This is a genomic window from Paraferrimonas sedimenticola (genome assembly GCF_002282855.1).
Lineage (GTDB): Bacteria > Pseudomonadota > Gammaproteobacteria > Enterobacterales > Shewanellaceae > Paraferrimonas > Paraferrimonas sedimenticola.
The window spans coordinates 634,175-748,059 of record NZ_NRIR01000001.1 but is presented as its reverse complement, the minus strand read 5'-3'; the positions used below and the strand labels follow the sequence as shown (position 1 = coordinate 748,059).

General features: G+C 51.3%; 108 protein-coding genes, 1 tRNA gene and 1 riboswitch (2 of these 110 running past the window's edge). Of the genes, 48 read left to right on the top strand and 61 right to left on the bottom strand.

Features of this window, described 5'->3' with window-relative positions:
* Positions 1-2,274: the 5' portion of a leucine--tRNA ligase gene (gene leuS, locus CLC93_RS03240; protein ID WP_095504490.1), read on the bottom strand. The gene continues 306 nt to the left of window position 1, outside the view; 2,274 of the gene's 2,580 nt are visible here — the first part of the coding sequence; the start codon lies at positions 2,272-2,274; the stop codon falls past the left edge of the window.
* A gap of 180 nt (positions 2,275-2,454) precedes the next feature.
* Between leuS and CLC93_RS03235 the strand changes: the two genes are divergently transcribed.
* Positions 2,455-2,973, top strand: coding sequence for a zinc ribbon-containing protein (locus tag CLC93_RS03235; RefSeq protein ID WP_095504489.1), 519 nt, complete (start codon positions 2,455-2,457; stop codon positions 2,971-2,973).
* On the opposite strand, the gene lnt is transcribed toward CLC93_RS03235, so the two are convergent.
* From lnt to CLC93_RS03205, 6 genes are all read right to left on the bottom strand, one after another.
* Positions 2,951-4,453: an apolipoprotein N-acyltransferase gene (lnt, locus tag CLC93_RS03230; protein ID WP_095504488.1), complete on the bottom strand. Its 1,503-nt coding sequence runs from the start codon at positions 4,451-4,453 to the stop codon at positions 2,951-2,953. The two genes, CLC93_RS03235 and lnt, sit on opposite strands and share 23 nt — an antisense overlap.
* A 3-nt stretch (positions 4,454-4,456) precedes the next feature.
* Positions 4,457-5,338 carry a CNNM family magnesium/cobalt transport protein CorC gene (gene corC / locus CLC93_RS03225; protein ID WP_095504487.1) on the bottom strand — a complete coding sequence of 294 codons (882 nt, stop codon included), beginning with the start codon at positions 5,336-5,338 and terminating at the stop codon, positions 4,457-4,459.
* A 44-nt stretch (positions 5,339-5,382) separates the two neighbouring features.
* Positions 5,383-5,844, bottom strand: coding sequence for an rRNA maturation RNase YbeY (gene ybeY / locus CLC93_RS03220; protein WP_095504486.1), 462 nt, complete (start codon positions 5,842-5,844; stop codon positions 5,383-5,385).
* On the bottom strand, positions 5,825-6,886 hold the full coding sequence (locus CLC93_RS03215; protein ID WP_095504485.1) for a PhoH family protein: 1,062 nt from the start codon (positions 6,884-6,886) through the stop codon (positions 5,825-5,827). Before CLC93_RS03215 ends, ybeY begins: the two co-directional genes overlap by 20 nt.
* Positions 6,887-6,910: 24 nt before the next feature.
* Positions 6,911-8,335: a tRNA (N6-isopentenyl adenosine(37)-C2)-methylthiotransferase MiaB gene (gene miaB, locus CLC93_RS03210; RefSeq protein ID WP_095504484.1), complete on the bottom strand. Its 1,425-nt coding sequence runs from the start codon at positions 8,333-8,335 to the stop codon at positions 6,911-6,913.
* Positions 8,336-8,431: 96 nt separating this feature from the next.
* A complete protein-coding gene (locus CLC93_RS03205; RefSeq protein ID WP_095504483.1) occupies positions 8,432-8,779 on the bottom strand; it encodes a hypothetical protein in 348 nt (115 codons plus the stop codon).
* A gap of 204 nt (positions 8,780-8,983) precedes the next feature.
* Between CLC93_RS03205 and CLC93_RS03200 the strand changes: the two genes are divergently transcribed.
* From CLC93_RS03200 to ychF, 4 genes are all read left to right on the top strand, one after another.
* Positions 8,984-10,156 carry an FAD-dependent monooxygenase gene (locus CLC93_RS03200; RefSeq protein ID WP_095504482.1) on the top strand — a complete coding sequence of 391 codons (1,173 nt, stop codon included), beginning with the start codon at positions 8,984-8,986 and terminating at the stop codon, positions 10,154-10,156.
* 69 nt (positions 10,157-10,225) lie between these two features.
* On the top strand, positions 10,226-12,112 hold the full coding sequence (locus tag CLC93_RS03195; protein WP_141237336.1) for a bifunctional metallophosphatase/5'-nucleotidase: 1,887 nt from the start codon (positions 10,226-10,228) through the stop codon (positions 12,110-12,112).
* A 127-nt stretch (positions 12,113-12,239) separates the two neighbouring features.
* Positions 12,240-12,836 (top strand): aminoacyl-tRNA hydrolase, encoded by a 597-nt coding sequence (gene pth / locus CLC93_RS03190; RefSeq protein WP_095504544.1) that lies wholly within the window; start codon positions 12,240-12,242, stop codon positions 12,834-12,836.
* Between the two features lie 10 nt (positions 12,837-12,846).
* The gene (gene ychF / locus CLC93_RS03185) at positions 12,847-13,938 is read left to right on the top strand and encodes a redox-regulated ATPase YchF (RefSeq protein ID WP_095504480.1); all 1,092 of its coding nucleotides are present in this window, start codon (positions 12,847-12,849) and stop codon (positions 13,936-13,938) included.
* Between the two features lie 109 nt (positions 13,939-14,047).
* Here the strand turns inward: ychF and CLC93_RS03180 are convergent, their stop codons facing one another.
* A complete protein-coding gene (locus tag CLC93_RS03180) occupies positions 14,048-14,803 on the bottom strand; it encodes a glucose 1-dehydrogenase (protein WP_095504479.1) in 756 nt (251 codons plus the stop codon).
* A 184-nt stretch (positions 14,804-14,987) separates the two neighbouring features.
* Between CLC93_RS03180 and CLC93_RS03175 the strand changes: the two genes are divergently transcribed.
* On the top strand, positions 14,988-15,587 hold the full coding sequence (locus CLC93_RS03175) for a TetR/AcrR family transcriptional regulator (RefSeq protein ID WP_095504478.1): 600 nt from the start codon (positions 14,988-14,990) through the stop codon (positions 15,585-15,587).
* Positions 15,588-15,734: 147 nt separating this feature from the next.
* On the opposite strand, the gene CLC93_RS03170 is transcribed toward CLC93_RS03175, so the two are convergent.
* Positions 15,735-16,787, bottom strand: coding sequence for an efflux RND transporter periplasmic adaptor subunit (locus CLC93_RS03170; RefSeq protein WP_095504477.1), 1,053 nt, complete (start codon positions 16,785-16,787; stop codon positions 15,735-15,737).
* Positions 16,784-20,119, bottom strand: coding sequence for an efflux RND transporter permease subunit (locus tag CLC93_RS03165; RefSeq protein ID WP_095504476.1), 3,336 nt, complete (start codon positions 20,117-20,119; stop codon positions 16,784-16,786). The genes CLC93_RS03170 and CLC93_RS03165 overlap by 4 nt, the downstream gene beginning before the upstream one ends.
* A 113-nt stretch (positions 20,120-20,232) precedes the next feature.
* Between CLC93_RS03165 and CLC93_RS03160 the strand changes: the two genes are divergently transcribed.
* Together CLC93_RS03160 and CLC93_RS03155 are read left to right on the top strand one after the other, a co-directional pair.
* Entirely contained in the window at positions 20,233-20,541 is a 309-nt protein-coding gene (locus tag CLC93_RS03160) for an ArsR/SmtB family transcription factor (protein WP_169902788.1), read from the top strand.
* Between the two features lie 17 nt (positions 20,542-20,558).
* Entirely contained in the window at positions 20,559-20,750 is a 192-nt protein-coding gene (locus CLC93_RS03155) for a YgaP family membrane protein (protein ID WP_095504543.1), read from the top strand.
* Positions 20,751-20,944: 194 nt separating this feature from the next.
* On the opposite strand, the gene CLC93_RS03150 is transcribed toward CLC93_RS03155, so the two are convergent.
* Positions 20,945-21,175, bottom strand: coding sequence for a TIGR02922 family protein (locus tag CLC93_RS03150; RefSeq protein WP_095504474.1), 231 nt, complete (start codon positions 21,173-21,175; stop codon positions 20,945-20,947).
* 301 nt (positions 21,176-21,476) lie between these two features.
* Here CLC93_RS03150 and CLC93_RS03145 point away from each other — a divergent pair, with 301 nt between their 5' ends.
* Positions 21,477-22,670, top strand: coding sequence for an aromatic amino acid transport family protein (locus CLC93_RS03145; RefSeq protein ID WP_095504473.1), 1,194 nt, complete (start codon positions 21,477-21,479; stop codon positions 22,668-22,670).
* Between the two features lie 102 nt (positions 22,671-22,772).
* Here CLC93_RS03145 and arcA read toward each other — a convergent pair whose 3' ends face one another.
* Positions 22,773-23,492, bottom strand: coding sequence for a two-component system response regulator ArcA (gene arcA, locus CLC93_RS03140; RefSeq protein WP_095504472.1), 720 nt, complete (start codon positions 23,490-23,492; stop codon positions 22,773-22,775).
* A gap of 773 nt (positions 23,493-24,265) precedes the next feature.
* Positions 24,266-24,449, top strand: a riboswitch (Lysine riboswitch).
* A gap of 47 nt (positions 24,450-24,496) precedes the next feature.
* Here arcA and lysC point away from each other — a divergent pair.
* Positions 24,497-25,846 carry a lysine-sensitive aspartokinase 3 gene (gene lysC, locus CLC93_RS03135; RefSeq protein WP_095504471.1) on the top strand — a complete coding sequence of 450 codons (1,350 nt, stop codon included), beginning with the start codon at positions 24,497-24,499 and terminating at the stop codon, positions 25,844-25,846.
* Positions 25,847-25,867: 21 nt separating this feature from the next.
* Complete coding sequence (locus CLC93_RS03130) at positions 25,868-26,968, top strand: M14 family metallopeptidase (protein ID WP_095504470.1); 1,101 nt, start codon at positions 25,868-25,870, stop codon at positions 26,966-26,968.
* Between the two features lies 1 nt (position 26,969).
* Here CLC93_RS03130 and rluA read toward each other — a convergent pair whose 3' ends face one another.
* Positions 26,970-27,647, bottom strand: coding sequence for a bifunctional tRNA pseudouridine(32) synthase/23S rRNA pseudouridine(746) synthase RluA (gene rluA / locus CLC93_RS03125; protein ID WP_095504469.1), 678 nt, complete (start codon positions 27,645-27,647; stop codon positions 26,970-26,972).
* 183 nt (positions 27,648-27,830) lie between these two features.
* Between rluA and CLC93_RS03120 the strand changes: the two genes are divergently transcribed.
* On the top strand, positions 27,831-29,354 hold the full coding sequence (locus CLC93_RS03120; protein ID WP_095504468.1) for an MFS transporter: 1,524 nt from the start codon (positions 27,831-27,833) through the stop codon (positions 29,352-29,354).
* Positions 29,355-29,919: 565 nt separating this feature from the next.
* Here CLC93_RS03120 and CLC93_RS03115 read toward each other — a convergent pair.
* From CLC93_RS03115 to CLC93_RS03095, 5 genes are all read right to left on the bottom strand, one after another.
* Positions 29,920-30,210, bottom strand: coding sequence for a hypothetical protein (locus CLC93_RS03115; RefSeq protein ID WP_095504467.1), 291 nt, complete (start codon positions 30,208-30,210; stop codon positions 29,920-29,922).
* A 64-nt stretch (positions 30,211-30,274) separates the two neighbouring features.
* Positions 30,275-30,670, bottom strand: a complete 396-nt coding sequence (locus CLC93_RS03110; RefSeq protein WP_095504466.1) for a hypothetical protein — start codon at positions 30,668-30,670, stop codon at positions 30,275-30,277.
* Between the two features lie 93 nt (positions 30,671-30,763).
* The gene (locus CLC93_RS03105) at positions 30,764-31,177 is read right to left on the bottom strand and encodes a hypothetical protein (protein WP_095504465.1); all 414 of its coding nucleotides are present in this window, start codon (positions 31,175-31,177) and stop codon (positions 30,764-30,766) included.
* Positions 31,178-31,267: 90 nt separating this feature from the next.
* Complete coding sequence (locus tag CLC93_RS03100; RefSeq protein WP_095504464.1) at positions 31,268-31,852, bottom strand: hypothetical protein; 585 nt, start codon at positions 31,850-31,852, stop codon at positions 31,268-31,270.
* A gap of 97 nt (positions 31,853-31,949) precedes the next feature.
* Positions 31,950-32,255, bottom strand: coding sequence for a hypothetical protein (locus CLC93_RS03095; RefSeq protein WP_095504463.1), 306 nt, complete (start codon positions 32,253-32,255; stop codon positions 31,950-31,952).
* Between the two features lie 243 nt (positions 32,256-32,498).
* On the opposite strand from CLC93_RS03095, the gene CLC93_RS03090 reads away from it, so the two are divergent.
* Positions 32,499-35,753, top strand: coding sequence for a S41 family peptidase (locus tag CLC93_RS03090; protein ID WP_095504462.1), 3,255 nt, complete (start codon positions 32,499-32,501; stop codon positions 35,751-35,753).
* Positions 35,754-35,828: 75 nt separating this feature from the next.
* On the opposite strand, the gene CLC93_RS03085 is transcribed toward CLC93_RS03090, so the two are convergent.
* Positions 35,829-36,299, bottom strand: a complete 471-nt coding sequence (locus CLC93_RS03085) for a PACE efflux transporter (protein ID WP_095504461.1) — start codon at positions 36,297-36,299, stop codon at positions 35,829-35,831.
* Positions 36,300-36,623: 324 nt separating this feature from the next.
* Here CLC93_RS03085 and pyrB point away from each other — a divergent pair, with 324 nt between their 5' ends.
* The 3 genes from pyrB to CLC93_RS03065 all read left to right on the top strand — a co-directional run bounded on the left by pyrB (position 36,624) and on the right by CLC93_RS03065 (position 38,581).
* The gene (gene pyrB, locus CLC93_RS03075) at positions 36,624-37,553 is read left to right on the top strand and encodes an aspartate carbamoyltransferase (protein ID WP_095504459.1); all 930 of its coding nucleotides are present in this window, start codon (positions 36,624-36,626) and stop codon (positions 37,551-37,553) included.
* Positions 37,550-38,008: an aspartate carbamoyltransferase regulatory subunit gene (gene pyrI, locus CLC93_RS03070; RefSeq protein ID WP_095504458.1), complete on the top strand. Its 459-nt coding sequence runs from the start codon at positions 37,550-37,552 to the stop codon at positions 38,006-38,008. Before pyrB ends, pyrI begins: the two co-directional genes overlap by 4 nt.
* A 114-nt stretch (positions 38,009-38,122) precedes the next feature.
* On the top strand, positions 38,123-38,581 hold the full coding sequence (locus CLC93_RS03065) for a hypothetical protein (protein WP_095504457.1): 459 nt from the start codon (positions 38,123-38,125) through the stop codon (positions 38,579-38,581).
* Between the two features lie 66 nt (positions 38,582-38,647).
* Here the strand turns inward: CLC93_RS03065 and metH are convergent, their stop codons facing one another.
* Positions 38,648-42,343, bottom strand: coding sequence for a methionine synthase (gene metH, locus CLC93_RS03060; protein WP_095504456.1), 3,696 nt, complete (start codon positions 42,341-42,343; stop codon positions 38,648-38,650).
* A 212-nt stretch (positions 42,344-42,555) separates the two neighbouring features.
* Between metH and CLC93_RS03055 the strand changes: the two genes are divergently transcribed.
* The 4 genes from CLC93_RS03055 to CLC93_RS03040 are packed head-to-tail and all read left to right on the top strand — an operon-like array spanning position 42,556 to position 45,836.
* On the top strand, positions 42,556-43,389 hold the full coding sequence (locus CLC93_RS03055) for an ABC transporter ATP-binding protein (protein WP_095504455.1): 834 nt from the start codon (positions 42,556-42,558) through the stop codon (positions 43,387-43,389).
* The gene (locus tag CLC93_RS03050) at positions 43,382-44,395 is read left to right on the top strand and encodes a FecCD family ABC transporter permease (RefSeq protein ID WP_245837070.1); all 1,014 of its coding nucleotides are present in this window, start codon (positions 43,382-43,384) and stop codon (positions 44,393-44,395) included. Before CLC93_RS03055 ends, CLC93_RS03050 begins: the two co-directional genes overlap by 8 nt.
* A 29-nt stretch (positions 44,396-44,424) precedes the next feature.
* Positions 44,425-45,021 carry a cob(I)yrinic acid a,c-diamide adenosyltransferase gene (gene cobO, locus CLC93_RS03045; RefSeq protein WP_095504453.1) on the top strand — a complete coding sequence of 199 codons (597 nt, stop codon included), beginning with the start codon at positions 44,425-44,427 and terminating at the stop codon, positions 45,019-45,021.
* Complete coding sequence (locus tag CLC93_RS03040; protein ID WP_095504452.1) at positions 45,021-45,836, top strand: cobalamin-binding protein; 816 nt, start codon at positions 45,021-45,023, stop codon at positions 45,834-45,836. Before cobO ends, CLC93_RS03040 begins: the two co-directional genes overlap by 1 nt.
* On the opposite strand, the gene CLC93_RS03035 is transcribed toward CLC93_RS03040, so the two are convergent.
* Together CLC93_RS03035 and queG are read right to left on the bottom strand one after the other, a co-directional pair.
* Entirely contained in the window at positions 45,833-46,741 is a 909-nt protein-coding gene (locus CLC93_RS03035) for a LysR family transcriptional regulator (protein WP_095504451.1), read from the bottom strand. The two genes, CLC93_RS03040 and CLC93_RS03035, sit on opposite strands and share 4 nt — an antisense overlap.
* 254 nt (positions 46,742-46,995) lie before the next feature.
* Positions 46,996-48,141 carry a tRNA epoxyqueuosine(34) reductase QueG gene (queG, locus tag CLC93_RS03030; RefSeq protein WP_095504450.1) on the bottom strand — a complete coding sequence of 382 codons (1,146 nt, stop codon included), beginning with the start codon at positions 48,139-48,141 and terminating at the stop codon, positions 46,996-46,998.
* 197 nt (positions 48,142-48,338) lie between these two features.
* On the opposite strand from queG, the gene CLC93_RS03025 reads away from it, so the two are divergent.
* Complete coding sequence (locus CLC93_RS03025; protein WP_095504449.1) at positions 48,339-48,872, top strand: hypothetical protein; 534 nt, start codon at positions 48,339-48,341, stop codon at positions 48,870-48,872.
* A gap of 17 nt (positions 48,873-48,889) precedes the next feature.
* On the top strand, positions 48,890-49,702 hold the full coding sequence (locus CLC93_RS03020; protein ID WP_095504542.1) for a DUF2797 domain-containing protein: 813 nt from the start codon (positions 48,890-48,892) through the stop codon (positions 49,700-49,702).
* On the opposite strand, the gene CLC93_RS03015 is transcribed toward CLC93_RS03020, so the two are convergent.
* Positions 49,699-50,139 carry a hypothetical protein gene (locus tag CLC93_RS03015; protein ID WP_095504448.1) on the bottom strand — a complete coding sequence of 147 codons (441 nt, stop codon included), beginning with the start codon at positions 50,137-50,139 and terminating at the stop codon, positions 49,699-49,701. The genes CLC93_RS03020 and CLC93_RS03015 overlap by 4 nt on opposite strands.
* Positions 50,140-50,167: 28 nt before the next feature.
* Positions 50,168-50,383 carry a DUF3185 family protein gene (locus tag CLC93_RS03010; protein WP_095504447.1) on the bottom strand — a complete coding sequence of 72 codons (216 nt, stop codon included), beginning with the start codon at positions 50,381-50,383 and terminating at the stop codon, positions 50,168-50,170.
* A 690-nt stretch (positions 50,384-51,073) separates the two neighbouring features.
* On the opposite strand from CLC93_RS03010, the gene CLC93_RS03005 reads away from it, so the two are divergent.
* Genes CLC93_RS03005 through cydX form a run of 3 tightly spaced genes read left to right on the top strand, consistent with a single transcriptional unit; the run spans position 51,074 to position 53,926 of the window.
* On the top strand, positions 51,074-52,630 hold the full coding sequence (locus CLC93_RS03005; protein WP_095504446.1) for a cytochrome ubiquinol oxidase subunit I: 1,557 nt from the start codon (positions 51,074-51,076) through the stop codon (positions 52,628-52,630).
* Between the two features lie 15 nt (positions 52,631-52,645).
* Positions 52,646-53,785: a cytochrome d ubiquinol oxidase subunit II gene (cydB, locus tag CLC93_RS03000; protein WP_095504445.1), complete on the top strand. Its 1,140-nt coding sequence runs from the start codon at positions 52,646-52,648 to the stop codon at positions 53,783-53,785.
* 15 nt (positions 53,786-53,800) lie between these two features.
* Positions 53,801-53,926 carry a cytochrome bd-I oxidase subunit CydX gene (gene cydX, locus CLC93_RS02995; RefSeq protein WP_095504444.1) on the top strand — a complete coding sequence of 42 codons (126 nt, stop codon included), beginning with the start codon at positions 53,801-53,803 and terminating at the stop codon, positions 53,924-53,926.
* A 93-nt stretch (positions 53,927-54,019) separates the two neighbouring features.
* On the opposite strand, the gene CLC93_RS02990 is transcribed toward cydX, so the two are convergent.
* Entirely contained in the window at positions 54,020-54,787 is a 768-nt protein-coding gene (locus CLC93_RS02990) for a hypothetical protein (RefSeq protein WP_095504443.1), read from the bottom strand.
* Between the two features lie 211 nt (positions 54,788-54,998).
* Between CLC93_RS02990 and CLC93_RS02985 the strand changes: the two genes are divergently transcribed.
* Entirely contained in the window at positions 54,999-55,247 is a 249-nt protein-coding gene (locus CLC93_RS02985; protein WP_095504442.1) for an HP1242/YdcH family protein, read from the top strand.
* On the opposite strand, the gene CLC93_RS02980 is transcribed toward CLC93_RS02985, so the two are convergent.
* Both CLC93_RS02980 and CLC93_RS02975 read right to left on the bottom strand, forming a co-directional pair.
* Positions 55,244-58,291: an efflux RND transporter permease subunit gene (locus CLC93_RS02980; protein ID WP_095504441.1), complete on the bottom strand. Its 3,048-nt coding sequence runs from the start codon at positions 58,289-58,291 to the stop codon at positions 55,244-55,246. The two genes, CLC93_RS02985 and CLC93_RS02980, sit on opposite strands and share 4 nt — an antisense overlap.
* Before the next feature lie 5 nt (positions 58,292-58,296).
* Positions 58,297-59,358 (bottom strand): efflux RND transporter periplasmic adaptor subunit, encoded by a 1,062-nt coding sequence (locus CLC93_RS02975; RefSeq protein WP_095504440.1) that lies wholly within the window; start codon positions 59,356-59,358, stop codon positions 58,297-58,299.
* Positions 59,359-59,481: 123 nt separating this feature from the next.
* On the opposite strand from CLC93_RS02975, the gene CLC93_RS02970 reads away from it, so the two are divergent.
* On the top strand, positions 59,482-60,108 hold the full coding sequence (locus CLC93_RS02970; RefSeq protein WP_095504439.1) for a TetR/AcrR family transcriptional regulator: 627 nt from the start codon (positions 59,482-59,484) through the stop codon (positions 60,106-60,108).
* A 3-nt stretch (positions 60,109-60,111) separates the two neighbouring features.
* Here CLC93_RS02970 and CLC93_RS02965 read toward each other — a convergent pair whose 3' ends face one another.
* From CLC93_RS02965 to mutY, 5 genes are all read right to left on the bottom strand, one after another.
* Positions 60,112-60,669, bottom strand: a complete 558-nt coding sequence (locus CLC93_RS02965; RefSeq protein WP_095504438.1) for a chalcone isomerase family protein — start codon at positions 60,667-60,669, stop codon at positions 60,112-60,114.
* Positions 60,670-60,750: 81 nt separating this feature from the next.
* Entirely contained in the window at positions 60,751-61,764 is a 1,014-nt protein-coding gene (locus CLC93_RS02960; RefSeq protein ID WP_095504437.1) for an ATP-grasp fold amidoligase family protein, read from the bottom strand.
* Between the two features lie 361 nt (positions 61,765-62,125).
* Positions 62,126-62,201, bottom strand: a tRNA-Phe gene (locus CLC93_RS02955).
* A 141-nt stretch (positions 62,202-62,342) separates the two neighbouring features.
* On the bottom strand, positions 62,343-62,615 hold the full coding sequence (locus CLC93_RS02950; protein ID WP_095504436.1) for an oxidative damage protection protein: 273 nt from the start codon (positions 62,613-62,615) through the stop codon (positions 62,343-62,345).
* A gap of 3 nt (positions 62,616-62,618) precedes the next feature.
* Entirely contained in the window at positions 62,619-63,674 is a 1,056-nt protein-coding gene (gene mutY / locus CLC93_RS02945) for an A/G-specific adenine glycosylase (RefSeq protein ID WP_245837053.1), read from the bottom strand.
* A gap of 142 nt (positions 63,675-63,816) precedes the next feature.
* Here mutY and trmB point away from each other — a divergent pair, with 142 nt between their 5' ends.
* From trmB to CLC93_RS02925, 4 genes are all read left to right on the top strand, one after another.
* Positions 63,817-64,533 (top strand): tRNA (guanosine(46)-N7)-methyltransferase TrmB, encoded by a 717-nt coding sequence (trmB, locus tag CLC93_RS02940; RefSeq protein ID WP_095504434.1) that lies wholly within the window; start codon positions 63,817-63,819, stop codon positions 64,531-64,533.
* A gap of 26 nt (positions 64,534-64,559) precedes the next feature.
* On the top strand, positions 64,560-64,883 hold the full coding sequence (locus CLC93_RS02935; RefSeq protein WP_095504433.1) for a 50S ribosome-binding protein YggL: 324 nt from the start codon (positions 64,560-64,562) through the stop codon (positions 64,881-64,883).
* Positions 64,884-64,914: 31 nt separating this feature from the next.
* Entirely contained in the window at positions 64,915-65,706 is a 792-nt protein-coding gene (locus CLC93_RS02930) for a DUF2884 family protein (protein WP_095504432.1), read from the top strand.
* A gap of 429 nt (positions 65,707-66,135) precedes the next feature.
* The gene (locus tag CLC93_RS02925) at positions 66,136-67,461 is read left to right on the top strand and encodes an ATP-binding protein (RefSeq protein ID WP_095504431.1); all 1,326 of its coding nucleotides are present in this window, start codon (positions 66,136-66,138) and stop codon (positions 67,459-67,461) included.
* Positions 67,462-67,501: 40 nt separating this feature from the next.
* On the opposite strand, the gene hemW is transcribed toward CLC93_RS02925, so the two are convergent.
* The 7 genes from hemW to CLC93_RS02890 all read right to left on the bottom strand — a co-directional run bounded on the left by hemW (position 67,502) and on the right by CLC93_RS02890 (position 72,241).
* Complete coding sequence (hemW, locus tag CLC93_RS02920; protein WP_095504430.1) at positions 67,502-68,641, bottom strand: radical SAM family heme chaperone HemW; 1,140 nt, start codon at positions 68,639-68,641, stop codon at positions 67,502-67,504.
* Between the two features lie 3 nt (positions 68,642-68,644).
* Positions 68,645-69,259 carry an RdgB/HAM1 family non-canonical purine NTP pyrophosphatase gene (gene rdgB, locus CLC93_RS02915; RefSeq protein ID WP_095504429.1) on the bottom strand — a complete coding sequence of 205 codons (615 nt, stop codon included), beginning with the start codon at positions 69,257-69,259 and terminating at the stop codon, positions 68,645-68,647.
* Between the two features lie 85 nt (positions 69,260-69,344).
* Positions 69,345-69,779, bottom strand: coding sequence for a DUF4426 domain-containing protein (locus CLC93_RS02910; RefSeq protein WP_095504428.1), 435 nt, complete (start codon positions 69,777-69,779; stop codon positions 69,345-69,347).
* A gap of 35 nt (positions 69,780-69,814) precedes the next feature.
* Positions 69,815-70,114, bottom strand: coding sequence for a DUF167 family protein YggU (gene yggU, locus CLC93_RS02905; RefSeq protein WP_169902784.1), 300 nt, complete (start codon positions 70,112-70,114; stop codon positions 69,815-69,817).
* Between the two features lie 3 nt (positions 70,115-70,117).
* A complete protein-coding gene (locus tag CLC93_RS02900) occupies positions 70,118-70,669 on the bottom strand; it encodes a YggT family protein (RefSeq protein ID WP_095504427.1) in 552 nt (183 codons plus the stop codon).
* Between the two features lie 20 nt (positions 70,670-70,689).
* Positions 70,690-71,535: a pyrroline-5-carboxylate reductase gene (gene proC, locus CLC93_RS02895; RefSeq protein WP_095504426.1), complete on the bottom strand. Its 846-nt coding sequence runs from the start codon at positions 71,533-71,535 to the stop codon at positions 70,690-70,692.
* Positions 71,536-71,548: 13 nt separating this feature from the next.
* On the bottom strand, positions 71,549-72,241 hold the full coding sequence (locus CLC93_RS02890; RefSeq protein WP_095504425.1) for a YggS family pyridoxal phosphate-dependent enzyme: 693 nt from the start codon (positions 72,239-72,241) through the stop codon (positions 71,549-71,551).
* Between the two features lie 36 nt (positions 72,242-72,277).
* Between CLC93_RS02890 and CLC93_RS02885 the strand changes: the two genes are divergently transcribed.
* Positions 72,278-73,312, top strand: coding sequence for a type IV pilus twitching motility protein PilT (locus CLC93_RS02885; RefSeq protein ID WP_095504424.1), 1,035 nt, complete (start codon positions 72,278-72,280; stop codon positions 73,310-73,312).
* A gap of 9 nt (positions 73,313-73,321) precedes the next feature.
* On the top strand, positions 73,322-74,434 hold the full coding sequence (locus tag CLC93_RS02880; RefSeq protein WP_095504423.1) for a PilT/PilU family type 4a pilus ATPase: 1,113 nt from the start codon (positions 73,322-73,324) through the stop codon (positions 74,432-74,434).
* A gap of 198 nt (positions 74,435-74,632) precedes the next feature.
* Here CLC93_RS02880 and CLC93_RS02875 read toward each other — a convergent pair whose 3' ends face one another.
* The 8 genes from CLC93_RS02875 to yciH all read right to left on the bottom strand — a co-directional run bounded on the left by CLC93_RS02875 (position 74,633) and on the right by yciH (position 79,912).
* Positions 74,633-75,526 (bottom strand): radical SAM family protein, encoded by an 894-nt coding sequence (locus CLC93_RS02875; RefSeq protein WP_095504422.1) that lies wholly within the window; start codon positions 75,524-75,526, stop codon positions 74,633-74,635.
* The gene (locus CLC93_RS02870; RefSeq protein WP_095504421.1) at positions 75,523-76,251 is read right to left on the bottom strand and encodes a hypothetical protein; all 729 of its coding nucleotides are present in this window, start codon (positions 76,249-76,251) and stop codon (positions 75,523-75,525) included. The genes CLC93_RS02875 and CLC93_RS02870 overlap by 4 nt, the downstream gene beginning before the upstream one ends.
* 199 nt (positions 76,252-76,450) lie before the next feature.
* On the bottom strand, positions 76,451-76,840 hold the full coding sequence (locus CLC93_RS02865; RefSeq protein WP_095504420.1) for a hypothetical protein: 390 nt from the start codon (positions 76,838-76,840) through the stop codon (positions 76,451-76,453).
* A 96-nt stretch (positions 76,841-76,936) separates the two neighbouring features.
* Positions 76,937-77,215 carry a hypothetical protein gene (locus CLC93_RS02860; protein ID WP_095504419.1) on the bottom strand — a complete coding sequence of 93 codons (279 nt, stop codon included), beginning with the start codon at positions 77,213-77,215 and terminating at the stop codon, positions 76,937-76,939.
* A 116-nt stretch (positions 77,216-77,331) separates the two neighbouring features.
* The gene (locus CLC93_RS02855; protein ID WP_095504418.1) at positions 77,332-78,075 is read right to left on the bottom strand and encodes a hypothetical protein; all 744 of its coding nucleotides are present in this window, start codon (positions 78,073-78,075) and stop codon (positions 77,332-77,334) included.
* 526 nt (positions 78,076-78,601) lie between these two features.
* Positions 78,602-79,015 carry a Holliday junction resolvase RuvX gene (ruvX, locus tag CLC93_RS02850; protein ID WP_095504417.1) on the bottom strand — a complete coding sequence of 138 codons (414 nt, stop codon included), beginning with the start codon at positions 79,013-79,015 and terminating at the stop codon, positions 78,602-78,604.
* The gene (locus tag CLC93_RS02845; RefSeq protein ID WP_095504416.1) at positions 79,015-79,587 is read right to left on the bottom strand and encodes a YqgE/AlgH family protein; all 573 of its coding nucleotides are present in this window, start codon (positions 79,585-79,587) and stop codon (positions 79,015-79,017) included. The genes ruvX and CLC93_RS02845 overlap by 1 nt, the downstream gene beginning before the upstream one ends.
* A gap of 1 nt (position 79,588) precedes the next feature.
* Positions 79,589-79,912: a stress response translation initiation inhibitor YciH gene (gene yciH / locus CLC93_RS02840; RefSeq protein ID WP_211286789.1), complete on the bottom strand. Its 324-nt coding sequence runs from the start codon at positions 79,910-79,912 to the stop codon at positions 79,589-79,591.
* 194 nt (positions 79,913-80,106) lie between these two features.
* On the opposite strand from yciH, the gene CLC93_RS02835 reads away from it, so the two are divergent.
* Positions 80,107-80,694, top strand: a complete 588-nt coding sequence (locus tag CLC93_RS02835) for a DUF4136 domain-containing protein (RefSeq protein ID WP_095504414.1) — start codon at positions 80,107-80,109, stop codon at positions 80,692-80,694.
* 40 nt (positions 80,695-80,734) lie between these two features.
* On the opposite strand, the gene CLC93_RS02830 is transcribed toward CLC93_RS02835, so the two are convergent.
* On the bottom strand, positions 80,735-82,288 hold the full coding sequence (locus CLC93_RS02830; RefSeq protein ID WP_169902782.1) for a phospholipase D family protein: 1,554 nt from the start codon (positions 82,286-82,288) through the stop codon (positions 80,735-80,737).
* 100 nt (positions 82,289-82,388) lie between these two features.
* On the opposite strand from CLC93_RS02830, the gene CLC93_RS17695 reads away from it, so the two are divergent.
* The 7 genes from CLC93_RS17695 (at position 82,389) to CLC93_RS02795 (ending at position 91,626) form a co-directional block, all read left to right on the top strand.
* Positions 82,389-82,985 carry an SOS response-associated peptidase gene (locus CLC93_RS17695; RefSeq protein WP_169902780.1) on the top strand — a complete coding sequence of 199 codons (597 nt, stop codon included), beginning with the start codon at positions 82,389-82,391 and terminating at the stop codon, positions 82,983-82,985.
* An 82-nt stretch (positions 82,986-83,067) separates the two neighbouring features.
* A complete protein-coding gene (locus CLC93_RS02820; RefSeq protein ID WP_095504412.1) occupies positions 83,068-83,889 on the top strand; it encodes a mechanosensitive ion channel family protein in 822 nt (273 codons plus the stop codon).
* Positions 83,890-84,084: 195 nt separating this feature from the next.
* Entirely contained in the window at positions 84,085-84,828 is a 744-nt protein-coding gene (locus CLC93_RS02815) for a (Fe-S)-binding protein (RefSeq protein WP_095504411.1), read from the top strand.
* A gap of 9 nt (positions 84,829-84,837) precedes the next feature.
* Positions 84,838-86,220 carry a lactate utilization protein B gene (locus tag CLC93_RS02810; protein ID WP_095504410.1) on the top strand — a complete coding sequence of 461 codons (1,383 nt, stop codon included), beginning with the start codon at positions 84,838-84,840 and terminating at the stop codon, positions 86,218-86,220.
* Between the two features lie 2 nt (positions 86,221-86,222).
* Positions 86,223-86,795: a LutC/YkgG family protein gene (locus CLC93_RS02805; protein WP_169902777.1), complete on the top strand. Its 573-nt coding sequence runs from the start codon at positions 86,223-86,225 to the stop codon at positions 86,793-86,795.
* Between the two features lie 339 nt (positions 86,796-87,134).
* The gene (locus tag CLC93_RS02800; protein WP_095504408.1) at positions 87,135-88,775 is read left to right on the top strand and encodes an L-lactate permease; all 1,641 of its coding nucleotides are present in this window, start codon (positions 87,135-87,137) and stop codon (positions 88,773-88,775) included.
* 25 nt (positions 88,776-88,800) lie between these two features.
* Complete coding sequence (locus CLC93_RS02795; protein WP_095504407.1) at positions 88,801-91,626, top strand: FAD-binding and (Fe-S)-binding domain-containing protein; 2,826 nt, start codon at positions 88,801-88,803, stop codon at positions 91,624-91,626.
* A gap of 89 nt (positions 91,627-91,715) precedes the next feature.
* Here CLC93_RS02795 and CLC93_RS02790 read toward each other — a convergent pair whose 3' ends face one another.
* Positions 91,716-92,177 carry an outer membrane protein assembly factor BamE gene (locus CLC93_RS02790; RefSeq protein WP_095504406.1) on the bottom strand — a complete coding sequence of 154 codons (462 nt, stop codon included), beginning with the start codon at positions 92,175-92,177 and terminating at the stop codon, positions 91,716-91,718.
* Between the two features lie 112 nt (positions 92,178-92,289).
* Entirely contained in the window at positions 92,290-93,954 is a 1,665-nt protein-coding gene (gene recN, locus CLC93_RS02785; RefSeq protein ID WP_095504405.1) for a DNA repair protein RecN, read from the bottom strand.
* Between the two features lie 251 nt (positions 93,955-94,205).
* On the opposite strand from recN, the gene CLC93_RS02780 reads away from it, so the two are divergent.
* Entirely contained in the window at positions 94,206-96,380 is a 2,175-nt protein-coding gene (locus tag CLC93_RS02780) for a S9 family peptidase (RefSeq protein WP_095504404.1), read from the top strand.
* An 88-nt stretch (positions 96,381-96,468) separates the two neighbouring features.
* On the opposite strand, the gene nadK is transcribed toward CLC93_RS02780, so the two are convergent.
* Positions 96,469-97,353: an NAD(+) kinase gene (nadK, locus tag CLC93_RS02775; RefSeq protein WP_425439834.1), complete on the bottom strand. Its 885-nt coding sequence runs from the start codon at positions 97,351-97,353 to the stop codon at positions 96,469-96,471.
* Positions 97,354-97,440: 87 nt separating this feature from the next.
* Between nadK and grpE the strand changes: the two genes are divergently transcribed.
* Positions 97,441-98,043 (top strand): nucleotide exchange factor GrpE, encoded by a 603-nt coding sequence (gene grpE / locus CLC93_RS02770; RefSeq protein WP_095504402.1) that lies wholly within the window; start codon positions 97,441-97,443, stop codon positions 98,041-98,043.
* A 140-nt stretch (positions 98,044-98,183) separates the two neighbouring features.
* Here the strand turns inward: grpE and CLC93_RS02765 are convergent, their stop codons facing one another.
* The gene (locus tag CLC93_RS02765; RefSeq protein WP_095504401.1) at positions 98,184-99,113 is read right to left on the bottom strand and encodes a LysR family transcriptional regulator; all 930 of its coding nucleotides are present in this window, start codon (positions 99,111-99,113) and stop codon (positions 98,184-98,186) included.
* Between the two features lie 144 nt (positions 99,114-99,257).
* Here CLC93_RS02765 and CLC93_RS02760 point away from each other — a divergent pair, with 144 nt between their 5' ends.
* A complete protein-coding gene (locus CLC93_RS02760; RefSeq protein WP_095504400.1) occupies positions 99,258-101,285 on the top strand; it encodes an alkyl/aryl-sulfatase in 2,028 nt (675 codons plus the stop codon).
* 132 nt (positions 101,286-101,417) lie between these two features.
* Here CLC93_RS02760 and CLC93_RS02755 read toward each other — a convergent pair whose 3' ends face one another.
* Positions 101,418-102,293, bottom strand: a complete 876-nt coding sequence (locus CLC93_RS02755) for a LysR family transcriptional regulator (protein ID WP_095504399.1) — start codon at positions 102,291-102,293, stop codon at positions 101,418-101,420.
* A gap of 171 nt (positions 102,294-102,464) precedes the next feature.
* Between CLC93_RS02755 and CLC93_RS02750 the strand changes: the two genes are divergently transcribed.
* On the top strand, positions 102,465-103,532 hold the full coding sequence (locus CLC93_RS02750) for a linear amide C-N hydrolase (protein ID WP_095504398.1): 1,068 nt from the start codon (positions 102,465-102,467) through the stop codon (positions 103,530-103,532).
* Positions 103,533-103,627: 95 nt separating this feature from the next.
* Here CLC93_RS02750 and CLC93_RS02745 read toward each other — a convergent pair whose 3' ends face one another.
* Entirely contained in the window at positions 103,628-104,905 is a 1,278-nt protein-coding gene (locus CLC93_RS02745) for a serine hydrolase domain-containing protein (protein ID WP_141237335.1), read from the bottom strand.
* A gap of 153 nt (positions 104,906-105,058) precedes the next feature.
* Here CLC93_RS02745 and CLC93_RS02740 point away from each other — a divergent pair, with 153 nt between their 5' ends.
* On the top strand, positions 105,059-105,928 hold the full coding sequence (locus CLC93_RS02740) for a LysR family transcriptional regulator (RefSeq protein ID WP_169902775.1): 870 nt from the start codon (positions 105,059-105,061) through the stop codon (positions 105,926-105,928).
* A 25-nt stretch (positions 105,929-105,953) separates the two neighbouring features.
* Here the strand turns inward: CLC93_RS02740 and CLC93_RS02735 are convergent, their stop codons facing one another.
* A complete protein-coding gene (locus CLC93_RS02735; RefSeq protein ID WP_095504395.1) occupies positions 105,954-106,439 on the bottom strand; it encodes a SixA phosphatase family protein in 486 nt (161 codons plus the stop codon).
* Entirely contained in the window at positions 106,439-106,903 is a 465-nt protein-coding gene (locus CLC93_RS02730; protein WP_095504394.1) for a hypothetical protein, read from the bottom strand. The genes CLC93_RS02735 and CLC93_RS02730 overlap by 1 nt, the downstream gene beginning before the upstream one ends.
* A gap of 110 nt (positions 106,904-107,013) precedes the next feature.
* On the opposite strand from CLC93_RS02730, the gene CLC93_RS02725 reads away from it, so the two are divergent.
* Complete coding sequence (locus CLC93_RS02725; protein ID WP_095504393.1) at positions 107,014-107,652, top strand: peroxiredoxin-like family protein; 639 nt, start codon at positions 107,014-107,016, stop codon at positions 107,650-107,652.
* A 17-nt stretch (positions 107,653-107,669) separates the two neighbouring features.
* On the opposite strand, the gene CLC93_RS02720 is transcribed toward CLC93_RS02725, so the two are convergent.
* The 5 genes from CLC93_RS02720 to CLC93_RS02700 all read right to left on the bottom strand — a co-directional run bounded on the left by CLC93_RS02720 (position 107,670) and on the right by CLC93_RS02700 (position 113,350).
* Positions 107,670-108,110 (bottom strand): hypothetical protein, encoded by a 441-nt coding sequence (locus CLC93_RS02720; protein ID WP_095504392.1) that lies wholly within the window; start codon positions 108,108-108,110, stop codon positions 107,670-107,672.
* Positions 108,111-108,114: 4 nt separating this feature from the next.
* Positions 108,115-108,774 (bottom strand): TorD/DmsD family molecular chaperone, encoded by a 660-nt coding sequence (locus CLC93_RS02715; protein ID WP_095504391.1) that lies wholly within the window; start codon positions 108,772-108,774, stop codon positions 108,115-108,117.
* 124 nt (positions 108,775-108,898) lie between these two features.
* A complete protein-coding gene (locus CLC93_RS02710; protein WP_095504390.1) occupies positions 108,899-109,531 on the bottom strand; it encodes a DMSO/selenate family reductase complex B subunit in 633 nt (210 codons plus the stop codon).
* Between the two features lie 14 nt (positions 109,532-109,545).
* On the bottom strand, positions 109,546-112,104 hold the full coding sequence (locus tag CLC93_RS02705) for a DMSO/selenate family reductase complex A subunit (RefSeq protein ID WP_095504389.1): 2,559 nt from the start codon (positions 112,102-112,104) through the stop codon (positions 109,546-109,548).
* Positions 112,105-112,456: 352 nt separating this feature from the next.
* Positions 112,457-113,350 (bottom strand): DMT family transporter, encoded by an 894-nt coding sequence (locus CLC93_RS02700; protein ID WP_095504388.1) that lies wholly within the window; start codon positions 113,348-113,350, stop codon positions 112,457-112,459.
* Between the two features lie 252 nt (positions 113,351-113,602).
* Here CLC93_RS02700 and dnaK point away from each other — a divergent pair, with 252 nt between their 5' ends.
* Positions 113,603-113,885: the 5' portion of a molecular chaperone DnaK gene (gene dnaK / locus CLC93_RS02695; protein ID WP_095504387.1), read on the top strand. It continues 1,643 nt past the right edge of the window; only the first 283 of its 1,926 coding nucleotides appear in the window; it begins with the start codon at positions 113,603-113,605; the stop codon falls past the right edge of the window.

The following is a 113,885-nucleotide window of genomic DNA, read 5'->3' as shown; positions in this document are numbered from 1 at the left end:
GCGAACCACTGAGTGCAGCGCTTCTTGCATCAAGGCACGGTCTTGCTCGCTTTCCAGCGGCGCTTTGGTCAATTGGTTCAAAAGCTCCATAACAGCTGCTACTGCGGTGTTAAAGGCTTGACGACGACCAATATCATCACCTACTTTGGCGATGGTCTTGTGCAAGGCGCGACGCAGGTCTTTTTGCGCAACGCTTAACTCTGACACCTTAAGTTCAGGTGCTGGGCCGTTGGCGATGTGGTCTTGGGCCAGTTTCCACAGACGCTTCAAGAAGCGGTGGGCACCGTCTACGCCAGACTCTTGCCACTCAAGGGTCATGTCAGCAGGAGCGGCGAACATCATGAACAAACGCACGGTATCTGCGCCGTACTTTTCAACCATGAGTTGTGGGTCGATGCCGTTGTTCTTCGACTTAGACATCTTCACCATACCGGCGTGAATTAGCTCATGACCGTCTTTGTCGGTGGCTTTGGCGATACGACCTTTGTCGTCGCGCTCAACGTTCACTTCAGTAGGTGACACCCAGTGTTGGCCGCCTTTGTCGTCTTCCCAGTAGAAAGCGTCGGCCAATACCATGCCTTGGCACAGTAGGTTCTCAAACGGCTCGTCCGAATCAACCAATTGCTCATCGCGAAGCAGCTTGTGATAGAAGCGCGAGTACAACAGGTGCATTACCGCGTGCTCGATACCACCAATGTACTGGTCAACTGGCAGCCAGTAGTTGGCTTGGTCTGGGTTTAGCATGCCGCCGTCGAAATCTGGGCAGGTGTAGCGCGCGTAGTACCAGCTCGACTCCATGAAGGTGTCAAAGGTATCGGTTTCGCGAGTGGCTGGCTGGCCATTGATGCTGGTTTGCTGCCAAGCTTTGTCGGCTTTGAGCGGGCTGGTCACGCCGTCCATCTTAACTTCTTCTGGCAAACGTACTGGCAGGTCTTCCGCCGGTACGGTAACGGTTTCGCCGTTTTCCAAAGTCGCCATCGGAATTGGCGCTCCCCAGTAGCGCTGACGAGAGACACCCCAGTCGCGCAAACGGAAGTTAACTGTGGTCTCACCTTTGCCAAGCTCAGCCAGCTTGCTAGCAATTGCCTTAAAGGCACCATCAAAGTCCTGACCGTCAAACTCGCCCGAGTTAAACAGTACGCCTCTGTCTGTGTAGGCTTGCTCGCTGATATCCACGTCACCGTCGGTCGGCTTGATTACCGCTTCGATGTTCAGACCGTAAGCTTTGGCAAACTCATAGTCGCGCTGGTCGTGGGCAGGAACTGACATCACAGCGCCAGTGCCGTAATCCATCAATACGAAGTTCGCTACCCAAATTGGCACTTGCTTGCCAGTGATTGGGTGAATTGCGTAAAGACCGGTAGGCTGGCCTTTTTTCTCCATGGTCGCCATGTCCGCTTCGGCAACCTTGTTGTTTTTACACTCATCAACAAAGGCGGCCAGCTCGGCGTTGTTTTCAGCGGCTTTGGCAGCCAATGGGTGACCTGCAGCGATCGCTAGGTAGGTCACGCCCATAAGAGTGTCAGGGCGGGTGGTGTAGACTTCCACTTGCTCAGCTGAGTCCGCTACGTCAAAGGTCATTTGTACGCCTTCGCTGCGGCCAATCCAGTTGCGTTGCATGGTTTTCACCATGTCAGGCCAACCGCTCAAGCGCTCTAAATCGTCTAGCAGTTGCTGAGCGTAGGCAGTGATCTTAATGAACCACTGTGGAATTTCTTTTTGCTCAACCAAAGCGCCTGAGCGCCAGCCGCGACCGTCGACCACCTGCTCGTTAGCCAGTACGGTTTGATCCACGGGATCCCAGTTAACCGTGGCCATTTTCTTGTAGACTAGGCCTTTGTCGTGCAGGCGAGTGAAGAACCACTGCTCCCAGCGGTAGTAATCCGGCTTACAGGTGGCCAGTTCACGGCTCCAGTCGTAGCCAAGTCCCAGCATTTTTAGCTGGCCCTTCATGTATTCGATGTTCTCGTAGGTCCACGGCGCCGGTGAGGCGTTGTTTTTCACTGCGGCATTTTCTGCCGGTAGACCAAAGGCGTCCCAACCGATTGGCTGCAGTACATTTTTGCCTTGCAAACGCTGGTAGCGAGAAATCACATCACCAATGGTGTAGTTGCGCACGTGCCCCATGTGCAGACGGCCTGACGGGTAGGGGAACATGGACAGACAGTAGAACTTCTCGCGGGATGGGTCTTCTTTGGCTTCAAAGGTACCGCTCTCGCTCCAATGGGTCTGAATTTTGGCTTCGATTTCTGCCGGATTATAGGCCTGAGACATTGAAAATTCCTAAGCGCGTCTTATGCCCGAGCTTTGCAGATTTGGGCTGCGCTAACTATGTTCATAATGAAGGTGAAAAAGATCTGCATAGAATAAACCAAAGCGGCTGTAACCGAAAGCCAAAAGCGTCGAGCTAGCGGCGTTTTTTACGGACAGCGCTGGGGTTAGGAGAATAGCCATATGAGCGAGCGCAGCCAGCGATTACTGACCTGTTACCATGAACTCTTGCTACAAATGCAACGCAAGTTCCAAAGCGATCCCGAATTAGACATAGATGCGCTCGATGAGTTGATGGCGCAGAGCAAGGATTACATTGAACTCAAAGCGTTTGCTGACAAGGGCGAATTAGATCTGGTCGAGGGCTTTGTTCGGCGTGATGTGCGAGCTCTGCTTAACAATCGCGATGCCAATGACGTCAATGTTAGCCCGACCGCGTTATTGGCCGGTGATAAGCTGTGGGACTGGTTGTATCGAATGTCGGACCAAAGCCACATTGAGCGTCAACAACTAGAGCACGACCTCGAGAACGAGGGACGTTATTTAGCTGGGGAGATCATTGGTCATGGTGAGCTGCGTTGCAACAATTGCGGCCATGTTACCAGTTACGAGCATCCGGCGATGATTCAAGCCTGCAGTGAGTGCGATAGCGAGCAATTTGAACGCCCGCCCATCGTACTTAGTCCACCAGACGGCGGTTAACCCAAAAGGCCGCAACACCGCCCAGTAACGCTAGTATCCACCACAGGCTGTGGCCAAACTGGGCGAATACAGTATCGCGCTTCACCAGTGCCACATCGGCGCGCAATACGCCTTCTTCAAACTGCTCAATCTTGTGGGTAATAGTGCCACTGGCATCCACAATCGCAGTGACCCCATTGTTGGTGGTGCGAAGCAATGGGCGTCCTAACTCAATACTGCGCATTTGTGCGATTTGCATGTGTTGCAACGGGCCGGCACTGGTGCCAAACCAAGCGTCATTAGAGACCGTTAATAGCAGCTCGGTATCCTCACTGAGATTGGCGCGTACCTGCTCAGGAAAAGCGATTTCGTAGCAAATGGCTGGGAGTAAATCGACACCCGAGGCTTTTAGGTTGGTTTGCTGATAGCCGCCGCGAGTAAAGGACGACATGGGCAAATTAAAGAACGGCGCTAACGGGCGCAGCAAATCGCCAAAGGGCACAAACTCGCCAATGGGCAACAAGTGGTGTTTATCGTAGCGCTCGCCAGCGTTCAGCAGAGTTGAGTCTGAATCTGTCAGTACTCGCAGCGAGTTATAATACTCACCGTCTTGCACTAAAATCGTGCCGCTGATGATGTTGCTCGGAGTCTCTTTGACCTCGTTGGCGGCGAACTGAATGAACTCCATTAACTGGTGCTCAGGCGCCGGGATCGCCGCCTCTGGCCAGACGATGAGATCCGCTTGCTTGTGGGGTCGCGACAGTTCCAAGTATTTCACCAAAGTGGGCCACAAACGCTCAGGGCGCCACTTCATACTTTGCTCAATGTTGCCCTGCACCAAAGCCACATCGATAGTCTTCTGGGCTTCGGGCATAGGAGTGAGTTTCGATGGCAACATAGCGCTTAGGGCAACCACTAACCACAACACCAGGCTGGGCTTGTAGCTCGCGCGAGTCAGGGCGTAGACGCTAGCACCCAGCGCAGCCATCAAGCCGGTCAGTCCCAGCGTGCCTATGATGCTGGCTAAATCCGCCAGTGGCGTATCGGCCAGTGCGTAGCCTTCCCAAATCCAAGGGAAGCCGGTGAGTAATTGGCCGCGAAGCCATTCGGTAAGCGTCCAAATCAGCGGAAAGCCCAGCAGTACTGGCAAGGGTTTAAAGTCACCGGTGAGGCGTTTGAGCAGCAGACCGGCCAACATGGGGTACAAGGCCAGATACGCAGCTAAACCAGCCATTAGAGCGATAGACACCGCCAATGGTAAACCGCCGTAGACCGCCATACTGACGTGCACCCAGCTAATGCCAACCGCAAATTTACCAAAGCCATAGCCAAACCAAATGGCGGCTAGCCCTTTGTTAGAGCGTCCTTGCGATAGCCAAAGGGGAACCGCTAAGGCGATGGCGGCAATCGGGCTTAAATTATAGGGTGCGTAGGCCAGTGCCGTAGAGGCACCGGCTAGCCAAGCGATGAGTGTCGCGATCCAAACACGGCTGGGATTCATGCTTTAGAGAGTCTCGTCGGTTTGTAGTGCTTCCTCGGGCACTTTGACTTGCAGCTGGATCAGGCGGCGAGTGTCGGCGTTGACCACCTTAAACTCAAAACCTTCGACAGTGACTTTTTCGCCGCGCTCAGGCAGATGGCCAAAGGCGTGGGATACCAAACCGCCAATGGTGTCGAATTCTTCGTCGGAGAATTCGGTGGCGAAGTTTTGGTTAAAGGCTTCGATTGGGGTTAAGGCCTTGACCATATAGACCTGACGGGAGACGCGACGAATCTCTAAATCGTCGCCGGAGTCGTGGTCGTACTCGTCTTCGATATCACCAACGATTTCTTCGAGAATGTCCTCAATGGTGACCAAGCCAGATACACCGCCATACTCATCGACCACCATGGCCATGTGATAGCGCTGTAAGCGGAATTCTTTGAGCAACACGTCGACGCGTTTGCTTTCTGGCACTACCACCACAGGGCGGATCACCATGTCGATGGAGAAGTCCTGGTAGTCTTTGGTAAAGCCGTATTGAAGCAGGTCTTTCGCCAGCAAAATACCCTCGATGTGGTCTTTGTCTTCGTTGACCACGGGAAAGCGAGAGTGTGACGAATCGATAACGATTTCCATCAGTTCAGTGATGGACAAATCTTTTTGAATGGCAACAATTTGCGAGCGTGGGATCATGATGTCCCGAACTCTTAGGTCTGTGACCTCAAGAACGCCTTTGATCATCTCTTTGGTATCAGTGGTAATCAGATGGCGTTGTTCTGCATCGTGGATCACGTCCACGAGTTCTTCGCGATTTTGGGGCTCCCCCTGGAAAATCTGGCCGATGCGTTCGAACAGGGTTTTCTTGTGGGCGCCCTTGCCCGATGGAGGGTTATCTTCGCTCATAGTATCCTATTGTTGCTAGTGTAAAAATTCAGTATATGACAGATTTATTGGTCCGCGTAGGGATCGTTATACCCCAACTCAGCCATGACGGCAATTTCGATGGCTTCCATGGCCTCGGCTTGATTGTCGTCTATGTGATCGAATCCCAATAAATGCAGGCAACCATGGACCACCATGTGGGCCCAATGGCTAGTGAGAGGCTTGTTTTGCTGGTTGGCTTCGCTTTCCACCACTTCGGCGCAAATGATCAAGTCGCCCAATAGGTTAAGCTCGATACCCGGTGGTGCTTCAAAGGGAAAACTGAGCACATTGGTGGGTTTGTCTTTGCCGCGGTAGTCGCGATTGAGCTGCTGACTTTCATCGCTTTCCACCACGCGAATGGTGAGCTCGGCCTCATTGTCAAAGCGGCCAGTTAACGCAGCTGTAACCCAGAGTTCGAGGTCAGACTGGCTTGGCAGCCAGTCCCTTTCAACCGCTATCTGATAATCAATCTGATGCATTGTCATCGGCTTTTGCCGCCTCAGCCTGAGCACGAGCTTCCGCTTCTTTGGCGGCTTTTATTTTGTGCTGCTCTTGGTCGTAGGCTTCGTACGCTTCGACAATACTGGCCACGACAGGGTGGCGTACTACATCTTTTGACTGGAAGAAGTTAAAGCTGATGTCGTTGACCTTACCCAATACCTCGATGGCGTGACGCAATCCCGAACGCACACCGCGAGGCAAGTCGATTTGAGTAATATCGCCTGTGATCACCGCGCGGCTGTTAAAGCCGATACGGGTCAAAAACATCTTCATCTGCTCGGTAGTCGTGTTTTGCGATTCATCCAGAATGATAAAGGCATCGTTGAGGGTACGACCGCGCATGTAGGCCAGTGGCGCCACTTCGATGACGTTGCGCTCAATTAGCTTCTCAACGCGCTCAAAGCCGAGCATCTCAAACAGGGCGTCGTACAGTGGACGTAAATAAGGGTCGACCTTTTGGCTTAGATCGCCCGGTAAAAAACCGAGCTTTTCACCGGCCTCTACCGCTGGACGGGTCAGCAAAATACGGCGCACTTCTTGACGCTCCAGTGCGTCCACCGCAGCGGCTACCGCCAAGTAAGTTTTACCGGTACCGGCCGGGCCAATCCCAAAGGTAATGTCGTGATTGACGATATTGGCAATGTATTGCGACTGATTAGGATTGCGGGGCTTAATCACCCCTCGCTTGGTTTTGACGTAGATTTCTTTGCCGAAACGGTCGGTTTCGTTGGCGTCCAGAATACGCGCTTCTTGAATGGCTAAGTGCACTTGGTCTGGTTCTAGGTCCGGAATCTGCCCGCGCACTGGTGCCGTTTCTGTGTAAAGCGACTTCAGTAATTCCTGCACGCCGAGGGCGTGATGGGGTTCACCCACAATTGAGAACTGGTTGTTGCGGTAGCTAAGTTCAACGCCAAGGCGCCGCTCCAATTGCTTTAGATTGTCGTCAAATGGGCCGCAAAGGGAGGCGAGCCGGCGGCTATCCGACGGCTCTAAAAACAGTTCCAAAGTGGTAAGTTTGTTGCTCAAACTGGCGAGTTCCTTGTGTGCAAGTTAAGGCGTAAAGGTTTCCACACCGTGGTTGGTGCGCGAGTTGTGCTCGGCAATCAGCTCGGCGGGACGCAGAGAGCGGCGCAAGTCCATCTCAGCTTCACGGCGTACTAGAGTACCACGCAGTGAATTGGCAAACACCTCGGTGATTTCCACGTCGACAAACTGACCAATCATGTCCAGGCTGCCTTCGAAGTTAACCACTCGGTTGTTCTCAGTACGACCGCGCAACTCCATAATGTCTTTCTTTGACGGGCCCTCAACCAATATGCGTTGAACCGTGCCTTGCATGCGGCGGCTGTATTGCATGGCGTTTTGGTTGATGCGCTGTTGTAGCAGATACAAGCGATCTTTCTTAGCCTGCTCGGTGACGTCATCTGGCAAGTCAGCGGCAGGGGTACCAGGGCGCGCGCTGTAAACAAAGCTAAAGCTCTGGTCGAACTCGACATCGGCAATCAGCTTCATGGTGGCTTCAAAATCCGCGTCGGTCTCGCCAGGAAAGCCCACGATAAAGTCTGAGCTGATGTGCATGTTTGGGCGCACTTTCTTCAAGCGACGGATGATCGACTTATACTCAAGCGCTGTGTGCGGGCGCTTCATCATGGTCAACACGCGATCCGAGCCACTTTGTACTGGCAGGTGCAAGAAATCCACAAGCTCAGGAATTTCAGCGTAGGCATCGATAATGTCTTGAGTAAACTCCAGCGGGTGGCTGGTGGTGTAGCGAATACGGTCGATGCCATCGATGGCGGCCACGTATTCAAGTAGCTCGGCGAAACGGCAAATCTCACCGTCGTGTGTCTTGCCTGCATAGGCGTTCACGTTCTGACCCAATAGGTTAACTTCGCGAACCCCTTGCTCGGCAAGTTGAGCAATTTCAACCAGCACGTCATCTAGCGGACGGCTAACTTCTTCGCCACGAGTGTATGGTACTACGCAGAAGCTACAGTACTTAGAGCAACCTTCCATGATAGAAACAAAGGCAGTGGCGCCTTCGGCTTTTGGCTCGGGCAAACTGTCGAACTTCTCGATTTCTGGAAAGCTAATATCGATAACCGCGTTGTTGCCCGCTTGAATTTGCTCAATCATTTCAGGCAAACGGTGTAGGGTCTGAGGGCCGAATACCATGTCAACGAACGGGGCGCGCTCGCGAATGTGGGCGCCTTCTTGAGAGGCAACGCAACCACCTACGCCAATGATAAGCTCCGGCTTGTGGTCTTTGAGGTGTTTCCAGCGGCCCAGCTGGTGGAATACTTTCTCTTGAGCTTTCTCGCGGATTGAACAGGTGTTCAACAGCAGAATATCAGCCTGCTCGGCTTCCTCGGTCAAGGTGTAGCCTTGGGCATCGCCCAGCAGGTCGGCCATCTTCGACGAGTCGTACTCGTTCATCTGACAGCCCCAAGTTTTAATGTGCAACTTCTTGCTCATCGGCTAGCAAGCTCCGTGGGGTTAGTAAAAATAAAAGCGCGATATTTTACCCCTGATACCCTTGGCTTGCCAGCATTTGCGCTAAGTTTAACCAATTCACCGAGAAAGGGTAGCAGCTCCAATATTAGTAACCGCTTGATTCAGCTGCGTTTGGGCTTGATTTACCAATTGTTCCTGCCAATCGTCTTTGTACGACATAATGCCTTGTTGAGCCTGCTCTATTACATCTAAGGCCACTTGGTATTGCACCATTTGTACTTCGTAGTGGTGTGCGCTGCGAAGCTCACCCACCAAACCGGGCTGATAGGTCACCATGTATCTTGGCATGGTGTTTTCTGGTTGCGCTTGGGTGGCGGTTTCAGCTTGCGCTGTGAACGCTAGACCCAGACTCAAAATCGCCGCACTCAACACTGATGGAACCGCTCTAACTACTGAAGTTTTCATGACTGTCTCCTGGCGTGTTTTAGGACTTCAAACATTAGACAATTTAAGTGTAGGGAAAGGATGCAAAACAGTTGTGACGGCATGTAAACAAATGTGTATCAGAGCGGTTTCAAAAACATTCTTTTACAGCTGTGACTCTCAGGCTACAAAATGGTAAATTGAGGCCAAATTCGAAAAAAGTTAGCAATTGGGAATCGACAATCGATGCAAGCCTTTGATGTAGTAGTAAATGGTGGTGGCATGGTCGGCGCAGCAACCGGTTTAGGGTTGGCGCAGCTCGGACTTTCTGTGGCAATTATTGAGCGACAGACTCCGAAACCTTTCGACCCGGTTCAACCCATGGACTTGCGCGTTTCTGCCATTAGTGTGGCTTCAGAGCAGTTATTGGAGCGACTGGGCGTCTGGCAAGACGTGTTAGATACTCGCGCCTGCCCCTACAAAGGTTTGCAAACTTGGGAAGAACAAGGCTTTAGTACCGAGTTCCACTCCGACCAAATCAATACTAGCCACCTCGGCCATATTATTGAGAATCGCCTGATTCAGTTGGCGCTTTGGAAAGCGCTTAAGGCTCACGACAAGGTCACTATTTTTGGCGAGCATCAAATCAGCCAATTTACTTTAAACGGCGATCGCATCAATTTGAGCTTGAACAGTGGTGATAGTGTGAGTGGCCAGTTGTTAGTGGGTGCCGATGGCGCCATGTCGCAAGTGCGACAGTGGGCTGGTATTGGCATCAGTGGTTGGGAGTACAAGCAACACGCTATGCTGATCAATATCACCACCGCGGCTCCGCAGCAAGACACGACCTGGCAGCAATTCTTCCCATCCGGTCCGCGCGCCTTTTTGCCACTGACTGGCAATCACGGCTCGCTTGTGTGGTACGATGCCGCCGAACGGATTGCCGAACTGAGTCAAATGACCAATGAAGAGTTGGCGGTGGAGATCCGCAAAGCTTTCCCAGAGCGCTTGGGCGAGTTCAGTGTCGACGGTTTTGGCGAGTTCCCTTTGGTCCGTCGTCACGCTCAGCGATACGTCGACCAAAACCTAGTGTTAATTGGCGATGCCGCGCATACCATTAATCCGCTGGCCGGGCAGGGGGTTAACTTAGGTTTCAAGGACGTAGCGGCGCTGCTGGAAACCGTGGTCGATGCCATCTCGCAAGGCAAAGACTGGAGCGCAGTGGCACAGTTACAGCAATACCAAAGCAAGCGTTATAAAGACAACTTGTTGATGATGTCAGCGATGGACATGTTCTACGCGACCTTTAGCAACAAAATCACCCCAATTAAGGTATTGCGCAATGTTGGTCTTAAATTGGCCAATCACTCGGGTCCTGTTAAAAAACAGGTGCTTAAGTACGCGATGGGGCTAAACTAAAGGGCAACCTCTTTGGAAACTGGTTTTGAAACACAAGCTGGGAAATACCAAGTTCGGAAATGATTAGTAGTGAACAATTTTAGAATGACGGGGGCGCTTGTTAGCGCCCTTTTGGTGACCATAGGTCTGGTCGGTTGCCAACAAACCCCAAAAAGTTACGAGCCACTGAGTTTAACCGTGGCCCATGTTAACGATACACACTCCCACTTTGACCCCATGACCCACCAGTGGCAGGCAGAGTTGCCAGAGGGGCAATTGGCGGTACAGGCCAAGATTGGCGGCTATCCGAGATTGGCCCAAGCATTGATGCAAGCGCGTCGTGATGCAGAGGCACAGGACAAGCCCTTTTTAGCACTTCACGGTGGCGATGCGTTTCAGGGCACCTTGTACTTCTCTTTGTACAAAGGCTTAGGCAATCAATTACTGCTCAACGAGTTTGGGCTGGATGCCATGGTGATTGGCAACCACGAGTTCGACCTTGGCGAGGAGCCATTGTTGGACTTTGTGCAAGGGGTGAACTTTCCTGTGCTCGCGGCCAATATGACCATAGGTGCAGATTCGGCGCTGGCCAAGACCGACAACATCAAGCCTTATATTGTTCGCAGCTACGGGCCTCACAAGGTGGGGGTTTTCGGTCTGGTGTTACAAGACTTGCCTGAACTGGCCTCGCCAGGCGAAGCCCTTAGTTTCGAACAAGAGGTCATCGCGGCCCAGGCCACGGTTGATGAACTCAAAGCACAGGGCATCAACCACATCATTATGCTAAGCCACATTGGCCTGGATAGAGATTTACGCGTCGCACGCTCGGTCAATGGTGTTGATTTAATTGTTGGTGGGCACACACACACTCTGATGGGGAATTTCTACCAGTTTGGTATGGGGCATGGCCCGGGCTACGCTGAATTGCACCAAAACCCTGACGGCGGCCAGACTTGTGTGGTGCAAGCGGGTGAATACGCCCACGCCGCGGGTCTCGTCGAAGTGAATTTTGACATTGATGGCAATATCGCTGGCTGCCAAGGCGGCAATGAGCTGTTGTTTGACGCTCAGTTTGAGGCGAAGGCCGGCGAAGCAGAGTTGACCCAGGCCCAGCTGCAATCGCTGCAGAATTATGTGGACGAGCACCCAAGAGCGCGCATTGTTGAGGAGCATCCTAAGTCTCGCCAAATCATCGATGAGCAACTCGCGCCCAGCTTAAGTCAGTTTTCCGAGCAAGTAATTGCTCAGATCAACGATGAGAACGACCCTCTCGACACAGGCATTCTCGATCACGTGCGCATTCCAGGCAAGGGCCGCGGTGGCGCATCACTTGCCAGAAGCGGCTCGGAAGGCGGTGCTGTGGTCGCCAATGCCTTCGCTTGGAAGGTGCCAAGCGCTGATATGGTGATTCTCAATAGCGGTGGGGTTCGAGCTCACCTTCAAGCCCAAGAGCAAGGGCTGACCGCGGGTTACGTATTGGGCAACTTGCTGCCATTTGGCGGTACCTTGAGTTTGGTTTCACTTAAAGGTGAGCACATCAAGTTAATGCTTGAGCAAGTGATTAATCAGTCTACTCATCCGGATGCGGTTAGTGACGGTGGCTTCCCAATCACTGCCAAAATGACAGTGAGCTATGACGGTCGACTAGTTGAAGGACAGCGTATCACCCAAGTTCAGCACTGCCCGAAAGGTCTGCCCGGCGACTGTCTGCCACTAGAAGACGAGCGCGTTTACTCAGTGTTGACCTCGACTTTCTTGGCGGGCGGAAAAGACGGCTATGACGCCTTTGTTAAGCATGCTCAAGCGCCAGCGCTGGATACTGGATTTGTCGACAATGAGTCCATGATCGAATACGCCAAAGCCAAGGGTGTGCTGTATGAGCAAGCCACAGGTATGGACTTTGTCCCCGCCGACTTTGCCAAAGCGCAACTCGATGTGCAATTGGTTAAGCCTCAGGATAACCAAGCGAGCAACTAACCTAATTGGAAACCGCTAGCCCTTATCGCCAAGCGTGGCGATTGGGGCTTCGATTTGCTATGATGCGCCGATTTTCCGCCACTTCGCGTCTCAGTGTGAAACTGTAGCGGCGCTTGAGCAAAGGTTAATGAGCGAGATTAAGTTAATTGTCGGGCTGGCCAATCCGGGCAGCGAATACGCCAAAACCCGTCACAACGCGGGTGCTTGGTACGTGGAAGAGCTGGCCCGTTTGGCGGGGACTAGCCTACGTGCCGATGGCAAGTATTTTGGGCTAACGGCGCAAGCCAATATTGCCGGCAAGCCGGTGCGCTTGCTGATCCCAACCACTTTTATGAACTTGAGCGGCAAGTCAGTGGCGGCACTCGCCAATTTTTATCGCATTGCGCCTGAGCAAATTCTCGTCGCTCACGACGAGCTAGACTTGCCTCCGGGCGTGGCGCGTTTCAAGCTCGGCGGTGGTCATGGCGGCCACAACGGTTTGAAAGACATCATCAGTAAGATGGGCAATGACAAGGGCTTCTACCGATTGCGAATTGGTATCGGCCACCCTGGCGATAAGCGCCAGGTCTCAGGCTTTGTGCTCGGCAGGGCGCCAGCCAACGAGCAAACAGCCATCGATGAGGCAGTAGACGAAGCGCTGCGCGCTACCGATACTTTGTTTAAATTAGATATGACCAAGGCCATGAATCGATTGCATTCGTTCAAGGCCGAAGTGACCAAATAAGGGTTTTAGCATGGGTTTTAAATGCGGCATCGTAGGTTTGCCAAACGTCGGTAAATCAACACTATTTAATGCGTTAACCAAAGCCGGTATCGAAGCGGCTAACTTTCCGTTTTGTACCATCGAACCCAACACTGGTGTGGTTCCTGTGCCAGATTTGCGCCTGCAAAAGTTGGCGGACATCGTCAACCCACAGCGCGTATTGCCGACCACCATGGAGTTTGTCGACATCGCCGGATTGGTAGCGGGTGCGTCAAAAGGTGAAGGTTTGGGTAACCAGTTCCTGGCCAATATTCGCGAAACCGACGCCATTGGTCACGTGGTTCGCTGCTTTGACGATCCAAACGTTGTGCACGTTGCTGGCAGTGTATCGCCGGCAGACGACATTGAAGTGATCAACACCGAGTTGGCTCTGTCTGACCTAGACACCTGTGAGCGTGCCATTCAGCGTCAAGCCAAGCGCGCCAAAGGTGGCGACAAAGACGCCAAGTTTGAAATCGAAGTACTGAACAAGTTCTTGCCGGTTCTAGAAGAAGCCAAAATGCTGCGCAGCATCGAGCTGAGCAAAGAAGAGTTGGCTGCGATTAGCTACCTCAATTTCCTAACCATGAAGCCAACCATGTACATCGCCAACGTGGCGGAAGACGGTTTTGAAGATAACCCGCTGTTGGACAAAGTGCGTGAAATCGCTGCTGGCGAAAACGCTGTAGTCGTTGCGGTTTGTGCCTCAATCGAGTCGGAAATCGCTGAGCTTGATGACGAAGAGCGCGAAGAGTTCATGGAAGACATGGGCCTAGAAGAAGCCGGTCTTGACCGTGTGATTCGCGCCGGTTACGACTTGCTGCACCTGCAAACCTACTTCACCGCTGGTGTTAAAGAAGTGCGCGCCTGGACAATCCCTGTGGGCGCTACTGCACCGCAAGCTGCGGGTAAAATCCACACCGACTTCGAGAAAGGCTTTATTCGCGCTGAGATCGTGGGTTATCAAGACTACATCGATAACAACGGCGAGTCGGGTGCCAAGGATGCCGGTAAGTGGCGTCTAGAAGGTAAAGACTACATTGTTGCTGATGGTGATGTGATTCACTTCCGCTTCAACGTGTAAGCGGTAGTCAAACAAGACACTCAAAAAAACGGGATTCAAGAGAATCCCGTTTTTTTATGGCTCGAGTTAGCAAGCAATTCGACCCATTCAGATAGCCTTCGCGAGTTAATCACTGCAGTAGAGGATTAACGTTCACCGCACCATCGATGTTGTACTCAGCCCCTGAGATAAAACTGGCCGCATCCGATGCCAGAAACGCCACCAAGTTACTGACTTCCTCTGGCTTACCAAAGCGCTTCAGAGGTATACGGTTTTGCATCGCTTGAGCGAACTCACCAATGGCCTCATCTGGCATACCAAGCTTGCTAAAGATTGCTGTTTCAATAGGGCCGGGATTAACCGCATTCACTCTAATTTTTCGCGGTGCCAATTCGCTTGCGGCGGTACGAGTTAGTGAGTTCAGTGCCGCTTTACTGGCGGCGTAAACCGCGGTGTTGGGCATCCCAGTGTAAGCATTGATGGATGACAGGTTTATCACTGAGGCGCCATCGTTCAAGATAGGTAAGAACTTTTGCAGGGTAAAAAAGGCCCCTTTGAAGTTGATGTCCATGATGTTGTCAAACTGGGCTTCTGTGGTGTGCTCCACCGGTGCGAAGGAGGCCACGCCTGCATTGATAAACAGAATGTCGACGCTGCCGTGTTGCTGTTTAACTGCATTTACTAGATTGTCCAAGTCGTCCAACTTGGATTGATCCGCGACAACACTTCTTACGCCCAATTGATGCGCTGCGCTAAGCAGTGAGTCTTGGTTTCTGCCGGTAATCACTACACGAGCACCAAGGGCCTTAAACTGCCGTGCAGTTTCGAAACCCATACCGCTGTTACCGCCGGTAATGACTGCGACTTTACCTTCTAAATTAATCATGTCGTTTCTCCAATACTGTGATTTTGTTGGCTGTGAGCACGGGACAACGTCGACTGCTTAACTCTCCGATACGCACAATCTGATAGTCAGATTCTAATTTTGTACCAATCGGTACATATTTGAATTCTGTACCGAGCGGTATATAATGTCAAGCTAATGGATGAAATTGTTTTTTGGAGCACATATGGCGGCGGGTCGACACAGAGCGTTTGACGCAGAGGAATCTTTGCAAAAAGCCTTGCAGGTGTTTTGGTCTAAAGGCTACTCGGGCACATCCCTGAGTGACTTGATAGCGGCTATGGGTATCAATAAGCCCAGCCTGTACGCGGCGTTTGGCAATAAAGAAGCGCTATTCGTGAGTGCTATCAATCAGTACGTCAACGAATATGGCTCGCCACATGCTTTGCATCTGCAAACCGAAGGGGCCAGCTTGCAAGCGCGGCTGGTGGCTTTTTTGGACTCTGTGATTGGCTCGATTGCCGATAGCGAGTTGCCCTTGGGCTGCTTTGTGGTCAACAGCACTTGCGAGTCAGGTAGTAGTTGTCTGCCGGCTGAGGCGGCTAAGGCTGTCACTGAGATTAACAGTGCTTCGATAGCATCTTTTAGCCAGTTCTTTGCCGATGAAATCGATAAACAGAATCTAAGCTCCGACAAGAAGCCCGAGACGTTGGCACACTACCTGTTAACCCAGCAATTTGGGCTAGCGGTTATGGCGCGAAACGGCGCTAGCCAAGAACAGCTCAAACAAATCGCTCGCGAGGCAGTAGAGGGAATGCTGGCCTAGCCAGAGTAGCAATTTATATAGAATTCACTACCTTGTTGCTATTGTTTGCTCTAATGAGATTTGCGCAGAGCAATAAAAGACGTCGAGGCTTAACAGCGCTCGACGTTTTTTCTACTCAATAGCTCAGTTTTGGCTAACGCGGACTATCTATCGGGTTGGGGGCATCACCAGTTGCTCACCAGCTTGCAATCCAGACAGGATTTCGCGTTTGCCCTGGTATCTGGCCTGACTCAGCTCAACAATGCGACGACTTAAGCCCTGCTCGGTTTTCACATAAACCATTTGCAGCTGTCCTTGGCGCACGAGATAAGCATCGTCAATCAGCAGGGCATCGCGAGTCTCGGTAGGGATTTGCAGACTGGCGTAAAGACCTGGGCGCAATTGCGGCGCCGCCTCGAGCTTGGCCTTAATGGTAACGCTGCGACTGTTGCTATCCGCGGCGGGTACCACTTGGGTAATCAAGGCCGTAGTAGTTAACTCCAGCGCAGGGATCTCTACCGTTAGTTGTTGGCCCACTACTAGGTCTACTGCCAAGCTTTCACGCACTTTGGCCTCCACTCGCAGGGCTTGCGGATTGTACAAGCTCAACAGAGGTTTACCCGGGTTGGCCATGTCACCTTCTTCGGCAAAGCGATCCACAATCACACCGTCAATAGGCGCGGCAATTTGGCGGTAGCTCAAGTTGGCTTTAGCTTGCGACAGGGATTGTTCCGCCTGTTTAACCTGAGCTGTTAGGGTGTCCAACTGGGCCTGAGCGCGATCTCGCTCCGCCTTGGAGGCCAGTCCTTTTGCCGCCAACTCGCTAACCCTTTGGTTTTGACGCTCAGCATCTTGGCGTTGCACTTGGGTGGCTTTTAGCTGAGCTTCGGCTTGGGCTAACACCGAGCGGCTGTCCTCTTGCTCTAGAGTGATCAGAGTTTGGCCTGCTGTGACTGAATCGCCCGCCCGCACTTGAATCTTGGCGATACGCGCCATCACTTGTGAAGACAAGTCGGTGTTGTGCTCAGCGGCCAAGCTCGCGGCAACCGCCTCAAAACCCTGTAACTGGGTGGGGCTTAGGGTTTGCGTCTCAGCACTGTTATCAAGTGGCGCTGCGGCTTGTTGGCCTGGCTCGATTTGTTCGTTAAACCCACCGGCCATCCACACAATCACAATCACCAGCATGGCGATTGCGGCGAGAGTTAAGCTAATACGTTTCATGAGGCATCCTTTAGGGTTTGAGTTGGGTTGGCTTGTGGCTTGTCGAATACCAACAGGTACACCACTGGCACCACCAATAGTGAAAATAGGGTGGAGGCTAAAATACCGAAAATAATGGCTAGGGCCAGTCCGCTAAAGACTGGGTCTAGGGTGATCACCAGGTTACCCAGTAAGGTGGTACCAGCGGTCAGTAGCACGGGGCGCAGCCGCGCGTCACCGGCTTGCAGCAGAGCTTGCTTAATAGGCACACCAAGTTTGCGCTGCGCGCCGATAAACTCCACCAAAATTAACGAGTTGCGCACGGCAATGCCAGCCAGAGCTATCATTCCAATCATGGCGGTGGCGGTGAACAGTACAGGCTCAGGTGCACCGGCAATCACACGTTCGCCAAACTGATTCATCAGATAAAAGCCTGGCATAATGCCAATCATGGTCAGTGGGATAGCCGACATGATAATCCCGGCTAGCGCAGCGCTTTGGGTCTGCCAGCGCAGCACCAGGTAGATAGCGGCTAGGGCAAAGGCAAACGCGATACCCATATCGCGGAACACACGTATGGTGATTCTAAGCTCACCCTCGCCGGTCCAGCTAACTTTGGTGCCTGGCTCCATTTGCCAAGGGATATTAGCGCCATTATTAAGAAAAGAGCGCGACTGCCAATCCGGCACAGGCGCGCCAGTGTCAGTTTTGCCCTGATCCGCATTGATATCGGCAATCACCTCGGCAGGCGTGCGTCCGTTAACCTCGGCAGTTACATAGATCACTGGGCTTAAGTCCTTGCGGAACAGAGTGGCATCCACCGCTTGGCTTTGCCATTCGCCCAATTCCGCCAGCGCCACCATAGCCCGTGGGCTGGCATCCAGACCTTCACCTTGGTTTTGCTGCACAAAGCCGGCTTGGCTCTTGAACTGCAATTGGTCAAAGTCGCTCAGTTGGCTGCGAAGATCGCGGCCGAACTGCAGCATGATAGGTGTTGGTTCAGCCTCGTGCGCCAAAGGCCAGTGGCTAGCCACCAGACCGCCGTTCGCCAGTTGTAAGGCTTGATTTACCTGCTGAGTGGACACCCCAGATTGAGCGGCCTTTTGCTTGTTAACCACAAAATTCATTTGCTCTTGGTAGCGCGACAAGCTCGAGTCCACCTCAACCACGTGAGCTTCTTGGTTCAAGCGTGCCATAAGATTCCGCGCGCTTTGCTCGGCGGCATCGGCACTTACTAACGGATCGCGGCGCACCTCGGCCACAAGGGTGCTCATCACAGGAGGGCCCGGTGGCACTTCTACCACCTTGATGCGCTCATCCCCCTGATTAAAGTGGGCTAAATGCTCACGAAGGCGCAGCACGATGGCGTGCGACTGATGCTCGCGTACTGATTTATCGGCCAGAGTTAAGCGAAGTTCGGCCTGATACCACTGGTTGCGTTGGTAGTAGCGACGCACCAAACCGTTAAAGTCCATTGGCGAGGCCTCACCCACATAGGCGGCAATCGCGTCCACCTCGTTAAGCTCGGCCACTGCATTGGCCACCGCCTGAGTCTTGGCCGCGGTCGCCTGTAAGCTCGCAGAAGGCGGCATGTCGATGATCACCTGCACTTCGTTCTTGTTGTCAAAGGGCAGTAGTTTTAGCGGAACCAAGCGCATCGCCGGTAGAGCAACCGCCAAAGCAAACAAGCCCAGTACCAACCACAAGCTCAGCTTGGCGGCTTTGCGCGACTCTAACAGAGGGGTAAGCACACGAGAGTAAAGGCTAGGCTTAACTTCAACGGACTGTTGCGCTTGAGGCTTGGGTTTTAACCAGGCCTTGGCCAACCAAGGGGTAACTAACAAGGCAACCAAAGTAGACACGGTCACACTAACTGGTACGTTAAACGCCATCGGCGCCATGTAGGGGCCCATCATGCCCGTGATAAAGGCCAAGGGCACAAACGCCAGTACAATCGTCAGGGTCGACATCAACAGCGCCGGGCGAATTTCCGACATGGCTTGAGTAATGCCATCGCTGACCTCTTCGGCGGACTTGCTCGAGCTGCGCTCAAGCTGAAGGTGACGCTCAATGTTGTCCACACCGGTGATCGGATCGTCCACCAATAAACCCAGCGACAAGATCAGCGCAAACAGAGTGACTCGGTTAATGGTATAGCCAAAGGCTAAGTCCAAACCCAAAGTTATGCCGTAACAGATAGGTACAGCTAAGCCCACGACAATTGCGGCGCGCCAGCCCAAAAATAGGCCAATGAAAATCACCACGGTCACCACAGCAAAGGCCAGCGAGCCGGTTAAATTGTTGACCTTCTCGTTGGCGGTCTGGCCGTAGTCGCGCAGGACCTCAACCTTCACTCCGTCTGGCAGCCACTCGCTTTCCAGCTGTGCCATTAGCTGGTGGACTTGATTGGCAATGGTGACCGCATTGGCGCCGGGTTGTTTGGCCACCGACAAGGTCACCATAGGATACTGACCACTGTGGTCGGAAGATTTAGAACTGTTATTGGCAAACTGCAGCCACTGATACTGTTGGGCTTGCTCAGCGCCGTCCACCAAGGTGGCGATATCCCCTAATGGCACCTGCGCGCCGTTTACCACGGCGACAGGCAGAGCTTCTAGCTCGGCTTTGGTGCGCGCCCAATCACCGCTCTCTAAGCGAATTTGTTGGTTGGCAACGGTGAGCTCACCGGCGTATTGGCGGGCGTGGCTCTGACGCACCGCGTTAATCACTTCCTCGGTGGACACCTGGCGTGCGGCCATCGCGCTTGGGTCAAGCTCCACTCGCAATTGACGCTTTAAAGCGCCAACCAGTTTCACTTCGCTAGTATCGGCAATCGCCTGCAGTTGAATGGCCACTTCTTGGGCTAAACGCCCTAGCTGGTAAGCATCCACCTGCTGTGGGTTTTCGCTCCAAAGGCCTAGTGCCACTACAGGTACATCGTCCACTTCCATCGGCTTTAGCTGCCAGTCGCTAACTACCGCAGGTATTCGGTCTAGGTTGGAGTGCAGCTTGTTATAAGTGTCCAGTAGCGATTGCTCGCGGGGTTGGCCGACTTCAAAGCGCAAGGTCACCATGGCCATGCCCGCGGAGCTTTGGGAGTAGATGTGTTCTACACCTTTAATTTGATTCAGCAGTTTTTCCAGTGGAATACTGACTTGTTTTTCCACCTGCTGGGCGGATAGGCCAGGGGCAAGCACTTGCACATCGATCATCGGGACTCGAATTTGCGGCTCTTCTTCCCTTGGGGTGAGCTGCAGCGCCAGCACACCCATCACCAGTGCTGTCACCAAAATCCACAGGGGTAGGCGACTTTGCAAACTGGCTTTGACCATAGTATCGATCGGGTTAGACATAAAACGACTCGAATTCATGAGTTGACATATCGGCATTATAATATTGTAATATGATAATGCAAACACAATCCGGTACACTCTCGCAATCGAGTTTGACGAGTAACGAGGAAACTATGACGGCTAAAGCCAATATGAGCCTAGAGGCAATGGGGCAACAGTGTGAAAAGGTAGCGCAAGTGATGAAAGTCCTGTCGCACCCTAAGCGTCTGTTGATTCTGTGTCACCTGGCTCAAGGAGAGCAAAGCGTTAGCCAGCTAGAAGGCTTAACCGGTCTTTCGCAATCGCAAGTGTCTCAGTTTTTAAAGGCGATGAGCTTACAAGGGCTGATTCAGGCGCGCAGCGACGGTAGCTACAAGTATTTCTCGGTGGTCGACAAAGAGTTGGAGCAGTTACTGGAAGCTTTGCATCAAGTGTATTGTTAAATCGCGAGGAGCAAATCATGACAGTAAACGAAGGATTACGATTGGTCGCAGGCAGCGTGTTATTGCTGTCATTGGCGCTAACTATTTGGGTAGACCCAATCTGGGTATGGTTAAGCGTATTCGTGGCGCTCAATCAAATTCAGTCGGCCTTTAGCGGCTGGTGCCCAATGATGTGGATTCTAGAAAAACTTGGCCTCAAGCCAGCTTAACTAGGTCGAAACGGGCTGCACACATTCCAAGGCACAAAAGGAACATACCAAAAAGGGCTGAAGGGATATTATTTGTCTCAAGCGTTGGCAAGCGTCAACGCACAGTCTTTTGTTCCAATAGAAATGGACGTCACACTCAACACAGCTACTTCCACCCAATTAGGAAGTAGCTTTTTTTTACCTAAAATTTGAGGTTAGGCGAATTGCAGTCTGGCCGGTTCTTGGTCGACCCTATCGCCCAGTGCGTTCAGCACCTTCACTTCACCCTCGCACACGGCCACGATGATTTTGTCATGGCGAAAACCTTGCGGAAGGATCACGCGATCGTTACTGACGTTTAAGTCGCTAAGTAGCGCGGTCTTTAAGGTGAGCAGCTCATCGCTGTCATAATAGAAAACTGTGACTTGATTGACTTCGGGTTGCATCTTTTATTTTTCTCATTACCCCAATACCGTCAACACTTTAGCAGGAAATTTTTAACCAAAGAAGTCCGCTGGTCACGTTTTGTTCATTTAGCTTTATATTAATGTTTTTGCAGCTTTGTTTACCTGCCACTCACTGAAAAGAAACGCTTTGCCCGCGCAAAGTTAGCGGCCCTTGATTGGCAAAAAAGCCTTTGCTAATGTGCTTTGAACCACTCATTTTTTCATCAACGCTCGAATTTTAACCTGATAACCGTTTCCGGGTTGCTAACAAGTTCGAGTATTCCTGATTAAGGAACAAGATTTGAATTTTAAAGCCTTAGGCTCCATTGCCATTGTTGCTGGAACCGCGATTGGCGCGGGTATGCTGGCGCTGCCACTAGCGACTGCTGCCCTCGGATTTACCCAAGCCATGATTTTGATGGTGGCTATTTGGCTACTGTCGGCCTATACCGGCTTGCTCATGCTCGAAGTTAACTTGCGTTCAGGCGTGGGTGACAACCTGCACGCCATCGCTGGTAAGTTTTTAGGCAAGCCGGGCCAAGTGGTCATGGGTGTGTCTATGCTTGGCCTCTTGTATTCGATTACCGCCGCTTACTTGACCGGCGGTGCATCGCTGCTGGTGGCCCGTGCCGAGGGCTTGTTTGGGGTTGCTCTGAACAACGAAATGGCGGTTCTGCTATTTACTCTGGTGTTAGGTGCTGTCGCTGCAATCGGTGTGGCTTGGGTAGATAAGTTCTCGCGTCTGGCTTTCTCGGTAATGATGGCCATTTTGGTGGTGGTGCTGTTCGCGCTGGTGGACGATGTGGCTGTCGGTAGTCTGTCGCGCTCACTAGTCGAAGGCGACCAAGGCCTAGGCTGGATGCAAGCCATTCCTGTTGTATTTACCTCTTTTGGCTTTCACGTGTGTATCGCCAGTCTGGTGGGTTACCTGCAGGGCGAAGCCAAGCCATTGCGCAAAGTACTGCTGATCGGTTCGACCATTCCACTGGCCTGTTATACCTTCTGGTTGATTGTGAGCTTTGGTACCGTGGGGATCGACAACCTAGCTAGCTTTGAAGGCGGTGTGGCTGAAATGATTCAAGCCATGCAACAAGCCTCTAGCTCTACCTGGATTGGTAACCTAGTCTTTGTGTTTGCTGATTTGGCGCTGATTACTTCTTTCTTAGGCGTGACCCTGAGCTTGTTCGACTTTTTGAGCGAACTGACGCGCGCCAAGCCAACCCTAGGCGGTCGTGCTCGCACTGCATTAATTACTTATATTCCGCCTGTACTCCTGGCTATCTACTACCCAGAAGGCTTTGTCGCTCTGCTTGGCTTTGCTGCAATCCCATTGGTGTTCATGGTGTTGGTACTGCCGGTCATGGAAGCGATTAAGCAACGCGCTGCGGGCATGGAAGGCTATCAGGTTAGCGGCGGTATGCCGGCCTTGATTGCTGTGCTGCTAAGTGGTGTGGTGATTATCGGTGCACAGTTTGTGGCTGTGTTCTCGGGTTAATAAGACTCGCGGGGTGGCGATGGCTGCCTCGCTTGCTGGCTAATCAGTTTGTTTCAGATACAAAAAAACCGGCTATTCAGCCGGTTTTTTAGTGAGAGCGTTTTACTCTTCATCAAGCTGACCGCAGAAGCGGTAGCCTTCACCGTGAATGGTGGCGATGATTTCTGGCGTATCTGGCACACTTTCAAAGTGCTTACGGATACGGCGAATGGTAACGTCAACGGTGCGGTCGTGAGACTTAAGCTCGCGGCCAGTCATCTTCATCAACAAGTCGGCACGGCCCAAAATCTTGCCTGGGTTCTCAACGAAGTGCAGCATGGCACGGAACTCAGAGCGAGGCAGTTTGAAGGTCTCACCGGTTGGGCTCAATAGTGAGCGGCTGTTGATTTCCAAAGTCCAACCATTGAAGCGATAGAACTCGATAGCGCTCTTGTCGCTGCTGTCCGCTGCAGAAGTGCTAACGCGAGTCAGCAAGTTGCGAGCGCGAATGGTCAGCTCACGTGGGTTAAACGGCTTGGTAATGTAATCGTCAGCTCCAATTTCCAAACCTAGGATCTTGTCCACTTCGTTATCGCGGCCGGTTAGGAAAATCAGACCCAAGTTGGTGGTTTCGCGCAGTTCGCGCGCCAGCAACAGGCCATTCTTACCGGGCAAATTAATGTCCATTACCACTAAATTGACTTTGCTCTCAGACAAAGCGCGGTGCATTTCGTCACCGTCATTGGCTTCGGTGACTTGATAGCCTTCAGCTTCGAAAATACTGCGAAGGGTCTTTCGGGTTACCGCTTCATCTTCAACAATCAAAATGTGTGGGTTTTGCATGCTTTCTACCTAAATTTCAAAAAAAACAAGCTAACTCGTTGGTTTAGAATGCAAACCAAAGAATCGAATGCCTCTCTTATACACTAACTACCTTTAACAATAGCTGAACAAAGCTGAAAGGCTGGTGTTTTTTTGTAACGTGAATGTGTTCATTTTCTTTTGACTAACCTGATTCGCATCGGTGGAAAACTCGAAACACTTCTCTAACGGGTTAGTCTTTACGCATCAATGCGTTGCGCCCGAAACTCAGGCAATTCCCGGCGCGCAGTCTACCCTTTTAGCGGTTTGTTAACAAACTGTTTGTGGTATCAAAACGACGGGCTTTGATACAGCTCACAATCTTGCTTAAAGAATAAGCGGTTTAGATTGTGGTAATAAAGCGATAGCTAAGGCTGTTGAGTAATCAAGAGCTTAGCAGGGATATTTGAGTTTGCCTGAGGCATTGGAGACAGGTTTAGGTCGAAAGTTCCCAAGCGTCATACTTACTGACCAATCCGAGACGCCAGTTGGCGTAAGTAGCCAACTGTTAGCGAATTGCTGAAAATTTAATCAAGCTGTTGCTGGGATTGAGTTGTCCGCTGGTTTGTTCGGGTCTAAAAGGCCGGCTCAGCTGAACCGCTACAGTGTTAAAAAACAGTAAGTTAATCATGTGTTTTGAAGGATTGTGCCGCTTTTTTATACCCCTTGTTTCGCGATTTCGAATGAGACTTTCTTGATATTGAAGCTATGCCCTTGACGAAGCGCCGACGAATCAGTTTACTAACGCTAACTCGTATTTCAGAAGAGGTGCGTAGCCTAGGCAGTAGCGTCGAGGGCCATATCCGAAGACACGCTATCAGGGAGGACTACGCCGAGGTGACAAGCGCGAATGGCCGCGATTGTCATCGGTTGCCGGGGGGTGAAACTCCACAACTGTCACTTTATTTAATAACAATAAAGTGGGGTGCTTCTGCTGGGGATCCTTCATCCCTTGCTGTGCACTTCACGATCCACGGAGTGCATTAATGAATTGTTCTGTAGCCAAGTTTGGTGGTACCTCGGTCGCAAACATCGATGCTATGCGTCGCTGCGCCGACATTGTATTGGCGGACAACAACATTCGAGTGGTGGTAGTCAGTGCCTCTGCTGGGGTCACCAATCTGCTTGTCAGTTTGTCGAACGGCGTGGGTGAGCCACAACTTCGTCAAAACTACCTCAGCCAAATCAGTGAGATTCAATCTGGGATTTTTAATCAGTTAGGGCGTCCACAAGCCTTGGCTAGTCAGCTCGATGCCTATTTATCCGAAATTGGCGAGTTGGCCGAAGCCCAAGCTCAGCAAAATCTCCCCGAGCGTCGCGAGCGTCTGCTTTCTCTAGGCGAAGCCTGCTCATCGCTGCTTTTTACTGAAGTCTTGAATCAAAACGGCGGCGTGGCTGAGTGCTTTGATGCCAAAACCGTGATTCGCACCGACAGTCACTTTGGTCGCGCCCAAGTGCAGCACGAGCAAGTCCAGCTATTGGCAAATGAACACTTAGCGCCACGTCTGGCTCAAGCGATTCAGGTGACCCAAGGGTTTGTAGGAGCCGATGACAAGGGCCAAACCACCACGCTAGGTCGTGGCGGTAGCGATTTTAGCGCGGCGATATTTGCCGAAGCGCTGAATGCGGACAACCTGCAAATCTGGACTGATGTCGCCGGTATCTATACCACCGACCCACGCATGGTCGCCAACGCCGGTGTTATTCGCGAAATTACCTTTAATGAAGCGGCGGAAATGGCCACCTTTGGCGCCAAAGTTCTGCACCCGGCGACTATCGTACCTGCGGTCCGTGCGGGCATTGACGTGTTTGTTGGTAGCAGTCGCGACCCGCAAAGCGGTGGTACCTGGATCCGCGACCGGGTCCAAACCGAGCCCACTTTCCGCGCTTTAGCGGTACGCAAAGAGCAAACCCTACTGACCTGTCATAGCCTTAACATGCTACACGCTCAGGGTTTCCTGGCTGAGTTGTTTGCAGTACTAGCCAAACACCACATTAGTGTTGATTTGATAACCACCTCCGAAGTGTCGGTGGCGCTGACTCTTGACCAAACCGGCTCTGATTCTTCTGGCAAGGCCTTGGTTCAGCCCCAGCTTCTTAAAGACCTATCGCCCTTGTGCGAGGTGAGCGTCGAGCAGGATTTGGCGCTTATCGGCATTATCGGCAATCGCATTGCCTCGACTCCCGGTGTTTGCGCTAAAGTTTTTGAATTGATTAGTGAATTTAACGTGCGTTTGATTTGCCAAGGGGCAAGCCCGCACAACATCTGCTTCTTGGTTGAGCAAAACGATGTCGAGGCTGTGGTGCAGCGTTTGCACCGCGCGTTGTTTGAGTAAGACCAAGGGCAAAGGACACTCATGCTAAATAAAGAATCGATCACCGTTGGGCAATTAGCCACCGGGCAAGCACTAGACGTGCCTGTGTATCGATACAATCAGGGCCGCCCTGGTCCCAAGGTCTACATTCAAGCCAATTTGCACGGTGCCGAAGTGCAGGGTAACGCCGTATTGTTGGCGCTACTTGAGCGCCTTAAAACTCTAGAAGTATACGGCGAAGTCACTTTGGTACCATTGTCCAACCCGATGGGTATTAACCAGAAAAGCGGTGAGTTTACTTTGGGCCGATTCGACCCGGTTACCGGGGTTAACTGGAATCGCCAATATCTGGGTGATCACATTGATGTAGAGGCTTGGCTGGACGCCAACCCTGAGCTCAGCGGCGATGCGCTCACTCACGCCTTTCGCGCTCACTTGGTCGAGCAGTGCGAGACACGCTTAGTAAACCCTTGGGGAGTGAGTACTGGTCAGCATCTTTGTTACCGCTTGCAAGCCTTGGCCCATGAGCACGATATTGTGCTGGACTTGCACACAGGGCCCAAGTCTTGTCGCCACCTGTATTGCCCTGAGATCCTCAAAGCCCAGGCCAGCCACTTAAACATTCCTTGCGTCTTGCTCATGCCCAATGAGTTTGCTGGTGCGCTCGATGAAGCCTGTTTTCATCCTTGGTGGCAATTGCAACAAGCGCTGGCCAAGCGTGGCCACAATCAGGCGATGGCGGTTCAGGCCTACACCCTCGAACTTGGCAGTCAGGAGCTCATCGACATTGAGGCCGCGGATCAGGACGCCATCGGCATCACTAGCTTTTTGGGCAACAACGGCGTGATCGCCGATGCGCCAGCACCGGCGAAAATGGACAGATACGCTTGCTTGTTAAAAGACTATCGCAAGTTGCACGCGCCAGGTGGCGCCATGGTGGAGTATTTGGCTCCATTAGGTGAGCCGCTAAAAGCCGGTGAGCCACTGGCTCGCTTGTTAAAGCTTGAGCAAATCGGCCAAGGGCAGGTGGTCGAGACTTTGAACCTACCTCAAGATGCGATTCCTGTGCTGCACTTTGCATCAGCCGCGGTGCACCAAGGTACTGAGCTTTACAAGTTGATGACCAACTATTACAAGCTCTAGCTTATTGCTCGCCTTCAGGTTCTAAGAAGCTGGCCTCACAAGCAAAGGTCAGCTCTTGCTCGCTATATGGGTGGGCAATGGTCAGCGAGCTGGCGTGCAGTAACAGTCGCGGCGATAGGGCCTTGGCTTGGGCTTCCGCGTAAAAGTTATCCCCAAGAATCGGATGTCCCAATGCCATCATGTGCACTCGCAACTGGTGGCTACGGCCAGTTATGGGCGTCAGTTCAACCAAGCTCGACTGCTTATCTTCCCGCAACACCTTGTAGTGGGTCAGCGACGGCTTGCCATTCTCATAACACACCATCTGTTTCGGGCGATTGGGCCAGTCGCAAATCAATGGCAAGTCCACACTGCCTTGCTTCTGCTCTAAGTGTCCCCACACTCGTGCGTGATAGGTCTTGCTAGTCTCACGGTCTCGAAACTGACGCTTTAACTCGCGCTCGGCATTTCGGCGCAGTGCCACCACAATCACTCCAGAGGTGGCCATGTCCAAACGATGCACAATTTGCGCATTGGGATGCTCTTCGAGCACTCGCGCGTAAATCGAGTCGTAGTGGGCCGGATCCCGCCCTGGCACCGACAACAAACCGGAAGGCTTGTTGAGCACTATGATGTCTTTGTCTTGATGCAGCACGTCCAAATGCGGGGTCTTTGGCGGTTGGTAGACAAAATCAGGCATTGATGCTCCGAGGCTTGTGGGGTTAGTTGGCGCACACCTTAATGGCGAAATGCGACCCGAGCAAGCATTTTTAGAAGTGGTCGGGTTTATTCACTCAGAACTTTAGTTTAACCTGACTGACCCTCAAGTGAGCATCGACTCGCAGGGCAGTACCAATACTTATAAGAACTAAAAGGGGTGTGAATGTCTCCCAGTCAACAAATTGATGGCAAGCAACTTGGCTTTTGGGCCTCGATTGCGAGTCTCGGATACGTATTTTGGATAATCGGTGGCATGGAGATGGTCGAGCGATTGGCATACTACGGGGTCAAATCGACCGCGGGTTTGTACGCCACTGACTCGGCAGCCAATGGTGGTCTTGGTATTACCATGACCGACTTCGGTATTATTTTGACCGCATGGGCTGCGGTACAAAGCTTTACCCCTGTACTCATCGGCGGCCTGGCCGACCGTTTGGGTTACAAAGAAACTATCGCGCTATCGACAATCGTCAAGATTGCCGGTTATCTGGTAATGGCTTGGTTCCCCTTCTTTGAGGGCTTCCTAGCAGGTGCCGTGATTCTGGCTTTGGGTACGGGTATCTTTAAACCCGGAATTCAAGGGACGCTGGCCAATACTACCACGCCGCAAAACTCCTCCATGGGCTGGGGTATTTTCTACCAGACAGTAAACATTGGTGGTTGGGCAGGGCCTTTGGTAGCAGCGCAATTGCGACAGCTGTCTTGGGACAACGTGTTCTACGCCTGTGCGGTTATCATCTCGCTAAACTTCTTGCTGTTATTGGCCTACAAAGAGCCAGGTAAAGAAGCGCGTTTGGCTCGCAAAGCTAATGCCGAAGCTCATCAGTCCCTGCTAAAAGAGTCACTCAACGAGTTCTTCCGTCCGATCATGCTGCTGTACACTGGTATCTTTGCCATGTTCTGGTACATGTTCTTCTCGCTGTTTGACGTTCTGCCAGTACACATCCGCGACTGGGTAGACACTAGCGTCATTGTGACCACTCTGTTTGGCTCAGGTGGTACTGATTCTGGCTTTTGGATTGGCATTTTGGGGCTAGACTTCGCCGGTACTAAAGTGATGCCAGAAGGCCTAATGAACATCAACGCTGGCCTTATCATGCTGACCTGTTTCATCGTCGCGGGTGTAGCGGCTAAGTTCCGCACCATGGATGCCATTGTGGCCGGTTGTTTGTTGTGTAGTGGCGCCATGTTCGTCATTGCCGACTTCCACTACGCCTGGTTTATGGCGCTGGCGATTGCCATGTTCTCTACCGGTGAGATGCTAGCCAGCCCGAAAGCCAAAGAGTTCATTGCCAACGTCGCGCCTTCGGACAAGAAAGCCATGTACCTTGGCTTTAAAGAGTTCTCTGTGGGTATTGGTATGGTACTAGAAAGTGCCACCGCGCCGCTGATGTACGACAAGTGGGCCTCGAAAGAAACGCTGTCTAAGCAACTGCTGGCAGATGACCATGGCTGGACTCAAGGTCAAATCGACGCGGTAGCTAACGGTGAGCACTTTAACGCTCTGGTAGAAGTTACCGGCATCGAGAAGTGGGAACTGACCGCGCAGATGGCCGAGATGTTCAACATTGGTCTGGTATGGCAGATCATGGGCTGTGTCGGTCTGTGTTCGGCAGTTGGCTTCTACTTCTACGGGAAGTGGTTACTGAAACAACGCAGCTTAAACCTGAGTGACCAGCCAGCCTAAGCTGATATCTAACCCTTAGAAAATCGTCGCCTTGTGTGGCGATTTTTTTTGGAATAAAAAAAGCCCCAGACAATGGTCTGGGGCGAAGCTTACAACTTAGCAAGGAGAATTCGGTTGGTTAGGCGCTTTGCCTAACGCGTGAGTTAACTATCGCACTGTTCGCTAAATTACTCTGTGTGACACTTGTGTGAGTTTGTGTGTCCTGTGTTCACAACTAAAGGTACACAACCAAAAAAAAGCCCCAGACAATGGTCTGGGGCGAAGCTTACAACTTAGCAAGGAGAATTCGGTTGGTTAAGCGCTTTGCTTAACGCGTGATTACAGTATGTTAGATGAGCCTTATTTTGGCTGTGTACTCTTGTGTGTCGTTTGTGTGTTGCTGATTTTTAAGCAAAAAAAACCTCGGTAAAAACCGAGGCAAAAACAATATACAAGGAGAGATGCATGAAACTAAGCTGGGCTTAATTCATGGGTTCATTATTGCCAACACAGGCCGAATTGGCTGTGTGACAGTGTGTTATCAATGTGTTGTTTGGGTGTGATCTGGTGGTCTGGGCGAGGGATGTTAGCCGATTGCTTTGCCCATCACCAAACTGATGCAAAAGGTCCACACCACAAAGCTCAGCGGTATGTGGACTAGCGCGTAGAAGAGCGCATCGAGACGCTTGAGCGCGCGTCCGTCAAACATCAGGTAGATATGCAGCAGCGACACCAAGGGAAAGAAAGCCAACAAGGGGTACAGCGCCAAAGGATGCGCCGCCGGCATCAGCCAGTCCAGCAAGAGTGCCCACACCACCATTAAACCCGTGAGAAGTGGTGCTAACGCGATTCGATAATGCTCTGGGTAGGGAAACAACTTGGCCGCCTTAGTTTAGCCTGGATAACCCTTAACTTAGGGCAGCCTAATCCAGTTGGCAAGGTTAGCCTTTGATTTCCCCTTTGGAGGAGATTTTGCGCATGTGTACGATAGAGAAGTGACGCAGTCCCGATGGCCCATGAGTGACCAACACGCTCAATAGCAAAATCGCGATGAATAGTTCGCCCTGATACTCGGGAAAGGGTAGGAACAGCGCCAACAGCCCCAATTTGACTAGAGTGAGAACGCCTTTTAGTTGTGCCAGCCACACGGGTGAGCGCAGCACTTCCCAGCCCATTAATATGCTTCCAGTCGCTATCGTCATCAGCCAATAGTCCTGAAACACACTGCTCTCCAGATTGAACAGCACGCCACCGCCAACGCCGCATATTCCCAATATATGTAAGGCGCGCAGCGCGGTTTTAGTCAGGCGTTGAAACCAATATAAGGGTTCGGACATCGAGAGAATTCGCAGCAGTTAAAAGTAAGCAAAGCATGCCATAGCGGCATGCCTTGAACGCAGAGCTAGTTCACAAAACACTAATGTGAACGGTTAGTGGCTTGGGTCGCTAACACCGCGGTCGTCGACGACTTTCGGGTTCGATAACACCACTCGAGTGCCCCATTGCTGTATGCCCATGGTTTCATTGTCTGGGCGCATGCCAAAGCTGATGACTAGGCCGTTTTTCTGCATCTCTTGTGGCAGGTTGCTTGGCAGTAGTTGCTGGCCGTCGGCGCCAATTATTCCAAAGAAGCCACCTTCAAGAGCGATGTATTTGACCGTACCGCTCATCTGAGCCTGTTTTTCGTGAGCTTGCTGCATCACTTTCTCCACCGGTTCGCTTTTTAATTGGCTAACTTGTGGCCTTGGCTCAGGCTCGGGTTGGGGCTGAGGCTTTGCCGCCGGTTCATCTTGGCAGCCGGCTGTGGCTAGCAGCAGCGAGGCGATCAGAATTTGGGTTTTCATATTGGGTTCCAAGCTCAAAAATACCTGCTTGTTAAGCTAGCACAGCATAAGGTTGTCACCAAAGTTATCAGTCAAACAAAGGCTGGCACTTTAGTCTTTGTAACCCCACGGAGTTACTGGTAACTCAACTGGTTTGGTCAAATCAAACTGAACTTCAAAGTTACGCCCTTCGCGAGTTAAGGCATAGGTGAAGCGGTCCGGATAAACACTCATGTGCCAGGTGTTGCCAGTGGAAGCAGGAATTTTGCTCTTGATGAACAGTTCTTGCGAGAAGGGGTCAACCGGGAACGACTGATGGTGGGCAAAGCCCGCCGCTTGAGTGTGGCCGCCGTACATGGTCACAGGGTCATCTTCGCCGCTTGGCAGTCTGTGGTCGTGCTTCAGGCTAATGCCAGAGCCGGTCCAAGTTAAGATCCAGGTGCGTGAAGCGTTGTCGCCAACGTGAAATGGAATTTGAATTTGGCCGTCAGCACAGTTGCGCACGTGCATTACCAGACGCTTGCTCGAGAAACTCTCGTCTTGAGCGGTAGGGTTGATCACCTTGCCTTCAAAGGCTTTACCACACAGGGGCAGCAAGTTGTTGTAGAACTCTTGTTGCGCTTGCGCGTTCATCAAAGGGGCGCTGTGAGTAACAGCAGAGGCGAGTAGAATTGAGGTAATGGTGCCAGCAGGCATAGATAGACTCCTTATTTTTTGAGAGTCATCTCAACCTGTGCGGCGTTGAATTACAAGCTTTTCAGCAGCTCTTTGCTGGATTTATGAGCAAGTTCGCTTAAATCCAGTCGATTGCGGCTTGGGTGCGTTGCTTGAGCTGGGCCCATTGATGCTGGTTTTGGACAGGATCGGCCACCACCACTAAAGTCGCTTGTTGCGCGTCCGAACGCGCCACATCCACACCGCATATGCAGTCGTTAAGCATACTCACTGTGCTCATTATCTCGTCATAGCTAGAGCTTAGTGCGTTTAGCGGCACCTTTATCGAGGCAATCACAAACTCACTTTTTTGTTGCGATGCTTGATAGCCGCGCCAGAACTCGCTTATCGCGCCAATTTCCGCCAGTGGATTTAGTTTAACCATAACCTGACTCCATCAATTTCCTTCGATGGAGATATTTCATTACAAAAACAATGAGATGACTGTGTGTATTGGAAAGGCTGATGTGGCTTGGACACTAGCTTTAGTGGTGGTCATAGGTGTGATTGTTCGGGCTAAAAGGCATAGGAATTTAATATCGCCTTTGCTACTTTAACTGCCAAATAATCAAAATAAGGGCGGCGTGCATCGCATCCGTCTCGAAACCTCCCAAGCATAGGAATTGGCATGGCACACAAAGTTCGAATTTTGGCCGGCGTGGTTGCAGCGGCAACCATGGCGCTTAGCGCGAGCGCAAGCGCGGCCCAAGGCTATTATCGCTTCCCAAGTTTGCACCAGGACACTCTGGTATTCACCGCTGAAGGTGACTTGTGGAAAACTCAGTTGGGTTCGCAAATGAGCCAGCGATTGACCACTCATCCCGCCGAAGAGCGCCAAGCGCACATCTCGCCAGACGGTGAGTGGGTGGCCTATGTGGCCAACTACGAAGGTGCCAGTGAGGTGTATCGCATGCCACTAAGCGGCGGCGTGCCGGAGCGCTTAACTTTTGAATCTAGCCGTGTGCGTCTGCAAGGCTTTGATGCCCAAGGCCAACTGCTTTACTCCACAGATAACGCCAACGGACCAAGTAATTACTGGGTATTGCGTCGCGTCGACCCACAAACCAAGGTCACCCAAGATTTGCCATTGGCGGATGCCAATCAGGGCAGCATTAGCGCCGATGGCCGCTATCTAGTGTTCACTCGCTTTGGCCTGCAAACCACGGGCGATAACGCCAAGCTGTATCGCGGTGGTGCCATGGGACAACTGTGGCGCTATCAAATCGGCACCGACCAAGAAGCAGTGCAATTACTGCCACAACATCAAGGCAGCTTGTCACACCCTATGCTGCATCAAGACCGCATCTACTTCCTATCGGATGCCTCTGGCAGCGCCAACATCTGGTCGATGAGCATCGAGGGTACCGACCTGACCCAGCACACTGACTTTGAAGACTGGCAGGTACGCGCGCCACAACTGGACAACAACAAGATAGTGTTCCAATTGGGTGCCGACATTCACCTGTTGGATTTGGCTAACAGCAAGTCTGCGCCGGTAGCCATTGAACTGGCCTCTGACTTTGGCGAGCGCCAGCAGCGCTGGGTTGAAAAACCAATGAAGTACGCCTCCCTCTTCAGCTTAAGCGGTGATGGCAAATCCGTTGCAGTCACTAGTCGCGGCAAGGTAGCGCTGGTGAAACAAGACAAGTCGCGATTAGTGGAGCTGGCCACGCCAGCCAATAGCCGCAGCCGCAACACTCAGGTAAGCCCAGACGGTCGCTACGTCTACGTGATTAACGATGCCGCTGGCGAGAACGAGATTTGGCGCTACGCCGCCGATGGCAGCGAGCAGGCCAGACAGTTGACCAAAGATGCCAATACCTTCCGTTGGAATCTGAGCTTGTCGCCAGACGGTCGCTACCTGGCTCACGACGACAAAGCGGGCAACCTGTTTTTGATGGATACCAAAAACTTTAAGAACCGCAAAATTCTAGAAAATGCCAATGGCAATTCACCGCTGCAAGACTTGAGCTGGTCGAGCGATAGCCGCTTTTTGGCCTACACCCGCACCATGAAAGGCGAAGACCGCCCGGCAGTGGCTTTATACGATGTGGAAGAGAACGAAACTCAGGTGCTGACCTCGCAAAAGTATGAGTCGTTTGCGCCGACCTTCTCGCAAGACGGTCACTGGCTGTACTTGTTGTCTAACCGCACCTTTGTGGCCACGCCTGGCAGCCCATGGGGCGATCGCAACATGGGACCTGTGTTTGACAACCGCACTCAAATCTATGCATTTGGCTTGACCAAAGACGCGCCGTATCCATTTCAAAAGCCAAACGAGCTGTTGAAAACTCCGGAAGACGACGCTGAGTATGATTTGGATTGGGATGGCATCAAGCAACGTTTGTGGCCAGTACCGGTAGCCGCAGGTAACTACAGTCAGTTGCAAGCGGGCAAAGACGGTTTGTATATGCTCAAGCGCGGGCTGAACCCAGCGCAGGCACCTGAGATTGCCTACCTCAAGTACGACGCGCAAAAGCCAGCCGTAGCGACTTTTGCCAAAGATGCTCGAAGCTTTGAAGTGTCTAACGATGCTGAGCAGATCTTCTGGCGCAGTCACTCCAACGGCGGCGAGAAGCTATTCATTGCAGCTGCCGGTGAAAAGGCGCCAGATGACTTAAGCCAAGCGCAACTAGATACCAAACCTTGGCAGATGATGCTTGAGCCAAAGCAAGAGTGGAATGCCATGTTCCACGACGCTTGGATCCAGCACAGAGATTCGCTATTCGACCCGACCATGCGCGGCCTGGATTGGGCAGCCACCAAAACCAAGTATCAGCCTTTGCTGGAGCGTTTGACCGACCGTCACGAGCTCAATGATTTGTTCGCGCAGATGATGGGCGAGCTCAATGCTCTGCACTCGCAAGTGCGCGGAGGTGATTTTGACAAGCTAGCCAACCCAGCCAAAAGTGCGTTGTTGGGTGCTCGCTTAGCCAACGCCAGCCAAGGGGTTCGCATCGAGCGCATTTATCGCACCGACCCTGAGGTGCCTGAAATGTCGGGTCCTCTGGCTGCTGCCGGAGTTAATGCTCAAGACGGTGACGTGATTGTGGCGGTTAACGGTCGCAAGGTGAAAGATCTTGGCGAACTCACAGCCGCGCTGCGCAACCAAGCCAAGCAGCAAGTCAAACTGACCCTTAAGCGCTCGAGTCGCACCATCGACACCATAGTCACTCCAGTGTCGGCTGGGCAGCACAACAAGCTTAAGTATCAGGACTGGGTGTATAGCAATGTTGATAAGGTGAATGCACAGGATAGCCGCATCGGTTACTTGCATCTGTACTCTATGGTTTCCAGCGATATTGCCTCTTTTGCGCGTGAGTTTTACGCCAACCTAGACAAGCAAGGCTTGATCATTGATGTACGTCGCAACCGCGGTGGCAACATCGACTCTTGGGTGATTGAAAAGCTAATGCGCAAAGCCTGGGCTTTCTGGCAAAACCCGGGCGACAAAGCTTACACCAATATGCAGCAAGCCTACCGAGGTCACTTGGTAGTGCTGACCGACCAGCTGACCTATTCCGACGGTGAAACCTTTTCTGCCGGTATTAAGGCGTTGGGCGTGGCACCGCTAATTGGACAGCGCACTGCTGGTGCTGGCGTGTGGTTGAGCGGTCGCAACCGCCTAACCGATGGCGGCATGGCGCGTGTAGCCGAGTTCACTCAGTACGCCATTGACGGTCGTTGGATTGTGGAAGGCCACGGGGTTGAGCCAGACGTGTACGTGGACAACTTACCTCTGGCGACCTTTAACGGCAGCGACGCTCAGTTGGCCAAAGCGATTGAATACCTGCAAGGTCAAATCAATCAGTCACCTGTGCCTGTACTGCAGGGCGAGCCGCTACCTGACGTGAATACGCCAGCCAAGGACATCACGCCTTAAGCTTGGTCGCCTCTAAAACAAAAAACGGGACTCTCTTTTATAAAAAGCGAGTCCCGTTTTTCATGGAATAGAGTTTTAGGCTGGCTCTTGTGGCTGAGCTTGCGGCTGGACGTTTGGAATGGGAAACAATTTGTCGTAGCCCAAATTAAAGCTGTAAGCGTATACCAGCGCGAACAGCACAAAACCAATATCAGCAATAAAGGCGTACCACAAGCTAACTTGCAGCGCCCAAGCGATCACCGGCACTGTCACTAACAACAAACCCAGTTCGAACAACACGGCGTGAACTATGCGTATCGCACCGGTCTTATTGGTGTGCGAGTACAAGGCCACCATGCCCTTGTCGAACAATAGGTTAAAAACATAGTTCCAAACCATGGCAATCAGAGACAGCACAATCGCGGTGGCGCCGATAGTCGAGGCGCTAGCACTGAACACCAACATGCCAATTGGCACAGCACACAACAGCATTCCTATTTCAAATAGAACGCTATGACGTACTCGGTCGGCAGGGCTTCGCGTAATAACTTTTGCTGGCTGGCTCATAACTCTCTTTGGCAGTGGTGGAACAATGGAGAGCGATTGTATGAAAAGCGAGCCTCGCTCGCACGTTGCTTACCGATTTGACAAAAAGGGGGCGATATGTAAGGCGAGGGTGGAGAGAAATTGCGCTGTGGCCGGTGCCGCAATATACCGCGCCAACCGAGTTTATTAAGTCTTTGTATCTGTTCGCTTTAGTCAGTGTCAGTTTTGTTGACGGCGAACTCACCCTTGGCTTTGGTTTTATGCTATATTGGCTCCCCGAATTAAAGGGTGTCTTAAATTTAAGTCGCTCGGCCGTTTGGACCACACAATCTATTGAGATAATTCATGACTAATACCTTATTCCAGAAGGATATTATCTCCATCTCGGACCTCAGTCGCCAAGAACTGGAACTGATCGTCTCCCGAGCCCAATCCATCAAACAACAACCCCAACCCAATCTACTCGCCGGAAAAGTTGTCGCTAGTTGCTTCTTTGAGGCCTCGACTCGTACTCGTCTGTCGTTTGAGACGGCGGTGCAGCGCCTCGGCGGCAGCGTGATTGGTTTTGCTGACGGTGCCAACACCAGCTTGGGGCAAAAAGGCGAGACCTTAGCCGATTCGGTTAGTGTCATCTCCAGCTATTCCGACGCCTTTTTCATGCGTCACCCTAAAGAAGGCGCGGCACGCCTGGCTAGCGAGTACTCTAAAGTCCCCGTGATTAATGGCGGCGATGGCTCAAACCAGCACCCGACACAAACTCTGCTGGACTTGTTCACCATCTTTGAGACCCAGGGGACGCTGGACGGGCTAAAACTGGCCTTTGTTGGCGATTTGAAATACGGCCGCACCGTGCACTCTTTGGCGCAAGCCATGGCGCATTTCGACTGCCAGTTCTATTTTGTCGCGCCCGAAGCTTTGACCATGCCAGACTATATTTTGCGCGAGCTTAGCGAGCGCTCGGTCAACTTCACTCTGGTGGACGATTTGGACAGCATAGTGTCTGAGTTGGATATTCTGTATGTCACACGAGTGCAGCGCGAGCGTTTTGACGAAACCGAGTATCAGTACCTCAAGTCAAAGTACGTAATCACTAACGACACACTCAAAGACGCCAAAGCGAATCTCAAGGTGCTACACCCACTGCCAAGGGTTGACGAGATTGACGTCGAAGTGGATGCCACGCCACACGCTTACTATTTCCAACAAGCGGAAAACGGAGTGTACGCTCGCCAGGCTCTGTTAAGTCTGGTGCTGCGAGAGGAGCTTGAACTATGAGTGCGCGCAAATTACAAGTTGAAGCCATTGAGCAGGGCACGGTAATCGACCACATTCCCGCGGGCATGGGTTTTCGCATTTTGCAATTCTTCCAACTGACCAACACTCAACATCGAGTGACGGTTGGACTGAACCTAAAAACTCACGACGGTTCGAGCAAAGACCTGATTAAACTCGAAGGAATAGAGCTGACTCGCGAGCAGAGTAATCAGCTGGCCTTGTTTGCCGAAACCGCCACTATTAATGTGATTCGCGATTACCAAGTAGTGGATAAGTTTCGAGTGGAACTGCCAGATGCCATTGAAGGTGTGTTGGCATGCCCTAACCACAACTGCATCTCGCACGAGGCTACAGTGAGTACTCACTTTAAAGTTAAGCCAGGCGATGTGCTTAGACTTAAATGTCACTACTGTGAGAAGGAGTTCCGCTCCCAGTGGTTCAGCGAAATTAACTAACTGAAAGCCCTTTGTTTTATCCCATAAGGCCGACGATTTTCGTCGGCTTTATTTCTCATATTTGGTGAAGGCCGCCTATAGTTAGAGCAAATAACCCTAACGCGCTGACCCGATATGACCAATTTCCAACAAGTTCATCAAGTGCTGAAACGTCATCAGGATCTGCACTTGTCGCTAAGCCGAAAATACTCAGAACTGCACGATTCCAGCGAAGACGGACGCGATGGCATGTTGTTTCAATTGCTAAGCGAACACCAGCTGCGGTTGGCCAACGCCATTAAAGAATACTCGGCGCAGGCTAGTATTGGCGTGTTGAACACCTTCTTTCAATATACAGAAGACCCGAGCAAGGCCGAGGCGATCATGGCGTTTCAGCAGTCGAATACGCTGGATTCTGCGCTGGTGGAATCAATGACCATGGCGCTGGACAAACAACTGCACGATATCTATGAAGAGCTTCGCGAACACGCCGAGGTGGCCAGTGTGCAAGAGCTGTTTGCCAATCTGCGCGACCATCTCGAGCAACAAAAGATTCGACTCGCCACAGATTTGGCCACCATACCGGACGTGTAAACAAAAAAGCCTGCAATCGATTAGGATTGCAGGCTTTTTTGTCAGTTTTTCAGCGGTTAGCGGCAATTAATCTGGGTCGTAATCCAGCACAGGCCGCAGCCATTTCTCTGCCTCAGCGACACTCATGCCTTTGCGCTTGGCGTAGTCTTCCACCTGATCCCTGTCGATATTGGTAATGCCAAAGTAGCGCGAATTCGGGTTGGCAAAATACCAGCCGGATACCGCCGCGGTTGGGAACATGGCGTAGTTCTCGGTAATATTCAGACCTATGTGCTCATCGGGCTTTAACAACTCCCACAACAAGCCTTTCTCAGTGTGATCCGGACAGGCCGGATAACCCGGCGCTGGGCGAATGCCTTTGTACTTCTCGCGGATAAGAGCTTCATTGTCTAACTGCTCATCTGCTGCGTAACCCCAAAACTCTTTGCGAATGCGCTCGTGTAGACGTTCTGCCAAGGCTTCGGCCAGACGGTCTGCCAGCGCTTTAAGCATAATGGCGTTGTAGTCGTCCCCGGCGGCTTCATAAGCTTCAACGTGGGAATCAATGCCGATGCCAGCGGTGACCGCAAAGGCACCCATGTAGTCGGCGCAGCCGCTGGATTTCGGTGCGACAAAGTCAGCTAGGCAAAAGTTGTGGTTACCGGCGCGCTCAATTTGCTGACGCAAGTGATGCAAAGTCATGGTCGGTGTATCGCGATTTTCATCGGCGTATATTTCGATATCGTCGTGATTGACCGTGTTGGCCGGATATAGGCCAAATACAGCGGCGGCTTCGAGCCACTTCTCTTCGACGATGCGCTCAAGCATAGCGCGACCGTCCTTGTACAGTTTCTGCGCTTCTTCGCCCACAACCTTGTCGGTCAAAATATCCGGATAGCGGCCGTGCAGCTCCCAGCTGCGGAAAAACGGCGTCCAGTCGATGCGCTCAATCAAATCGCTAAGCGGGTAGTCTTTGATGACCTGATGACCTAGCTGTTTAGGCACAGGCGCCTGGTAGTTGTCCCAGTCAAGTTGCGCAGCGTTCTCGCGCGCTTTCTCTATGCTCACCAACTTTTTGCGCTTACCTTGGGCCAAGCGTTTCTCGCGCAGGGCCAAGTACTCAGCGCGGCGCTCTTCCACAAAGCCCTGACGGCGCTCAGATAGCAAAGCCGCAACCACGGGTACCGTGCGCGAGGCATCGGTAACGTATATCGCGCCGCTTGGATAGTGCGGGTCAATTTTCACTGCGGTGTGAATTTTAGAAGTGGTAGCACCGCCAATAATCACTGGCAGTTCAATACCCGCTTCGCGCAGGGTCTTAACGTTGTGCACCATCTCATCCAGCGATGGGGTAATCAGTCCCGACATGCCAATCACGTCTATGTCGTGCTCTTTTACCGCTTCGATGACCTTTTCGATGGTGACCATCACGCCCAAGTCTACCACCTCGTAACCGTTACACTGCAACACCACGCCAACAATGTTTTTGCCAATATCGTGCACATCGCCTTTTACGGTGAGCATGAGTACGCGACCAGCGCTCTTAGAAGCTACTTTTTCCGCTTCTAGGAAAGGGTTTAAGTAGGCCACTGCCTTTTTCATCACGCGGGCAGACTTCACTACTTGCGGCAAGAACATCTTACCGGCGCCAAATAAATCGCCGACGTGGTTCATGCCATCCATCAGCGGGCCTTCAATAACCTCTAGTGGAATATTGGCTTGCAGGCGCGCCGCTTCGGTGTCTTCTTCGATGTAATCGGTAATGCCTTTCACTAGCGCGTGGCTAAGACGCTCGTTAACCGGTAAATCGCGCCAGGCCAGGTCTTCGCCCTTGTTGGCTTGCTTGCCATCACCTATGTAGTCCTGGGCTTTTTCCAGCAGGCGCTCGGTGGCATCGCTGTGACGGTTGAGTACCACGTCTTCCACTAGCTCTTTGAGCGTCGGTTCAATCTCGTCATAAATCTCTAGCTGACCGGCATTCACAATACCCATGGTCATGCCTTCGCGAATGGCGTGGTACAAGAACACAGCGTGAATCGCCTCGCGCACCGGATTGTTACCGCGGAAACTGAAGGACACGTTGGATACACCGCCAGAGATCATGGCGTGAGGCAGGTTCTGCTTAATAAAACGGGTGGCATCGATGAAGTCCACCGCGTAGTTATCGTGCTCCTCGATACCTGTGGCCACCGCAAAAATATTGGGGTCAAAGATAATGTCTTCCGGTGGGAAGCCGGCTTTCTCGGTGAGCACCTTGTAGGCACGCTCACAAATCTCAATTTTGCGCTCAGCAGTATCCGCCTGACCTTGCTCGTCAAAGGCCATCACAATAGCCGCTGCGCCGTAGCGGCGGATCAGCTTGGCTTGAGCAATGAAAATCTCTTCGCCTTCTTTTAGCGAGATGGAGTTGACCACGCCCTTGCCTTGAATGCACTTAAGGCCTGCTTCCATCACATCCCACTTGGAGCTATCGAGCATGATAGGCACGCGGGCAATGTCAGGCTCAGCGGCAATTAGGTTCAAAAAGCGCACCATGGCCGCTTTGGCATCGAGCATGCCCTCATCCATGTTGATGTCGATGATCTGGGCGCCGTTCTCCACCTGCTGGCGAGCCACCTGCAGTGCAGTCTCGTAGTCGCCTTCTTTAATCAGGCGCAAAAAGCGCGCTGAGCCGGTCACGTTAGTGCGCTCACCCACGTTAACGAATAGCGACTCGGAGTTAATCGTCAAGGGCTCAAGACCTGACAGGCGACACGCTACTTCTAACTTAGGCAGTGGGCGCGGCGGGTGAACTTCCACCGCCGCTTTGATAGCCGTAATGTGTGCCGGTGTGGTGCCGCAACAGCCACCAACAATATTGAGCATACCGGCTTCGGCCCAAGGGCCAATCACTTCTGCCATTTGCTCTGGGGTTTCGTCGTAACCGCCGAATTCGTTGGGCAGACCCGCATTCGGGTGCGCGGATACCGCACACTCGCTAATTTTGCTGAGCTCCTGCACATAAGGACGCAGCTCTTGCGGGCCTAAGGCACAGTTAAGGCCAAAGCTTAAAGGTTTGACGTGGCGCAGCGAGTGGTAAAAGGCTTCGGTGGTTTGGCCGGTAAGGGTACGGCCAGAAGCATCGGTAATGGTGCCTGAGATCATGATAGGCAGGGTCACGCCCATCTCTTCAAACACGCTATCCACCGCAAACAGAGCAGCCTTGGCGTTCAGAGTATCAAAGATGGTTTCCACCATGATGATATCCGAGCCGCCTTCAATTAACGCCTGAGTAGACTCTTTGTAGGCCTCTACTAAAGTGTCGAAGTCGATATTGCGATAGCCCGGGTCGTTAACGTCAGGGCTTATCGAGCAGGTGCGGTTGGTCGGGCCTAAAACACCAGCCACAAATCTAGGTACGCCAGTTTGCTCGGCGATATCGTCGGCCGCTTTGCGCGCCAGTTGTGCCGACACCAAGTTGATTTCGCGCGAGATGCTCTCCATTTCATAGTCGGCCATCGCCACTGTGGTGGAGTTAAAGCTGTTGGTCTCAATGATATCCGCGCCGGCCAATAGGTATTGGCAGTGGATATGATAGATGGCATCGCCTTGGGTTAGCGAGAGTAAGTCGTTGTTACCTTTGAGGTTACAAGGCCAATCGGCAAAGCGTTCGCCGCGAAAATCGTCCTCATCGAAATTCAAAGCCTGGATCATGGTTCCCATGGCGCCATCGAGGATCAAAATGCGTTGTGCAATCGCTTGTTCTAAAGCGGTGAGGCGTTGGGCTTGAGATGCGGAACTCATGTACGGCTTTCCTTTAACTCATCGAGTCAGGCTCGAAAGGTAGTAACTTTGTTATAGACATTTAAACGTATAGACGTCTATATTAAGGGCAAACGGGAGTGCTGGCAATCAGAGCTTTGCAAATTCCTTTCATGCCTCAACTAAGCTACTCGCTTGACCTGCCCTTGGGCATGAGGATAATCAAACAATCTTGAATCTTTTCGCCGACTTGCATGACTGCACCCGCCCAAACCAAAGCCAATAACACCAGCAAAAGTTTGTCCGTTGAGGATTTGAGCTGGAGTGTGGCTGGCCGTCGAGTATTGGACAACATCAGTTTTGGTCACCAAAGCGGCGAGGTGTTAGGGGTGATTGGCCCGAATGGCGCTGGCAAGTCGAGCTTGCTGCGTTGCCTTTATTCTTATTTAAAACCCCAGCAGGGCAGTATTCAGCTATTTGATAAAGCCTTAAATCAATACGCCCCCAGCGAGTTGGCGCAAACCTTGGCGGTAGTACTGCAGCACAATCAGGTAGAGTCGGATGCTAATTTACTGCAATGGCTGGCGCTGGGCCGTACTCCTTATCGCAGCTGGCGCGCCAGCGACCAAGCTCAGGAAATGGCGATTATCGAGCCATTGATGGCTCGGCTGGATATCGGCCACCTAGCGCAGCAATCTATGTCTAGCTTGTCAGGCGGTGAGCGTCAGCGCGCGTTAATTGCTCGCGCTTTGGTGCAACAACCCAAGCTGTTGTTACTCGATGAACCCAGTAATCACCTAGATATTGGCCATCAAATCCAGATCATGCAGATGATCCGCAGCTTGTCGATTGGCACCATTGCCTGCTTACACGACCTCAATCTGGCCAGTGCTTATTGCGACCGTCTGCTGATTCTGAATCAGGGTAAAGTACACGCCATTGGTACTCCTGCCGAGGTTTTGACCCGCGATACGTTGCGACATGTGTTTGGCGTTAACGCGCAAATCAGTGACAGCTCGCCACCCTACCTCAAGTATTGCTTCCCTCAAGAGAATCGCGCCGAGGATGGAGGGCGTGAGCATGCATAAGCTGGATAACGCGCCGGCTTGGTTGTGGCCAAGTTTATTGCTGTTGTTAATAGCTGCGCCCCTGTTCTCCATCACTCAAGGGGCGATCGCTCTGGATTTGGGGCAGGTGTGGGGAGCGCTTGTTGAGCCGACTCAGCAAGGCTTGAGTCAGTCTGTGGTGTGGCAGTTGCGCCTACCGCGAGTGGTAATGGCGATGATCGCCGGTGCCGCTTTGGCATCCGCCGGTTTTGTGCTGCAAAGCGTAACTCGCAATCCGCTGGCCGACCCGTATCTGTTTGGTATTTCCTCTGGCGCCTCCTTTGGCGCCGTTGTCACCATTACCGGTGCCTTTGGTGCTAGCGTTTGGTGGTTACCAGCCGGTGCCTTTGCCGGTGCCGTTCTGGCGATCGGGCTGGTGCTTGGGTTAATGGGACAAGCGGGCTATCGCCAAGCCGAGCGCATGCTGCTGGCCGGCGTAGCAGTTTCCTTCTTATTCAGCGCCCTAAGTGCAGGGTTGATTTATGGCGCCGATACCAATGCCATTGCCTCTGTGCTGTTTTGGAACATGGGCAGTGTGGCGCGAGTGGAGTGGAGTCAGCTTTGGCTGCCTAGCAGCGCCCTGGTAATCGCTCTTGGCTGGTTTTTGTGGCAACGTCGCGCGATTGAAGCCATGGCGTGTGGGGACGAAGCGGCGCACACCCTAGGGGTTCGAGTGCGTCGTGTGCGAGTGCAAGCGCTACTGATGGCAGCGCTGGTGACTTCGGCAGTCGTCGCCCTTTGCGGCGGCATTGGCTTTGTCGGCTTGGTAGTGCCTCATTTGGTGCGCTTGATGAACCGAGGTTTTGGCTGGCGCTTAAGCTGGCTTCAGCACTTGCTCTGCAGTGTGGGACTGGGAGCGATTTTCCTTGTGCTGGTAGACACCTTAGCGCGCTTATTACTACCGGCACAAGAATTGCCACTTGGGGTGATCACCGCTTCAATCGGCTCTATTTTCTTTATTTATTTGTTGGGGCGCGTGCGCCACTAACAGCAGCGAAACGGATCAGGGACAGACAAATGACAGACAAGGCATCAAAACACCAGCAACGCCAACAAAAGCTCAAAGAAAAGGTCGACAGTAAGGTGGCGCAAGCGCAAATCGAGCGCGGCGTGCTGCTGGTGCTCACCGGCAATGGCAAGGGCAAAACCACTGCGGGCTTTGGCAACGTGCTGCGCGCCGTAGGCCACGGTCAATCGGCGGCTGTGGTGCAGTTTATCAAGGGCATGTGGGATTGCGGCGAGCGCAACGTCCTGCAAAACCTGGGGGTCCAGTTTGAGGTGATGGCCACCGGCTTTACCTGGGAGACTCAAAACAAAGAGAAGGACATCGCCGCTGCCGAGAAGGCCTGGGCACAGGCGGAGATTTGGCTGCAAGACCCCAGTATTCAGCTGGTGCTATTAGACGAGCTGACTTACATGCTGAGCTATCACTATTTGGATGTGGACCGAGTGCTTGAGGTCTTGGCCAAGCGTCCTGAGCATCAACACGTGATTATCACAGGGCGTCAGGCTCATCGCCGCTTGGTGGAAATGGCCGATACGGTGAGCGATGTGCAGCCGACCAAGCACGCCTTTGAGGCTGGCATCAAGGCGCAAAAAGGGTTTGATTACTGATGTTGTCCCGTTGGCTAAGTGCATTTTTAGGCTTGAGTTTTTGTGTTGTAGCGAGTGCCGCGCCTGAGCGGATTATCGCGCTATCACCCCACGCGGTAGAGCTGATTTTCTCTTTAGAATCTGGCGATAAATTGGTGGGCGTGGTTGAGCACAGTGATTACCCTCGACAAGCTCTGAAGATCCCTCGCATCGGCAGCGCTCACGGCCTGTCATACGAAACCATTTTGGCGCTAAAGCCGGATTTGATTGTGGCTTGGGAAGGGGGGACCTCTGAGTTGGCGCTGCAAAAGCTCAGCAAGCTTGGGATTAAGATTGTTTATTCTCACGCCAGTCACTATCAAGAGCTTCCGCAACAAATCAGAGAATTAGGCGAGGCCTTGGGCAAAGTTGAGTTGGCGGATCGTCTAGCCACTCAATACCTAAAGGACATGGCGGCACTTCAGCAGCGCTATCAAGACAAGCCTGCCAAAAAAGTCTTTTATCAGTTGTGGGACTCACCCTTGATGACGGTCGCCAACGGCGCTTGGATCCAAAGCCTACTGCCGATTTGTCAGTTAGAAAATCCGTTTGTGGGTTTGAGTAAAGCCTATCCCCAGGTGAACCTAGAACAGGTATTGGCTTATGAGCCAGAGGTGATAATCATCGCTCAGGATGATGAGCCGCAGCGACGGGCGGTATGGCAACAGTGGCCATATATTCCAGCGGTAAAGAATGATGCTTTGGTGTTTGTGAATCCCGACCGCTTGCACCGGCCGACCTTAAGGAGCCTCGCTGGCATTGAGGAGTTATGCCAGCGAGTGCACGCGCTTGATTAAGCGGCGCGCTGCTTTTCGGCTTGAACCGCGTGAGCACATACCAGCTCTAGCAGCTCTTTAGTGGCGGCGTTTAGCACAGCACTTTGAGGCAGGGCGGCGTACAGCGGACGCTGCAAACCTTCGGTACCCAACTGACGGCTAGTCAAATGCATGCCCATACCATCGTGCTTAGACCAAGCAGGTAGGGCACAAACTCCATCACCCGAGGCCACGCGTTGTAGCAACATCATAGTTAGCTCGCACTGCTTTTGAGGACCAGGTACCACACCTGACGGCGCCATAAACTGGCTAACCAAATCCAGCTTTTGCAGTGGCACTGGGTAGCTAATCAGAGTTTCGCCTTCCAAGTCTTGAGGCTTGATGAAGGCCTTTTGTGCCAATGGGTGGCGTGGGCTCATCATCAGTTCTAAATCGTAGTCAAACAGGTGCTGGTATTTAACCGCATCGCTTGGACGGCTGTCCGAAGTAATCACCAAATCCACATCGCCGTTTTCTAGTGCTTGCAGGCTTTCAAACTGATACTTGGCGGTCAGCTCAACTTTGATGTCTGGGTAGCGCTGACTAAAGGCTTCGATAACTGGCTGCAACCAGCGATAGCACGAGAAACACGCCACACCGATAGTTAGCTTCTGCTCGACTTTGTCCAAACCCAGTTTCAACTGGGCTTCTTCTTTAGCCACCATAGGCAAAATGCACTCGGCCAAATCTACCAGCTTTTGACCTTCTGGCGTGAAGCGCAAAGGTTTGCTCTTGCGAATGAACAAAGGCGCGTTAATGCGGGTTTCCAACTCTTTAATTTGGTGGGACAGGGCAGACTGAGTCACAAAACGCTTGCCGGCTGCCGCTGCCAGACTACCACTTTCCTTTAGTGCAATAAGAGTCTTTAAGTGTCTAAGCTCTACCATAGTGTTTACTCCCATCAATCAAACACAGAATGTGAATTTTATTAATCTGTTGACCAATTGTTGAGCTAACGTTAACACCGCTGCATGAAACGATCTACAGGCTTCATTTCACAAATTGACAAATGTCTATTCAAACCTTTGATATAGCTCAATTCTTGGGTCAATTGCGAATTTGGCAATGTGGTATTGCAATATGTGATTATTCAGTAGGAGTGAATATACATGCATCAAGTGAAACTAATTCATACAGATGGCTAGGCGTCTCGGGGGAGGCCTTTTTGGACGATACGAGCTAGGCGTTGACTGGCCCGTGACGGAGAGCTGGCCAATAGCTGTTTTTTACTGTTCTGCTGCTCGATGGCCCATTGAAGATGCTCCACCAAGAAATCCTTTTCGCAGTCTTCTAGCTTGCCTTGTAGCGCTGCCACTATTTGCGGGTCGTAAGGGGCGTTACCCAAAGCCACACTGATATTGCGCAGCCATTTTTTATGGCCGATGCGACGAATGGGCGAGCCTTGCAAACGCTCCAAGAACTCTTGCTCGCTCCAGCTAAACAGACTCAGCAGGCTGGCTTGCTGAAAGTACTCACGAGTGTGGAAATCCGTTTCTTCGGTCAGCTCGCTACTGCGATTAAAAGGACAAGCCAGTTGGCAATCGTCGCAACCGTAAATGCGATTGCCCATGGCACTGCGCAGCGACTCGTCGATGGCGCCTTCGTGTTCAATGGTTAGATATGAGATGCAGCGGCGCGCATCCACCACATAGTCGTCCACTATGGCCTGAGTGGGGCACAAGGTACGACAGGCTTTGCAGGAACCACACTGGTTGGCGACCGGCAGGTCTACCGGTAAGGGCAAATTGACCAAGAGCTCGCCGAGGAAGTACCAGCTGCCCCCCGGATTAGACAACAGAAGTGAATGTTTACCGACCCAGCCCAATCCGGCCTTTTCTGCTAATGGGCGCTCGAGTACCGGCGCTGAGTCGACAAAAGGGCGAAAGCTCAATTGAGGTAACTGGGTTTGGATTTTCTGACCCAGCTGCTTTAAGCGGTTGCGCATCATTTTGTGATAATCGCGACCACCGGCGTAGCGACTGATGTTGGCGCTATTGGGGTCTAGTATATTGTCGGCAAAGCGCGCTTTTGGCGGCAGGTAGTCCAAGCGCACACACACGGCGCGCAAGCTTCCCGGTTGCAACAGGCTGGGGTCCAAACGCAGGTCCTGGTTTTGGGTCATGTAATGCATGCTGCCGTGGTAGTCGGAAGCTAACCACTGATCCACCCAAGCTTTGTGCTGCGAGACATCCAGATCCGCGATGCCAACGTCGCTAAAGCCGAGGTCTTTGCCCCAAGCCTTAATCTGTTGAGCGATTTGAGCATAATCTAGGTCGGATTGAGTCATTGAAAATTCCGCAAGCACCAGTGCTAGCCAAGAATACCACAGGCGTGACCAGTAAGCCGATTATCCCAGCGTTAGTGGCGACTTTTCAGACCCTTGCGGACGTAGTATGTTAAACAAAGCTGAGTTCAATTCCCCAGCCACCGATAGTAAGCGCGCTTAGGCTTGGGAACAAAGCAAAAACAATAGGAATAAACCGCATGATCAGACGGCTTTCAGCATTATTGGGTGTACTCGCTCTTGCCTTGATGACGGGCTGTAGCAGCCTTTCTATCCCGCAATTCTTTAGCGAACAGAGTTTGTCTAAACAGGAGTTTAGTGAACTCAATCCCGAACAGTTAAGCGTTAAGTTGGTGCTCGAAGACAGTGCCAGCTTAGTGGTCGAAGACTTGAAATTAACCCTCAATTACCAGTCGACCTCACAACCGCAAACCCATAAGTTTCCGCTGCTAGTCGCCACCACTCGCTCGCTTTCAGCAGAGGACGGATGGATAATGGTGATGCCCGCACGCACCGAGTATTTACTATTGTTAACCCCAGAAGGCGTCGAGCAGCTGGCGAGCTTGCAGCAGAATCTCAACGGCGAAGATGCCGATGAGTTTCAAATGAAAGTGGCCGCCAATCTCAATTTGCTCGATATCGATCGCGGCCAGGCTTGCTTGCAAAGTTATGTCCGTCTTAACGACTTCGATGAATACCAACCCTTAGAAGAGCTACAGGTAATTAAATTTTGATAGGTCACGTTTCCAAAATGGTGTCGCAACTTTCTCAAAGCGGCGCCACGGTCGAGTACAGCTTGCCGTTAGACGATCAACTGATTCCACTCAATCCATTTTTAGGCCAGCGCATTCGCCTCACCCACACTGGCGACATTCATTGTTCGGCCTGCGGGCGCAAGACCAAAAAGAGTTACTCGCAAGGCTACTGTTTTCCTTGCATGCAAAAGCTGCCGCAGTGCGACTTGTGCATTATGAAGCCGGAGACCTGCCATCACTCACAGGTTATCCCAGGTAAAGAGTGTCGCGATGAAGAGTGGGGTGAGCGCAACTGCATGATTGATCACTTCGTGTATCTGTCGAATACCTCGGCTATCAAGGTAGGGATCACGCGCCACAGCCAATTGCCAACCCGTTGGGTCGACCAAGGAGCCAATCAGGGCTTGCCGATACTGCGAGTGCGCACTCGACATCACTCCGGGTTAATTGAAACCGCCTTGGCACAGCTGATTAGCGACAAAACCAATTGGCGCACCATGCTCAAAGGCGACGCACCAAGTTTGGATTTGAACACAGAAGCCGAGTCACTCTTGACTCAGATTCAGCCAGAGCTGGATGAGTTTCAGCAGCAGTACGGCTTGCAGGCGTTGGAGTTTTTAAGCCAGCCAATCACTGAAATTCGCTATCCTGTGCTGGAATACCCCACTAAAATAGTCTCGTTAAATCTGGATAAGACACCCACTATCGAGGGCACCTTAATGGGCATTAAGGGGCAATATTTGATTCTGGATACGGGCGTAATCAACCTAAGAAAGTACACTTCGTACAATCTGGAGTTTGCCGCCTAACTGGTAACCCAGCCTCTGTGCTGTCCGGTCTTGGCAAGTTTAATCAGGCCAAGGCCGATGGCTATCACTAGCGTGGGCATTATGATTGCCTGACTGCCGTAGACGTCGACCGCGTTACTCATCAAAAGACTATGGGCGTTTTGAATCAGCACAGCGATTAGCGACACCACTAATAGCAGCACACTTAAGCCTCGCTTAAACAGCAGTAACAAGCTACCTGCAGTGCCGGCACACACAGCAATAGCGAAAGCCGCAGTGGCCCAGATCGGAGTTGATTGGTAGAGAGCTTGCTCGGCGTCAGATAACGCCGCTATGTCTTGCGGGGTAAGGTTCATGTGCATGACGAAGGCCATAAGGCCCATGAGATTCCACACCAGCCCTAAAGCTGCCAATATCCAAAACCATAGGGGTGGGGTATTTGATACAGCTTTATCCATGCTGGCCTCCGTCGCCAGGATTATCGTTTTACTTCTTGAATAATAGGACAATTCCTAGAATACCGCTGACCGCAGCGCCAATGTAGCGGTACATCACTTCTTTTGGCATTTCGTTGGTAAGCTGGCTGGTGATTTGCGAGGTCATCTCTTGCGAGATCTCATAACCCCAGTAGCCAAGGCCACAGCCGATAATCAACAGTACGATACCGATAAGCTTGGTTGAAGAACTTGAACTAGCAGACATACAGATTCCTGATATTTTTGTGATTTATCCTTACCCAACTCTACTCATAAACCCTATGCCTAGGCAATAAACTGCCAAAAAAAAGCCCCAACGGCTTGGGGCTGTTGGGGCGGCGCTAGCAATCTAGAAGAATCTAAATTGTTTATTTGTAGTCAACGAAGCTGCCGTTGTACTTTTGCAGCAGACGCGAGAACAAAGATTTTAGGCTGTTCATAATCTATCTCCACTACATTCGAGAATGTTCACATCAGTTGGTTATTGGAGCAATTGCTCAACAACTGGCGCTATTTTAGTCAGCCCTTACTAAATCAGCAAACGAGAATATTTTAAATTTCGGATTAGAAAATTTAATCCGAACATAAAGTCCGGAAGTATAGTTTGGTACTCGAAAAAACCTCGCTACCGGCTTCAGTTGTCGATCGAAATGAGATCTAGCTCAAACCCCTTCGTTACAACGTTTGCGCGCGAGTGTGCGCAAGCTCACATAAATAACCCCAGTCTGATTGTGTAATTGATGCAAATCAAAATTTGGTGCTATAAACCGAGAGGAACGGGGTTTTTGCGCGCTGCCTGCACTATTAGTAGCTCGAGTGAACTCCTAATTTTAATAATCAATCTGAACCGATAAGAAATCTCGCCAGTTCGTTGACGGCAGCCGCCAGCAATGAAGCGAATTGCAAGGAGTTACCAATGATAGTTCAAGAAGTGGTTGATTTATCGCGGCTACAGTTCGCACTGACCGCCATGTATCACTTTCTTTTTGTCCCACTGACCCTGGGTATGAGCTTTATTTTGGCCATCATGGAATCGTTGTACGTGATGACCAACAAGCAAATCTACAAAGACATGACCAAGTTCTGGGGTAAGTTGTTTGCCATCAACTTTGCCTTGGGTGTTACTACCGGTCTTACTATGGAGTTCCAGTTTGGTACTAACTGGGCTTACTACTCTCATTATGTAGGTGATGTCTTTGGCGCACCGCTAGCCATCGAAGCCTTAATGGCCTTCTTCCTGGAATCTACCTTAATTGGTTTGTTCTTCTTTGGTTGGGATCGCCTGTCTAAACGTCAACACTTGGCAGTGACCTGGTGTGTGGCGCTAGCCTCTAACATGTCTGCCCTGTGGATTCTGGTCGCCAACGGCTGGATGCAATTCCCTGTGGGTGCCGAGTTCAACTACGAAACCATGCGTATGGAAATGGCGAGCTTCGGCGAGCTACTGATGAACCCTGTTGCTCAAGTTAAGTTCGTACACACTGTGGCGGCTGGCTATGTAACTGGTGCGGTATTCGTATTGGCGGTTAGCTCTTACTACATTCTGAAAAAGCGCGACTTGCCGTTTGCCCGTCGTTCTTTCGCGGTAGCTGCCAGCTTCGGTATGGCCTCTATCCTTTCAGTTATCGTTCTTGGTGACGAGTCTGGCTACAAGCTAGGTGGTGTTCAAGAAGCTAAGCTTGCGGCAATTGAAGCCGAGTGGCACACAGAGCCAGCACCGGCGGCCTTTACCGTAGTCGGTATTCCAAACGCGGAAACTCAAACCACGGATTACGCGATTAAGATCCCTTACGTAATGGGTATCATCGCCACTCGTTCACTGGACGAAGAAGTCTTGGGCGTGGCGGATCTGATTAAGAAAAACGAAGGTCGTGTTCGCAACGGTATCGTGGCTTATGAGTACTTGAAAGAACTGCAAGCCGGTAACGAAACCGACGCAATTCGTGCTTCCTTTGACGAGTACAAAGCGGACCTAGGTTTTGGCTTCTTGCTAAAACGCTTCCGCGACGATATTGAAAACGCGACCGAAGCAGAAATCAAAGCGGCAGCGGAAGATTCAATCCCAGCGGTTGCGCCTCTGTTCTGGACTTTCCGCGTAATGGTAGGTTGTGGCTTCGTTATGTTGTTCATCATTGCGATGGCCTTCTGGCAAAGCACTCGCCACCGCATCGAAGAGAAGCCTTGGGTACTTAAGGCTTGTATTCTGATGCTGCCGCTACCTTGGATCGCTTGTGAAGCTGGTTGGTTCGTCGCCGAGTACGGTCGTCAACCATGGACCATCGCTGAAGTGTTACCGACCTATATGTCGGCCTCGAGCCTGACTGTGAGCCAGCTGTGGTTCTCTATCGGCGCTATCACTTTGTTCTACTCAGTACTGTTGGTAATCGAGATCTTCCTGATGACTAAGTTCATCCGTAAAGGTCCAAGCAGCCTGCAAACAGGTCGCTACCACCATGAGATGGTTAAAGCGTAAAGGGAGCTCACAATTATGTTTGATTACGAAGTATTAAGATTCATTTGGTGGGCTTTGGTTGGCGTACTGCTAATTGGCTTCACCGTAACCGACGGTTTCGATATGGGTATCGGTTCCTGGCTGCCATTCTTGGGTAAGGATGACACCGAGCGCCGTATCATGATCAACTCAATCGCCCCGCACTGGGACGGTAACCAGGTATGGCTTATCACCGCTGGTGGTGCGCTATTCGCCGCTTGGCCTATGGTTTACGCTGCTTCTTTCAGTGGCTTCTACGTGGCCATGGTGATTGTACTGGCGGCCTTGTTCTTGCGTCCTGTGGGCTTTGACTACCGTTCTAAGATTGAAGATCCACGCTGGCGTAACGCTTGGGATTGGGCCTTGTTCGTTGGCGGTACCGTGCCACCAATTATCTTTGGTGTGGCTTTTGGTAACTTGCTACAAGGTGTACCGTTCCACTTTGGCGATTACCAGCGCTTCTTCTACACCGGCGGTTTCTTCGACCTGCTAAACCCATTCGCTCTGTTGGTGGGTCTGGTTAGCTTAAGCATGTTCTTGATGCATGGCGCGGCGTACTTGCAGATGAAGACCGAAGGTCCTCTGCGCGCCCGAGCTGAAAAAGCCACCATGTTCTCAGCGATTGCGCTAACCGTGTTGTTCGCTCTGGCCGGTGTATGGCTGGTATCGGGTATCGACGGTTATGTGGTGACTTCGCAGCTAGACACCATGGCGGCCTCCAACCCAACCACTAAGACTGTGGCGGTTGAAGCTGGCGCTTGGTTGGCCAACTACGACAAGTTCCCTCTGACCATGCTGGCCCCGGTATTGGGTCTGGTGATGCCGATTCTGGTGATTATCTTCACCAAGTCGCAGCGCTGTGGCTTTGGCTTTGTGGCCAGTTCATTGGCAATTGCCGGTGTGATTTTGACTTGCGGCCTGGCTATGTTCCCGTTCGTTATGCCTTCGAGCACTAACCCGGATCACAGCTTGACCATGTGGGACAGCACCTCAAGCGAAATGACCTTGGGCATCATGACTTACGTTGCCATCGTGTTTGTACCTATCATCCTGACTTACACAGGTTGGAGCTACATCAAGATGTTTGGTCGTTTGACCCGTGAGTTCATCGAAAAGAACAAGCCATCGCTTTACTAATAGGAGCCAAATAACATGTGGTACTTTACTTGGATACTCGGTGTTTTATTGGCCTGCGCCTTTGGCATTATTAATGCGCTATGGCTAGAGAACACAGAAAACATGGATCGCATCAGCGATTTGGACAGTAGCGAAGACTAATCGCTTAAGTCCTGTGTCAAAGTGACACAAATGGGAAAACAAAAAGGCCAGATGCGAGAGCATCTGGCCTTTTTAATGAATCGTTTTAGCGACTTAGAATACGTAAGCGTAACGAACTTTGTAGTTAGCTTCGGTGCCAGGAACTAAACCAGGTAGTGGAGAGTTCTCGCCAACCCAACGGGTACGACCGTCGGTGTTTGCGTTGTTTACCAGGTAGGTTTCGTTCATCAAGATAAGCTTGTGACGCTTGTCTTCGCTTAGGTTAACCGTCGCGCTTAGCTCAAACTTAACGGTAGAACCTACACGGTCGTCTTGGAAGCTCTGATACTGAGGGTGGAAGCGCAGCGATAAGCGATCGTTAACCGCGTAGTCCAAACGCAAGTTTAGTTGGTGGCCGTTCGAGATGATGTCACCCGCGCCAGTTTTAACGCGAACACGTGCCAGTGTTGGGTTTACGCGGAAGCACAGTGCGCCTGAGCAGTTTTTGTAGGCCAAACCGGCAGCTGCAATGCTAGGGCCAGTACCTTGCCAGTCGCCTTTGATAAGGTCTACTGACATGCCCCAGTTGTCGTTCCAGTAGCCATAGGCCCAGTTGCGACCAACGGTCAGCTTGCCGTCTAGGTTTACTTTGAGACCTGTGGTGTTTTCCCAAGTCATGCCGGCGAATTGCAAGTTAACACCGTGCGCAATTAGGTCTACTTGGTTGCGCTGTGAGCGAGCCGCTTTAGGGTCGATGTCGCCGCCCTTTACTAGGTGGGCGTTATCCCAACCTACCATGCCAATCCAAGTGCTTTTTGCGTTTGCGGTGGTTGTCACCAACGCCAGTGCTGCCAACAGTGCAGCGGAAACCATCTTTTGCATAATCTCTACCTATATATGAATACTTGCTAATTCACTCGCGGCGGGATAATGCCAGAGAGATCACGCTTGTAGATAGGGGGTGTTCAGAAGGTTTAGCGCTGCTGTTCGCTGTGGCACACGGGTTGTTGGGGTGTTTTGAGTCGGAAGCCTGCACAAACTTTGACTACACTTAACCAGTTCATTTGACAGAGAATCCTGTAGGAGGGTCTGAATGCTAGGCGAAAACCACGGTCTTAACTACGAATATCCGCAACACCTTTCCACCATAGCCAAGCTCAAAAGCGAAAACAGCGAATTCGCCGCCATGGCAAAAGAATACCATCAGCTCGACCACAGCATTCGAGGCCTTGAAAACCAAAACGTGCCTACTTCAGACGAGAACTTTGTGGGGATGAAAGCCCGCCGCGCCGAGCTGCGCGACTGGCTCCATGCGAAAATTATGGCCAATGGCGCTGGCTAGCTCGCCTCGGTCTTATCCTTAAACCACAAACGGTATAACGCTGGCACCCACAGCAGTGACAACATGCTTGTCAGCAGGGTGCCGCCAGCAATGGCCACTGCAAACGGTGGCCAAAAACCACCACCTGCTAGTATCAGCGGAGTGAAACCACCCACGGTGGTGATGGTGGTTGAGCCAATGTGACGCCCGCAAGAATTCACTGCTTCAATCACATCCTGGTTACTGCGCGAGGGCATGGATTTGAGCTCGGCGAGAATCACAATGGCGGCGTTGATCGCCAGACCCATCAAACCCAGTAGCGCGATAATCACATTAAAGCCAAAGGCATAGCCAAAGGCGTAGACGCACAACAAACCAAGTCCGGTAGACTGGAAGGCGCTGAGCATAATGATGGCGGTCATTCTAAAGGAGTTGAAACTCAGTACCACAGTGGTGAGTAGCAGCACTGCAATCACGCCGATATGGCTGAGTAGTTTGCCCACCGCCTCGTCGCGCTTCTGACTCTCGCCTCCGATTTCCACTCGATAGCCGCTTGGTACCTGAAAGCCTTGTTCGGCTAGCCTGTCTTGCACCTGAGTCAGCACTACCGACGGTAAAATTCCCGCCTGAATATAGCCCTCGATAACGTTAACTCGCTCGCCATCGCGACGGGGTATTACACTGCGACTGGCGATGATTTGGGTATCGGCGATTGCCGCGAGCACTATGCCTTTACCTTGACTGGACACCAGCTCAATACTTTCAAGGCGATTGGTCTTGGCGCGATTGGCATCGTTGAGTTTTAAGCGAATGTCCAGTGACTCGGTTTGTTCTAGTAAGTTGGCACCTACTACGCCGGTAGTAGACATCTGTAGCTGTTGGGCGACGTCACTAGCAGTGAGCCCAGCGGCAAGGGCGGCCTCTTCGTCCACATTCACTTTTACCTTTGGCGTGGCCGCAGACAAAGTGGCGCGAGTGTGGGTCACTTGTGGTACTCGACTCAGTACTAATCTGAGTTGCTCGCCCAAGTCTTGCAGCTGGTCTAAATCAGGGCCGTAAATTCTCAGCTCCACCGGCGCGTTAAACGGAGGACCTTGCTCTAGCTTGCGTACCAAAATTTGCGCTTCTGGGTAGGCTTCATCCAATCGCTTTTGCAGCTCGGGGATCACTCGGTTGGCCTTGCTAAAATGGGGCGTTTTCACCATGGCTTGAGCGTAAAACGGCGTGCCCGATTGGCGCTGCATCAGGTTGTAGTAAAACGACGGTGTGTTGTTACCCAGGGTCCAGTCGATGCGATCGATATCTGGATGAGCAATCAGCTCGGCGTGCAATTGGTCCACAAAGCGGCGCGTGGCCATGATGCTACTCGATGGGTCTAAGCGCACTTCGATGTGGAACATATCCCGATCTGAGGTTGGAAAAAACTGCTCGGGCAGTTTACCGGCAGCAAAAAAGCCCAACACAGGCACGCTTGAAAGCAATAGCACTGCCGCTAGCGGCTTAGCAATCGCCCAACTGAGCGCCTTGTTGTAGGCCGCGGCCAAGGGCTTGAGCGCCAGACCGTGCTGCCAGGCTGAATCGCCTTGTTCTGGGCGGTAAAAGCGCCCGGCCAGACCCGCAATTAGCGTGTGCGAGATAGCATAAGAGCCAATCAGCGCGAAGATCACCGCCAGCGCAATACCGCCAACAAACTCTCCCGCGGGACCCGGCATAATCACAATCGGCATAAAGGCCAAGATAGTGGTAATGGTGGAACCTGCAAGCGGCAGCCAGAAATGGCGCACCGTCTCTTTGACCGCTTTAATGGCATCCATACCGGCGCGACGCCTGGCGGCAATTGCATCCACGATAACAATGGCGTTATCCACCATGATCCCCAACGCCACCACTAAGCCGGTGACCGACATCTGGTGAATTGGCAGGCCGTAGTACTTCATCACTGCCAGCGTAAATAGCGCGGTTAAGGGCAGGGCTGCCGCCACAATCAGCGCATTACGCCAACCTAAGGTCAGCAGCAGTACTAGCAGAATCAGTACAAAACCTTGTATCAGGTTTTCCATTAACTCGGACAAACGAGTTTGAGTGTAGCCCTCTTGCTCAAACAACCATTCGAGCTTTACGTTTTGTGGCAGTTCAGCTTGTAGCGGTGCCAACTGAGCTTTGACCTGAGCACTCCATCGGTCAACGCGATACTGTGGCAGCATGCGCACTCCGATTAAAATGCCTGCCTCACCGTCAATAAGGCTGGTTTCAGCCGGTGGCCATTGGGCTTGGCGACTAATCTCAGCCACTTGCCCTAAACGCACCAACTGACCACTGGGGTCCATGACTAGCGGCACTTCGGCAATTCGCTCAAGGGATTTAAGCTCGCCGCTGACCTCGATTTGAGCGCGGTAATTGTCGTTAACCAGTTCACCAGCAGACACTTTGGCGTCCGCTTGGCGCAAGCGTTGAGCAATTTGCGCAGGACTTAGTTGGAGCTGGTTGAGCTTGCTGCCATCTAGGCTGACCAAAAACTCTTCTTTGGGCTCGCCAACCAGTTTTACAAACGCCGTGCCTGGTAGCTGGCGCAATCGACTTTGAATTTCTTTAGCGTAACGGTTGAGCATATCGAGACGACGCTCGCTATCTCCCTGCCAAGAAAGCCCTATGATTTGGGTAAATGCGTAGGCGATTTCGTCATCGAGATTTGGCTGAGCCGCCTCTGTAGGCAGCTTAGGGCGAGCGTCATCGAGCAAGTCTCGAGCTCGCGACCACACCGGCTTGGGATCCATTATCTCGTCTTTGAGCTCGAGTTGAATAACCGAAATACCCGGACGTGAGCTTGAACTAATCAGCTTGAGTTGCTCAAGGCGTCTAAGCTCGCTCTCTAAGACTTCGGTAACCAGTGCTTCGACACGCTCGGCGGTAGCGCCGGGCAGAGGGGTGACCACAGTGGCGAAGCGATTGGTAAGCTCAGGGTCTTCCATGCGTGGCAGCGAATCTAGCGCGCCTATTCCTGCCACCAAAATAATGGCGATGAACAAAGAGGCAATGCGGCCGTTAGTAACTAGTGCGCGTATCACGTTAACTACTCCGCCTTAAGCTTCACTTTTTGACCACTGACCAGACGGTGCAGGCCGTTTTTAACAATGCGCTCGTTCTCGCTAATGGCACCGCGAATAAAGGCCCGTTGCTCATCGGCGTAAAGAATTTCCACGTCGCGACGTTGCACAGTGAGCTCGCTATCTCCTTGGTCAATTACGTACACGTTCCACAGGCCACGAAGGCCGTTAATCAGCGCATCGGCAGGTACCCAAAAGCCAGCTTGGTCAACCGACTCCACTAGGCTTAACTGCGCCAGTTGACCGTTCACGTACACAGGCCCTTGCGGCAAGCTAAGGCGCACATTGCGGGTACGACTGACCTGATTGAGCTGCTGGCTGATACCTTGCACTTGCGCTTGTAACGCTTGACCCGCCACTCGTACTTCCACCTCTTGTCCCACTGACAACTCTGAGGCCAACTCGCTAGGCACGCCGATAATGGCTTCAATGCCGTCTGGCTGAATTAGAGTAACGATTGGGGTTGAGGGCATCACACCCTGAGCAATGTCGGCGTGACGAGCGGTAACCACACCATCGAAGGGAGCGTGCAAGCTAGATTTTTCGATGCGCAGTTGATTGGCTTTCAGCGCTGCTTCTAGGCGTTGCAGGTTGGCTTCAAGGCTGCTGCGCTGAGCGCGTAACTCATCCATTACCTGCGCCGATTGGTAGCCTTGCTCTTTGAGGTTTTGGTTTCTAGAAAGGGTTGCTTGGTTGAGATCCAGCTCTGCTTGGGTTTGCACCACCTGGGCTTTTAGCTCGGCGGTTTCGGCTCTGAGTAGTTGGTCGTCTAGGCGAGCAATGACCTGCCCAGCACTGACCTTATCGCCCACATCCACGCTAAGGCTGGCAAGTTTGCCCGGCAACTCAAAGGCCACCTGACTGGTGTTTCTAGCGCGAACGTTGCCTGAAAAATCCCGTGATACCAGATATTCGTTCTGCCCATCGAGCAGCCAACTCTCGACCGTAGCCGCGGGTGTTTCCAGCTCTACAGCGGGTTCCGAGCAAGCCGCTAAGCCAAATACAGCTAACAAAAACAAGCGACGCATAACACCAGATCCTAGTGATTTAGTAAAAACTGTACTGACAAGTCTAGTTTTATGGAACTAGACTGTCTAGTCTAATTGTGAGTTAATTGTGAAAACTTATTTAGTGCAGGGTTAAGCTTGAATATGTCGGTAAAGCCAAAAACGCAGAGTGCGGTGAAGCATCAAAACATACTTAGTAGCGCGATTGAGCTGTTTTGCGAACAGGGGTTCGCCACTACTAGCATGGATGAAATTGCACGCTTGGCTCAGGTGTCCAAACAAACCGTGTATAGCCACTTTGGCAGTAAGAACGATCTGTTTGTGGCTGCCATTGAGTCACGAGTGGCAACCTACATGTTCAGCGAAACCTTGCTGCAAGATATCGACAATCCCCAGCAAGCACTGGTGACTTTTGCCGAACACTTCCTGCAGTTATTAAACTCCGATGAAGCGATTGCGGTTCACCGCACTTGTATCGCTCAGGCGGAAACTCACCCAGAATTGGCGGACATGTATTATCAGGCGGGGCCGGCGCGGATCATTGATATGGTGGCTGGCTATTTGCAGCGCTTGCAGATTCAAGGAGAGTATCAGTTCTCGCCGTTGCGCGAGGCTTCGGTGCGTTTGTTGACTGCTTTGAAAGGTGAGGTGCAAATGCGCATGGAATTGAATTTACCGGCAAGCGCACAAATGCAGCGCCAGGGAAAGTACTTAGAAAGAACCGTCGCCGCGTTTTTGCAGGGACACAAGTGCCCCTGCGAAGCGGAATAAGGCTTAGTTGCCTAGCATCTGCTGCTTAAGCTTCTTTTGAGCTGGCTTTTCGCCTAACCAAATTTTCATCATGGCTACGCGAAAGTCATCGCCATCAACAATCACTTTTTGCTCGCCATTCTTAAAGCCAACTACACCTTTGCCTGGGATAAAGTTGAAGGTGTACTGGTCGCCTTTGACGATCTCTTCGTTGAACACGCCAATGAAATCGTCGATGCGTTGCTGCATTTCACCTGGGTTGCCGTTGGTGGCGTTGTCGAAGCCCTCAAGAATGGCATCGGTCATTTTCTCGGAAGTGATCATGCCTGAGGTGATGTTCAAACGAATTGCGCTAACCTCTTCGCTGGCCAAAATCGCGTCAACCGCTTGGCTTTTTGCTGGCAAGTACAAGCTGCCAACGTACAAGTCGATAAAGAACTTAGAGCGCACACCTGCGCCATTTAGCACTAGGTCTTGCTGTTGAACTTGGATCTGAGGTTCAAGCTCAACACCGGAAACAGTGGTCGCTTGAGCCGGAGCGATCATTAGGAAGGCGACAGCCGCCAAGATTAGATTACGCATGGTTTGAGTCTCGTCGAATTTTTAAAGGCCGTATTCAAGCAAATTACTGACATTTCAGCAATTTTAGCCGTAAAATAACCGCTATTTGTTAATGGCTTGATAGAGACCGGTTGTCTTCAGTTGAGGAGGACTGTTTACCAAGTGTTTCTGAGCGCGAGGATCTCTATAAAACGCCAAGTAGTCTGCGTTCCATTTAGCATAGTCGCGAATGCAGCCTTGTGGATAAAACTCTTCATCGGGCGCTATACAAGCCGCTATCTGTTGGTCAAAGGTCACAGGGGATAGCGGGCAGGTTCCGGCGCCGTGGGTGAAAGTAAGTTCGCCAAAGTAGATGGCGTTGTCGAGCAGGTAAACGTCGATGCGCACATAGTTGAAATCGTGGGCCAGTTGTTTGAGTAGCTGGACCGCTTTGTCTAGCTGAGGCGGCTTAGGTTCTAGCTCACCGCTGGGCAAGCCCCAGTCGATGTTGAGTGGTCGCCACTCTTGGTCGTAGAAGTTTTTGCGATAGTCCTCAAAGCGGTTGCTATCGACTTCGATGATAAACCTCAGCTGGCGGCCGTCATTGAAAAAGTGAAACTTGTAGTCTTTGGGCAGTTTGTCGTTGCTGTCGAGTAGCATTTGCTCGGCGATGATGCGTCTGTGTTGCACTTCTTGGTAGTGGTTTTCGCCCCATTTGGCCGAGTGATCGTCGCTTAGCCACTCCTTAGAGGACTGAATAAAATTATGCTGGGCTTCTGGAGTGTTATTGCGACAAAAGAAGTTGTGCTTGGTGGCGTAGTTTAGCTTGAGCACAAAATGCTCCGGAAGCTCTGAAAACTGCACTTCTTGCGGCGATTGATAGACCCCAAGCAAAGGCACTAAATACTGAGCGCCAATTCGCTCCGTTATGTATTGGCGAACGAACAATTTGTCGGTAAGCAGTCCAAGCCCTTTGGTCGGGTTGGCTTTGCGCAGCGCGATAAATTCGTTTAGTAAGGTGAAGTTACGACGCGGCAAACGACCGTACATGCGATAGAAGTACAGCCAGGCTTTGGCTCGGTTTGGAAGTTTATCCTTTAGCCACTGCTTTGCCCTCGTGGCAATTGTCAGCTTCATAAATACTCTCTGCCCTGAAAGTGATGATACGCCCCATAATTTTTACAAAGTGTCCGTCATCTTGCGGAGATGGGCTTTTCGATTCGCCACTTCCATGTTTGCTTTATTCAAGACACTTTGTAATTCAGTAAATTAAACATAGCAGAGATATCAGCTTTTACACGGCGGACAAAAACAGCTTTTTACAAAGTGGATTTTTTGGAGCTTTGTAGTTGGTTTGGGGGCTAGCTGGTTGAAATTAGTTGTTTGGGTTAGGAACTAGATTTGTGGATTAGCGGCGTACAAACACAGCAAAACAAAATGACGAAGTCATTGAGTTAGATTAAGTCTTAAAAGGGAAAGCACACACTGAGGGGGAAAGTGGTGCCCGGAGGCGGAATCGAACCACCGACACGAGGATTTTCAATCCTCTGCTCTACCGACTGAGCTATCCGGGCGTGGGTCGCTATTAAAGAGCGAATCGGCGCCTAAGTCAACCAGAATTAAAGCCGATTTTAGATAAATTGCAACCAAGCGGTCATTCAACGACCAATTTGGTCGGCCAATCGCCAATTTTTGGCTTTGACCGACCCAAACGCTTATTCACTCGGTGGCACGTAGCCTTCGATTTGAACTTCGCCGTCTTCAAACAAAAAATGCTCCATTTGCTGCTCAAGCATCTTTCTGTGTTCTGGGTCCATCATATTCAGTTTGTGCTCGTTGATCAGCATGGTTTGCTTACCTTGCCACTGACCCCAAGCTTCTTTACTGATGTTGTCGAAAATGCGCTTACCCAGATCACCCGGGTACATTTGGAAATCCAGGCCTTCGGCTTCTTTTTTAAGACGGGCACATTGCACCATGCGAGCCATGCGTTACTCCTTTGATTGAATCGCTTGCAACAAGCGCTCGGTGGCCGCGGCCAACCCCACTTGTTGCGGTTGCACTAAGTTATACCAGAGACTGGAAGGGCCTTCCATGACCTGATTTAGCATTTGCGGCTCCAACTCAAGCCAGTGGGCCTCAATATCCAGGTGGTAATGGCTAAAGGTGTGGCGAAACGCATCTAGGCTATGCGCTGATGCACCACCCAAATGCTCGGCCAAATAGGCTTGCATCGCGGCCCTATCGTCAAAGTCCAGCGGACAATACAGCCCACCCCAAATACCCGCAGCAGGGCGCGCTTGCAGAAATACAGTGTCACCGCTTTTTAGCAGTAACATTTGCGTCTGCTTTACCGGTTTCTCTTTCTTAGGTTTGGAGTTTGGAAACTCGCGCTGACGGCCACTGAGTTGCGCCTTGCAGTCTTTGGCCACAGGACACTCACTACAAAGCGGCTGACCGCGACGACAAATGCTTGAGCCCAAGTCCATCATGCCCTGATTAAACACCGCCGCGTTGTCACTCGGGGTTAGCTCTTCACTTAGCGCCCAAAGCGCTTTCTGCACCGAGGTTTTACCGGGCCAACCTTCAATGGCGCCGTGACGGGCTAATACGCGCTTAACGTTGCCATCGAGAATTGGAAGTTGCGCACCTTTGCTAAAGGTCAGAATTGCCGAAGCGGTAGAGCGACCGACTCCGGGCAGGCTAATGGCGTCATCCAGATTATCCGGAAACTCACCACCAAAGTCGGCCACCATGGTTTGCGCGGCTTTGTGCAGGTTGCGGGCTCGAGCGTAATAGCCCAAACCGGTCCAGTGGTGTAGCACTTGGTCGAGCGGCGCGGCGGCGAGTGCGCTGATGGAGTCGAAGCTCGCCATAAAGCGCTCGAAGTAGGGGATAACTGTGGTCACTTGGGTTTGTTGCAGCATGATCTCGGATACCCACACTCGATAAGCGGTGGGATTTTGCTGCCAGGGCAGGTCGTGACGTCCGTGCTGTTTTTGCCAACTGATCAGGCGCTGGCTAAAGCTATTTGGCGCTGGGTTCAATCTTGTCTTCCGGGTTGAACTTAAAAATCTCAGGGCGACATTACAGCACAGGCGTGCATAGCGATCCATGCTTGCAGGATTACTGGTATACTTCAGGTTTTTACGCCCTATGGGCTCTCGCTAGACGTTTTACAGGTACAAAATGAGTGAAGTCACCACCGCCGAATTTAACGAGGACGGTAAATACATTCGCAAAGTGCGCAGTTTCGTATTGCGCGAAGGCCGCCTAACCAAAGGCCAGCAAGCCGCATTCGATAAGCACTGGGGCCAGTACGGCATCGATTACACCCCAGAAGCGTTGGACCTTGCCGCCTTGTTTGGCAACGACAATCCAGTGGTGCTGGAGATTGGTTTTGGCATGGGTAAGTCTTTGGTGGAAATGGCCGCCGCTCAGCCTGACAAAAACTTCATCGGCATCGAGGTTCACAAGCCTGGTGTTGGCGCTTGCATCATGGAAGCCGCCGAGCAGGGCCTGACCAACCTAAAACTCTTCCACCACGACGGCATCGAAGTGCTGGACAACGCTATCGCCAAAGGGTCGCTTGATTGCGTGCAGTTGTTCTTCCCCGATCCTTGGCACAAGAAACGCCACCACAAGCGTCGCATTGTGCAGGCTGAATTCGCCGAGCGCATTCGCGGCGTACTCAAAGTGGGCGGTGTATTGCACATGGCCACCGACTGGGAAAACTACGCCGAGCACATGACCGAAGTCATGGTTGCCGCCCCTGGTTATAAAAATCAGGCGGAAAACGGTGATTATGTGCCGCGTCCTGAGCACAGACCCTTGACCAAATTCGAGAAAAGAGGCCAGAATCTTGGCCACGGCGTTTGGGACTTAATGTACCAAAAGGTCGACTAACCCCCTCTAAATTAAGGAGAGTTTACATGGCTCGTAGCCGTCGTTTGCGCAAGAAGTTGCGCGTAGATGAGTTTCAAGAGTTAGGCTTTGATGTGCAGTGGCAATTTGCCGAAAGCACTAGCGAAGACGATATTGATGCGCGTGTTGATGGCTTTATCGAAGAAGTGATCGACGCACGTGGTTTGGGTTTTCACGGTGGTGGCCACCTAGAATGGCAAGGTCTGATTGCCACTCAAAAGCTGGGCAAGTGCACCGAAGAAGACCGTCAGGCAGTAGAAGCCTATTGGAAAGCCAACGCCGAGTCGGTAGAGGTCAGCGTGTTATACGACCTTTGGAACGACGAAGCGTAATGGACTGAATCAAGCTAGAAGGAGCCCGAGTATGTTAAAGCAATTCAAACAGTGGAAAGTGGGATTGGTACTTGGGCTTGCTAGCCTAGCTCCCAGCCTAAGCGCACAAGCCGAAGTGCAGTGCGACCTCAACATAGACCAAAACTTCAGTATTGAAGGTGACAAGCTAACCTTGGGTGACAAGGACGCGTCGCAAATGGTGCTAACCCCACAAGGGGTGTTCAAAGATAACAAGCCGGTCGATTTAAGCGCTGAAGCCAAAGCCCAAGCCGAAAAGTATCGCCAAATGCTGGTGGGCAAAACGCCAGAGATCGTAGATCTGGTGCAGCAAGCACTTAAGATCACCGAAACCACACTCTCCGAATTAATCACGCCGCTGTTAAACGAGAAGAATCAGCAAGGCTTAGAGACCTTGGTGAATAACATGCGCGAGCGCGTGAGCAAGATGGCTGGCGAAGATAACCGAGGTTATTACTTCATCGGTAGTGACAAGGCCATCGACAACTTCATCGACGAAGAAACCGAAGCCGAGATGCGCGACTTGCTGCAGTCGGTGGCGGGCCAATTCATGGCGGAAGTCGGCGCACAGATGATGAACGGCGGCGATGGCGCCGAGGCTTTGCAGCAGAAAATGGCGCAGTTGCAGAATTTGGGCACTGACTTGGAAGCTCGCTTAAAAGAGCAGAGCGAGCAGCTTGAAAGGCAAGCCAATAAGCTGTGCGAAGACTTGAAGAAAGTTGAGCCGGTGGAAGAGAAGCTGAATGCGCTGATGCCGGAACTGGGCAACCTGCGCTTGTTTAAGCCGAGTGATAAGGGGGCATAGGGCTCCCGCGCTACCCGCGCTGTCATTCCCGCTTCTAACTCCGTCATTCCCAGCTTGACTGGGAATCCATCCAACCCCTAATTCCGTCATACCTGCGACTCCCACGCTGTCATTCCCGCTCCTAACTCCGTCATTCCCAGCTTGACTGGGAATCTAGCGAACTGCTAATGGCAACTAGCTAGATTCCCGCTTTCGCGGGAATGACAAACGTGGGTGGCGGGAATGACAGCGCGGAGGCAGCGAGAATGACACACGGTAGTGGATTAATCCTCCTCCTACCCCACACTCTTCGTATTTACATTTTTTTGCGCATAAAAACACTTTATGTTACATTTTTACGCGCATAAAAGTGTTCTTTGTGAGCGTTTTATGCGCATTTTAGTGTGTTCAAAGTCATCGATTTACCAAACCGAACAATAAGAGACTGTCATGAGAAGAGCGCTTTTAGCCAAGGTAATTGATTGGAAGAAAAAGAAGAATCGCAAACCTTTCTTGATTGACGGTGCTCGCCAGACCGGTAAGACTTATTTGCTCCAAGAGCTGCTTGGATCTGAATTTGAGCGAGTAGTTCGGCTCGACTTTTTGGAGCGTCCAGAGCTAGCGGAGGCATTCGCAGGCTCACTAAATCCTGATGACATCATCACAAACGTCGAGCTGCTAACGGAAGAGCCTTTTGACCTGAGTCGTGATCTGCTGATTCTCGACGAAATAGGAGAGTGTCCAAGAGCGGTTACTTCACTCAAGTACTTTGCAGAAAAAGCACCACAGGCATTCGTCGCCGCTAGTGGTTCGAATATGGGACTGTTGACGTCTTTTCCGGTGGGAAAGGTAGAACAGCACAATTTAAGACCGCTCAGTTTTAAAGAGTTTTTGTGGGCGTCAGAAGAGAAGGCATTGATTAAGGCCTATGAGCAACAAAGCAGGTCACCAGCGGCACATAGCAAATTGTTGGAAAAACTGACGGATTATTATTTCGTTGGTGGGATGCCTGAGGCTGTGTCTACTTGGTTTGAAAATGCTGATACAAATGCTGTTGAGCGCGTTCAATCTGTCTCTAGTGTGCATGAAAATCTGATTCAAGGGTATGTGCGAGATTTTGGAAAATACTCGGGAAAAGTTGATGCGCAGTTGATTGAATCCGTATTTCGCAGCATTCCTGCCCAGCTTTCTGCCGTTCGCGATGAATCAGTAAAACGTTTTAAATTCAAAGGGGTTTATCAACGCAAGTCGCGTTACGCAGACTTTGAAAGCGCGATAACCTGGTTGCACAAGTGCCGTTTGGCGCTAAAAAATCACCCTGTCGATGGTTCACCACGGACTCCACTGGCGGCTTATCAAAAGGAGAATACGGTTAAGTTGTTTTTGTTTGACGTTGGCCTTTTGAACCAGATGCTCGGAACTAGCTATCTAGAAATAAAACAGCAAAGCTATGAGTACAAGGGCTATATAGCTGAGAACTATGTGCAGCAAGAGTTGGCCGCTCAAGGCATAGAGCCGAGTTTTTCTTGGGGGGATGCAAGAGCGGAAATCGAGTTTATAGTTTCTGACAGTATTGGTCGTGTGATCCCAATCGAAGTCAAAAGCGGTGTGCGAACTCGAGCTAAATCGCTTCAATCTTACATCACCAAATGCCAACCCCACCGAACCATTAAGCTCACTGCAACTCAGGCTTCACCCATAACAGAGAAGGTAAACTTGGTGGTACCTTTGTATTTCACTGAGTATTTGCAGCAGTATTTAGCGGAAGATATTTAGCGCTTGCTCTTAGCTTGGTGGGCGCACCCAATTTCGCGTTCTAATCCTCCACCAACAACCCCAAAATCTCATTCACAAACAGCTGGCCTTTATCGGTTAGCTGCCAGTGCGCTTGGTTTTCCGAGAGCAAACCCCGTTGCGCCGCAGGGGCTAGTTTTTGGCTTAAACTTCGCCAACTAAGCCCGGTATACGCCTGATACTCAGCTTTCGGAATCGCCTCAAGCAAACGCGCGCGGTTCATCAAATACTCAAGTGGCAGCTCTTGCTCAGCAATCGGCTTCACATCGCGGCGATAATCAATAGCTTGTAGATAACCCTTAGGGTGCTTAATCTTCTCGGTGCGCAATATGCGATTACCACTAGGGTCGGTGAGCTTGCCGTGGGCGCCACAACCAATCCCCAGATAGTCACCAAACTTCCAGTAGTTGAGGTTGTGCTGACACTCCATGCCCGGCTGCGCCCAAGCGCTCACCTCGTACTGGCGATAGCCCAGCGACTGCATGCGCGCCTGACCTTCATCGAAGATTTGCCACAGTGCCTCGTCTTGAGGGAGAGTCGGAGGTTTGGAGTAAAACTGAGTATTGGGCTCAATGGTGAGCTGATACCAAGACAGATGGGGTGGGGCTAAGTCTGCCGCTTGCATGATATCCGCTAGTGCCAGCTCAGGGGTTTGCCCAGGCAGCCCGTGCATCAAGTCTAAGTTCACCGAATCAAACCCAGCGCTTAGCGCCTGAGCGGCCGCCATCTCAGCCTGAGTTCGGTCGTGAATGCGACCAAGGGCTTTTAACTGCTCGGTGCCAAAGCTCTGCACACCTAACGACAAACGAGTCACTCCCGCTTCGCGATAGGCCTTAAAGCTATCGTGCTCGATAGTGCCCGGGTTGGCCTCCATAGTGATTTCACACTTATCAGCAAAACCAATTAACTCCCGCGCGCCATCTAAGATGCGACCAATAGCGGCACCGCTAAACAGCGATGGCGTGCCACCACCGATAAAGATGCTCTCAAGAGGCCGACCTTGCGCCATCGCCGCATCCGCCGCCAAGTCTTTTAGCAAGGCTTCAACGTACTGACTTTCCGGCAACTCAGCCTTTTGCTCGTGAGAATTGAAATCGCAGTAGGGGCATTTACGCACACACCAAGGGATGTGTACGTAAAGGGATAGCGGAGGTAACTGCATCGGTTAGCTAGTCTCTCCAGTAGGGAGCTCACCCAGCGCTTTCATTTGCGCGAGCAAATCCACAAGCGCCTTACCGCGATGACTTAGCGCGTTCTTGCGCTCAGGCGGCAACTCAGCAGCACTGCAGTTGTCGGTATTCACCCAGAAAATCGGGTCGTAGCCATGACCACCACCGCCTTGTGGACCTTGGGCAATCGAGCCTTCCCAGCTGGCACTGGCAATAATTGGCGAAGGATCCTTAGCGTGACGCATATACACCAATACACAGCGAAAACGGGCAGCGCGATTGCTCTTATCTTGCATATTAGCCAGCAGCTTTTGGTAGTTATCCACCGCACCGGCACCCGGGCCACCGTAGCGTGCCGAGTAAATGCCAGGCTGGCCATCAAGCGCGTCCACCTCGATACCCGAGTCATCGGCAATCGCCGGTTCACCGCTAATCTCAGCGGCGTGACGGGCTTTAATAATCGCGTTTTCAACGAAGGTGGTGCCAGTTTCTGGCACATCACCCACGCCGTATTCGCTTTGGGCAACAATCTTAATGCCTTGAGTTTCAAACATCTGCTGGAATTCGACCAGCTTGCCCTTGTTGCCACTGGCGAGAACTATAGGCTTCATAGCGTCCCTTAAAAAATGAGTCGGCCAGCCTTATCAGTAGGCTAGGCCGACATTAAACCGAGTCGAGTTTTAGCTTGCTAACAAGCTAGTCGACGTAAAACTTTTGCGAGAATTTTAAATTGGTATTCAGGCTCTTATTGTGCGAAATCGCAATCTCGAAGCTAATGTTCTCTTCGTTGCGATGGGGCACTTCAGCGATGTAGTAAATCGCGTTTTCTTCGCGAATCTCCTGAAAATCTAACTTCTTAGACGAGTCGAGCAGGTTCTTCGCAATTCCTGAAATCTGCACAGGCACCGCAGGGTTACCTTCTTGAGCGGTATCGAGAACCGTGATGTTTACCAGACCCATATAACGGCTGCGGCTAATGCCATAGGCTTTGGCGATTTCTGGAGTGATAAAGGTCGAGCTTAGGGCCATGTAGTGAATGGCATATTGACCAACCATTTGTTTTTGCTCGGCTTGGGCAGGAGCGCACAGGCCAACCATCAACATGGCTACAGCAAGTAGGCGGCGTAGCATAACGTAGTCCTTCGTTTTTTGAGCGACAATAGCAATTATAACAAAGCCTTGAGAGGCTCAGGCAGAATTGTCGGAGATTCGATGACGATTTGCTTGTGACGGCTGGTCAGCCCTTTCTCAATCACCACTTTTGACTTGGCGACTTTGCACTGCTTGGCAATCCACTTAACCACGTGGGCGTTGGCTTTGCCGTCCACCGGCGGGGCAGTAATGGCGAGTTTGATTTCATCGTTGTGCAGCCCTTGCCACTGGTCTCGCGACGCTTTGGGCTGCACATAGACTCTGATGCGAATACCAGAGTCTGTTTCTTCTATCGCAGCTTGTGGGGCAGCCACGGCTTACGCCAGGCGCCACAATGGACCAATCAGGTCGTGCATCAGAATGTTGGTGAAGTTAAGCGCCACCATTACGATCAGCAACGACAAGTCCAGACCACCCATAGGCGGAATGATGCGACGAATTGGCGCCATAAATGGTTCGGTCAGTTGCGCAAGTAAGTACTCAAACGGGTTTTGACCTTGAGACACCCAGCTTAGAATCGCGCGAATTAGCAGCATCCAGAAAAGCAGAGTACCGGCTTCTTTAATCACCCCAAGTACCGCCAGCATGCTAACTCCAGCCCAATCGATAGCGCTTTGTTGCATCAGCATAAGCACCACCCACTTACCGCCAGCAACGATAAGCGCTAGTACCAGAGAGGCGGTATCCAGCGAGCCCATTGATGGAATAACACGGCGCATCGGTGCCAAAATTGGCTGAGTAGCTTTAACGATAAATTGGCTAACCGGATGGTAGAAGTCGGCACGAGCCAGCTGCAACCAAATGCGCAGCACCACTATCATCAGATACAGTGAAAAGGCGACGGTGACTAGGTAAGTCATGGCATTCATAAATCGAAAAATCCCCTAAATTAGAATAGCTTGGCCATTTCCTGCGCGCGCTTTACGCAGTTCTTCATGGCGGAATCAACTAACGGCTCTAGTCCCCCTTCCTGGAAGGTATTAATTGCCGCGGCGGTAGTACCGCCCTTAGATGTCACATTATGACGCAATTGTTCAGCCGACGTGTCGCTATTATGAACCAACATTTGCGCCGCGCCCAGCATGGCTTGTTGGATCATACTGCGCGCATCTTCGGGTTTAACCCCCATATCCACCGCAGTGTTTTGCATAGCCTCGGCGAACAAGAAGAAATACGCCACCGATGAACCGGCACAGGCAATCACGTTATCAAGCTCGGCTTCACGCTCAAGCCACACCACCTCGCCAATGGCTTTCATGGCGGCGGTAGCATAGTCGCGATCCGCTTGGCTTAGCTCTTGGGCTGAGTACAAACCGGTCAGTGCCAAGCCCAATTGCGCAGGCGTATTTGGCATAGTGCGAATCAGCTTAATCTCTTGTTGCAGATACTCGGCGTACTTGTGCGCTTCAACGCCGGCGGCAATGGTCAGGATCAGTTTTTGGCTTAAGTCCAAGCTGGCCAAATCACTGCATACCTTTTCCATCAACTGAGGTTTAACCGACAGTACAATCACTTCGGCGGCCTGAACCACCGCGTGGTTGTGGTTGTTGACGTTAATGCCAAAATCAGCCGCTAGCGCGTCTAGCTTGCCCTGACTTGGGTTAGAGGCGTAAATCATGTCGGCAGGGTAGCCCGAGCTCACCAAACCACTGATGATGGCGCGCGGCATGTTACCCGCGCCGATAAAGGCGATACGTCGGTGTTCGGTCGTGGGCGTTAGGCTTGCCTGAGTCATGTACTGCTTATCCTTATTGTTTTTTTGGGCGAGCGCCGAAGATAGCGCTGCCAACCCGAACCATGGTGCTGCCGTTGGCAATGGCGAGATCCATATCTCCACTCATGCCCATCGACAGGGTATCTAGCTGCGGGTAGCGATTTTTGAGCCTAGTATACGCGTCTTGCATGGCTTTCAGAACTCGAGTTTGCTCGGCCTCACTCACGTCGGCGGCGGGGATGGCCATTAAGCCTCGCAGCTCAAGCTTTGGAAGCTCTGCGATGGCATCGGCGAGTTCGTCTATCTCTTCTAGCAAGACCCCAGATTTACTGGCTTCTTGGCTAATGTTTACCTGAATCAATACCTTAAGCGGTGCTAAATCACTCGGGCGCTGCTCGCTTAACCGCTTGGCAATTTTTAAGCGCTCGACGGTTTGTACCCAGTCAAAGTGCTCGGCGACTAAGCGTGTTTTGTTGGACTGCAGCGGGCCGATAAAGTGCCAGTCGATGTCCAAATGTGACAGGGCTTGGATTTTTTCAACGCCTTCTTGCACGTAGTTTTCGCCAAAGGCGCGCTGGCCAAAACCGTACACAGCTTCGATATCCTCAATGGGCTTGGTTTTGCTGACAGCCAGCAGTGTCACTGCGTTTTCGGGGCGTTGGTTTTTCTGGCAGGCGTCAAGGAATCGGGACTGGGCGAGGGAGTATCTGTCTGTTATTGTGGGCATTGGAATCGGTCACTACAAAATGGAATCGAAAACATCATGGAAATCACAGAGCTTCTGGCCTTTAGTGTAAAGCACAAAGCTTCGGATCTACACCTTTCTGCTGGTGTTCCGCCTATGATTAGGGTGGACGGCGAAGTACGCCGAATTAACTTGCCGCAGCTGGAACATCAGGATGTGCATAACCTGGTTTATGACATCATGAACGACAAGCAGCGCAAAGACTTCGAAGAGCACCTCGAAATTGACTTCTCGTTTGAAGTGCCAAATCTGGCCCGATTCCGTGTGAACGCCTTTAACCAGGCCCGTGGTGCCGCGGCGGTGTTCCGTACCATTCCATCCGAAGTACTGACGCTTGAGCAGCTAGCCGCTCCAGATATTTTCAAAAAGATTTCAGACTACCCACGGGGTTTGGTGCTGGTCACCGGGCCAACCGGTTCGGGTAAGTCGACCACCTTGGCGGGCATGATTAACCACATCAACGAGTCGCGCCACGACCATATTCTGACCATCGAAGACCCAATCGAATTTGTTCACGAGAACAAAAAGTGTCTGATTAACCAACGTGAAGTGCACCGCGATACTTACAGCTTTAACGCTGCACTTCGAAGCGCGCTGCGTGAAGACCCGGACGTGATTCTAGTGGGTGAGATGCGTGACCTTGAGACCATTCGTTTGGCATTGACCGCGGCGGAAACCGGTCATTTGGTATTCGGAACGCTTCACACCACCTCAGCGGCCAAAACCATTGACCGTGTGGTTGATGTATTCCCAGCAGCCGAGAAAGATATGGTGCGTACCATGCTCTCCGAATCGCTGCAGGCGGTTATCTCGCAGACCCTGATTAAGAAAATCGGCGGCGGTCGAGTGGCGGCCCATGAAATCATGCTTGGCACCCCAGCCATTCGGAACCTAATTCGCGAAGATAAAGTGGCGCAAATGTACTCGGCGATTCAGACCGGTATGGCCCATGGCATGCAGACCCTAGACCAGTCGCTGCAAAACCTAGTGAACCGCAACATGATCACTCGCGACGATGCCGTGTCCAAGGGCTCGGGCAAAGCCAGCTTTTAAGGAATCGCTATGAACATTCTGCCGTTTCTAAAAGTAATGATGGAAAAGAAAGCCTCGGATTTATTCTTAACCGCAGGCTTTCCGGTAAGCGCCAAAATCGATGGCGAACTTAGACCTATGACCGAAATGGCACTGACCGACAAAGCAGTGCTGGCCATGGTTGAAAGCATGATGACCGATGCCCAAAAAGAGGAGTTTCACCGCACCAAAGAGTGTAACTTCGCCTATGGCATCAAAGGCTATGGTCGTTTTCGTGTGAGCGCGTTTTGGCAGCGTGAATCGCCAGGTGCGGTAATGCGTCGCATTGAGACCACCATTCCGGATATGGACGACTTAATGCTCCCCACCATCCTAAAAGATGTGTGTATGAGCAAGCGTGGCTTGGTGATCATGGTAGGTGCGACCGGTACCGGTAAGTCGACCTCACTGGCGTCAATGGTGGGCTATCGCAACCGCAACTCTAAGGGCCATATTCTAACCATCGAAGATCCGGTGGAATTTGTACACAAGCACGAGCAGTGCATCATCACTCAGCGCGAAGTGGGCATTGATACCGAGTCGTTTGACGCCGCGCTTAAAAGCTCGCTGCGACAAGCACCCGATGTAATTTTGATTGGTGAGATTCGAACCCAAGAAACCATGGAGTTCGCGCTGGCCTTCGCCGAAACCGGTCACCTGTGTATGGCAACCCTGCACGCCAACAACGCCAACCAGGCGCTGGACCGCATCATGCACTTGGTGCCTAAAGACCGCCACTCACAGTTGCTGTTTGACTTGTCGTTAAACCTTAAAGCGATTGTGGCCCAGCAGTTAGTACCGCGCTCAGACGGCCAAGGCCGTCGTGCCGCAATTGAAGTATTGATGAACAGCTCTCGCGTAAGCGACATTATCGCCAAAGGTGAGTTGCACCTTCTCAAAGACACCATGGCCAAGTCGAACGAGCAGGGCATGCAGACCTTTGACCAGGCGTTGTTTAAACTCTATGCCGATGGTGAGATTAGCTACGCCGATGCGCTGCACTATGCGGATTCACCGAACGATCTTCGCTTGATGATCAAGCTTAAAAACTCGGATAACAACAATTCGGGTTTGATGGAGAATGTGACAGTGGATTTGGATTAGGCTGGAAAAAAAGCAGACTTGAACAAAAATGGCCGTGCATACAGCGCGGCCATTTTTTGTTTGCGGTGTTTCAACGCCACATTAAGGTGTGAACAACACTACCACGAAACGTAACCATACCACCGTATACACAAAACCCAACGATGGAATAAAAAATGCCAAGCGTTGGGAATCACTCTTAACTGCTTTGCTATACTTTTATTCACAAACACCACATTTTATACAATATCCATTAGGATCTGATTCAATGTAGTTTGCAGGATTTGGTTTTCCTAGTATAAATGAACTTACGCAACTAGATTTTTTGAAAACATTAATACCTTGAAGGGATAATGCATGACAAAATCTATTCATTTCAATGGATGTATTCAGTTCATACGTTTCGCCAGAGGTACAGTCTAGCACCTGTTGCTCTAACTCATATATATTAGATGTAGCTAACAAGTTATCAGAAAGTAGTTTCCCTTTAATTGTTTCATCTAGAAGTAAATCTCCTACGACACATTGCTTAATACCATTAGCCATCAAAGCGTCACCTATTTGGTCTACTTCTAAATCCGTAACACCTTGAATAAATGGTTTAATCATTACATTAGTTGCAATGCCAGCCTTATTTAGATTACTTACGCTCGCTAACCGTTTATTAGGTGAATCCGAGTATGGTTCAATAATCCTGAAGCTTTCGATTGAGCTAACCGAAGTCGAGTACATTATATGACCATAATATCTATTTACATTAACAATCTCTTCCAGTATTTCTGGATGAAGTTCATATCGACTCATGATTTGAATTGGATTACCCAATTCCGCAAGTTTTTTCAACCAGCTAATTGTGTGATAACACAGGTTCTTACTGTACCGAGGAAATGGGTCACCCCATGCTCCTATAGAAATAATAGAACCATCTGACTCAAACTGAAAGGATTCGTGAGAGTTTAGATACATAATTACTTGCTCTATATCAAACCCATTTTTTACGGCTTTTTTTTTATAACCCTTATCATATATATAGCAAAAATGACATTGAGCATTACAACCTAATATTGGGCTGACAAAAATACGCCCTCTTTCATAGTCGGGTTTACGTATCACTCACAGTTTTCCCAAAGTTTAGAAAAGTACTTGCTCCAGTAGGAGTAACCCTCTCCTTGCGAAAATTCATAAGATATGGTCTGTTGACTAGATAAGCCTTTTAAGTACGGCCCTACGTAGATTCGATCGTCTACCTTGAAATAGAAATCTAAAGGTAAAGCGTCATAGAAGCGAATTTCAATATCGCCGCTTTTGCTTTTGTTCTTCAAATCTTCTACCCAAGCAGCCAAACCCTCTATCGAATTTTTGGTTGCGCCAGCTATTAGATTTTCTCGTTTATCAACAAAGCTCAGTATTTTTGAATCAGGATTCATCGTCAAAATTTTAATTTTGACTCCTTTACTTAAAAGTGTTTCGATTTCTTCAGATTTCGCTTCCCTAAAAGACTTAAGTCCAAACGCCACAATTTCTACTGTTTCCTTGGCTTTTGATAGAGATATGTTGGTCGAAGTATTCATTTCAGCCCGAGTTCTATAGATTGCTTCAACCCCCCAACGATCGATTATTTCAGCTCTCCTTTGGCTTCTAAGCATATACTCTGAAGTTAAAAACATTATGATGTTACTTGCCAGTATTGAGCAAGCAACACTAATTTGGATATTTTTCCAATCTGAATATTCATCGGTATAAAGAAGCGACGTAGCAATCAAAGCAACTGATACTAGTAAAGTTATCGTTGTGATTGTTTTGGTGCTCCAGCGCTCTCTTGAACTAGCACTCATCATTATTTATTCCCTCGTGGAAAAAAGTATAACGCCCCGATGAGGGGTTAAAAATAGCTGGCTAAACTTTGGAGCGAAGTGGAACCAAACCAGCAGTTTTTAATCCCACTCGTTAGGCTTGTTAGCAATTGAACGCTTCTCTGAAGTGCTTGATTGCTTTTTGGAAAAGAGCTTCATCATATTCCGAACGAGTCGGATGAATTCAGAGAACTGTATGCCCCTGACTTCGAAATTCATGGGCAATTTCAGCTTCCAAAGCTGCAACTATATTCCGATAAGTCACATGTTCTGGAAAAGACTCCTGCTCAGGAAAGATAGGCCCAACGGAAGCCAGTTTGAACTGACATTTGGCAGGATCTAGTCCAACTTTAAGTATGTTTCTGACCAGTGTATTGCCTTTTGCATTTGTCTTGATGTTAAGGTGCTGACTTAGTCTCCCTAGTGGTGATGATGCATTGGCTGATGAAGAGTCACCTGTACGACCAACATACCAATATTCTGACTTGGTCTTCTTATGCCTGATTCGCCAGACATAGAGCCAAAACCCTCTATTCAACATCTGACCACTAAAACTTGCCTGATATAGGTTCATAAATTGCTAACGCCTCGTTAATCGGCGAAAAATAGTTGAATATAATTTGTGAGGCACGAACAAAAGCCAACTGTTTTTTTCCGTTTAAACGACTTGTTAGGGGATTGAGACAAAGCCTGTAGTTCGTAACTTACCCCAATAAGCTTGAAGAACAGATTTACAATCTTTACGTAATTGTTCAAGAGTCGCGCCTTCAATAAGGTTGATAAGCACACTATGGCCTTCCTCTACCGCCGTTTCAACAACCTCAAGGTGTTGGATATCTTCAACAAATGCAGCAACGTGCATGGGAAAATCATCTTTCTCGGGCATGAAGGGACACTCTATATTAATATCCGACTCTGTGATCTCTCTTAACCCTAATTTATAGTTCATTGCTATTGCCTCTTTAAGGTGACCATATAGTACTGATTTAGCAGTCGCCTAACGCTGCTAATAAGCGGCGAGCCGAGCGAGTCCGGCGGCCAACGGGAGTGTACTTAATTGGTTTGTTATAAGCCGTATTCTCTAAACTCTTGCTCTAATGCATTGTACAAACTAGAAGAGGAGTTTCTAACAAAATTGAGCTGATTATCCGATACCTTCCCGTTATGGATTGCGAAGTTGCAAACATTGATAATTTCCATTACACCACTAAGCACATCATCTGAAATTGGCGAATACTGACGTAGCTCTCTCAAAGTGCGCCCAAGCGAGAAGCTTTGCCGTTTTGATATATCTTTGGCCAACAAGGGTGTATTTCGAGATGTGTGTTCTGAAACGAGGCGCTCAAAAGCAAGCCTTACTTTAAACATCTCTACAGCTTCAGGACTAGCTTCAGGCAATTTATAGCCATTTTTAACCAGCCCTTTAGCCTCTAAAATCTTGTTTATTGCTTCCTCGATTTGAGGCAAATCAGAATCTTTTGGCGGTTCGGATGTTGTGTTGACTGAAATGTGATTTTGGTTTGCGGTTGAAACTTCTATTGAAGACTGGAGCTCGACTTTCATTAGTGAAAGCTGATGGTTTATATCTTTCTTCAGTTCATCAAACTTCTGTTTAAAGCTAAAGCCCAACAGGTTCATTTCTTGATAAATGGGCGCAAGACATACGGCGATCCAGACGATGAAAACAACTACATCAAAATATGTAGGCGTACCTTCGAGTAGTTTAGGGAATCGACCGAATAGGTAGAGCCCAATAACGGCAACCAAGATACACCACCAAAAAGTCTTAAAGTTTTCACTATTCTTCATTTACAGGGGTAATCCTTAGAGGTTTATGACAGCTTTATTATGTGGAATTATCGATAATGTTCGTCGCTAATCTTTCAGGAAAAAATTACTTAAGTAACTTCAGTTAGTTAAGTCAAAGTCTCGCTTTTTACAGTGCGTAGTAAGCGCGAATTCTCCGTTTTTCGGCTGGATAAAGACGCTCTGCAAGTATCGAAAAGAAATACTGCCTAATTCTGAATACTGTGCTCAATCAATAGGTTAAACGCGTAGTCGGTTACCCATCGGAGAGTCAGCGCGTACAAAGCAAGAACCCGTACAACATGCACGCTTCCGCCCGAGGATTAGGGAAACTCCATCCTCCTCCTTGATGAAGAGCTCGATTGAGGTGTACCGCTAAGAAGAGACGACAAGCTTAGTCAAACTCCGTATCCGTACACGAGCTACCACACGACTAAATTGTGGCCATAGTAGACCACGGAGGGTCTTATAATTCCAGTGGGAACAATGGGTTGGAGTTGATTTTTCTAGAAATTGTGAGGAGTGAGTGTTAGTAGCCGGCTTCAAAAAAGCTCTCAAGGATCAGCACCGCCGACACCGAATCAATCTGTCCCTTCTGCAACTTTTTAAACCCACCGAGCTCAAACAAGCGCTCTTTGGCATCTGCGGTGGTCAGGCGCTCGTCCTGAAACTCCACTGGTAGGCCAAAGCGGCCATGTAATCGATTGCCAAACTTCTTAGCGCGAGCGGTAAAGGGTTGCTCGGTGCCGTCCATATTTAGAGGTAGGCCAACCACCAGAGTTTGCGGTTGCCACTCTTTGATTATGGCTTCAATGGAGTCCCAGTTGGGAATGCCATCGCGAGCTTTTAGGGCGGCAAGGGGAGAGGCCGAGCCTGTGATGGCTTGGCCCACGGCGATACCGATACTTTTGGTTCCGTAATCAAAGCCTAAGCAGTGGCTCATTAACTGTGTCCGGCTTGGGTAGAGAGTTGCGCAGGGTCAATGCCTAAGCGCTTGGTGGCCTCGGCCCAACGGTTATCCAGCGGAATGTCGAACAGAATATCGACTTCGGCCGGAATGGTTAGCCAGGAGTTTTGCGCCAGCTCTTCTTCCAGCTGGCCTTTTTGCCAGCCGGCGTAGCCAAGGGCAATGATGTAGTCTTTGGGGCAGGTATTACCGCCAATCGACTCCAGCACGTCGCGGCTGGTGGTGATCATCAGTTGATCGGAGAGTGCCAGGCTTGAGCTGAATTGAATTTGGTCTGGGTCGCGGCTGTGCAGCACAAAACCGCGTTCGGTGGCGACCGGGCCGCCTACCAGAATTTCTGGGTTAGCGGCTTCGGGCAATACAAAATCACCGTCTTGCAGTTTCATCTGACGCAGCAAGTCGTCGGCCTTTAGGCCAATTGGCTGATTGATGATAAGTCCCATGGCGCCGTTCTCGTCGTGCTCACAAATGTAAGTGACGGTGCGCTTAAAGAATGGGTCGTCCATGCCTGGCATGGCGATCAGCAAGTGATTCTGTAATGACTGCATATCAACCTCCGGCGATTTTCACCTGATACCCGAGTTTCTCTAGAATGCTTTTCAGCTTTTCGCGATCATCGGTCTGCACTTCCACATTAAAGCCTTTTACCGAGCCACCGCAACCGCATTGTTTCTTGAGCTTAGAGGCTAAGTCTTTTAGCGCTTTGCCCTCTAATAATAGCCCTTCAACGATAACCACACCTTTGCCTTTACGGCCTTTGGTCTCGCGCTTTAAGCGCACCACACCATCGCCTGATGGTTTTTCGGACGGCTGGTTGTCAGCTTTGATGCGGCCACCGTCTGTACTGTATACCAGATTTGAATTGTCGCTCATGATCTATTGCTCAACTTGTAAGCGTTCATAAAGGTAAGTTGCGATATCATATCAAAACCGTGACAAGCTAGACAGAGAGCCGCAGCCTTTTGGCTATGTGCTAACCCATTGAAAAAAAGCATGACGTTAATCGTTTCGCTATGCTTAGAAAGTGGGTAAGCTTTTGATTAAGTGACTTAGCTAAGGATATTTTCATGAGAAATTTAATAATCGGACTGATGGCGCTAGCGCTAGCTGCCTGTTCTACGGTCCAAACAGAATTTGACTACAATCCGGAAGTCGACTTTAGCCAGTACAAAACCTATGCCTGGGTTGAAGTAACTGAGGAAGACGCTGAAGAGGGTGCCGATACCTATCATATGGATGGCCTGACCGACGAGCGTATTCGTCGTTCGGTAGACGCCAACATGGCAGCGCGCGGTTTTACTAAGGCATCCCCAGAAGAGGCGGATCTTCTGGTTAACTATCTGACCAAGCTTGAAAAGAAAGTAAACATCGACACTTTCCACAACAACTATGGTTACCACCCGTTTTATGACCCGTACTGGGGTTACTACGGTGGTTATGCAGGCCCAAGCCGCTCGACCACTCGAGTGCGCGAGTATCAAAAGGGCACTTTGATTATCGACCTTATCGATAACAAAGAAGACAAGTTGGTATGGCGTGGCGCACTGGCCGACACAGTTCGCCAGCAAGAATCACCAGAGCAACGCGAAGCTGGCATCAACTCTGCGGTGCTAGAGATTTTGCAAAACTACCCGCCACAGTCTGGCGCGCAGTAAGCATTAACGAAAACGACCGGCAATTGCCGGTCGTTTTGTTTTACAGGTGCTCTTCCACTGGCAGTATGTACTGTATCGACAGTCCAAAGATATCCCACCAATGGCTGCCGGGCTCTTTGGTTAAAATCTTTTCTTCACCGTTTTCATCTTCCACGCGCCAAAACAGCTTGTTGTTGTAGCGCAGCACTTTGGCGGCGTTGCGCGGATGGCTATTGTTGATAAACCACTGGCGCAGCTCTTGCGCAAACGGCTCGCTTTCAATCAGCAGACCAATCTCTGAGTTGAGATCTTTGGAGCGCGGGTCGATGTTAGCACTGCCAATTAGCACACTCTTACCGTCGTAAATCGAGAACTTGGCGTGCAGTGCTAGCGGCACTTGCTGAATCTCGGCTACCTGGTGCTGTCGCCAATACTGGCTGTCGGCGCGGTACTCAAAAAGCTCAACGCCGCGGTCTAATACCTGCTGGCGACGGCGAATGTAACCGTATTGAGCCACGCGCACATCGTTACTGTCATAACTTGAAGTGATTACCTGAATCCGTGCACCGGTTTTCTCAAGCTCGTCGATGTACTCAAGCGTCTCGCCATCGGGTACAAAGTAGGGCGATACCACCATGACTTCTTTTTCGGGGCGTTTGCGCTTTTCCAAGATCTGCTGAATCATGTCCGGTCCATCGGGCGCATCGTCCTGCGACTTACCCGGCACATCTACCGCGAGGCTGATGTTGGCCCAATGCATGTTTTTTAGCTCGTCTTCGACTTGATTCCAAAGCTCTTGTTGAGTGAACTCCACCGTATAGGGCATAGACGGCAGCTTTCGCAGTTGCTTGTAGTACTTACGCCTGAGCTTATTGGCCTCTTTGTTGGACAGGGGCGTGGGGTCGATGGTTTGCGCACTCACCGCCCACTGAGAGTTCCAGTAGGCGTCAAAGCTGCGGGAGATATCGCCTACCACAGGGCCAAGGGTTATCACATCCAAGTCCACAAAGTTTTTGGTTTTGGACAGGTCAAAGTACTCATCACCTATGTTGCGACCGCCAATAATTGCCACCTGATTATCGGCAATCAGCGCTTTGTTGTGCATGCGGTGATTCAGTCGGCGCAAGTCACCAATTAAGGTTAGGGTCTTGGTAAATTGGGCCGAGTGGGCGCCGCCGTAGGGGTTGTATAGCTTGATGTATACGTTGGGCAGCTTAGATAAAGTCGCCAGCGATTTGTGGTTACCCAGTAGGTTGTGGTCATCAATCAACAAGCGCACTCGCACACCGCGCTCGGCAGCGGCTATCACCCGCTCAAGTATCAACAGGCCCGAGTGGTCGCCGTTCCAGATGTAGTACTGCAGAGCCAAGTCGTGCTCGGCCATGTCGATTAGGGCTAAGCGAGAGTACAGCGCATCTTCGCCGCTTTCTAGCAGGCTAACTGCCGACTTGCCTGGGTATTTGGCCAACTTGTCGGCAATCGCCGCCTGTAGCTGGCTCACCGCCGATTGCGGGCGGGAGAAACTGGGGTTTAAAAACTCTTCGGGCGGCAGCTTGCTGGCGCAGCCGCTGAGCAGTGCCAAACCAATGATCCAGAAGCCAAGTGTGTGGCGCATCAATGTGCCTCGTACAAGCCAAGCGTCAAAAAAATTCAATGAGCCCAATAGAATATACTCTATGATGGACCATGAGCTTAACGCTAGGAAAACATTGAGTATGTGTGGACGATTCATTCTGGATGCGGTGAATTACGAAACCCGCACCCAATTGGGCAGCGATTATGGCCAATTTGAAATATTAGGCAAGGGTGAAACATACCCCACCCAGACAGTTCCGCTACTGATTGCCCACAATCCGGCCACATTGACCCTGCAAGACTGCCAATGGGGTTTACCGCTCAAGGGTTTAGGTCGTCCAGTAATCAACGCCCGTGTTGAAACCATTGCGCAAAAACCGCTATTTCGAAACTGTGTACCGGCAGTGTTGGTTGCTCAGCAATGGCTTGAGTGGCGCACCGAAGGCAATCGCAAACAACCCTATGCCTTTAGCACTCCCAACTCCCCTTTAAGCATGGCCGCTTTGTATTGGCCCGAAGCCGATGGGCCTGGTCATTGCGCGATTGTCACGCAAAGCGCACTCGATGAAATCTCTGAGTATCACCATCGCATGCCACTGTTGCTAAACGCCAGCAACGCCGAGCAGTGGTTGGCGGCTGAGCCGCAAGGTGTGCGCGCTAGTGGTCAGGACTTTGAAATCGAGCCGTATACCCCACCTTCAAAAAAATCTCAGCCAATTCAGCAAGATCTGTTTTAACTGCTAGAGTTGTATTTGTTAACAAGTTATATTTTCGTAAGAACATTAGACGGTTAGCAGTCACAGCCAACAAGGATTTTCTATGGAACAAATACAAAAGTACGCGGCGATGGCGCCGGATCTCGCTATGGTTTACGGCACAAAAGTGCTCTTGGCGATTGCCATCTTTGTGGTGGGTCGCTGGGTGGCACGTTGGTTGTCCGGCATGTTTAGCAAGGTAATGACAGCCCGTCAGGTTGACCAAACCGTAGTCAGCTTTGTTGGCAATATCGTTTACGCACTACTGCTGACCTTCGTGGTGATTGCCGCACTGTCGCAAGTGGGTATTCAAACCGCCTCACTGGTCGCCATTATCGGTGCCGCCGGTTTAGCGGTTGGTCTGGCACTGCAAGGCAGCTTGTCGAACTTTGCCGCCGGCGTACTGCTGGTTATCTTTAAGCCTTGTAAAGTGGGTGACTTTGTCGAAGCGGCAGGTGTGTCGGGCAGCGTTGATGAGATAACCATTTTCTCGACTAAGTTGCGCACTCCTGACAACAAAATCATCACGGTCGCCAACGCCGCTGTGATGGGCGATGCCATTGTTAACTATTCGGCCATGCCAACGCGTCGTTTGGATTTGGTTGTTGGTGTTAGCTACGATGCGGACATCAAGCAAACCAAGGAAATTCTGGAAGACATTCTGAATAATCATCCGGCGGTTCTAAAAGATCCTGCTTACACGGTTGCGCTAGCCGAACTGGCTGATTCGTCAGTGAATTTTGTGGTGCGCCCTTGGGTCAACACTGGCGATTACTGGAGTGCTAAGTTTGAAATCAACGAGCAGGTGAAAACTCGCCTAGACGAAGCGGGCATTGGCATTCCCTATCCGCAAATGGACGTTCATATTCAGAAAGCGGAAGCTTAAGTCCTAAGCGCTGTTTTATTCTGATAGCAAAAGCGATCTTATGGATTAACCCTAAGATCGCTTTTTGTTTACCTTTTTCCATGTTTTCTCTCTCCTTTTCTGGCGACTTGTGTCGCGCTTCACTGTTTAGTTATCGCTAATTTACTATGCTGTCGCATCGATGAAAAACAGACTCAATCAAGTAAAGGAAAGGATATGCGAATAGCCTTGTTTGTTCCTTGCTTGGTGAACCATTTGCACCCTGAGATGGCCATCGCCACTCTTGAAGTGCTAGAAAAACTCGGTCACCAAGTCATTTTGCCAAAAGGCCAAACCTGCTGTGGTCAGCCAATGACCAACTCAGGTTGTTTTGAAGACGCCCGCAAAACCACGTTAAAACTACTAAATGCATTTAAAGAGGTTGAGTGTGACTACATAGTTGCGCCTGCGGCTTCATGCCTAGAGGCGGCCAAAGAGAATTTCCGCGAGTACGATAACAGTCCTGAAGCCGAGGCGGTGATTGCTAAGCTCAAAGAGTTCACCGAATTCTTGGTGGATGTCGAAAACCTTACCGAGTTTACGCGTCCTTTCGCCCATAAGGTCAGCTTGCAGCTGTCTTGTCATGGGATTCGCATGTTGTCGCTGGCCTCTTCCAGTGAAACCATGGGGCCAGGTTTTAATAAGCTCGAGCAGCTGCTTAGCCACATCGATGGCATTGATATTCGCTACCCAGAGCGCAAAGACGAGTGCTGTGGTTTTGGTGGCACCTTCACCATGGACGAAGCTGCGGTCTCGGGCAAAATGGGCAAAGACAAGGCCACTCGCCACCTAGAGACTGGCGCTGAGTACGTGGTCGGTTTTGACCCTTCGTGCATGATGCACCTAGGCGGTGTGATTAAGAAACGCGAGTACCCGTTGCAAATGCTGCACGTGGCACAAGTGGTCAATCAGGCACTGTAGGGGGTATATATGGCTTTAATTAATGGAATCGAATCGCACGCATCGGCGGCCAAGCGCTTTAACCAAGACGAAGCTCGTGTGGATTGGCACGACAAGGCGCTGTGGACCCTGCGCCAAAAGCGCGATCTCGCCGCTGGCGCTTGCGATGACTGGGAAGCGCTAAAGACCCTAGGCTCGCAAATCAAGATGCACACGCTAGCCAACCTGCCAAAGTATCTAGAAGAGTTTGAGCAGAGCTGTCAGTCCAATGGCGTAATAGTGCACTGGGCTTCTAGCGCCGAAGAGCACAACAAAATAGTTCATGGCATTTTGCAAAAGCACCAGGTCAAACGCTTGGTGAAGTCCAAGTCCATGCTGACCGAAGAGTGTCATCTAAATCCGTACCTAGAAGCTCGTGGTATCGAGGTGGTGGACACAGACTTAGGCGAGCGCATTTGTCAGCTGGCCGAAGTGCCACCTAGCCACATTGTGGTGCCTGCCATCCACATGAAAAAGGAAGAGGTGGGCGAGCTGTTTCACGACAAGATTGGCTCGGAGAAAGGCGCGTCTTGCCCCGACTATTTGACCTACCAAGCCCGCTTGCACCTTCGCGAAAAGTTCATGCAAGCCGATGCCGGTCTAACCGGGGTTAACATGGCGATTGCCGACGAGGGTGCTGTGGTGATTTGTACCAACGAAGGCAACGCAGATATGGGGGTTAACCTGCCTCAGTTGCAGATTCACTGCATGGGTATCGACAAGTTGGTGCCCAACAAAGAATCCGCCGCTGTGCTGACACGCATGTTGGCGCGCAACGCCACCGGACAGGCCTCCACCAGTTACACCAGTATTTACCGCAAGCCTAAGGCCGGTGGTGAGATGCACGTGGTGCTGGTGGACAATGGCCGCAGCGAGCTTCTAAAAGACGAAACCCTAGCGCAAGCTTACAAGTGCATTCGCTGCGGTGGCTGTTTGAATACTTGTCCTGTGTATCGCCGTTCTGGCGGTCACTCGTACAACGCGCTGTTGCCAGGCCCGATTGGGATTGCGGTGCAGTCAGGACAAGACAGCACTCACAGCCTGCCTTGGGCTTGTACTTTGTGTAACTCATGTACCCATGTATGCCCGACTAAGGTGCCGCTGGGTGAAATCATCTTCAAATGGCGTCGAATTCACTCGGATGGCGGCAATATGCCTTACGGCAAAAAGCATTACATGCCGTGGGTAGGGCGCTTTATGGGAAGCGAGTCTTCGCTCAGTGGTGGCATGAAAGCCGCTCGTGCGGCGCTGCGCATTCTGCCAAACTCCCTGCTTAAACCAATGGCAGGGGATTACGCCAAGCACCGCGAACTGCCAGAAGCGCCTAAGCAAGGCAGCTTTGAGCAATGGTTTGCCAACAACCGGGAGGGCTAAGCATGTCCAGAGAAAAGATATTTGAGGCGCTTAGCCAAAGTGCGCTTGGCCAGCTGCCAATGCCAGAGATTAATCTAGGCACACAGCAGGCTTGTGCGGTTGAAACCTTCATCGCCAGTGCCGAGAAAGCCGCGGCCAAAGTGGTGCGTTTGCAAGACACTCAAGCGCTTGTTGAGCGCATTGAACAAGCGAAAGCCAAAGGCATGCAAGTCTTGTGTTTGGCTCAGGGTTTCGAGGGCAATCGCGACCAAGCCAATGGTGCGCACTCGCTGGAGAACATCGACCTAACCCTGGTCGAGGCACCGCTGGGTGTTGCTGAAAATGGCGCTATTTTGTTAACTGACGCGCAGATGGGAGCGCACAGAGTCACTCCCTACATTACCGAAGAGCTTGCGGTAATCCTTCGCACAGAGCAGATAGTAGCCACCATGCACCAGGCTATCGAGCAATTGCAATTAGACCAAATTGAGCACGGGGTGTTTATTGCCGGGCCATCAAAGACGGCGGATATTGAACAAGCCCTAGTTATTGGGGCTCACGGCGCCCGCGCGGTCACTTTGTATTTGATTGACTGAGCTCACCGCTCAAGGAGATATCTCACCGACGGACAAAAGCGCTCGCAAGGGCGCTTTTTTCGTTTTTGCTCGAGTTTGCAATCTTGAAACACCAAAGATGTTACGCCGCAAAGGTTAGCGGAATGTAAGTTTTCTTGCGGTGAGCGCAAACAGACGTCATATCTAAGGTTGTAATAGTGTGACGCATGCCTAAATTAGGCTTATCGAATATCGGATGTGTGTCACAGGTTTTATCTTGTTCGATGAAAGTTACACATTCTATGTTCTAGATCACATCACATTAGGTCCTGCTGAAGTTTATTATCGCTCCACTATCAAAAGGCCCCCATAGAGGAACCGATGACTTTTCTGCAGTTACTAGCAAGTCTCTCACCGATGATCAGCGTAATGCTGTTCCTTGTTTTACTTCGTATGCCAGCCTCGCGCGCCATGCCTATCTCTATGATAGTCACAGGGCTTGCAGCAATTTTTGTCTGGCAAATGGATACCACCATACTAACCGCCTCTGTGGTTGAAGGTTTGCTGTCCGCATTGACCCCGCTGACCATCATTTTTGGCGCCGTGTTCTTGTTGAACACCCTAAAGTACTCCGGCGCGATGGATACTATTCGCGCAGGATTCACCAACATCAGTGGCGATGCTCGAGTACAAGTCATCATCATCTGTTGGTTGTTCGGTAGCTTTATCGAAGGCTCGGCAGGCTTCGGTACGCCTGCAGCGATTGGCGCACCTTTGCTGGTTCTACTGGGCATTCCGCCGGTGGCTGCTGCGGTTGTTGCCTTGATTGCCGACTCGGCTTCAGTGAGCTTTGGTGCGATTGGTCTGCCTGTGCTGTTTGGTATGGAGCAAGGGCTTATCGAAGGTGGCACCAGCATGGCAGCCGCGCAAATCGCCGAGCACGGTGATAGTTTTGCCGATTACGCTCAGTTCATCGCTTTGCACATGACCAGTATTGACCTAATTACTGGCACCCTGATTCCACTGGCTATGGTGTGTATCCTCACCGGCTTCTTTGGTAAGAACAAATCCTTTAAAGAAGGTCTGGCGATTTGGAAGTTTGCGATTTTCGCAGGTCTTGCCTTTACCGTACCTGCGTTCACCATCAACTACATTGCCGGCCCAGAGTTCCCATCGGTAATTGGTGCTCTAATTGGCATGGCGATCGTAATTCCTGTGGCTAAGAAAGGCTACTTGCTACCAAAGCAGCCTTGGTTTGACTTCGAAGACAAGCAAACCACAGAGCAGGCCGATACTCAGGTGAAATTCTCGCAACTGGCGGCTTGGTCTCCGTATCTGATCATGGCGGCGCTGTTGGTGCTATCGCGCACGGTTGAGCCACTAAAAGCTTTCTTGACTAGCTTTAACATCAGCTGGACCAATCTACTTGGTACTGAGCTAAAAGCCGGTTTCGCCACCTTCTACGCGCCGGGCATCTTCTTTGTGCTTGTGTGTGTGCTGGGCTTCTTTATGTTCAAGATGAGTCGCGCAGCGATCCGCGAGTCGGTAACCACCTCGGCCAAGGCCATGGTACCGACCATTATCTCGCTGGGTGCCTCGGTCCCTATGGTGAAAATTTTCCTAAACTCTGGCGCGAATGGCGCGGGACTGAGCTCAATGCCTGTGGCACTGGCCGACGCGTTGGCGTCCAGTATGGGCCACATCTGGGAGTGGGTGGCACCTGTGGTCGGGATCTTTGGCGCCTTCCTATCCGGCTCTGCCACTTTCTCAAACATGATGTTCTCAGGCCTGCAATACAGTGTCGCTGACAACATTGGTGCCAATCACGCTCTAATTCTGGCACTACAAGGGATTGGTGCCAACGCGGGCAACATGATGTGTGTGATGAACGTGGTTGCTGCCGCCACCGTGGTGGGCATGGCCGGCCGCGAATCTGAAATTATCCGTAAGACAATGCCGGTAGCTCTGGGCTACGCCATGGTTGCCGGTACTATCGCTTATTTGTGGGGCGGTCTGGCCTAAGGCCAGCCCAACTCAGGAGACTGTAATGACTCAAACCAAAGTAGATTATCCTCAAGTAGTAAATGCCCTGCGCGACGTGCTGGGTGTCGAGCGAGTAAGTGACGATTACGTTCGTCGTTTTGCTTGGTCTACCGACGCTAGCTATTTTCGCATCGTGCCAGAGGTAGTGGTTCACGCCGACGAGCTCGATCAGGTTAAGAAAACCCTAGCGGTGGCGCGTCAATTTAGCGCGCCAGTGACTTTTCGCGCTGCGGGAACTAGCCTTTCTGGTCAAGCCCTAGGTGAGGGCATTCTGCTGATTTTGGGTCACGACGGTTTTCGCAACATCAACATCAGTGCCGATGGCGATAAGGTCACTCTTGGCAGTGCAATTATCGGTGCCGAGGCCAATGAAGCGCTTAAGCATTTAGACAAGAAGATTGGGCCAGATCCCGCCACGCTATCTAGCTGTAAAGTCGGCGGTATTGTGAATAACAACGCCTCGGGCATGTGTTGCGGTACCCATCAAAACAGCTATCAAACCATTAGCTCGGCTAAGTTGGTATTTGCCGACGGTACTGAGTTAGATACCGGTTGCGATAAGTCTCGTGAGGCGTTTCGCCAGACTCACGGCGAGCTGCTAAGCGGCCTTGAAGACCTGGCCAAGTTGGCCAAGGGCAACCAAGAACTAAGTCAGCGCATTCGCAAGAAGTTCGCGATTAAGAACACCACAGGCTACAGCCTTAACGCACTGGTGGATTTTGACGATGGCTTTGATCTGATTAACCACCTGATTGTGGGTTCCGAAGGCACCTTGGCCTTTGTTGACTCGGTCACTTACCACACGGTGGACGAGGCCAAGCACAAGGCATCAGCAATGGCGGTATTCTACTCGATGGAAGACGCTGCCCGTGCTATTCCTGTCATCAAGGGTGAGAGTGTGGCCGCAGCAGAGCTGCTGGACTGGGCCTCTATCAAGTCAGTGACCGGCAAGCCAGGCATGCCAACCTGGTTGAATGAGCTTAAAGAAGGTGCGGCAATCTTGTTGATTGAAAGCCGAGCCTGCTCTGAGGAAAAACTAGCTGGTTATACTCGTGACGTGGTGGCCAAGTTGGCCAGTTTTGATACTGAGCGCCCGGTAGAATTTAGCTCAGATCCAGCGGTATTTGGCGAGTACTGGGCGATGCGCTCAGGCTTATTCCCAATTGTCGGTGGTGAGCGCGAAGCGGGCACTTCGGTGATCATTGAAGACGTGGCCTTTGAAGCAGAGCACTTAGCCGATGCGGCCAACGATCTGACTGCCTTGTTCCACAAGCACGGTTACCCAGAAGGTGTGATTTACGGTCACGCGCTGGATGGTAACTTCCACTTCATCATCACGCCTAAGTTCGAGACCCAACAAGACATCGAGCGTTTTGACGCCTTCATGCAAGACGTGGCGGATATGGTGATCAATCGCTACGACGGTTCGATGAAAGCCGAGCACGGTACCGGTCGTGCGGTGGCACCATTTGTGGAAATGGAGTGGGGCCAAGATGCCTACACCCTGATGAAGCAAATTAAGCGAGTGTTCGACCCAAGCGGTCTGCTCAACCCTGGGGTGATCCTTAACGAAGACAACCGCATTCACGTTAAAAACATCAAGTCGTGTACCGAGGTAGATGACTTGGTTGACCGTTGTATTGAGTGTGGTTTTTGTGAGAAAACCTGCCCAACCTCAGCGCTTAACTTAACCCCGCGTCAGCGCATCTCGACGCTGCGCGAAATTGAGCGTTTGAAGAAAGTGGGTGAAGTGGACAAAGCCAATGAAATGCGCGCTCAGGCCAAGTACGACGTGGTTGATACTTGTGCGGCATGTCAGCTGTGTACTATTGCCTGTCCGGTAGATAACTCCATGGGCCAATTGGTGCGTAAGCTACGCGCGCCGTATCTGACCAAAACTGAGAAAACCTTCCTGAACATTCAGGCCAAACACTGGGGCAAGGTCAACGCCACCCTAAGCACTGGCTTTAACGTTCTGGGCAAGGTGAACAAGCTGACTGGCGCCACTGTGACTGGCGGCATCATGAAGGCGGCCCGTGCCCTTTCTAAAGAAGTGCCGCACTGGAACCCGAACTTCCCAGTGGGCGGTAAGATGCCGAAAACCGCAGAAGCCGAGCCACAAAAAGAGACTGTGGTTTACTTCCCTGCTTGTGGCGGGCGTACCTTTGGCCCTTCAGGTGTTGATACCGACAAGCGCAGCTTGCCTGAAGTGGTAGTCACTCTGCTAGAGCGCGCCGGTTACAACGTGGTGACTCCGGCCAAATCACGCGACTTGTGTTGTGGCCAGATGTGGGAATCCAAGGGCGACTTTGAAAACGCTGACAAAAAGCGCAACGAGCTGATTGAAACTGTTGCCGGCTTAACTGAAGGCGGCAAGCTGACCGTATTGGTGGATGCACTGTCTTGTACCAAGCGTACCCTGCAAGCGGAAACTAGCTTGCTGGATAAAATTCGCATTATGGATTTGGTTGAGTTCATGCACGATGAGTTGCTTGAGAAAATGACCATCAAGCCAAAAGACAGCGTTGCGCTGCACGTGGGTTGCTCAGCCAAGACCTCTGGTCTGGATGAGAAGCTGATTGCTGTGACCAAGGCCTGTGCGGGTAAGGTACAGCGTCCGGCCAATATTCAATGTTGCGGCTATGCCGGCGAGAAGGGCTTGTACAAGCCAGAGATCAAGCAAAGCGCGCTGCGCAACCTGAAGAACCTGCTAGAGCCTGACGTCAAAGAGGGTTACTACGCTAACCGTACCTGCGAGGTGGGCCTGTCGAATCAGTCGGGGATCCCGTATCGCCATGTGGCCTATTTGATGGAAGAAACCACTCGATAGCTGCAGTTCTCACTTGGCTCGCCGCCAGCGGCGGGCCTCAAATACTAAAAAAGCCCAACTCGTGTTGGGCTTTTTGATGGGCGTGAGCCTTACTCTTGGCTTTGCTCTAGCTCTTTGCGCAGCTCATCTGGATCTTGTTCTTCGTCTTCAACCACAGTGCTGGTGACGGTTGGCAGTTCACCTGTACCTAACGGGGTGTTGAAGTTTTCGCTGAGCTCATAGTCACCATCTACAGCCACTACCTTGTCGTCTTCAAAACGAACAATCAGCTCTTTTTTGGTGATTTTGGCGTTGCGGCCAGATTTGAAGTGGTACACATAGTACCAGGTGTTTTCGGCAAAACTGTCGCGAAGAACCGGGCGCCCTAAGACGTACTCGACCTGCTCTTTGGTCATCTCAATACGCAGCTGTTCTACCTGCTGCTTTTCCATGTAGTTGCCTTGGGGGATGTCAATCTTGTACACCAGCCAGTCCACCATGGCACAACCGGACAGGCTGAACGCCAAAATTCCGCTTGCGGCCAGCTGGCCGATTTGTTTTCTAGTTATCATAGATTTCGAATCTTCTACTGCAGTAAGCCACTCATGATACTGACCCGCCTAAGTTGTTACAAGTCGGTCAAATGGCCGATTTGCACAAGTTGCGGGTCAATTATCGAGAAAGTTACTCGTTGGACAGCAAAAGTTGCTCTGCGTTCGCCAGTGCCACATCGGTAATGGTGTCACCCGCTAATAAGCGTGCCAGTTCGCTAAGACGAGCAGGGCGGTCAAGCGGCATCATAGAGGTGTGGGTTTCCCCTTTGCGGGTCTGCTTGGCCACTTTCAGCTGCTGGTGGCCCTGACCTGCCACTTGCGGCAAGTGAGTGACACAGAACACCTGACTGGTTTTCCCCAGTGTGCGCAACAGGTTACCCACCACCGAGGCGGTCGCACCTGAGATGCCGGTATCCACTTCATCGAAAATCAGGGTAGGGGTGGCGTTCTTGCTGGAGCACAGTACTTGCAGTGCCAGACCAATACGCGACAGCTCACCACCAGAGGCTACCTTGGTCATAGGCGCCAGTGGTTGACCTGGGTTGGTGGTCACTAGGAATTGAATGGCGTCGGTGCCAAGGGGCGAGCGTCCTTGCTCTGGGGTCAGCTCGATCTCAAATTGGCCCTTAGGCATATTGAGCTCGGCCATTTTTTTGGTCACTTTCTTGGCCAGTTGGGCGGCAAAGCGGCTGCGACTCTCGCTGAGTTTGCGCGCCTTGGTTTGGTAATCGCTTTGCGCTTGCTCTAGCGCTTGGGCAAGCTCATCGAGAGCCTGGTCTTCGCCGTTTAGACCGGCTAGTTCTTCAGCTAGGGTCTGGTGAGTTTGTGCTACCGCTTCTGGGTGCACCTGATGCTTGCGCCCAAGCTCGTGGTATTGGCTAAGGCGAGTTTCTAGCTGAGCTAAACGTTCAGGGTCTAGCTCTAAATCTTGCAGATAAGCGTCGAGCTCGCCTCGAGATTCTTGCACTTGAATCAGGGCGGTGTTGAGCATCTCGGTCACCGAGGCTAGACGCGGGTCGAGCTCGCTAAGCTCGGATGATTGGGACACGCCTTGGTTGAGCAAGCTGTCTAGGTTGAGCTCGGGATCTTCGCCCAACAACTGGACTAGAGACTGGGCCGCTTGTAGTAACTGGCTGCCGTTGGCCAGAGTTTTGTGCTCTTGCACCAGCTCTGGGTATTCGTTGTCGCTAGGAGCAAATTCGTCGAGCTCGGCCACTTGGTAGGCCAGCAATTGTTGGCGCGCCTGACGCTCAGATTGGGATTGAGTGAGTGCCTCGAGTTGATTGGCGCACTGACGCCAATGGCGATAGCTTATCGCCACCTTGTCCAAAAGCCCCTGATGATTGGCGTAGTTGTCCAAAAGCTCCAGTTGATGCTCGCTTTTGGCCAGGGCGTGATGGGCGTGTTGGCCGTGCACGCTAACCAACAGCTCGCCTAATTGCTTGAGCTGAGCCAGTGGTACCGGTGTGCCATTGATGTAGCCGCGGGAGCGACCGTCTTGGTTGACCAAACGGCGCAGTAAGCACTCGCCTTCGCCATCGAGCTCGTTGGCCTTTAGCCAGGCCTGCGCTGCTGGAATTTGGCTGAGGTCGAACTGAGCGCTAACTTCGGCTTTAGCAGCACCTGGGCGCACCATACTGGCCTCAGCGCGACGACCCAAACACAAACCAAGGGCGTCAATCGCAATCGATTTACCCGCACCGGTTTCACCGGTAATGGTGGTCATTCCGGCGTCAAAATCCAATTCGAGAAATTTTACAATGGCAAAGTTTTGAACCGTTAGTTGGCAGAGCATGGCGAGCCCTCACGTCCTGTGTTTTTATACAGTGAATTGCTGTCCAGTATATACTGTATTCCTATACAGTAAATATCTTTGTTCAAAAAAACTGCGAATTGATGGTTTTTGTAGCTGATTTTTCAGGAGATTTACGCTCTTCTGACGCTGGCAAATTCTTACATTTCACATCTATTCAACTTATGTCAGCTCAGGTAGTCTAGCTAATCGCACAATCTCAATTCAAAAAAAGCCTTTGAAAGGAATCCTTCATGAACAAAACAGGAATCGCTTTATCAATCTTATGCCTGTCACTTGCAGGTTGTAATGGAGGGACAGAGCCAGTGTCAGAAAGTTCAATGTCAGAGAAAAAGGCTGCTGCCGAGAAAATCAGCGCGCCGGTCGCTAAAAAAATCCCGCACAAGTTGGAAGCTCACGGCGATGTGCGCATCGATAACTACTACTGGATGCGTGATGACGCTCGTACCGATGCCGAGGTGCTGGCTCACCTAGAAGCGGAAAACGCTTACGCCAAACAAATGTTGTCGCCAATGGCAGACTTGCAAAAATCATTGGTCGAAGAGCTCATTGGCCGCGTGGAAAAAGACGACTCTTCTGTGCCTGTATTAGTGCGTGGTTACTACTACCAGAGCCGCTACAGCGGCGATTCCGAGTATCCTGTATACGTGCGTCGCAAGGGCAGCGAAGACGGCCCTGAAGAAGTCCTGCTTGATGGCAACGAGATGGCCAAAGGCCACGAGTACTTCAACATAGGTTCTTTCGCGGTGAGCACCAATAACGAGCTGATGGCTTACTCCACCGATACGCTTTCTCGTCGCATTTACACCATTGAATTTAAGAACTTAAGCTCAGGCGAAAAGCTTAACGACAAGCTTGAAGGCACCAGTGGTCAGATTGTTTGGGCCAATGACAATGCCACGGTTTACTACATCAAGAAAGATCCGCAAACCCTATTGGGCTATCAGGTCTATCGTCACAAGCTGGGCACGCCACAGGCGGATGACGAGCTGGTGTACGAAGAGAGCGATTCGACTTTTTACACCTACTTGGGCAAGACCAAAGACGATAGCGTTATCTATATCTTCCACGACCACACCACTAAAACCGGTGCGTCGATCTTGGATGCCAACGATAGCAGCCAGCCGCTGAAGTTATTCCACCCCATCGAAGAGGGCTTGGAGTACGACTTTGAAAAGCTGGGTGACACTTACTATGTGCGCACCAACTGGAACGCTAAGAACTTCCGTTTGATGAAGGTGCACCAAAGCAAGACTGCCGATAAGTCAGCCTGGGAAGAAGTGATTGCCCATCGCGATGACGTCTACCTGCAAAACTTCACTCTGTTCAACGACCACTTGGTGGTTCAAGAAAAAGAGATGGGCCAAGGTCGTTTGTTAGTGACTCAAATGTCCACTGGCAAGACTCAGACCATCGCATTTGATGACGAGGTGTTTGTGGCCAACCTAGCGGGTGGCAACGGCAATCTAGATGCCACTGCGGTTCGCATCGGCTACAGCTCTCCAACGACGCCAAGCTCAATTTACGATGTGGACTTGAACACTCTCTCGAAGACCTTGAAGAAGCAAGACAAGGTGTTGGGTGATTTTGACCCGGCGAACTACAAAGCCGAGCGTATTTTTGTGACGGCCCGTGATGGTGCCAAGGTGCCTGTGACTCTGCGTTATCGCAAAGAGCTGTTTAAGAAAGACGGCACCAACCCTCTGTATCAATACGGTTACGGCTCGTACGGTACCACTATCGAACCTTACTTCTCGGACAGCTGGCTATCACTGATGGATCGCGGATTTGTGGTGGCGATAGCCCATATTCGCGGCTCGCAAATGCTGGGTCGTCCATGGTACGAAGATGGCAAGATGTTCAACAAGATCAATACCTTCAACGACTTCATTGACGTGACTAAGGGCTTGGTTGAGCAAAAGTATGGCGATGAGAAGCGCGTTTACATGGCTGGCGGTAGTGCTGGTGGTTTGTTGATGGGCGCCGTGATGAACATGTCGCCTGAGCTGTATCATGGCGTGGCTGCCCATGTACCCTTTGTGGACGTGGTCACTACCATGAGTGACCCAAGCATTCCGCTGACCACCAACGAGTACAGTGAGTGGGGCAACCCGGCCAACGAAGACTCGTACAAGTACATGCTGTCATACTCTCCGTACGACCAGGTAGAAGCTAAGGCTTATCCGCATACTTTGGTGACGACAGGTTTGCACGACTCACAGGTTCAGTACTTTGAGCCTATGAAGTGGGTAGCCAAGCTTCGTGAGCTTAAGACCGACGACAATATGCTGGTATTTGATACCGACATGGAAGCCGGTCACGGTGGTGCGTCAGGTCGCTTTAAGCGCTTTGAGAAACGCGCTCAGGAGTATGCCTTCTTCATTCATTTGGCGAATCAAAAGCTGTAAAGCTGGCTAACTAAAAAAGGCTGCATTGCCCTGATTTTAGGGAATGCAGCCTTTTTTGTGTCTGGTACTTTATCTAGGATTAGCCTGCCTAAAACAGACGCGAACCCCACCCCAGCTTAGAGCGCAACGCCTCAAAGTAATCGTGCTGTTTGGGGTGAATCAAACGCAATCGTTGCTCGGAGCGGCGAATTACGATTTGGTCGTCCGCCATAACCGGCAGAGTGATGTGACCGTCGCAGGAAATCATTTGCTCGACTCGACTATCTGGAGATACCTGTAGCTTGATGGTGCTACTGGCATCAATCACAATGGGGCGCGCCGATAGAGTGTGGGGGAACATGGGCACCAAAATAAAGGCGTCGATGTTAGGGGTTAGAATCGCACCTCCGGCAGACAGTGAATACGCGGTCGAGCCGGTTGGCGTCGAGACAATCATGCCATCCGCTCGCTGCGAGTACATGAACTTATCGTCCACGAACACTTCAAACTCAATCATGTGCGCCACTTGACCTGGGTGAAGCACCACCTCGTTCATGGCGGTGTAGCTTGAATTCATCTCGCCTTGACGCACCACTTCGGCTTCAATTAAAAAGCGCTTTTCGGTGTCGTACTCGCCGTTGAGCACTTCTTCTAATTGCGGCTCAAAGCCCTCGGGCGGCAAGTCGGTCAAAAAGCCCAAGTTGCCCCGGTTAACCCCGATAACGCCAATGTCGTAGCGGGCCAGAACTCGCGCGGCGCCGAGCATGTTGCCATCACCGCCAATCACTATGGCCAAATCCGCCTGAGCACCGATTTGATTGATGCTGGCAGTCTCCACAAAAAACTCCAACTGCTGGGCGGCAGAATGCTCCACAATCACCCTATGGCCACGCTTATTTAACCAACGAAATAAGCGGGTTAGAGTCTCTTTTGTTTGGTTGTGATGGGACTTACCCACCAAACCTATGCATTGAAAGCTTGGCTTGGACAAAATTTGTTTAACCTTAAGGCCTTGAAACGGTCAGCTTGATCCCCATAATAAGCTCACAAACGTAAGAAACAAGTTTTAGCTGGAGTAACCATGACGGATAGCAAAACCGAAGCCGCGAGCCAAGATGTGCAGCCGGAAATTGCTGAAGAGAACGCGCAACTGGATGAAACCCAAGCGGAAGTTGAGCAAGAGCAGGCCCAAGAAGCCTCTCAAGAGCAAGAGTTAGACGCCGTTGAGCTTGCCAAACAATTGGCCGAAGCCCAAGCCACTATCGCTGAACAAAAGGACACAGTACTTCGTGCCAAAGCCGAAGTGGACAACATTCGTCGCCGCGCCGCTATTGACGTTACTAAGGCCAAAGATTTCGCCCTAGAGAAGTTTGCCAAAGAACTGCTAAGCGTTATCGACAACCTAGAGCGCGCGCTGCAAGGCGATGCGGACGAAGCCACTCAAGCGGTTCGCGAAGGGGTTGAGTTGACTCTGAAGTCATTCTTGAGCACGGTTGAGAAGTTCGGTATTAAGGCGATTGATCCGAAAGGCGAAGCCTTTAATCCAGAGCAACATCAGGCCATCTCTATGGTGCCTAACCCTGAGTTGCCAGCCAATACCGTGATGGACGTAATGCAAAAAGGTTACGAGCTAAACGGCCGTTTGCTCCGTCCTGCAATGGTGATTGTTAGCCAGGGCGGCTAATTCCCAAAAGTAAGGCGCTTTTCTTATAAAGCCAGCCACCTGTGGGTTACACACAAGGTTGCTGGCTTTTTTATTGCTCTCAAACAATCTTGCTATTTCCCAATCCCCATTTCTTGAGGCAAGCCACAGCCCCTTCAGTATCACAAGCCGATAGACGAACTCAGCTGATCCCTTGCTTGCTGCAGCATGACTCGCAACCACTGGTGCGCTGAGCTGTTGGCGATGCCTTTGTGCCAAATCATCTTAAGTGGCACCGCTGGCATCTCGATAGGCAGTTCAAAGATGTTCAAGCCAAATTGTTTGGCTTGCTGGCTGGCATAACCTCTGGGCACAACGCCAATCAAATCGGTCTGGGCGCATAGCGTCATCATAGCGACGATAGAGGAACACTCGCATTCGATGTCGCGACTGGCAACCACTTGCGGGCTAAAGGCATTGACCATGTGTAGATTAGAGCGGCGCATGATCAAACCAGCGTGCTGCTCGCTGTAGTACTGGGCTTTGGTGGGCTGTTGCGTTATTCGCGGATGATCACTTCTAACAATAATCACCAGCTCTTCTCGAGACAGCTCTTGTTGCGCGAAAGCGGCTGGGATGGTTGGGAATAGGTCAATTGCCACATCCGCTTGCTGTCGGCTTAAGTCGTCGAAAATGGCCTGCTCTTCGACCGGCGTCATTTTAAATTGAATGCGCGCGCCATAGGGGGCGATAAGCTTCTTAACAATGGGGTAGAGCATTAGCATGGCGTATTCGTTGGCGTACACAGTAAAAATACGCCGGGTGGTCATGGGGTCAAACTGCTGCTGTGCCTCGATGACATGCTCTATTTGTTGCATCGACACTAGTAGCTGTTGCTCAAAGCTCTTGGCAAATACGGTCAGCTCAATGCCGCGCCCTTTTCGAATAAACAGGGTTTCTGCCAGCTCACTTTTCAAGCGGATCATGGCATTGCTCACGGCCGACTGGGTCATCCCCAATCGCTCGGCCGCTTGAGTAAAAGATTGGTGTTGGCAAACCGCCAAAAAAATACGCAATAGATTCAAATCCAGTTGGTCGGACTTTTTCTTCATGGCTTAACCCATTTATAAAAGTGATGTTTGGTATTTATATTATCCGTTTATCGTATGAATAATAACTCCTAAAGTAGCGTCATTGATTTCGGTTGGGCGAAACAGCCTCAACCTTTGATTTGATTCCGCTACTTGGAGAACCTTATGAAAAAGTCACTAATAGCCCTTTCAATTACCGCTGTTGTTGGTTTGCAGACCTTGCCGCACAGCGCGCAAGCTGACGAAATGAATAGCTTGGATTACCAAGGTAAGCCCGCCAGCGCGCACACGGTAACTGCGAATAAAGCACTCGCTAAGACCTTACCTTGGCAGGACACCACAGCGTTTGAGCGTACCCAAAAAGGTCTTATTGCCGAGTTCGGCACCCACGCAGCGGGGGAGCTTAAAAATCGCTTTCAGTACATGGCAGAGATGAATGTGGATGAGCTTCCTAGTTCGGTGAACCCATCCATCTGGCGACAAGGCATGCTGAATTACGCCGCTGGTGGCTTGTACCAGGTGACCGACGGCGTGTATCAGATTCGCGGCGCGGACTTGTCGAATATGACTATTTATCGCACCAACAACGGCTACGTCATCCATGACCCTTTGCTGTCTAAAGAGGCCGCTGCCGCTTCATGGGAGTTTGCCAAGCAACACCTGCCTGCGATCAATGGCGAGCATAAGATCACCGGCATGATCTACTCCCACATGCATGCGGATCACTTTGGTGGCTCTCGCGGGGTTTTCGAGTCGGGAGATTTTGTCAAAGACGCGCCCATTTATGCGCCTAAAGACTTCATCAAAGAGCTCGCTGACGAGAATGTGATTGGCGGGACCGCCATGGGTCGCCGAGCGAATTATCAGTACGGCACCACGCTGGAAAACAGCACCACAGGTATTGTGGATAACGCCTTAGGTTTGGGAACCTCTCGTGGCAAAGTTACCCTGGTAGCGCCAACCGTTGAGATTCAAGAGCGCGAAGCTAGCATCACAATCGATGGGTTAGAGTTCCACGCGATTAATATGCCTGGCGCCGAAGCACCTGCTGAAATTGTGCTGTATGTGCCTGAGTACCGTTCGCTTAATACCGCCGAACTGACTTACGACGGCATGCACAACATCTACACCTTCCGTGGCGCTAAGGTGCGTGATGCGCTGATTTGGACCAAGTACCTAACCGAGCTTAAGCTGCGTTTTGTGGACACTGGGTTGGTCGACAACATTCATGCGGCTCACTCTGCGCCTGTGTGGAATGATGCAAGCACAGAGGTCAATGAAATCGCCGAGTACATGACGCTGCAACGTGACAACTATGGCTTTGTCCACAATCAGGCGATGCGCTTGGCAAACCACGGTGTCACCATTAGCGATGTGGGCCGCGAGATTGAAAAGATTGTGCCGCAATCACAGCTGGATACCTGGCACACCAACGGCTATCACGGCTCATACAGCCATAACGCTCGTGCCGTAGTGAACTTGTACTTGGGTTACCACGATATGAACCCGGTAAACACCAACCCACTACAAACCCAAGAAAAATCTTGTGTTTATGTAGAAGCTGCCGGCGAAGATGCGCTGTACAAAGCGGGTATGAAGCACTTCGACAATGGTAACTATCAAGAGTCATCGCAGCTGTTTAACGACTTAGTGCAATGCGACCCGAATAACTTTACGTATCGCAATGCGTTAGCGGATAGCTTTGAACAACAAGGGTATCAATCGGAAACCATGGCCTGGCGTAACTCTTATTTGCAAGGTGCGGTTGAATTGAGAACTGGCAAAATTGAGCCATCTATCAAGCTGGCTTCAGCGGACGTGATCGCCAACACGCCAACCGGCATGTTCCTCGACTTTATCGCGGTTAAGTTAAACGCTGAGAAAGCCGAAGCGGCAGGTTTGAACTTTAATCTGGGGCTGATTCACCCAGATTTGGATGAGCGCTACTACGCCGAGGTTTCTAACGCCAATATGGCCAACATCCAAGTGGATCAGTTGCCTACAACCGACGTTACTCTGGAGATCAGCAAGGCGGACCTGACCAAAGTGGTATTAGGCCAAGTGACCCTTGAGGAATTGCTGAAATCCGGTGAAGCAAAGGTCAAAGGTAATGGCGAGCTGATTGGAAAGCTTGCGGCAACTCTAGATGAGTTTGATGGCATGTTTGAAATCTTGCCAATGCCAACCAAGTAAATTGTTTATACAGGCAAAACGCAAAGCGGCTTTCTGAGGAAAGCCGCTTTTTTTTGGTAGATGAAGTCGTTGTGAGCTTGGTTTCGGCTTTTTGGCTTCCGGCTTTTTGACTTCCGATCGAGCAATGGTCGACTAGCAATTATCCAGTGTCTGCACTTTTTGAATGAACATTCGACTAGCGGCATCCATGGGGCGCTCTTCTAACCACAGAATATCGGTAAAGTAATACCAGGGTTTCTCGTTGGCCAAAGACACCGTCTTAAGCTCACCGCTTTCAATCGCATCCAAACAGCGAAACTTAGGCAAATGGGCGTAGCCCACCCCTTGCTTTATAAGTCCTATGATCTGCTCGGCGTTATTGCACTCAATCACCTGATGGCTGGTGACGTCCGCTAACTCCAACCCCGACTCTCTAAAGAAAGTAAAAGTAATCTGCCGCCAGCCGCGCAAGTCGTGAATGCTAACCGTATCGGCGCAATCGAAATCGCTGGCCACCACCCGTGTCACCTCAAAGCTAAAGCCACGCACCGAAGAGAGTTTGTCGGCCAGGTGAATAGTGGAAAAGCACAGCGCCACGTCTGCCTCGCCGCTAAGTACCCAAGCTTGTACTTGTTGGGTGTCGCCATTAAGCACTTTTAAATCAATCCCCGGAAAGGCATCCAACAGCTCGGCCATGATTTGATTGAGTCGCGCTTGGCGCAGGCCGGTATCGATGGCGATGGTCAGCCGGGCAGGCGTCCCTTGGCCTAAGCTTTCCACTCTTTGCTCTAGGTGCAAACTCTCGCGCAGCACAGCTTTAGCAAACTGGTATAAGTCGCGCCCTTGCTCGGTGAGCTCTAGGGATTTTGGATGGCGAATAAATAGCTCGAGGTTGGTGTCTATTTCAAACCCCGTCAGTTGCTCGCGCACGGTCGAGGCGTGTTTGTTGAGAGTTCTTGCGGCTTGGCGAATGCCGCCTTGCTCGACAATCGCTACAAAGGCTTGTAGCTGCTCCATTGAATAAGCCATAGGACGATTCCTCTAGGTTGGGCGCTATCGACTACTACTCTCACTTTTTGGCGGGTTAAACCCTAGCCTTAGACGCTTTGAGTATACATAAAAACCTTCATAATGACCTCAAAGCCAAGCAGGCTCATTTTTTATTCAGCAAGCCAAACGCTCACACGAGGTTTAAAGACTATGTTCAAACTTAACAAAATCGCCGCCATCACTATCGCTGCTGCTTCTATCGCTGCCATGACTGGCGCTGCTAACGCATGTTCACGCATCACTCTGGACACACCGCACGGTGTATCGACCGTTCGCTCTTTGGACTGGGGTGATCAGCTGGGCAACGTGGCACAAGTAAACCCTGTGGGCATTAAAAACGTCTCTGAAACTCCAAGCTACAAGAGTGCCATGAGCTGGACCACCAAGTATCACGCCATTGCGCAAATGGAGTGGGACGTGTTTGGCGGTGTGGCTTCTGATGCCATCAACTCTGAAGGTCTGGGTGCGTCTTTGCTGTACATGTACGACTCAGCAGTATTCATCAAAGACTACAAAGACACAGGTGCACCAGCGCTTAGCTTCCTTGATGTCATCCGCTACATCACCGAAACCTATGCGACCACCGAAGAAGCGGTAAATGCCTTTAACAACAACGAATGGCAAATTGCATGGGCCGATGGTTTGCACGGCGCTCAGCACGGTTTGCACATCTCTATTCACGATAAGTCGGGCGACATTGCACTGCTGCAATTGAACGAAGGCGGCAAAATGGTGGTTCACCGCGGTGATGTGAAATCTGATTTGCGCGTAATGGCCAATTCGCCATTGCAGCAAGACCACCGTGCCTATGTTGCTAAAGCTAACCTGAACGACCTAGAAGCTAAGAGCATTCCAAGCTCAATCAGCTCGCTAGACCGCAACCTGCGTGGCCTGTTTAACACCAAGCACGTGACTTTCAAAGAAGACGCTAGCTGGGCACAAACTCGCGGTAAGCTACTAAGCACCTACAACACGGGTAACCTGGTTCCACAAGACCTAATTGACCCTGTAAACGGCGAGACTTACGCCACTTGGACTCAGTTTGTTTACAACCACGACAACGGTGATTTCTTGTTCACCAACTACGACACTCGTGAGCAAATTGGCTACAACTTCAACGACACAGTGGACTTCACCCAAACCATGTGTGCCGACACTGTGTTGCAAGCCAGCCAGGGCCTAAACCGAGCGGTATTCTCGCCTTGTAAAGCTCAGTAACAGACTAAGTTAACAAGAAAAAAGGGGAGCCGATTGGCTCCCCTTTGTTGTAGATGGCCACCCATAGTTCCTGCCAGGATGACCAAAGTTGTGAATTAGTCCAGCGCCTTAATAATGGCGTTGATGGCAGACAGCATTTCCGCATCGTTTGGATCGTTTAGCGATTCCACTTGGCTGGCTTGGCGAACCACAACTACATTGGCGGTTGGGTCAACGTAGATCCACTGACCGAAGATGCCCAAAGCCGTGTAAGCTTTGTTTTCGTTCATGCTGTGCCAGAACTGGTTCTTGTAGCTCCAACCTTCCAGGACTGCGCCGTCGTAGCTGTAACCGCCCTTGGCGAACTTCGCTGGGTTACCACCTTGTTCGGTAGACTTGATTGCATCTGGGTGAATCAGTTGCTCGCCACGTAGGTTCTTACCGCCGTCAGCTAGCATTTGACCGAACTTAGCCATATCGCGAGCCATGCCGTTTAGACCACCAGAAGCTAAGCCAACTGAAGCCGCGTCAGACATGATGTATGCACCGCGCTCGGCACCGATTTTTGACCAAATGCGCTCTTCTAGTACATCGCTGTAAGGCTTGCCTTCAACGGTTGAAATCAACCAGCCAATCACGTCGGTGTTGGCGGTCAGGTAGTGAAACTCTTGGCCGTGTGGACGGTCACCGTCTTTGCTCAGACCTTTTAGGAAGTCGTGAATGGTTTTAGGACCTTGGTAACCTTCTTCCATTGGAGTTAGACCAACGGTTTTGGCGTGCTGGAACACTTCGGCGTTTGGATCTTCGTAGTGCTCTGAGTACTTAAGGTTGTTGGTCATGTCCAGTACTTGGCCAACGGTGGCATCGCCAAAGGCTGAGTCGGCCAATTCAGGGATGTATTTGCTCACTAGCGCGTCGCGGTCCAGTTTGCCTTCGGCTACCAAAGTTGCGCCTAGAATACCGGTGAACGACTTGGTCACGCTCATCATTTGGTGTTGAGTGCGGTAGGTCTGACCGTCGAAGTACTCTTCCATTACGATCTCACCGTCTTTCAGCACCACAAAGGCATCGGCGCGGTGCTTGTTGAGCATTTCGCCAAGCTCTAGGGTTTTACCTTGGTGGGAGAAAGTGAACTCTAGGCCCAGTTGCTTTTTGGCGTACGGTAGTACGATTGAATCCTTTACGTCACCCGAGTCAATTTGCTTGGTGTGCAAGAACTCAGACATGTGCTTGTAGGTGTAGCGGTTTTGGTCTGGGTGCAGAAGGTTGGTTTCGTTCGCGCCCATTTCTACGCGAGTTTTGCCGGCAGAGTCTACGGCGTGGGCCATGCCAGCGGTCATCATGCCTGCTGTCATAACTGAGGCTAGGGTTAGCGCGATAACTGAACGTTTCATAGGAATCTCCACTATTTGGTCGACTGGGTTTTCGTCGACGTGATTCAAAAGGTTTAGCTGATGGAGGAGATTCTAATCCAACCCCGAAATATGTTAGTGTCAAAACTTCAAACTTCAGGTTGGAGGTTGATTTGTCAGAATGGGAGGGGAATTGTGCACATCACCACAGAGCGACTGCAGTACTTGGTAGCTGTGGCCAAACACGGTAGCTTTTCTTCCGCCGCTCGCGAGCTGGGAGTGAGTAACACCGCGGTCAATAAAACCATTCAGGCGTTAGAGTTCGACTTGGACTTGGTGATTTTTGAGCGTCAAGCGGGCAAGCGACCAGTACTCACCGATGCAGGCAAGGCCCTGTATTTTCAGGCGCTGGATATTTTGCCGCGCATCATACAAATGGAGCAAAGCGCTGACTTGCTTAGCCAAGGGGTTGAGTCGTCCCTGTCGATTGCTCTGCATCCCTATACCCATTACCCCGAGTTCAACGAGCTGCTGCGCGAGCTCAGCCTTATGTACCCGACTGTCGAACTTAAGGTACTGGATGCTGAGGCCTTGTCTGGCTATGACGATGAATTCGATGTGATGATCGCGCCCAGTCGCAACACCCTACCGCGGGGGCTTCAAATATCCACCATTGGTGAGTTCGAGTGGCTGATTGTGTGCGCGCCGCAGTTCGATCTGGTTAAACGCAAGGGTCACTTGGCTATTGAGGACTTCGATTTACACCAACAGCTTTTGCTGGCTGAGGGCTTTTTCACCAAACCCGAGTATCGCGAGGCTATGCGTCACTCTTCACGAGTAATAAGCGTCGACCGTTTTTATCAATTACGTGAGTTGCTATTAAGCGGGGTGGGCTTTGCCATGTATCCCGCCAAGCTGGCCGCGCCTTTGATTGAATCAGGCCAGCTGGTGGACTTGGAATTCGATTTTGGCCAATCCGGCAACCGCTGGCCCATCGAGGTGTTGTGGCGCAACCAGCAGGGTAAAGCGGGGCAGTGGCTGGTGGAGCAGTTGGTTAGCGACTAGTGGCTAGCGACTCGAGTCAAAGCCACTAGTGACCAGCCCCAAAGCGCAACAACTCCGCCTGTTGCGGATTATCCAGCGGAATCACGTACAAGCGGTCGTATTCGCTCTTCTCTTCTATCTCGCCAAAATCCGGAGCACCTAGCAGCAGTGCCAGCTCGGGCGTGGTGTTGCTATGCCCAACCACCACCGTAGTCACTGCGCGCTCGCGCAGTGTGTTGGCTAGTGCTTGCAGGTCTTTGGCGTTATAGATTTCTACGGTTTGGCCCAGTTGCTCGGCCAGCGGGGCTGCAGTTTGTCGAGTGCGACGATAATCCGAGCTCATAATGCGCTCAACTGGCTTTTGTCTTAGTAACTCAGCTAACGCCAACGCGCGTTGCTGACCTTGAGCGGTGAGCTCAGGATCTTTGACATCTAATTGCTTCTCCGCGTGACGCACTAAGTAAATGTCTGCCGCCAGCACTTGGCAGGGCAGAAAAACAATAAGGCCAAGGGCCAGCAACAGGGATTTCATTAGTATCGGTATCCTACGCTGATAAAGGGGTAGCTGCCGCCTTTGTACTGATTGTAATTGGCGCCTAAAGTCCAGCCGGATTCACGGCGGCCGCTGAAGTAGAACTTCACTCCAAGCGAGGCACCTGGAGTGGCTTTGTACTCGCTGCTTGAGGGCTCACCCGGTGGGGTGTAACCGCCAGTGCTCTCCAATTTCACCACGCCGCCATAAGCCACCAAGGCCATGTATTTGTTGACCCAAAGCTTACCGCCAGCACCACCGCTGATCACCTGGCCTGAATCTCGGGCAAAGCTTTGGTTAAGGCCAATCGCCAAAAAAGCCTCTAGGCTTTTTACCGGAAGGTTGTAACCCATTTGAATGCCGGCAAAACCGTAATCCACGCCAATCCCGGTTTCAAAGGTCCATTCATCGGCGTAAACACTTGAGCTGGTGAGCGCAAACAGCAGCACTGCGATTTTTCGCATTCGACTCATCCTTGAACTTGTGCAACAAAACTTGAAAGCTGCCGGTCTAGCTTGGCAGTCTAACTCTAATCACAGTTGCCAGTGTGCCATTTGACCTAAGGAAAATTCAAATGACTCGTTTAATTACTTTACTAATCAGCGCGATAGCTTTCAGTGCCAGTGTGGTTGCCGACCCTCAACAGGGGATTGCTGAATCACCGCTAGAGGTACACCCGTTGCTCAATAGCCAGTTGGTGCCAAGCGTGACTTTGAAAGATCACAAGGGCGAGAAGGTATCGCTGAACCAATTGGCGGCGCAACAGCCAACCTTGTTGGTGTTTTATCGCGGCGGCTGGTGTCCATTCTGCAATCAACAACTGGCATCGCTGCAGCAGGTCCTTCCGCAAATTAAAGACTTGGGTTATCAGGTGGCCGCCATCTCACCAGACACTCCTGAGCGCTTGAACGCCTCGCGTATCGACGGTGAGATTGATTACACTTTGCTATCAGATAATGGCTTGGATGCGATTCGCGCCTTTGGCCTGGCTTTCTTTCTAGAAGACTCGCTTGCCAAGCGCTATCGCGACAAGATGGGGTCTGTGTTTGCCACCGCTGACGGCACTGACCGTATTGTGTTGCCAGTGCCTGCTGTGTATCTGTTGGACACCGACGGCAAGGTGCAATTTAGCTATGTGAATCCGGATTATCGCGTGCGCATGCCTGAGACTTTGATTCTAGAAGCGGCTAAGACTTACGCGCCGCGAGGCTAACACGGCAGAGAGAGCCGCTAGCACATGTTGCGCGCGGCTCTTTGACGTTGCACTCGCAGCTGGTTGCCTTGCTCAAAGGCTTTGAGTAGGGCGCTGCTCTGTTTGACCAGCTCTGGGGTGAGCTCGGCCTTCTGCATCTCTTCAGCATAGTGCCTGGCCAACACCAAAATCACATACTCTTCTTGCTGCATTTCCAAGCCTTGCAGCAGCTTGACGAACAACAACTGAAAGCAGTCAAACAAGGCCAGAAACAGCGCATCGTCGCTAATTTCTTCTTGCTGAAAGCGCCAGTCTTGCTCGCGAAAACTCAGAGCGGCAATTAAGTCTGCCAGCTTGTTCATCTCTACCATGGCCGAGAAGTAACGCTTAAGCGATTTTTGCTGGGCTAAGTGCTTGGCCAGGCGGTCGGCATAATCGGACTTATGCCACTGTTGTTTGATAGCGCCGAGTGCAGTCATAGGCTTATTGATACAGTTTTAGAGACTCAACCTCTAATGACAGAGCTTGGGTCAGGGTGCATTGAAGGTCTTGAGCCAATAGTGCCAAGCCTTTGAAAAAATCGCTGTTAGCGTGCTCAAGCGCTTGGCTAAAGCAGCGGTCAGACCAAGGGAATACATGGCTTTGCAAAAGCTCGATAAGTTGTTGCACGGTCTGCTCGGAATCTGGGTTGGCCAAGATGGCTTGCAGCAGTTCGGCGATACAGCCAAACAATAGAGCGATGTGATCCGCTGGTAGATTGCGCTCAAGCTGATACACCAAGCCGATGTCTTTTAAAAAGCGGCGCAGCGCTGTGGTCGAATCGTCGTTGAGAATACCTTCTTCACCAAGGTATACCGAGCCCCAAGGCATGGCATTTGGGCGACCAGGGCCAAAGAACAGTTGCCCATAATCTAGGCTCAATTGGGTGTGTTGGTCGGCTTGGTATTGCTCTAAATAGGCATGGACCAATTCTCGGCCTTGGCGGTTTTGCTCTGAGTCGTTAAAGCGCGGCCAATTGGCACCGAGTTGGTTTTGTTTGAAGGTGTCCATCAGCTCGGCTGATGGGTAGTAGATCAGCACATTGTGCAGCACTTGAGCGGCGGCTTGTGCGTCTTCTAATAGGATTTGGGTGCTGTCTGTCATGACTCTTTCTTTTTATAACTTAGTCTTTGTAGTAGCTCAGTCTTTGTAAAGTGCGGCGCTCGCGAGGAGCGCCGCAATTGTCTTAAAACCTAGTAACTCGGTTCTAAGACGTTTCGGCGAGTGCTTATACTTCTGCCGGGTTAACCACAGAGCCTGTACCGGCACCTGCAGGTTGGCCATTAGGGTTAGCCAACAAAATCAGGTTAGGGTCGGTCTCGGCAGCTGGTGGCAGCGGTGCAATGTGACCGTCTCCATTGCCGTACTTGGCGCGTAAGTTGTCCATGGTGTCGAAGTCCAACGCGCGCAGCGGGCAAGAGTCCACACAGCTTGGCTTAAGTCCTTCGGCGATGCGGTCATAGCAACCGTCGCATTTGGTCATTACGTTGCGCTCGTTGTCGATTTGAGGCGCATCGTAAGGACAAGCTTTGGCGCACATCTCACAGCCGATACACACTTCTTGGTCAACTAGCACCAAGCCGTCTGTCTCGCGTTTGGCCATGGCACCGGTTGGGCAGGCTTCCACACAAGCAGGCTTGTTACAGTGGTTGCAGCTGATTGAGGCGTAGTAAGCGTACACACTTTGGGTAAAGGCGTTGTTGTCGTCCTTCGTCCAAGTGCCGCCGCAGTACTCGTAGACACGACGCCAGTTAAGGCCAAGGGTCAAATCGCTCTTGTCTTTACAGGCGATTTGGCAAGTCTTACAGCCGGTGCACTTACGAGTATCAACAAAAAAGCCGTATTGTTTGTTGTCAGACATAATTGTTTACTCCATTAAGCCTTTTTGATTTGCACGCGGTTGGTGTGCTGCGGGTTGCCCTTAGTCACAGGGGACGGGTGGTACTTGGTCAGGGTGTTGATACAACCGCCCACATCGACCACGTGACCCGAAGGACCCACACGACCGTCAGTGTCAGGTTGGTACCAAGCGCCTTGACCCATCATGGCGACACCTGGGGTAACACGTGGAGTGATACGCACAGGTAGCTCGATGGTACCGCGAGTGTTCCAAACCTGAACTAGGTCGCCAGATTCTAGACCGCGCTGGTTGGCATCCATAGGGTTTAGCCAAACCGCATCTTCAACCGCTTCGCGCAACCAAGGCACGTTATGGAAAGACGAGTGGGTACGACCCTTGGTGTGGTAACCACACAGCTGCAACGGGTAGTCTTCGGCGGTAACCTTGTCCTCGAAACCGTCCCAAGTCACAACGTACTGAGGCAGTGGCGTGATTAGGTCGCCTTTGTCGCGCAACGTCCAAGTGGCGGCTTTCTTAGCGTTAGAAATCGAGAAGATTTCGATTTTGCCTGAAACCGTTGGACGAGGGTTGTTGGCAGGATCTTGCACAAAGCTTTGCAAGCTCACTGTGCTGCCAGGCACGTACTTGCGGAACACGCCTTGAGTTTGAGCATCCGCCAAAGTTTCTGGCATGTCGATGTCAGAGTTCATGCCACGAGTTTCGTCGTACAACTTAGCCACCCACTCAGAGCTGGTGCGACCTTCGGTGTACTCAGACTCTTTGCCCATCTTGGCGGCGATGCCGGTACAGATGTCGTACATGGACTTGGACTCACCCAGAGGTTTTAGCGAGCTGCTCATCATGGTGATGTAGCCCATTTGACCTGAGGCGTAGCTGTCGTTGGCTAAATCTTCAGACTCAAGCCAAGTGGTGTCTGGTAGTAGGATGTCGGCGAATTTGGCCGATGGAGTCATCCAGCAATCACACACAACAATCATCTCGCACTTAGACTCGTCACGCAGAATATCTGCGGTGCCGTTGCTGTCAGAGTGTTGGTTCACCAGCGCGTTACCGGCGGCGTTAATAATGACTTTAATGTCGTTCGTTAGCTTGGCTTCAGAGTTGTCTGCCAGCTCGTTAGAGCCAGATGCAGCAAAACGCACACCGTCGGTCAGGCCGGTAAATTCTTTACCGCGAACCACAGCGTCGGACCAAGAGAACACAGGAATGGTCACATCGATTGGGTTGCTACCGGTTGGCATGCCAGAAACGCCCAAGCTAAAGCTGGTCGGCATAGCACCAGTGCTTACACCGGCGTTACCAATCTTACCTGTCATGATGGCCAGCATGTAGACCGCACGAGTTGACTGGTCACCGTTGGCGTGACGGCTAATACCGGCACCGGCAGAGATGTATGGCGCGTTAGCGGCCATGATCTTGTCGGCAAGCTGCTTGATGTCGGCAGCGGGTACGCCAGTGATTGGCTCGGCCCACTCAGGAGTGCGAGCGCCTTGCGCTGCGTACTTACCAGCACCCAGAATGTAGTCTTTGTAGTTATCTTCGACGTCGATGTACTGAGCGTGCTCGTCGCCCTTAGCTTCTAGCTCGGCTTTGGCCGCTTCTAGTGAGGCCTTGTCGTAACCCACACAGCACTTGTCTAGGAAAGATTTAGCGTTGGCTTCTACCCAACCAGAGCTGATCATCTCATGGATAACCGCTTCGGCCAGTGCCGCATCGGTGCCTGGGCGAATCGCCAACCAACGGTCTTCGGTTCCGCGCATTGAGTCGGTGTAACGAGGCTCAACCATCCAGACTTCGATACCGTTTTGGTTCTTCTCAAGGGCTTTGACGAAGTCATAGCCTTCGCCAGACCCTGACATACGGATTTCGTTAGGGTTGAAACCAAAGCCAACGAACAAGTCAGAGTTTTCGATTTCAGCCAGCGAGCTGCCGCCAATCGAATCCCACTGGTCGCCGTAGGTCGCCATACTCGCTGAGTAAGCACCGGCCCACGAGTAATCCCAGTGGTGGTTTAGGAAACCGCCGTTTAGGTTTAGCAGACGCTGCCAAGTGGCGGTGTTGCTAGCAAAGCCATAGTAGGCACCAGTGCCGTAGTGGAAGTAGATAGCGTCGTTGCCGTAATCGGCCGCGGTGGATTGCAGTTTAGAAGCAATCTCTTCATAAGCTTGTTCCCAGCTAATTGGCACAAACTCGCCAGCGCCACGCTTACCAACGCGCTTCATTGGCTGAGTCAGACGATCTGGCGCATAGGTGCGTTGCTTCAACGAGCGGCCGCGCGGGCATGGACGAATGTGGTGGCTAACACCGTACTCGTCGGTGGTGATGTTCTCGGCTTCAACGCGAGTGATCACACCGTCTTCTGAATAAACTTTGATTGGGCAGTTAGAGCCACAGTTTACCAAGCAGGCAGACCAGTTGACCTGTTCGCCTTCAGGGGCTGGCGGATCAATCGGTGGATCAACTGGTGGGTCAATGGGAAGTTCTTCTTCTGGCGCTTTGTCTGAATTACAGCCCACCAATGTGGCTGAACAACTCAGAGCAGCACTCATTTTGAGAAAATTACGTCGTTCCATAGTGTTTTCCTTGTAAACATTTCTCGATATTCGGTGCCTGTCGCTGCGGATTGGCTCACAACAATGCGCGCGGGCGAACAGGTCAGAGAGAAACTGAAAACATGGTAACTGGCGGAAGTTTGCTACCAAAATGGCGTAATTCAGTATCTTTCTAACGCCAAAAAGATGTGTTTTACATACAAAACAGACATTTATGAGAAGAAAATTTCTACAGTCGATGAATATTTTGGTTATACGCGCTGCGTAAAATAAAAGCGGGCTAAAGCTAAAAAAAACGAGCGTATTCCAAAACGTGATCTAGCTTGGTCGGATGTGTTGTGGTGGTGATCTTGATGTTGCGCGAATGTGGCGATCAACTTCTTTTGAGCTTCTGAAAACCCAGTGCAGTGATAATCATTGCCAAACCAACAAAGGTCGATATTTGCAGACTCTCTTTGAGAATGGCGGCGATGAAAAATAACGACAGTACCGGTGAGATGAAAGCCAGGTTGCTAATGCTAGCGGTAGAGACGCTGTCGCTCTGCTGCGCCTTTTTAAGCGCCATTAGCCAGAGTACAAAGGTGAGCCCCATCTCAAACAGACCCACATAAGCGGCACCGGCAAAACTCTTGAGAGTCAGTTCGGGCCAACCGTCGGTGAATAGGGTGAGCGCGGCAATAAACGGCAGGCTGGTAACAAAGCTGAGTAACAAGCTGACAACAGGATCACCCTTGTCTTTGGTGTTGAGTAGCCAATAGCTGGCCCACAGCAAGGTGGAAGCAAGGGCCAACGCCACCCCAAGCGGGCTCTCGAACTCAAGCGCTAACAAATTGCCGCTGGTGGCGATCACCAGTACCCCAAAATAAGCCAGCGCGGCGGCAATCACATCCACACTTCTGAGCTTTTGTCCAAGTACTGGCACGGCCAATAAACTTAGCACCACAGGCCAGGTGTAATTGAGCGGTTGCGCCTGTTGCGCAGGCAATAGGTCGTAGGCCTGAAACAGCACCCAGTAGTAGGCAAGAGGGTTGAGCAAGCCTGTGATTATGTAAAACTTGGGTTGCGCTTGAAACTGGCGGCCGCACAAGCGCCACTTGCCTTGCCAAATGACCACGCTGCCCAAAAAAACAATGGACACCAAAGCCGCCAGCAGCACCAGTTGGATCGGGGTCATTTGTGCCAGGGCGAGCTTAAATGCGGTGGCCACTGTGGACCAAAGCAAAACAGCGCTCAAACCAAAGGCATAAGGCACCCACTGGGGTTGCATGGCTAACTCCTTGAATTCACTAAATCACAGCGGATTATATCCACCTTTAGCTATGGCTTAACAAAAAAAAATACAAAAAAGTTTTGGTTTAACCCTTGGAATACAATTTCACGCCCCTATATAGCTTGTAACCGGATTTTGCGGGATAGGGCATGCGCCCTTGAAAAGCGTCAAGGCGCCCCCATATCCCTTACTAACACAGAGATATTTGGTTGGAGAGAGACTTCAACCGCAGTATTTGGAGACACCGTCATGGGTAAAATTATTGGTATTGACTTGGGTACAACTAACTCTTGTATCTCAATCTTAGATGGCGACATGCCAAAGGTAATCGAGAACGCTGAGGGCGATCGTACTACCCCTTCTATCATTGCTTACACCGATGACGAGATCTTGGTAGGCCAGCCTGCGAAGCGTCAAGCGGTTACCAACCCACACAACACTGTATTTGCTATCAAGCGTCTGATTGGCCGTCGTTTCAAAGACGACGAAGTTCAGCGTGACGTTGATATCATGCCGTTCAAAATCATCGAAG

Coding starts and splice junctions, on each gene's coding strand:
- corC (WP_095504487.1), bottom strand. CDS start 5,338: ATGAGCGAAGATAACCCTCCATCGGGCAAGGGCGCCCACAAGAAAACC.
- CLC93_RS02855 (WP_095504418.1), bottom strand. CDS start 78,075: ATGAAGAATAGTGAAAACTTTAAGACTTTTTGGTGGTGTATCTTGGTT.
- cydB (WP_095504445.1), top strand. CDS start 52,646: ATGTTTGATTACGAAGTATTAAGATTCATTTGGTGGGCTTTGGTTGGC.
- CLC93_RS02735 (WP_095504395.1), bottom strand. CDS start 106,439: ATGAAATCCCTGTTGCTGGCCCTTGGCCTTATTGTTTTTCTGCCCTGC.
- lnt (WP_095504488.1), bottom strand. CDS start 4,453: ATGAATCCCAGCCGTGTTTGGATCGCGACACTCATCGCTTGGCTAGCC.
- CLC93_RS02810 (WP_095504410.1), top strand. CDS start 84,838: ATGGCTTTAATTAATGGAATCGAATCGCACGCATCGGCGGCCAAGCGC.
- CLC93_RS02960 (WP_095504437.1), bottom strand. CDS start 61,764: ATGAAGCTGACAATTGCCACGAGGGCAAAGCAGTGGCTAAAGGATAAA.
- CLC93_RS02910 (WP_095504428.1), bottom strand. CDS start 69,779: ATGCTACGCCGCCTACTTGCTGTAGCCATGTTGATGGTTGGCCTGTGC.
- CLC93_RS02760 (WP_095504400.1), top strand. CDS start 99,258: ATGAAAAAGTCACTAATAGCCCTTTCAATTACCGCTGTTGTTGGTTTG.
- CLC93_RS03100 (WP_095504464.1), bottom strand. CDS start 31,852: ATGCCTGCTGGCACCATTACCTCAATTCTACTCGCCTCTGCTGTTACT.
- proC (WP_095504426.1), bottom strand. CDS start 71,535: ATGACTCAGGCAAGCCTAACGCCCACGACCGAACACCGACGTATCGCC.
- hemW (WP_095504430.1), bottom strand. CDS start 68,641: ATGCAGTTACCTCCGCTATCCCTTTACGTACACATCCCTTGGTGTGTG.
- rdgB (WP_095504429.1), bottom strand. CDS start 69,259: ATGAAGCCTATAGTTCTCGCCAGTGGCAACAAGGGCAAGCTGGTCGAA.
- CLC93_RS02870 (WP_095504421.1), bottom strand. CDS start 76,251: ATGATGAGTGCTAGTTCAAGAGAGCGCTGGAGCACCAAAACAATCACA.
- CLC93_RS03015 (WP_095504448.1), bottom strand. CDS start 50,139: ATGGATAAAGCTGTATCAAATACCCCACCCCTATGGTTTTGGATATTG.
- CLC93_RS02765 (WP_095504401.1), bottom strand. CDS start 99,113: ATGAAGAAAAAGTCCGACCAACTGGATTTGAATCTATTGCGTATTTTT.
- CLC93_RS03090 (WP_095504462.1), top strand. CDS start 32,499: ATGGCACACAAAGTTCGAATTTTGGCCGGCGTGGTTGCAGCGGCAACC.
- CLC93_RS03025 (WP_095504449.1), top strand. CDS start 48,339: ATGATCAGACGGCTTTCAGCATTATTGGGTGTACTCGCTCTTGCCTTG.
- CLC93_RS02705 (WP_095504389.1), bottom strand. CDS start 112,104: ATGGAACGACGTAATTTTCTCAAAATGAGTGCTGCTCTGAGTTGTTCA.
- CLC93_RS03155 (WP_095504543.1), top strand. CDS start 20,559: ATGACAGTAAACGAAGGATTACGATTGGTCGCAGGCAGCGTGTTATTG.
- CLC93_RS02885 (WP_095504424.1), top strand. CDS start 72,278: ATGGAAATCACAGAGCTTCTGGCCTTTAGTGTAAAGCACAAAGCTTCG.
- CLC93_RS03035 (WP_095504451.1), bottom strand. CDS start 46,741: ATGGTAGAGCTTAGACACTTAAAGACTCTTATTGCACTAAAGGAAAGT.
- CLC93_RS03110 (WP_095504466.1), bottom strand. CDS start 30,670: ATGTCCGAACCCTTATATTGGTTTCAACGCCTGACTAAAACCGCGCTG.
- CLC93_RS03150 (WP_095504474.1), bottom strand. CDS start 21,175: ATGCAACCCGAAGTCAATCAAGTCACAGTTTTCTATTATGACAGCGAT.
- CLC93_RS03050 (WP_245837070.1), top strand. CDS start 43,382: ATGCATAAGCTGGATAACGCGCCGGCTTGGTTGTGGCCAAGTTTATTG.
- CLC93_RS02745 (WP_141237335.1), bottom strand. CDS start 104,905: ATGAAACGTTCAGTTATCGCGCTAACCCTAGCCTCAGTTATGACAGCA.
- CLC93_RS02970 (WP_095504439.1), top strand. CDS start 59,482: ATGTCGGTAAAGCCAAAAACGCAGAGTGCGGTGAAGCATCAAAACATA.
- CLC93_RS02935 (WP_095504433.1), top strand. CDS start 64,560: ATGGCTCGTAGCCGTCGTTTGCGCAAGAAGTTGCGCGTAGATGAGTTT.
- queG (WP_095504450.1), bottom strand. CDS start 48,141: ATGACTCAATCCGACCTAGATTATGCTCAAATCGCTCAACAGATTAAG.
- CLC93_RS02950 (WP_095504436.1), bottom strand. CDS start 62,615: ATGGCTCGCATGGTGCAATGTGCCCGTCTTAAAAAAGAAGCCGAAGGC.
- metH (WP_095504456.1), bottom strand. CDS start 42,343: ATGAGTTCCGCATCTCAAGCCCAACGCCTCACCGCTTTAGAACAAGCG.
- CLC93_RS02965 (WP_095504438.1), bottom strand. CDS start 60,669: ATGCGTAATCTAATCTTGGCGGCTGTCGCCTTCCTAATGATCGCTCCG.
- CLC93_RS03040 (WP_095504452.1), top strand. CDS start 45,021: ATGTTGTCCCGTTGGCTAAGTGCATTTTTAGGCTTGAGTTTTTGTGTT.
- CLC93_RS03095 (WP_095504463.1), bottom strand. CDS start 32,255: ATGGTTAAACTAAATCCACTGGCGGAAATTGGCGCGATAAGCGAGTTC.
- CLC93_RS02800 (WP_095504408.1), top strand. CDS start 87,135: ATGACTTTTCTGCAGTTACTAGCAAGTCTCTCACCGATGATCAGCGTA.
- recN (WP_095504405.1), bottom strand. CDS start 93,954: ATGCTCTGCCAACTAACGGTTCAAAACTTTGCCATTGTAAAATTTCTC.
- CLC93_RS02725 (WP_095504393.1), top strand. CDS start 107,014: ATGACTCGTTTAATTACTTTACTAATCAGCGCGATAGCTTTCAGTGCC.
- CLC93_RS03130 (WP_095504470.1), top strand. CDS start 25,868: ATGCTAAATAAAGAATCGATCACCGTTGGGCAATTAGCCACCGGGCAA.
- CLC93_RS03200 (WP_095504482.1), top strand. CDS start 8,984: ATGCAAGCCTTTGATGTAGTAGTAAATGGTGGTGGCATGGTCGGCGCA.
- CLC93_RS03180 (WP_095504479.1), bottom strand. CDS start 14,803: ATGATTAATTTAGAAGGTAAAGTCGCAGTCATTACCGGCGGTAACAGC.
- yciH (WP_211286789.1), bottom strand. CDS start 79,912: ATGAGCGACAATTCAAATCTGGTATACAGTACAGACGGTGGCCGCATC.
- trmB (WP_095504434.1), top strand. CDS start 63,817: ATGAGTGAAGTCACCACCGCCGAATTTAACGAGGACGGTAAATACATT.
- CLC93_RS03205 (WP_095504483.1), bottom strand. CDS start 8,779: ATGAAAACTTCAGTAGTTAGAGCGGTTCCATCAGTGTTGAGTGCGGCG.
- CLC93_RS02865 (WP_095504420.1), bottom strand. CDS start 76,840: ATGAACCTATATCAGGCAAGTTTTAGTGGTCAGATGTTGAATAGAGGG.
- CLC93_RS02780 (WP_095504404.1), top strand. CDS start 94,206: ATGAACAAAACAGGAATCGCTTTATCAATCTTATGCCTGTCACTTGCA.
- CLC93_RS02715 (WP_095504391.1), bottom strand. CDS start 108,774: ATGACAGACAGCACCCAAATCCTATTAGAAGACGCACAAGCCGCCGCT.
- miaB (WP_095504484.1), bottom strand. CDS start 8,335: ATGAGCAAGAAGTTGCACATTAAAACTTGGGGCTGTCAGATGAACGAG.
- CLC93_RS02990 (WP_095504443.1), bottom strand. CDS start 54,787: ATGCAAAAGATGGTTTCCGCTGCACTGTTGGCAGCACTGGCGTTGGTG.
- CLC93_RS02790 (WP_095504406.1), bottom strand. CDS start 92,177: ATGATAACTAGAAAACAAATCGGCCAGCTGGCCGCAAGCGGAATTTTG.
- CLC93_RS02720 (WP_095504392.1), bottom strand. CDS start 108,110: ATGACTGCACTCGGCGCTATCAAACAACAGTGGCATAAGTCCGATTAT.
- pyrI (WP_095504458.1), top strand. CDS start 37,550: ATGAGTGCGCGCAAATTACAAGTTGAAGCCATTGAGCAGGGCACGGTA.
- CLC93_RS03085 (WP_095504461.1), bottom strand. CDS start 36,299: ATGAGCCAGCCAGCAAAAGTTATTACGCGAAGCCCTGCCGACCGAGTA.
- cobO (WP_095504453.1), top strand. CDS start 44,425: ATGACAGACAAGGCATCAAAACACCAGCAACGCCAACAAAAGCTCAAA.
- CLC93_RS03170 (WP_095504477.1), bottom strand. CDS start 16,787: ATGAAACGTATTAGCTTAACTCTCGCCGCAATCGCCATGCTGGTGATT.
- CLC93_RS03020 (WP_095504542.1), top strand. CDS start 48,890: ATGGTGTCGCAACTTTCTCAAAGCGGCGCCACGGTCGAGTACAGCTTG.
- CLC93_RS02730 (WP_095504394.1), bottom strand. CDS start 106,903: ATGCGAAAAATCGCAGTGCTGCTGTTTGCGCTCACCAGCTCAAGTGTT.
- CLC93_RS02820 (WP_095504412.1), top strand. CDS start 83,068: ATGGAACAAATACAAAAGTACGCGGCGATGGCGCCGGATCTCGCTATG.
- arcA (WP_095504472.1), bottom strand. CDS start 23,492: ATGCAAAACCCACACATTTTGATTGTTGAAGATGAAGCGGTAACCCGA.
- CLC93_RS02835 (WP_095504414.1), top strand. CDS start 80,107: ATGAGAAATTTAATAATCGGACTGATGGCGCTAGCGCTAGCTGCCTGT.
- CLC93_RS17695 (WP_169902780.1), top strand. CDS start 82,389: ATGTGTGGACGATTCATTCTGGATGCGGTGAATTACGAAACCCGCACC.
- CLC93_RS03235 (WP_095504489.1), top strand. CDS start 2,455: ATGAGCGAGCGCAGCCAGCGATTACTGACCTGTTACCATGAACTCTTG.
- ybeY (WP_095504486.1), bottom strand. CDS start 5,844: ATGACAATGCATCAGATTGATTATCAGATAGCGGTTGAAAGGGACTGG.
- CLC93_RS03175 (WP_095504478.1), top strand. CDS start 14,988: ATGGCGGCGGGTCGACACAGAGCGTTTGACGCAGAGGAATCTTTGCAA.
- CLC93_RS03160 (WP_169902788.1), top strand. CDS start 20,233: ATGACGGCTAAAGCCAATATGAGCCTAGAGGCAATGGGGCAACAGTGT.
- ychF (WP_095504480.1), top strand. CDS start 12,847: ATGGGTTTTAAATGCGGCATCGTAGGTTTGCCAAACGTCGGTAAATCA.
- CLC93_RS02815 (WP_095504411.1), top strand. CDS start 84,085: ATGCGAATAGCCTTGTTTGTTCCTTGCTTGGTGAACCATTTGCACCCT.
- CLC93_RS02830 (WP_169902782.1), bottom strand. CDS start 82,288: ATGCGCCACACACTTGGCTTCTGGATCATTGGTTTGGCACTGCTCAGC.
- grpE (WP_095504402.1), top strand. CDS start 97,441: ATGACGGATAGCAAAACCGAAGCCGCGAGCCAAGATGTGCAGCCGGAA.
- CLC93_RS02795 (WP_095504407.1), top strand. CDS start 88,801: ATGACTCAAACCAAAGTAGATTATCCTCAAGTAGTAAATGCCCTGCGC.
- CLC93_RS03010 (WP_095504447.1), bottom strand. CDS start 50,383: ATGTCTGCTAGTTCAAGTTCTTCAACCAAGCTTATCGGTATCGTACTG.
- CLC93_RS02880 (WP_095504423.1), top strand. CDS start 73,322: ATGAACATTCTGCCGTTTCTAAAAGTAATGATGGAAAAGAAAGCCTCG.
- CLC93_RS02805 (WP_169902777.1), top strand. CDS start 86,223: ATGTCCAGAGAAAAGATATTTGAGGCGCTTAGCCAAAGTGCGCTTGGC.
- CLC93_RS03005 (WP_095504446.1), top strand. CDS start 51,074: ATGATAGTTCAAGAAGTGGTTGATTTATCGCGGCTACAGTTCGCACTG.
- CLC93_RS03065 (WP_095504457.1), top strand. CDS start 38,123: ATGACCAATTTCCAACAAGTTCATCAAGTGCTGAAACGTCATCAGGAT.
- rluA (WP_095504469.1), bottom strand. CDS start 27,647: ATGCCTGATTTTGTCTACCAACCGCCAAAGACCCCGCATTTGGACGTG.
- CLC93_RS02890 (WP_095504425.1), bottom strand. CDS start 72,241: ATGCCCACAATAACAGACAGATACTCCCTCGCCCAGTCCCGATTCCTT.
- CLC93_RS02985 (WP_095504442.1), top strand. CDS start 54,999: ATGCTAGGCGAAAACCACGGTCTTAACTACGAATATCCGCAACACCTT.
- pyrB (WP_095504459.1), top strand. CDS start 36,624: ATGACTAATACCTTATTCCAGAAGGATATTATCTCCATCTCGGACCTC.
- CLC93_RS02860 (WP_095504419.1), bottom strand. CDS start 77,215: ATGAACTATAAATTAGGGTTAAGAGAGATCACAGAGTCGGATATTAAT.
- CLC93_RS03120 (WP_095504468.1), top strand. CDS start 27,831: ATGTCTCCCAGTCAACAAATTGATGGCAAGCAACTTGGCTTTTGGGCC.
- CLC93_RS02845 (WP_095504416.1), bottom strand. CDS start 79,587: ATGCAGTCATTACAGAATCACTTGCTGATCGCCATGCCAGGCATGGAC.
- CLC93_RS02700 (WP_095504388.1), bottom strand. CDS start 113,350: ATGCAACCCCAGTGGGTGCCTTATGCCTTTGGTTTGAGCGCTGTTTTG.
- CLC93_RS02925 (WP_095504431.1), top strand. CDS start 66,136: ATGAGAAGAGCGCTTTTAGCCAAGGTAATTGATTGGAAGAAAAAGAAG.
- CLC93_RS02750 (WP_095504398.1), top strand. CDS start 102,465: ATGTTCAAACTTAACAAAATCGCCGCCATCACTATCGCTGCTGCTTCT.
- CLC93_RS03055 (WP_095504455.1), top strand. CDS start 42,556: ATGACTGCACCCGCCCAAACCAAAGCCAATAACACCAGCAAAAGTTTG.
- cydX (WP_095504444.1), top strand. CDS start 53,801: ATGTGGTACTTTACTTGGATACTCGGTGTTTTATTGGCCTGCGCCTTT.
- CLC93_RS02930 (WP_095504432.1), top strand. CDS start 64,915: ATGTTAAAGCAATTCAAACAGTGGAAAGTGGGATTGGTACTTGGGCTT.
- CLC93_RS02975 (WP_095504440.1), bottom strand. CDS start 59,358: ATGCGTCGCTTGTTTTTGTTAGCTGTATTTGGCTTAGCGGCTTGCTCG.
- lysC (WP_095504471.1), top strand. CDS start 24,497: ATGAATTGTTCTGTAGCCAAGTTTGGTGGTACCTCGGTCGCAAACATC.
- CLC93_RS02710 (WP_095504390.1), bottom strand. CDS start 109,531: ATGTCTGACAACAAACAATACGGCTTTTTTGTTGATACTCGTAAGTGC.
- CLC93_RS03105 (WP_095504465.1), bottom strand. CDS start 31,177: ATGAAAACCCAAATTCTGATCGCCTCGCTGCTGCTAGCCACAGCCGGC.
- CLC93_RS03165 (WP_095504476.1), bottom strand. CDS start 20,119: ATGTCTAACCCGATCGATACTATGGTCAAAGCCAGTTTGCAAAGTCGC.
- ruvX (WP_095504417.1), bottom strand. CDS start 79,015: ATGAGCCACTGCTTAGGCTTTGATTACGGAACCAAAAGTATCGGTATC.
- pth (WP_095504544.1), top strand. CDS start 12,240: ATGAGCGAGATTAAGTTAATTGTCGGGCTGGCCAATCCGGGCAGCGAA.
- CLC93_RS02900 (WP_095504427.1), bottom strand. CDS start 70,669: ATGAATGCCATGACTTACCTAGTCACCGTCGCCTTTTCACTGTATCTG.
- CLC93_RS02755 (WP_095504399.1), bottom strand. CDS start 102,293: ATGGCTTATTCAATGGAGCAGCTACAAGCCTTTGTAGCGATTGTCGAG.